This is a genomic window from Paraburkholderia sp. (assembly GCF_004298475.1).
GTDB lineage: Bacteria > Pseudomonadota > Gammaproteobacteria > Burkholderiales > Burkholderiaceae > Paraburkholderia > Paraburkholderia denitrificans.
This window is the reverse complement of the sequence record NZ_SCRP01000010.1, coordinates 226,734-342,076: the sequence shown is the minus strand read 5'-3', so window position 1 is coordinate 342,076 and position 115,343 is coordinate 226,734. Positions and strand designations below refer to the sequence as shown.

General features: G+C 64.0%; 91 protein-coding genes, 1 tRNA gene and 4 pseudogenes (2 of these 96 cut by a window edge). 57 read left to right on the top strand and 39 right to left on the bottom strand.

Annotation, left to right across the window (positions count from 1 at the left end; all coding sequences use genetic code 11):
* From pdxY to glgC, 3 genes are all read right to left on the bottom strand, one after another.
* Positions 1 to 507, bottom strand: partial view of a pyridoxal kinase PdxY gene (pdxY, locus tag EPN59_RS06895; RefSeq protein WP_293039443.1) — the 5' portion only. 357 nt of this gene lie to the left of the window's left edge; only the first 507 of its 864 coding nucleotides appear in the window; its start codon is at positions 505 to 507; its stop codon lies beyond the left edge, outside the window.
* A gap of 229 nt (positions 508 to 736) precedes the next feature.
* On the bottom strand, positions 737 to 2,209 hold the full coding sequence (gene glgA / locus EPN59_RS06890) for a glycogen synthase GlgA (protein ID WP_293039445.1): 1,473 nt from the start codon (positions 2,207 to 2,209) through the stop codon (positions 737 to 739).
* Positions 2,210 to 2,340: 131 nt separating this feature from the next.
* A complete protein-coding gene (gene glgC / locus EPN59_RS06885; RefSeq protein ID WP_293039447.1) occupies positions 2,341 to 3,612 on the bottom strand; it encodes a glucose-1-phosphate adenylyltransferase in 1,272 nt (423 codons plus the stop codon).
* A gap of 447 nt (positions 3,613 to 4,059) precedes the next feature.
* On the opposite strand from glgC, the gene EPN59_RS06880 reads away from it, so the two are divergent.
* On the top strand, positions 4,060 to 5,088 hold the full coding sequence (locus tag EPN59_RS06880) for an alpha/beta hydrolase (protein ID WP_293039449.1): 1,029 nt from the start codon (positions 4,060 to 4,062) through the stop codon (positions 5,086 to 5,088).
* Between the two features lie 72 nt (positions 5,089 to 5,160).
* On the opposite strand, the gene EPN59_RS06875 is transcribed toward EPN59_RS06880, so the two are convergent.
* Positions 5,161 to 5,553 (bottom strand): hypothetical protein, encoded by a 393-nt coding sequence (locus EPN59_RS06875; protein WP_293045750.1) that lies wholly within the window; start codon positions 5,551 to 5,553, stop codon positions 5,161 to 5,163.
* 1,042 nt (positions 5,554 to 6,595) lie between these two features.
* On the opposite strand from EPN59_RS06875, the gene EPN59_RS06870 reads away from it, so the two are divergent.
* Complete coding sequence (locus EPN59_RS06870; RefSeq protein WP_293039453.1) at positions 6,596 to 8,002, top strand: hypothetical protein; 1,407 nt, start codon at positions 6,596 to 6,598, stop codon at positions 8,000 to 8,002.
* Positions 8,003 to 8,452: 450 nt separating this feature from the next.
* On the opposite strand, the gene EPN59_RS06865 is transcribed toward EPN59_RS06870, so the two are convergent.
* Positions 8,453 to 9,445 carry an LLM class flavin-dependent oxidoreductase gene (locus EPN59_RS06865; protein WP_293045747.1) on the bottom strand — a complete coding sequence of 331 codons (993 nt, stop codon included), beginning with the start codon at positions 9,443 to 9,445 and terminating at the stop codon, positions 8,453 to 8,455.
* A 729-nt stretch (positions 9,446 to 10,174) separates the two neighbouring features.
* Between EPN59_RS06865 and hpnI the strand changes: the two genes are divergently transcribed.
* The 14 genes from hpnI to EPN59_RS06795 all read left to right on the top strand — a co-directional run bounded on the left by hpnI (position 10,175) and on the right by EPN59_RS06795 (position 27,270).
* The gene (hpnI, locus tag EPN59_RS06860; protein ID WP_293036455.1) at positions 10,175 to 11,446 is read left to right on the top strand and encodes a bacteriohopanetetrol glucosamine biosynthesis glycosyltransferase HpnI; all 1,272 of its coding nucleotides are present in this window, start codon (positions 10,175 to 10,177) and stop codon (positions 11,444 to 11,446) included.
* Positions 11,447 to 11,552: 106 nt separating this feature from the next.
* The gene (gene hpnJ / locus EPN59_RS06855) at positions 11,553 to 12,974 is read left to right on the top strand and encodes a hopanoid biosynthesis associated radical SAM protein HpnJ (protein WP_293036457.1); all 1,422 of its coding nucleotides are present in this window, start codon (positions 11,553 to 11,555) and stop codon (positions 12,972 to 12,974) included.
* Positions 12,974 to 13,861, top strand: coding sequence for a hopanoid biosynthesis-associated protein HpnK (gene hpnK, locus EPN59_RS06850; protein ID WP_293036459.1), 888 nt, complete (start codon positions 12,974 to 12,976; stop codon positions 13,859 to 13,861). The genes hpnJ and hpnK overlap by 1 nt, the downstream gene beginning before the upstream one ends.
* Positions 13,858 to 14,955 (top strand): lysylphosphatidylglycerol synthase domain-containing protein, encoded by a 1,098-nt coding sequence (locus tag EPN59_RS06845; protein WP_293036461.1) that lies wholly within the window; start codon positions 13,858 to 13,860, stop codon positions 14,953 to 14,955. Before hpnK ends, EPN59_RS06845 begins: the two co-directional genes overlap by 4 nt.
* 87 nt (positions 14,956 to 15,042) lie before the next feature.
* On the top strand, positions 15,043 to 15,612 hold the full coding sequence (gene bamE / locus EPN59_RS06840) for an outer membrane protein assembly factor BamE (protein ID WP_293036463.1): 570 nt from the start codon (positions 15,043 to 15,045) through the stop codon (positions 15,610 to 15,612).
* Positions 15,613 to 15,636: 24 nt separating this feature from the next.
* Complete coding sequence (locus tag EPN59_RS06835) at positions 15,637 to 16,662, top strand: patatin-like phospholipase family protein (protein WP_293036465.1); 1,026 nt, start codon at positions 15,637 to 15,639, stop codon at positions 16,660 to 16,662.
* Between the two features lie 177 nt (positions 16,663 to 16,839).
* Positions 16,840 to 17,931, top strand: coding sequence for a GlxA family transcriptional regulator (locus tag EPN59_RS06830; protein ID WP_293036467.1), 1,092 nt, complete (start codon positions 16,840 to 16,842; stop codon positions 17,929 to 17,931).
* A gap of 234 nt (positions 17,932 to 18,165) precedes the next feature.
* Entirely contained in the window at positions 18,166 to 19,395 is a 1,230-nt protein-coding gene (locus tag EPN59_RS06825) for an aspartate aminotransferase family protein (RefSeq protein WP_293036469.1), read from the top strand.
* A gap of 61 nt (positions 19,396 to 19,456) precedes the next feature.
* Entirely contained in the window at positions 19,457 to 20,572 is a 1,116-nt protein-coding gene (aruF, locus tag EPN59_RS06820; protein WP_293036471.1) for an arginine/ornithine succinyltransferase subunit alpha, read from the top strand.
* On the top strand, positions 20,569 to 21,597 hold the full coding sequence (astA, locus tag EPN59_RS06815) for an arginine N-succinyltransferase (RefSeq protein ID WP_293036473.1): 1,029 nt from the start codon (positions 20,569 to 20,571) through the stop codon (positions 21,595 to 21,597). Before aruF ends, astA begins: the two co-directional genes overlap by 4 nt.
* 81 nt (positions 21,598 to 21,678) lie before the next feature.
* Positions 21,679 to 23,142: a succinylglutamate-semialdehyde dehydrogenase gene (gene astD, locus EPN59_RS06810; RefSeq protein ID WP_293036475.1), complete on the top strand. Its 1,464-nt coding sequence runs from the start codon at positions 21,679 to 21,681 to the stop codon at positions 23,140 to 23,142.
* Positions 23,143 to 23,151: 9 nt separating this feature from the next.
* On the top strand, positions 23,152 to 24,492 hold the full coding sequence (astB, locus tag EPN59_RS06805) for an N-succinylarginine dihydrolase (protein ID WP_293036476.1): 1,341 nt from the start codon (positions 23,152 to 23,154) through the stop codon (positions 24,490 to 24,492).
* On the top strand, positions 24,476 to 25,540 hold the full coding sequence (astE, locus tag EPN59_RS06800) for a succinylglutamate desuccinylase (protein ID WP_293036478.1): 1,065 nt from the start codon (positions 24,476 to 24,478) through the stop codon (positions 25,538 to 25,540). Before astB ends, astE begins: the two co-directional genes overlap by 17 nt.
* Before the next feature lie 440 nt (positions 25,541 to 25,980).
* Entirely contained in the window at positions 25,981 to 27,270 is a 1,290-nt protein-coding gene (locus EPN59_RS06795; protein ID WP_293036486.1) for an EAL domain-containing protein, read from the top strand.
* A gap of 114 nt (positions 27,271 to 27,384) precedes the next feature.
* On the opposite strand, the gene EPN59_RS06790 is transcribed toward EPN59_RS06795, so the two are convergent.
* The 3 genes from EPN59_RS06790 to EPN59_RS06780 all read right to left on the bottom strand — a co-directional run bounded on the left by EPN59_RS06790 (position 27,385) and on the right by EPN59_RS06780 (position 31,306).
* A complete protein-coding gene (locus tag EPN59_RS06790; RefSeq protein ID WP_293036488.1) occupies positions 27,385 to 28,830 on the bottom strand; it encodes an HDOD domain-containing protein in 1,446 nt (481 codons plus the stop codon).
* Between the two features lie 48 nt (positions 28,831 to 28,878).
* Positions 28,879 to 30,768 carry a GGDEF domain-containing protein gene (locus EPN59_RS06785; RefSeq protein ID WP_293036480.1) on the bottom strand — a complete coding sequence of 630 codons (1,890 nt, stop codon included), beginning with the start codon at positions 30,766 to 30,768 and terminating at the stop codon, positions 28,879 to 28,881.
* Positions 30,769 to 31,102: 334 nt separating this feature from the next.
* Positions 31,103 to 31,306: a hypothetical protein gene (locus EPN59_RS06780; protein ID WP_293036490.1), complete on the bottom strand. Its 204-nt coding sequence runs from the start codon at positions 31,304 to 31,306 to the stop codon at positions 31,103 to 31,105.
* On the opposite strand from EPN59_RS06780, the gene EPN59_RS06775 reads away from it, so the two are divergent.
* Positions 31,290 to 31,853 carry a peroxiredoxin gene (locus EPN59_RS06775; RefSeq protein ID WP_293036482.1) on the top strand — a complete coding sequence of 188 codons (564 nt, stop codon included), beginning with the start codon at positions 31,290 to 31,292 and terminating at the stop codon, positions 31,851 to 31,853. The genes EPN59_RS06780 and EPN59_RS06775 overlap by 17 nt on opposite strands.
* Positions 31,854 to 32,038: 185 nt before the next feature.
* On the opposite strand, the gene EPN59_RS06770 is transcribed toward EPN59_RS06775, so the two are convergent.
* From EPN59_RS06770 to EPN59_RS06750, 5 genes are all read right to left on the bottom strand, one after another.
* On the bottom strand, positions 32,039 to 35,350 hold the full coding sequence (locus EPN59_RS06770; protein ID WP_293045743.1) for an efflux RND transporter permease subunit: 3,312 nt from the start codon (positions 35,348 to 35,350) through the stop codon (positions 32,039 to 32,041).
* A 4-nt stretch (positions 35,351 to 35,354) separates the two neighbouring features.
* Positions 35,355 to 38,504 carry an MdtB/MuxB family multidrug efflux RND transporter permease subunit gene (locus EPN59_RS06765; protein ID WP_293036313.1) on the bottom strand — a complete coding sequence of 1,050 codons (3,150 nt, stop codon included), beginning with the start codon at positions 38,502 to 38,504 and terminating at the stop codon, positions 35,355 to 35,357.
* A gap of 6 nt (positions 38,505 to 38,510) precedes the next feature.
* Positions 38,511 to 39,887, bottom strand: coding sequence for an MdtA/MuxA family multidrug efflux RND transporter periplasmic adaptor subunit (locus EPN59_RS06760; protein WP_293036311.1), 1,377 nt, complete (start codon positions 39,885 to 39,887; stop codon positions 38,511 to 38,513).
* A gap of 332 nt (positions 39,888 to 40,219) precedes the next feature.
* Positions 40,220 to 40,387: a hypothetical protein gene (locus tag EPN59_RS06755; RefSeq protein WP_293036308.1), complete on the bottom strand. Its 168-nt coding sequence runs from the start codon at positions 40,385 to 40,387 to the stop codon at positions 40,220 to 40,222.
* A gap of 813 nt (positions 40,388 to 41,200) precedes the next feature.
* Positions 41,201 to 42,403, bottom strand: a complete 1,203-nt coding sequence (locus tag EPN59_RS06750; protein ID WP_293036305.1) for an ammonium transporter — start codon at positions 42,401 to 42,403, stop codon at positions 41,201 to 41,203.
* Positions 42,404 to 42,860: 457 nt separating this feature from the next.
* Between EPN59_RS06750 and EPN59_RS06745 the strand changes: the two genes are divergently transcribed.
* Complete coding sequence (locus EPN59_RS06745) at positions 42,861 to 44,639, top strand: sensor histidine kinase (protein ID WP_293036302.1); 1,779 nt, start codon at positions 42,861 to 42,863, stop codon at positions 44,637 to 44,639.
* Positions 44,640 to 44,689: 50 nt separating this feature from the next.
* Here EPN59_RS06745 and EPN59_RS06740 read toward each other — a convergent pair whose 3' ends face one another.
* On the bottom strand, positions 44,690 to 45,271 hold the full coding sequence (locus tag EPN59_RS06740) for a DJ-1/PfpI family protein (protein ID WP_293036300.1): 582 nt from the start codon (positions 45,269 to 45,271) through the stop codon (positions 44,690 to 44,692).
* A gap of 205 nt (positions 45,272 to 45,476) precedes the next feature.
* Between EPN59_RS06740 and EPN59_RS06735 the strand changes: the two genes are divergently transcribed.
* The 3 genes from EPN59_RS06735 to EPN59_RS06725 all read left to right on the top strand — a co-directional run bounded on the left by EPN59_RS06735 (position 45,477) and on the right by EPN59_RS06725 (position 49,054).
* Complete coding sequence (locus tag EPN59_RS06735) at positions 45,477 to 48,071, top strand: mechanosensitive ion channel family protein (protein ID WP_293036297.1); 2,595 nt, start codon at positions 45,477 to 45,479, stop codon at positions 48,069 to 48,071.
* 239 nt (positions 48,072 to 48,310) lie between these two features.
* Entirely contained in the window at positions 48,311 to 48,778 is a 468-nt protein-coding gene (locus EPN59_RS06730; RefSeq protein WP_293036294.1) for an Lrp/AsnC family transcriptional regulator, read from the top strand.
* Between the two features lie 87 nt (positions 48,779 to 48,865).
* Complete coding sequence (locus tag EPN59_RS06725; protein WP_293036292.1) at positions 48,866 to 49,054, top strand: hypothetical protein; 189 nt, start codon at positions 48,866 to 48,868, stop codon at positions 49,052 to 49,054.
* A 56-nt stretch (positions 49,055 to 49,110) separates the two neighbouring features.
* Here EPN59_RS06725 and EPN59_RS06720 read toward each other — a convergent pair whose 3' ends face one another.
* Entirely contained in the window at positions 49,111 to 51,456 is a 2,346-nt protein-coding gene (locus EPN59_RS06720) for an FUSC family membrane protein (protein ID WP_293036290.1), read from the bottom strand.
* A 120-nt stretch (positions 51,457 to 51,576) separates the two neighbouring features.
* Positions 51,577 to 52,218, bottom strand: coding sequence for a VC0807 family protein (locus tag EPN59_RS06715; protein WP_293036287.1), 642 nt, complete (start codon positions 52,216 to 52,218; stop codon positions 51,577 to 51,579).
* Positions 52,219 to 52,399: 181 nt separating this feature from the next.
* Between EPN59_RS06715 and arfB the strand changes: the two genes are divergently transcribed.
* On the top strand, positions 52,400 to 52,804 hold the full coding sequence (arfB, locus tag EPN59_RS06710) for an alternative ribosome rescue aminoacyl-tRNA hydrolase ArfB (RefSeq protein WP_293036284.1): 405 nt from the start codon (positions 52,400 to 52,402) through the stop codon (positions 52,802 to 52,804).
* A gap of 37 nt (positions 52,805 to 52,841) precedes the next feature.
* Here the strand turns inward: arfB and EPN59_RS06705 are convergent, their stop codons facing one another.
* Both EPN59_RS06705 and EPN59_RS06700 read right to left on the bottom strand, forming a co-directional pair.
* A complete protein-coding gene (locus EPN59_RS06705; RefSeq protein ID WP_293036281.1) occupies positions 52,842 to 53,099 on the bottom strand; it encodes a DNA-binding protein in 258 nt (85 codons plus the stop codon).
* Between the two features lie 203 nt (positions 53,100 to 53,302).
* Entirely contained in the window at positions 53,303 to 53,557 is a 255-nt protein-coding gene (locus EPN59_RS06700) for a hypothetical protein (protein ID WP_293036278.1), read from the bottom strand.
* Positions 53,558 to 54,398: 841 nt separating this feature from the next.
* Here EPN59_RS06700 and EPN59_RS06695 point away from each other — a divergent pair.
* Positions 54,399 to 54,632 (top strand): annotated as a pseudogene (locus EPN59_RS06695) (hypothetical protein); the annotation flags it as partial.
* Positions 54,633 to 55,043: 411 nt separating this feature from the next.
* On the opposite strand, the gene EPN59_RS06690 reads toward EPN59_RS06695, so the two are convergent.
* Both EPN59_RS06690 and EPN59_RS06685 read right to left on the bottom strand, forming a co-directional pair.
* Complete coding sequence (locus EPN59_RS06690; RefSeq protein ID WP_293036276.1) at positions 55,044 to 55,331, bottom strand: hypothetical protein; 288 nt, start codon at positions 55,329 to 55,331, stop codon at positions 55,044 to 55,046.
* A 244-nt stretch (positions 55,332 to 55,575) separates the two neighbouring features.
* The gene (locus EPN59_RS06685) at positions 55,576 to 55,977 is read right to left on the bottom strand and encodes a transposase (protein WP_293036273.1); all 402 of its coding nucleotides are present in this window, start codon (positions 55,975 to 55,977) and stop codon (positions 55,576 to 55,578) included.
* Between the two features lie 740 nt (positions 55,978 to 56,717).
* Here EPN59_RS06685 and EPN59_RS06680 point away from each other — a divergent pair.
* The 3 genes and pseudogenes from EPN59_RS06680 to rluB all read left to right on the top strand — a co-directional run bounded on the left by EPN59_RS06680 (position 56,718) and on the right by rluB (position 60,874).
* Positions 56,718 to 57,914: a pyridoxal phosphate-dependent aminotransferase gene (locus tag EPN59_RS06680; protein ID WP_293036319.1), complete on the top strand. Its 1,197-nt coding sequence runs from the start codon at positions 56,718 to 56,720 to the stop codon at positions 57,912 to 57,914.
* Between the two features lie 381 nt (positions 57,915 to 58,295).
* Positions 58,296 to 58,943, top strand: a pseudogene (gene scpB, locus EPN59_RS06675) (SMC-Scp complex subunit ScpB); the annotation flags it as partial.
* A gap of 167 nt (positions 58,944 to 59,110) precedes the next feature.
* Complete coding sequence (rluB, locus tag EPN59_RS06670) at positions 59,111 to 60,874, top strand: 23S rRNA pseudouridine(2605) synthase RluB (protein ID WP_293036270.1); 1,764 nt, start codon at positions 59,111 to 59,113, stop codon at positions 60,872 to 60,874.
* Positions 60,875 to 61,056: 182 nt separating this feature from the next.
* On the opposite strand, the gene EPN59_RS06665 is transcribed toward rluB, so the two are convergent.
* On the bottom strand, positions 61,057 to 61,404 hold the full coding sequence (locus tag EPN59_RS06665; protein WP_293036267.1) for a hypothetical protein: 348 nt from the start codon (positions 61,402 to 61,404) through the stop codon (positions 61,057 to 61,059).
* Between the two features lie 14 nt (positions 61,405 to 61,418).
* Here EPN59_RS06665 and rimP point away from each other — a divergent pair, with 14 nt between their 5' ends.
* From rimP to truB, 5 genes are all read left to right on the top strand, one after another.
* Positions 61,419 to 61,877 carry a ribosome maturation factor RimP gene (gene rimP / locus EPN59_RS06660; protein WP_293036264.1) on the top strand — a complete coding sequence of 153 codons (459 nt, stop codon included), beginning with the start codon at positions 61,419 to 61,421 and terminating at the stop codon, positions 61,875 to 61,877.
* Positions 61,874 to 63,349, top strand: coding sequence for a transcription termination factor NusA (nusA, locus tag EPN59_RS06655; RefSeq protein ID WP_293036260.1), 1,476 nt, complete (start codon positions 61,874 to 61,876; stop codon positions 63,347 to 63,349). Before rimP ends, nusA begins: the two co-directional genes overlap by 4 nt.
* Before the next feature lie 140 nt (positions 63,350 to 63,489).
* On the top strand, positions 63,490 to 66,456 hold the full coding sequence (infB, locus tag EPN59_RS06650; RefSeq protein WP_293045741.1) for a translation initiation factor IF-2: 2,967 nt from the start codon (positions 63,490 to 63,492) through the stop codon (positions 66,454 to 66,456).
* A gap of 139 nt (positions 66,457 to 66,595) precedes the next feature.
* Positions 66,596 to 66,964, top strand: a complete 369-nt coding sequence (gene rbfA, locus EPN59_RS06645) for a 30S ribosome-binding factor RbfA (RefSeq protein ID WP_293036494.1) — start codon at positions 66,596 to 66,598, stop codon at positions 66,962 to 66,964.
* 102 nt (positions 66,965 to 67,066) lie between these two features.
* Complete coding sequence (gene truB / locus EPN59_RS06640) at positions 67,067 to 68,053, top strand: tRNA pseudouridine(55) synthase TruB (RefSeq protein ID WP_293036496.1); 987 nt, start codon at positions 67,067 to 67,069, stop codon at positions 68,051 to 68,053.
* 204 nt (positions 68,054 to 68,257) lie between these two features.
* On the opposite strand, the gene EPN59_RS06635 is transcribed toward truB, so the two are convergent.
* The 4 genes from EPN59_RS06635 to EPN59_RS06620 all read right to left on the bottom strand — a co-directional run bounded on the left by EPN59_RS06635 (position 68,258) and on the right by EPN59_RS06620 (position 73,338).
* Complete coding sequence (locus tag EPN59_RS06635; protein ID WP_293036498.1) at positions 68,258 to 69,823, bottom strand: DHA2 family efflux MFS transporter permease subunit; 1,566 nt, start codon at positions 69,821 to 69,823, stop codon at positions 68,258 to 68,260.
* A 50-nt stretch (positions 69,824 to 69,873) separates the two neighbouring features.
* Positions 69,874 to 71,115, bottom strand: a complete 1,242-nt coding sequence (locus EPN59_RS06630; protein ID WP_293045738.1) for an EmrA/EmrK family multidrug efflux transporter periplasmic adaptor subunit — start codon at positions 71,113 to 71,115, stop codon at positions 69,874 to 69,876.
* A gap of 79 nt (positions 71,116 to 71,194) precedes the next feature.
* A complete protein-coding gene (locus EPN59_RS06625; RefSeq protein WP_293036501.1) occupies positions 71,195 to 72,757 on the bottom strand; it encodes an efflux transporter outer membrane subunit in 1,563 nt (520 codons plus the stop codon).
* Between the two features lie 86 nt (positions 72,758 to 72,843).
* Positions 72,844 to 73,338, bottom strand: coding sequence for a MarR family winged helix-turn-helix transcriptional regulator (locus EPN59_RS06620; protein ID WP_293036503.1), 495 nt, complete (start codon positions 73,336 to 73,338; stop codon positions 72,844 to 72,846).
* Positions 73,339 to 73,863: 525 nt separating this feature from the next.
* On the opposite strand from EPN59_RS06620, the gene typA reads away from it, so the two are divergent.
* The 6 genes from typA (at position 73,864) to EPN59_RS06590 (ending at position 83,641) form a co-directional block, all read left to right on the top strand.
* Positions 73,864 to 75,690: a translational GTPase TypA gene (gene typA, locus EPN59_RS06615; RefSeq protein ID WP_293036505.1), complete on the top strand. Its 1,827-nt coding sequence runs from the start codon at positions 73,864 to 73,866 to the stop codon at positions 75,688 to 75,690.
* 335 nt (positions 75,691 to 76,025) lie between these two features.
* On the top strand, positions 76,026 to 78,890 hold the full coding sequence (locus EPN59_RS06610) for a 2-oxoglutarate dehydrogenase E1 component (protein WP_293045736.1): 2,865 nt from the start codon (positions 76,026 to 76,028) through the stop codon (positions 78,888 to 78,890).
* A gap of 123 nt (positions 78,891 to 79,013) precedes the next feature.
* Positions 79,014 to 80,285 (top strand): 2-oxoglutarate dehydrogenase complex dihydrolipoyllysine-residue succinyltransferase, encoded by a 1,272-nt coding sequence (gene odhB / locus EPN59_RS06605; RefSeq protein WP_293041917.1) that lies wholly within the window; start codon positions 79,014 to 79,016, stop codon positions 80,283 to 80,285.
* A gap of 114 nt (positions 80,286 to 80,399) precedes the next feature.
* Positions 80,400 to 81,830 carry a dihydrolipoyl dehydrogenase gene (lpdA, locus tag EPN59_RS06600; RefSeq protein WP_293041914.1) on the top strand — a complete coding sequence of 477 codons (1,431 nt, stop codon included), beginning with the start codon at positions 80,400 to 80,402 and terminating at the stop codon, positions 81,828 to 81,830.
* A gap of 129 nt (positions 81,831 to 81,959) precedes the next feature.
* Positions 81,960 to 83,057 carry a cell division protein ZapE gene (zapE, locus tag EPN59_RS06595; RefSeq protein ID WP_293041911.1) on the top strand — a complete coding sequence of 366 codons (1,098 nt, stop codon included), beginning with the start codon at positions 81,960 to 81,962 and terminating at the stop codon, positions 83,055 to 83,057.
* 137 nt (positions 83,058 to 83,194) lie between these two features.
* Positions 83,195 to 83,641 carry a transposase gene (locus EPN59_RS06590; protein WP_293041908.1) on the top strand — a complete coding sequence of 149 codons (447 nt, stop codon included), beginning with the start codon at positions 83,195 to 83,197 and terminating at the stop codon, positions 83,639 to 83,641.
* Positions 83,642 to 83,805: 164 nt separating this feature from the next.
* Here EPN59_RS06590 and EPN59_RS06585 read toward each other — a convergent pair whose 3' ends face one another.
* The gene (locus tag EPN59_RS06585; protein ID WP_293041905.1) at positions 83,806 to 84,291 is read right to left on the bottom strand and encodes a DUF2147 domain-containing protein; all 486 of its coding nucleotides are present in this window, start codon (positions 84,289 to 84,291) and stop codon (positions 83,806 to 83,808) included.
* Between the two features lie 551 nt (positions 84,292 to 84,842).
* Here EPN59_RS06585 and EPN59_RS06580 point away from each other — a divergent pair.
* Positions 84,843 to 85,613: a DUF2968 domain-containing protein gene (locus tag EPN59_RS06580; RefSeq protein WP_293041902.1), complete on the top strand. Its 771-nt coding sequence runs from the start codon at positions 84,843 to 84,845 to the stop codon at positions 85,611 to 85,613.
* A 238-nt stretch (positions 85,614 to 85,851) separates the two neighbouring features.
* Here the strand turns inward: EPN59_RS06580 and EPN59_RS06575 are convergent, their stop codons facing one another.
* Together EPN59_RS06575 and hfq are read right to left on the bottom strand one after the other, a co-directional pair.
* Positions 85,852 to 86,034 carry a hypothetical protein gene (locus EPN59_RS06575; RefSeq protein ID WP_293041899.1) on the bottom strand — a complete coding sequence of 61 codons (183 nt, stop codon included), beginning with the start codon at positions 86,032 to 86,034 and terminating at the stop codon, positions 85,852 to 85,854.
* A gap of 227 nt (positions 86,035 to 86,261) precedes the next feature.
* Positions 86,262 to 86,714 carry an RNA chaperone Hfq gene (gene hfq / locus EPN59_RS06570; RefSeq protein WP_293041896.1) on the bottom strand — a complete coding sequence of 151 codons (453 nt, stop codon included), beginning with the start codon at positions 86,712 to 86,714 and terminating at the stop codon, positions 86,262 to 86,264.
* Between the two features lie 645 nt (positions 86,715 to 87,359).
* On the opposite strand from hfq, the gene EPN59_RS06565 reads away from it, so the two are divergent.
* The 5 genes from EPN59_RS06565 to EPN59_RS06545 are packed head-to-tail and all read left to right on the top strand — an operon-like array spanning position 87,360 to position 90,967.
* Positions 87,360 to 87,500 carry a hypothetical protein gene (locus EPN59_RS06565; protein ID WP_293041893.1) on the top strand — a complete coding sequence of 47 codons (141 nt, stop codon included), beginning with the start codon at positions 87,360 to 87,362 and terminating at the stop codon, positions 87,498 to 87,500.
* A gap of 12 nt (positions 87,501 to 87,512) precedes the next feature.
* On the top strand, positions 87,513 to 88,052 hold the full coding sequence (locus EPN59_RS06560; protein ID WP_293041890.1) for a sigma-70 family RNA polymerase sigma factor: 540 nt from the start codon (positions 87,513 to 87,515) through the stop codon (positions 88,050 to 88,052).
* Complete coding sequence (locus EPN59_RS06555; protein WP_293041888.1) at positions 88,049 to 88,957, top strand: anti-sigma factor; 909 nt, start codon at positions 88,049 to 88,051, stop codon at positions 88,955 to 88,957. The genes EPN59_RS06560 and EPN59_RS06555 overlap by 4 nt, the downstream gene beginning before the upstream one ends.
* Positions 88,958 to 88,968: 11 nt before the next feature.
* Positions 88,969 to 90,582 (top strand): FAD-binding oxidoreductase, encoded by a 1,614-nt coding sequence (locus EPN59_RS06550; protein ID WP_293041923.1) that lies wholly within the window; start codon positions 88,969 to 88,971, stop codon positions 90,580 to 90,582.
* Between the two features lie 13 nt (positions 90,583 to 90,595).
* The gene (locus EPN59_RS06545; protein WP_293041885.1) at positions 90,596 to 90,967 is read left to right on the top strand and encodes a hypothetical protein; all 372 of its coding nucleotides are present in this window, start codon (positions 90,596 to 90,598) and stop codon (positions 90,965 to 90,967) included.
* A gap of 27 nt (positions 90,968 to 90,994) precedes the next feature.
* On the opposite strand, the gene EPN59_RS06540 is transcribed toward EPN59_RS06545, so the two are convergent.
* From EPN59_RS06540 to EPN59_RS06530, 3 genes are all read right to left on the bottom strand, one after another.
* Positions 90,995 to 91,930 carry a DUF1571 domain-containing protein gene (locus tag EPN59_RS06540; RefSeq protein ID WP_293041882.1) on the bottom strand — a complete coding sequence of 312 codons (936 nt, stop codon included), beginning with the start codon at positions 91,928 to 91,930 and terminating at the stop codon, positions 90,995 to 90,997.
* Between the two features lie 124 nt (positions 91,931 to 92,054).
* Entirely contained in the window at positions 92,055 to 93,815 is a 1,761-nt protein-coding gene (locus EPN59_RS06535; protein WP_293041879.1) for an AMP-binding protein, read from the bottom strand.
* Positions 93,816 to 94,080: 265 nt separating this feature from the next.
* On the bottom strand, positions 94,081 to 95,298 hold the full coding sequence (locus EPN59_RS06530; protein ID WP_293041876.1) for an MFS transporter: 1,218 nt from the start codon (positions 95,296 to 95,298) through the stop codon (positions 94,081 to 94,083).
* A gap of 308 nt (positions 95,299 to 95,606) precedes the next feature.
* Between EPN59_RS06530 and EPN59_RS06525 the strand changes: the two genes are divergently transcribed.
* The 6 genes and pseudogenes from EPN59_RS06525 to EPN59_RS19705 all read left to right on the top strand — a co-directional run bounded on the left by EPN59_RS06525 (position 95,607) and on the right by EPN59_RS19705 (position 100,374).
* A complete protein-coding gene (locus tag EPN59_RS06525; protein WP_293041873.1) occupies positions 95,607 to 96,380 on the top strand; it encodes an SDR family oxidoreductase in 774 nt (257 codons plus the stop codon).
* Positions 96,381 to 96,493: 113 nt separating this feature from the next.
* Positions 96,494 to 98,218, top strand: a complete 1,725-nt coding sequence (locus EPN59_RS06520) for a long-chain fatty acid--CoA ligase (RefSeq protein WP_293041870.1) — start codon at positions 96,494 to 96,496, stop codon at positions 98,216 to 98,218.
* 220 nt (positions 98,219 to 98,438) lie between these two features.
* Positions 98,439 to 98,615 (top strand): annotated as a pseudogene (locus tag EPN59_RS06515) (formyl-CoA transferase); the annotation flags it as partial.
* Positions 98,616 to 99,327: 712 nt separating this feature from the next.
* The gene (locus EPN59_RS06510; RefSeq protein ID WP_293041867.1) at positions 99,328 to 99,582 is read left to right on the top strand and encodes a type II toxin-antitoxin system Phd/YefM family antitoxin; all 255 of its coding nucleotides are present in this window, start codon (positions 99,328 to 99,330) and stop codon (positions 99,580 to 99,582) included.
* Positions 99,570 to 99,992: a type II toxin-antitoxin system VapC family toxin gene (locus EPN59_RS06505; protein WP_293041864.1), complete on the top strand. Its 423-nt coding sequence runs from the start codon at positions 99,570 to 99,572 to the stop codon at positions 99,990 to 99,992. Before EPN59_RS06510 ends, EPN59_RS06505 begins: the two co-directional genes overlap by 13 nt.
* A gap of 100 nt (positions 99,993 to 100,092) precedes the next feature.
* Entirely contained in the window at positions 100,093 to 100,374 is a 282-nt protein-coding gene (locus EPN59_RS19705; RefSeq protein ID WP_363928547.1) for a hypothetical protein, read from the top strand.
* 120 nt (positions 100,375 to 100,494) lie between these two features.
* Here EPN59_RS19705 and EPN59_RS19700 read toward each other — a convergent pair.
* Positions 100,495 to 100,848, bottom strand: a pseudogene (locus EPN59_RS19700) (alpha/beta fold hydrolase); the annotation flags it as partial.
* A gap of 358 nt (positions 100,849 to 101,206) precedes the next feature.
* Positions 101,207 to 102,118: a LysR substrate-binding domain-containing protein gene (locus EPN59_RS06495; RefSeq protein WP_293041858.1), complete on the bottom strand. Its 912-nt coding sequence runs from the start codon at positions 102,116 to 102,118 to the stop codon at positions 101,207 to 101,209.
* Positions 102,119 to 102,256: 138 nt separating this feature from the next.
* Between EPN59_RS06495 and EPN59_RS06490 the strand changes: the two genes are divergently transcribed.
* From EPN59_RS06490 to EPN59_RS06460, 7 genes are all read left to right on the top strand, one after another.
* Positions 102,257 to 102,916 (top strand): RraA family protein, encoded by a 660-nt coding sequence (locus EPN59_RS06490; protein ID WP_293041855.1) that lies wholly within the window; start codon positions 102,257 to 102,259, stop codon positions 102,914 to 102,916.
* Between the two features lie 29 nt (positions 102,917 to 102,945).
* A complete protein-coding gene (locus EPN59_RS06485) occupies positions 102,946 to 103,626 on the top strand; it encodes an RraA family protein (protein ID WP_293041852.1) in 681 nt (226 codons plus the stop codon).
* Positions 103,627 to 103,641: 15 nt separating this feature from the next.
* Positions 103,642 to 104,274 (top strand): dimethylmenaquinone methyltransferase, encoded by a 633-nt coding sequence (locus tag EPN59_RS06480; protein ID WP_293041849.1) that lies wholly within the window; start codon positions 103,642 to 103,644, stop codon positions 104,272 to 104,274.
* Complete coding sequence (locus EPN59_RS06475; protein WP_293041847.1) at positions 104,271 to 105,488, top strand: pyridoxal phosphate-dependent aminotransferase; 1,218 nt, start codon at positions 104,271 to 104,273, stop codon at positions 105,486 to 105,488. The genes EPN59_RS06480 and EPN59_RS06475 overlap by 4 nt, the downstream gene beginning before the upstream one ends.
* Positions 105,489 to 105,573: 85 nt before the next feature.
* Positions 105,574 to 106,380, top strand: a complete 807-nt coding sequence (locus EPN59_RS06470) for an alpha/beta hydrolase (RefSeq protein WP_293041844.1) — start codon at positions 105,574 to 105,576, stop codon at positions 106,378 to 106,380.
* Between the two features lie 147 nt (positions 106,381 to 106,527).
* Positions 106,528 to 108,033 carry an L-asparagine permease gene (gene ansP, locus EPN59_RS06465; protein ID WP_293045732.1) on the top strand — a complete coding sequence of 502 codons (1,506 nt, stop codon included), beginning with the start codon at positions 106,528 to 106,530 and terminating at the stop codon, positions 108,031 to 108,033.
* Between the two features lie 150 nt (positions 108,034 to 108,183).
* Positions 108,184 to 109,329, top strand: a complete 1,146-nt coding sequence (locus EPN59_RS06460) for a branched-chain amino acid ABC transporter substrate-binding protein (protein WP_293039190.1) — start codon at positions 108,184 to 108,186, stop codon at positions 109,327 to 109,329.
* Positions 109,330 to 109,669: 340 nt separating this feature from the next.
* On the opposite strand, the gene EPN59_RS06455 is transcribed toward EPN59_RS06460, so the two are convergent.
* From EPN59_RS06455 to nosP, 5 genes are all read right to left on the bottom strand, one after another.
* Positions 109,670 to 110,095, bottom strand: a complete 426-nt coding sequence (locus EPN59_RS06455) for a tyrosine-type recombinase/integrase (RefSeq protein ID WP_293039187.1) — start codon at positions 110,093 to 110,095, stop codon at positions 109,670 to 109,672.
* Positions 110,096 to 110,220: 125 nt separating this feature from the next.
* On the bottom strand, positions 110,221 to 110,634 hold the full coding sequence (locus EPN59_RS06450) for an integrase arm-type DNA-binding domain-containing protein (protein WP_293039185.1): 414 nt from the start codon (positions 110,632 to 110,634) through the stop codon (positions 110,221 to 110,223).
* A gap of 155 nt (positions 110,635 to 110,789) precedes the next feature.
* A tRNA-Leu gene (locus tag EPN59_RS06445) sits at positions 110,790 to 110,876 on the bottom strand.
* 218 nt (positions 110,877 to 111,094) lie between these two features.
* Complete coding sequence (locus EPN59_RS06440) at positions 111,095 to 112,273, bottom strand: histidine kinase (protein WP_293039182.1); 1,179 nt, start codon at positions 112,271 to 112,273, stop codon at positions 111,095 to 111,097.
* Positions 112,266 to 113,429, bottom strand: coding sequence for a nitric oxide-sensing protein NosP (nosP, locus tag EPN59_RS06435; RefSeq protein ID WP_293039179.1), 1,164 nt, complete (start codon positions 113,427 to 113,429; stop codon positions 112,266 to 112,268). Before nosP ends, EPN59_RS06440 begins: the two co-directional genes overlap by 8 nt.
* 403 nt (positions 113,430 to 113,832) lie before the next feature.
* On the opposite strand from nosP, the gene EPN59_RS06430 reads away from it, so the two are divergent.
* The gene (locus EPN59_RS06430; protein ID WP_293045729.1) at positions 113,833 to 115,224 is read left to right on the top strand and encodes an HD domain-containing phosphohydrolase; all 1,392 of its coding nucleotides are present in this window, start codon (positions 113,833 to 113,835) and stop codon (positions 115,222 to 115,224) included.
* Positions 115,225 to 115,301: 77 nt separating this feature from the next.
* Here the strand turns inward: EPN59_RS06430 and EPN59_RS06425 are convergent, their stop codons facing one another.
* Positions 115,302 to 115,343: the end of a TlpA disulfide reductase family protein gene (locus tag EPN59_RS06425; RefSeq protein WP_293039173.1), read on the bottom strand. It continues 747 nt past the right edge of the window; only the last 42 of its 789 coding nucleotides appear in the window; the start codon falls outside the window, past its right edge; the stop codon is at positions 115,302 to 115,304.

The following is a 115,343-nucleotide window of genomic DNA, read 5'->3' as shown; positions in this document are numbered from 1 at the left end:
CAGTTCGCGGCAGGCGGCCACGGCTTCCTCGGCGGTCTCGATCTCGCGGCCCACGAGGCGCTGCAGTTCGCTGTGGTTCGGCATCAGCGCGTCGGCGACTTCGGGCATGTGCGAGGCGAGAAATGCCTCGATGCCGGGCTGCACCTTGCAGCCGTTCGCCATGCCCATCACCGGGTCGCAGAAGTACTGCGCGTGGGGGTTGGCCGCTTTCACCGCGCGCACGATGTCGATCACGGCCTGCGCCTGGTCGGGCGCGCCGAGGTAGCCCGAGAGCACGGCGTCGCAACGCGGCAGCACGCCGATTGCGCCAATGCCGTCGACGAGGCTGGCCAGCTGGTCCGCGTCGATCGCGCTGCCGGTCCAGTGGCCGTATTGCGTGTGATTGGAGAACTGCACGGTGTTGAGCGGCCAGACGTTGACGCCGAGTCGCCGCATCGGGAACACGGCGGCGCTGTTGCCCGCGTGGCCGAATACGACGTGGGACTGGATGCTCAGGACATTGTTCATGGTGGATCCGTTGGATTCGCGTCCGCTGGCAGCGCTGTTTCAGCAACATGGCAGCGAGTTTGCAGCGCTATTGCGGCAGCAAGCGCGTCGTGCGCATCGCACGCAGAGTGCATTGCAGCAACGATAACCGAATTGGGCACGAGCAGTCGACCGGCTTGTGCGGGCGCTGTTGCGCCGAAGCCGTCGTAAAGGCGTTATGCGGTCGATGTGCGGTCGATGTGCGCGTGCGTCAGACGAGTTCGCGATAGAGCGCCATGTAGCGCTGCGCCGACACGGCCCAGCCGAAATCCTTGCGCATCGCGCGCTCGCGCGTATCGCGCCAGTCGCGGCTGCGCGCGTAGAGCGCGAAGGCGCGGCGAATGGCGGCTGTGAGCGCGTCGGGTTCGAAGCGCTCGAACACGAAGCCGGTGGCGAGCGCATCGGCGAGATTTTCGAGGGATGCGTCGACGACCGTGTCCGCGAGGCCGCCCACGCGATGCACGAGCGGCAGCGCGCCGTACGCGAGCGCGTACATCTGCGTGAGCCCGCAGGGCTCGAAGCGCGAGGGCACGGCGATCACGTCGGCGCCCGCGACGATCGCGTGAGCGAGCGCCTCGTCGAAACCGAGTTCGACCGCAACCGATTCGGGATGCTGGCGCGCCGCGCGCGCGAAGCCCTGTTCGAGGCTCGCGTCGCCGGTGCCGAGCACGACGCACTGGCCGCCGCGCGAGACGATCTCGGGCAGCGCGGCGAGCAGCAGGTCGAGGCCTTTCTGTTCCGTGAGGCGGCTCACTACGCCGAACAAGGGCGCATCGTGCTTCTGGGCGAGCTTCAGGCGCGCCTGAAGCCCGGTCTTGCAGCGCAGCTTGCCGCTCATGTGATCGGCGCTATAGCGCGCGGCGATCGTTTCGTCGGTGGCCGGGTTCCACACGCCGTAATCGACGCCGTTGAGAATCCCGACGAGATCGTGCGTGCGGCCTCGCAGCAGGGCTTCGAGCCCGCCGCCCTGGGCGACGGTCTGAATCTCGTGTGCGTAGGTCGGGCTCACGGTCGTGATCTTGTCGGCGAAGTAAAGGCCGGCTTTCAGAAACGAAAGCTGACCGTAAAACTCGACGCCGTGCATGTCGAAGAAATCGGCGGGCAGGCCGAGGCTGCCGAACTGCTGCGCGGGAAAGATGCCCTGGTAGGCGAGGTTGTGGATCGTGAAGACCGAGCGCGCGTGCGCGCGTCCGGTCGGCAGGCCGTGCTCGCGCGCCGCCGCGCGCAGGTAGGCGGGCGCGAGGCCCGCATGCCAGTCGTGCGCCTGCACGATCTGCGGCGCCCAGGCAGGGTCGATGTGCTGCGCGAGCTGCGCCGCCGTCCAGCCGAGCAGCGCGAAGCGCTGGGCGTTGTCGCCGTAGGGGACGTGCTCCGCGTCGAGATAGGGATTGCCGGGGCGCGCGTAAAAACCGTCTGCGCGAATCATGTAGACCGGCAGATCGCTGCCCGGTACGCGGCCGAGTTCGAGCGACGCCTCGCGCGCGCCGAAGCTGCGTTCGAGCCGTGCGACGGGACGCAGATCGGCAAGACCGTCGGCGATGCCCGCGAAGCCGGGCAGCAGCAGACGGGCGTCCGCACCCTGTTCGATCAGCGCGGCGGGCAGGGCGGCGGTGACGTCGGCCAGTCCGCCGGTCTTCAGGAGCGGATAGAGTTCGCTGGCTACGTGCAGGACGCGGATAGTCATCGGGCGGGTGTCCTCTCGGTGCTCTGCTACGCGTTTCGGGGCGGTTTCAGGCTCGCTGCGGGCTCGTTACTGTGTGGCGGGTGCACGGCCGGATGTACGGCCGGATGCGCGGTGCGCGGGCGAGCTTGCCGCTATGTTGCGCCCTGCGCGCGCGTGAGCGCGTCCTGCGTGACCAGCACGACGCCGCTCTCGGTGCGATAGAACCGTTCCGCATCGCGTACCGGATCCTCGCCGATCACGGTGCCGTCGGGAATCGCGCAGCCGCGGTCGACCACGACCTTGCGCAGCCGGCTGCTCGCGCCCACTGTGACCTGCGGCAACAAGACTGCCTCGGCAATGTTGCAAAACGACTTCACGACGACATTCGACGAAAGCACCGAGCGCGAAATCTGCGACCCGGAGATCACGCAGCCGCCGCAGACGATGAGGTTCGTACCCGAGCCTTGCAGGCCGTTCAGGTCGCGGACGAATTTCGCGGGCGGCAACTGCTCCTGGTAGGTCCAGATCGGCCAGGTGCGGTCGTAGAGATCGAGGGCCGGGATCGTCGAGGCGAGGTCGAGGTTTGCGGACCAGTAGGCGTCGATGGTGCCGACGTCGCGCCAGTACGGCTCGGCGCTCGGGTCGGAGCTGACGCACGAGAGGCTGAACGGATGCGCGATTGCATGGCCTTCGGTGACGACGCGCGGAATGATGTCCTTGCCGAAGTCGTGATCGGTGGCCGACATCGCGATGTTCTCTTCGAGCAGCTTGATGAGATAGCCCGTGTTGAACACGTAAATGCCCATGCTCGCGAGCGCCGTGTCGGGGCGGCCCGGCATGGCGGGCGGATCGTCGGGTTTTTCGACGAAGCCCGTCACGCGGCGCGACTCGTCGACGGCCATGACGCCGAACGCGCGCGCTTCGAGCCGCGGCACCTCGATGCAGCCCACGGTGCAGTCCGCGCCGCTTGCAGCGTGGTCGCCGACCATGCGCGTGTAATCCATCTTGTAGACGTGATCGCCTGCCAGCACGACCACGTATTTCGGCGCGATGGAGCGGATGATGTCGAGATTCTGGTAGACGGCGTCGGCGGTGCCGCGATACCAGTGCGCGCCCTCGACGCGCTGCTGCGCGGGCCACAGGTCGAGGAACTCGTTGAATTCGCCGCGCAGGAAACCCCAGCCGCGTTGCAGATGGCGCAACAGCGAATGCGCCTTGTATTGCGTGACGACGGCGATGCGGCGGATGCCCGAATTCAGGCAGTTCGACAGCGCGAAGTCGATGATGCGGAACTTGCCGCCGAAGTAGACGGCGGGTTTGACGCGCTTGTCGGTGAGCGGGCCGAGCCGCGTGCCGCGCCCGCCCGCGAGCACGATCGCGAGCGTCGTGCGCTGCAGATCGTTGAGGCTTGCCGGAGGTTCCATGGATGTCTCCTGTCTCCTTGTCGTGCCCCCGGATTGACCGGCGCGTTTGTGTGTGTTTTGTCTGCGTTTGTGCGCGTTTTGTCTGCACGCCGCCGATGCTCGCTGACGCTTTTTTATTGGCTTGTATAGATTGTTCTAGCACCGAATGGCGCGTCATGCGAATCGGCGGTGCGCATTGAAGTTGCGTACCGCGGTGGTGTGTTGCGACGGCCTCTTGCGGGGACGTATCGGCCCGCAGCGAAGCGCTTGCCGCGCGTGCAGGCCAGAGCGGATCAGTGTGTCTGGGCGCGGGCGCTGCGCCGCGCCGCTAGAATCGCTGGCGGTGCGTGCTGCGTACCTCGCCGCACCCGATTCCGCATTTGGCGAACAATTCGGCTACCAAACCGGCTACCAATCCGCGGCTACCAACCCGGCGACGAACCGGACGAACAACACGCCTCCTCGCTCATGACCTCGATCCGCAAACTTTCTGCTCTCGCTGCCGTGTGCTGCGCCGCTGCGTTCAGTCACGCCGCCGTGGCCGACGATGGCCCTGCCTACGGTCCCGAACTCGAAGGGTTCAGCTATCCGCACACGGTTCACGACTTCGCGTTCACGTCGCAGGGGCAGTCGCTGCACATGGCGTACATGGATGTCGAGCCGACGAAGCCCAACGGCCGCACGGTCGTCCTGCTGCACGGCAAGAACGTCTGCGCTGCAACCTGGGAGCAGACGATCGGCGAACTGGCATCGGCGGGCTACCGTGTGATCGCGCCGGACCAGATCGGTTTTTGCAAGTCGAGCAAACCCGCTGCCTACCAGTTCAGCTTCCAGCAGCTCGCGCGCAACACCCATGCGCTGCTCGCGTCGCTCGGCATCGGGCGGGCGACGATGATCGGCCATTCGACGGGCGGCATGCTTGCCGTTCGCTATGCGCTGATGTATCCGCAGGACACGGAGCAGCTTGTGCTCGCGGACCCGATCGGCCTGGAAGACTGGAAGGCATTGGGCGTGCCGTCGTTATCCGTCGACGACTGGTATGCGCGCGAACTGAAGACGAGCGCGGACGGCATTCGCCGCTACGAGCAGGCCACGTATTACGCGGGGCAGTGGCGGCCGTCGTACGAGCCGTGGGTGCAGATGCTGGCGGGGATGTATCGCGGGCCCGGCAAGAAACAGGTGGCGTGGGATTCGGCGCTGCTCTACGACATGATCTACACACAGCCCGTTGTTTATGAGTTCGGCCAGCTGAAGACGCCGACGCTGCTGCTGATCGGCGACAAGGACACGACGGCGATCGGCAAGGATGCCGCGCCGCCCGAAGTGCGCGCGAAGCTCGGCCATTACCCGGAACTCGCGAAGGCCGCGCAGCGGGCGATTCCGCACGCGACGCTCATCGAGTTTCCCGAGCTTGGCCATGCGCCGCAGATTCAGGATCCGCAGACGTTTCACAAGGCGCTGCTGGCCTGGCTGGCAGCGGCGCCGGAAAACCGTTGAGCGATCAAGCGGTTTTCAGTCCCGCCGCGCATATTCCTGCGTGGCTTGCGACCGGCAAAACCGCCTGTTTGCTCATTGCGTCCGTTGAAAGACCCATTCGCCGCCGCCCTCGCGACAGAAACGCGGGTGCAATGTCATCGACTGGCCCCGGGATTGCAGAACGACGCTGGTTTCGCGACAGGTACGGGGTCCGTCATGTGTGGTGCGGTCCGGCGTGACTGTTGCGTCGACCCGAGTGCCGCGACGCAGCGCTTGGGATGACCACTGCGTCGATTCGCCGTCCGCCTTCTGGTCCAGCGACTCGCGCAGCACCTTCCGTAGCGCGGCGTTGTCCTGTTGCGTCATCGCCGCGACCGGCGTGTCGCGCAAAAAGCCGAGATTCGCGGCATGCGCCGTGCACACGCTCGTGGAAAGCAGCACGGCGGCCATTAGATGAAGCGTGGTTCGGGTTTGCATCTTCTGCATCGTGCATTCTCCGTCGATGGATGTCGGATCGACGCCAAGAGTAGCACGGGCCCTGGGAACGCTTGTGCTGAATGGATGGTTGCTGGGGCGGCGGGGGGGAGTCGAACCCCCTGTCCTTCGGCTTGGAAGCTGTGTCTTGACGTATTTGGCGTTAAGGCTTCAAGGCCAATGCCCTGATTCTGAGCAGAGTTTGAGCATACTGCGACTACCGGGAGGTGGCTGCAATGGCAGCAGTTATGCAGGCGCGGCGCGTGAGAAGAACGCCGTAGCCCCGGGTGCAGAATGAAAGTCGATTTGATTGCTAACGGATATCAGTAAGTACGCCGTCGAGATGTGGAGGCACCGAATTGCCGACGAGGTTCGGACACTCGCCACTCAGTTTTTTCGATTAAAAGATGGACTTGGGGTGGTTTCGGCTGACCGCATCGGGTAGTGATCGGCCACGATGGGTGTGTCGTGGAGAGGTCCGCGCCAATATTCGAATGTCGGCGGAAACCCCAAAGTAGTCGACCAATTAATATCCAAATTTGTAGCCTCTGACTCGTCTGTGCATGATCCCAGTCATCGTTTCAGCGGGATAATTCCAGTTACGAGTACACCGCCCGGAAAAATTTCACATACTTGACACTGACATAGTCGCCCGGGGTGGCGGAAAAGGTCGCAAATGAGAATTTGTTTCTGTGAATACGAAATAGTGAACTGCGCGTGGGCACAAAGGGGGAGATTTCGGTTGGTTCGATGCTCCGTGCATGATCCGTGTTGTACGTGATCAACCCATAGCGATAATCCGCATTACGGCTAGTGTGAGTCATGCACGGAAGTGCCGACCCGACTTCAAACTGTGACGGCAGTCCTAAAGCTACCGACCAATCGATTCCTCAAGTTTCGATCGCTCACTGCCGTAAAGATGATCTAGTATTATTGGCATGTGCTGACGGGGGCGCTGTAATAGCGGCTCCATATTTTCCTCAACTCAATTGGATTCCCGGAAAATTGCACATTTTACTCGGTGGTTTAATTTCTAAAAATTATTCGATATAAAATGATTAACTATTCGACGGAATTTCCAATAAACGAAAAATCATCCGTAAGTGAGATTCTTGCGCTTGCCTGCAAGTGGATAGCCGGAAGCCCCCACACGAAAATCAAGGAAGAGGAACTCTCAGATTTAATTGGGTCGCATGAAGGCAGTATAAAAGTTGGCAATGAAAGCGTTGCGACGGGTTACGCAGAACTTCCTGACTACGAGATTGGTGGATTTCGATATTCTCGCCTTGAGAATGGAGATATTGAATGGGTTACCACAATTGTTTCCTCGCAGACACCCAGTCAACACTTGGTCAGCATACAGGTTAGCTGCGAGGCTCTACGGACGGCGAGTTATCTGCCGGAACCCAGAAAACCATATTTTGTGAAACAGGTTCTGGGATCGATCGGTGGCGGAATGGATGGTCAAATGCCTGTATCTGACAAACCGATAGTTCTGAACTTGGGCGAGGAACATATTGCGGCAAAGTTGATATTAGGGAATGCCGGCAATTCCCTACCAATAGTTTACGTGAGCGCTGGATTTGAAATAGCACAGGCGGTAAATTCAGAAAAACTTGCCAGGCAGTTGTCAGGTATGGCGCATGTAATCGTTGAGCCAAGTAGAATTTTCTCGATAAAACTTAAGAATCTTACCTCATCTAGGAACGTTTACGGAGGGACGATCGGAGTGTATTGGCCGGATAGCACGGCCAGGAAATCGTATTTCATTTCCGATGAAAATAATACGCCAGGCAAGCTTCGGAATTCAATTTTCAGGGATATCAGATTGGCGCTTGCGAATCGCAGACAAAAAACCTATTGTACATGGCTGCATCTCAGAGAGTGCATTTCGAAGAACAGGCTGGAGAAACTGCGATCATCTGGCTCAACAGAGCTGGATGATTATGTTAAGGCATTTGATGCCGATTTGTCTGCAAAGCAGGAAAAAGTGGAAGAGGCTGAGCGGGAAATTTTTCGGCTTACCGCAGAGCTACGCAAGTTTAACAGCGAGACTCCCTCTAGGGATGAGGGAATTATAGCCTATGGCTTGGAGCAAGATTTTTACACAGACGAAATAAAAGGATTTGTCCTGGAGGCGCTGAATGGATATATCGGAAGTACGGTAGTTGGGAGTAGAAAGCGTCACATTATAGAAGATCTAATTTACCACAATGAAGCAAAAAGCGAGGCGGAGGAAATTAAACGGGAAATCAAATCCATATTTAAATCGTACGTCGAAATGGATTCAAAAATAAAAAGTGCACTTATTAGATTAGGGTTTGATTTGTCGGAAGATGGGAAGCACCACAAAATTACTTTTCACGGAGATGGTCGGTATACCTTCGCCGTATCAAAAACCAGTAGCGACCACCGCGCCGGAAAGAATTTCGCGAGTGATATAAACAAACGATTGTTCTGATCAACCAGCACAATCAACACAAATCCGCTGCGCGCAAACACTAACTAGTTCGTTATGGTCTGGTTATGGTTGCCTTCTTGGGCGGACGCTCGTTGGCTCCAACAATTCGTAGCGAGTGTCCGCCAATGTCAATCACTTTCCGATCAGATCAACCGGTTGAATCCACACTTGGAAACGGTCATTGAGGCGGAACCGAGGTTGATCGGCTGCAACGGCTCGATAAGCGACTTTTCCAGGAATTTGCGATCAACCAATTTGGCTGCCCCTGGCATACCCATATTTCACCCAAACCCTTATCTCGCGAAGGCCGCGCATGGGCGATTCCGCACGCGACGCTCATCGAGTTTCCCGAGTTTGGCCATGAGCCGCAGATTCAGGATCCGCAGGCGTTTCATACGGTGCAGCCCACGCAGTCTTGAATGCGCCGCGAATCCCCAACCACCGCGCTTACTAAGCGCCGGCCAACTCCTTCCGCACTTCAGCAGTAATCTCAAACGAGCGTAGCCGCGCGGCATGATCGTAGATCTGCGCGGTGACGATCAGCTCGTCGGCACCGGTCTGTTCGATCACCGAGGCGAGCCCTGCGCGCACCGTTTCGCGCGCACCGACCACCGAACAGGCGAGCGCATTCTCGACACCCGCGAGTTCGAACGCGTCTGCGTCGGGTTTTTCAACAGGCGGCGGCAACTGTCCGGGCGTGCCGCGCCGCAGATCAAGAAATTGCTGCTGCAACGAAGTGAAGAGAAAGCGTGCTTCGTCGTCGGAGCCAGCAGCGAAGACATTAACGCCCACGATCGCATGAGGCTTCGCCAGCGCGGCCGAAGGCCGGAACTGCGATCGATAGATCCGTAGCGCCGTCAACAGATGGTCCGGCGCGAAATGCGAAGCGAATGCGAACGGCAGACCCATGGCGGCCGCCATCTGCGCGCCAAAGAGGCTCGATCCGAGGATATAGAGCGGCACGGACAGCCCCGCGCCCGGCACGGCGCGCACGCGCTGTCCCTCGACGGGCGGCGCGAAATAGCGCTGGAGTTCGGCGACGTCGTCGGGGAACGCATCGGCGCTCGACTGCAGATCGCGCCGCAGCGCGCGCGCCGTCGTCTGGTCGGTGCCGGGGGCGCGGCCGAGTCCGAGATCGATACGGCCGGGATAAAGCGATTCGAGCGTGCCGAACTGCTCGGCGATCACGAGCGGTGCGTGGTTCGGCAGCATGATGCCGCCTGCGCCGACGCGAATCGTGCGCGTGCCGCCCGCGACGTAGCCGATCACAACGGACGTGGCGGCGCTGGCGATGCCGGTCATGTTGTGGTGCTCGGCGAGCCAGTAGCGATGGTAGCCCCAGCGTTCGGCGTGCTGCGCGAGATCGAGCGTATTGCGCAGGGCGTCGCCGGCGTTCGAGCCGGCGGGAATCGGCGAAAGATCGAGAACGGAAAAGGGGATCATGGCTTTGGGTGTTTTGCGCTTTGTGTTTCGTGCTTGGTGTTTCGTATTTCGTGAGGTACGGCCCGGCAAGGCGGACGCGAAGTACGGCCATTGTGCAGGAGCGCTCCGGTGCTTGCTGACGGCGAGCCAATACGCAAATGAGCGTAGGTGAGCGCAAAGAAGCGCGAATGAGCGCGAATGAGCGCACACGAGCGAAACCGGGCGCATACGAGCACAAACGAAATCGAGAATCGTTTATATCTGTGCGTGGGGTTAATCCATCCGGCGCGGCGACCATCGTCCTTACGAAGAATAAGGATTTCAATTGCCTTTCTTGTGCGCCAAATGCCTGTGAACGTTGAAGGCGAATCGTCCGCGGGTTGAAAAATTCATCGAAATTGCAACGGCAGGAAGCAGTTTTGCTGCCAGTGCTGAAGCGGGACCGGGTGGTTACTGCTACAATTTTCGGCGTCGAATCGGGGCGCGAGCAGTCCGCAACAGTGTGGATTTCGCCTATTGCGTCCTTAAGTCGTTCATTAATTCACGTTGCATCGGTTAAAACGCCTCCGTCCAGCGGCCGGTTTCCTGCAAGGAACATGCGTAGTGGCCAGGATGCGCGTTGGGCTTTTTTCCGGATTTCAGGGTTGTGCAAATGGTACGAAGCGATTCGCTTGATCTGACCGGTATGGATATCGGTCCTGCGCTCCAGCAGGGCCGTTCCGTGCGGATCGGGCGGCCGGGAGTGTTGGCATGACGGTGCAGCTGCCATCGGCCTGGTGGCTGGTAATCGCGGGATGCTGTGTGGCGGCGCTCTACGCGATCTTCGCCGCGCTCACCATGCCGCGCCTCGGCTCGGCAGCGCAGGTGCGTGCGGCCGCCCGGCGCGCCCGCGCACGCCGCGCCATTCCGGTGAGCGTGCTCAAGCCGCTGTGCGGCGCCGAGCCGCGTCTCTACGAAAATCTCGCAACCTTCTGCGAGCAACTCCATCCGCGTTTCCAGTTGCTGTTCGGCGTGTCGTCGCCGTCCGATCCGGCCATTGCCGTCGTGCGCCAGTTGCAGGCCGCCTATCCCGATCACGACATCGAGCTCGTCATCGACAAGCGCGTCTACGGCAGCAACCTGAAGGTCAGCAACCTGATCAATCTCGCGGCGCACGCGCGCTACGACGCGCTCGTCGTCGCCGATAGCGACATCGCCGTCGAGCCCGACTACCTGGACATCGTCACCGCACCGCTCGCCGATTCGTCGGTGGGCGTCGTGACCTGCCTTTACTACGCGCGCAGCGTCGGCGGTTTCTGGCCGCGCGTCGGCGCGCTTTTCATCAACGAATGGTTCGCGCCCTCGGTGCGCGTCGCGCACAGCACGGGCTCGCGCGCATTCGGCTTCGGCGCCACGCTCGCGCTCTCGCGCACGACGCTGGAACGCATCGGCGGTTTCACGTCGCTCAAGGACTGCCTCGCCGACGACTATCTGCTCGCGCGTTTCGCACGCGATCACGGGCTGGCGACCGTGCTGGCGCCGGTCGTCGTTGCAACCGACGTCATCGAGCCGACGTTCCGCTCTTTGTGGCTGCGCGAGACGCGCTGGCTGCGCACGATCCGCTCGGTGAATCCGGGGGGCTTCGCCTCGCTCTTCATCACGTTCACGTCGCCGTGGATCGTGCTCGGCGCGCTGCTCAGCCTCCTGCTCATCGCGGGCAACCAGGGCATCGCCACGGCGCTTGCCGGCGCCGGCACCGCGTCGGCGGCGCTGTTCGTGCTCGGCGCGAGCACCGCTGGCGGTATCATCGCGCGTGCGGTGCTGCATGCACGCAGCAGCGCCAACTGGCGCACCTTCTGGCACGATTTGCCGCTCGTGCCGCTGCGCGACACATTGCTCGCGCTGCAATGGCTTTCGGCCGCATTCGGCTCGCATGTCGTATGGCGCGGCGTGCGCGTGCCGGTGGCGAACCCCGAGACGGCGGACGCAGGCGTTACTGCGCCGGCGCGGCGTGCAGCGGTCGAGGTGTCCGACGGCCGTTAATCCGAAGATTTAATCGCGCGTGCCGCAGGGGCGGTGCGCGCTACGTTTAATTTTTGTCATTCCAATTTTTGCCCGTAATTACCCGGGTTGCCGGAGCACTCATCTCATGAAAACGCTGTTTTTGCAGGCCCCGTCCTATGACGGCTTTGACGGTGGCGCCGGTTCGCGTTACCAGGCGAAGCGCGAGATCCGCTCGTTCTGGTATCCGACATGGCTCGCACAACCCGCGGCGCTCGTGCCCGGCAGCCGCGTGCTCGATGCGCCCGCCGACGGCCTTTCCGTCGAAGACACGCTCAAGATCGCCGACGGCTACGATCTCGTCATCATCCACACGAGCACGCCGTCGTTCCCGACCGATGCGCTCTTCGCGCAGGACCTGAAAAAGCGCAAGCCGTCGATCCTGATCGGCATGGTGGGCGCGAAGGTCGCGGTCGATCCGCACAATTCGCTCACCGCAACGCCGGCAATCGACTTCGTCTGCCGCGAGGAATTCGACTACACCTGCAAGGACGTAGCCGATGGCCTGCCGTTCGCCGACATCAAGGGCCTCAGCTACCGCGCGAAGGACGGCTCGGTCGAGCACAACGAAGCGCGCCCGATGATCGAGAACATGGACGAGCTGCCGTTCGTGGCGCCGGTCTACAAGCGCGATCTGAAGATCGACAACTACTTCATCGGCTATCTGAACTATCCGTACGTCTCGATCTATACGGGCCGCGGCTGCCGTTCGAAGTGCACGTTCTGCCTGTGGCCGCAGACGGTGGGCGGGCACCGCTACCGCACGCGTTCGGTCGAGAACGTGCTCGAAGAAGTGAAGTGGATTCAGGACAACATGCCCGAAGTCAAGGAGATCATGTTCGACGACGACACCTTCACCGACTTCAAGCCGCGCGTCGAAGAGATCGCACGCGGTCTCGGCAAGCTCGGCGTGACGTGGTCGTGCAACGCGAAGGCGAACGTGCCGTATTCGACGCTCAAGATCATGAAGGAAAACGGTCTGCGCCTGTTGCTCGTGGGCTATGAATCCGGCGACGACCAGATCCTGCTGAACATCAAGAAGGGCCTGCGCACCGATATCGCGCGCCGCTTCAACGAGGATTGCCGCAAGCTCGGCATCAAGATCCACGGCACCTTCATCCTGGGCCTGCCGGGCGAGACGCAGGAAACCATCAAGAAGACGATCGAGTACGCGAAGGAAATCAATCCGCACACGATCCAGGTGTCGCTCGCCGCGCCGTATCCGGGCACGGCGCTCTACAGGCAGGCTGTCGACAACGGCTGGCTCGAAGAGAACAAGGTGGTCAACCTCGTCTCCAAGGAAGGCGTGCAGCTTGCCGCGATCGGCTATCCGCACCTCTCGCGCGAAGAGATCTATCACAACCTCGAGAAGTTCTATCGCGAGTTCTATTTCCGGCCTTCGAAGATCTGGGAAATCCTGCGCGAGATGCTCACGAGCTGGGACATGATGAAGCGCCGCCTGCGCGAAGGCGTGGAGTTCTTCCGCTTCCTGCGCGCCCACGAGGCATGATGGAACGGCAGTCTCGCGAAACGCGCGCACTGATTTTCACCGCCGACGACTTTGGCCTGCACGAGCGGGTCAACGCAGCGGTCGAGCGCGCGCACCGCGAGGGTGTGCTCAATGCTGCAAGTCTGATGGTGGCCGCAAACGCGGCTGCCGATGCCGTAGCGCGCGCCCGGCGCCTGCCGGGTTTGCGCGTCGGCCTGCACCTCGTGCTGGCCGACGGCGCGTCGATGCTGCCGCGCGCGCAGATTCCCGCACTGGTCGACGCGCAGGGCCGTTTCGGCGACAACATGGTGCGCGACGGCGTACGTTTTTTCTTTTTGCCGCACGTGCGCGCACAGCTCGCGAAGGAGATTCGCGCGCAGTTCGAGGCGTTCGCCGCGACCGGGCTCGAACTCGATCACGTCAATACCCACAAGCATTTCCATCTGCACCCCACGGTGCTCTCGCTGATCATCCAGATCGGCCGTGAGTATGGGCTGCGTGCCATGCGTCTGCCGCTCGAAGCGGGTGCGCCGCTCGCGCTCAAGCCCTGGCTTCATCTCGTGCGCGCACGGCTTGCGCGCGCGGGCATCGCGCACAACGACTTCGTGGTGGGCATCGCGAACACGGGCGCGATGGACGAGGCCGTGCTGCTCGACGCCATCGCGAATCTGCCGGCGCAGGGCGTCGGTGAGATCTACTGCCATCCGGCCGAGGCAGGCGTGGACGCCATCACGCCGTCGATGCAGGCCTATCGCCCCACCGACGAACTCGATGCGCTCCTCTCGCCGCGCGTCGCGGCGGCACTGGCGGCGGCGCGCGTGCGCAACGGCGGTTTCGCCGACGTATTTTTCGGCGGTCCGGCTCGACCCGGCGCGAACGCGCCGGCAGGCGAGGTTCGACCTTCATGAAGTGGCTGCAATGGCTGGGCCTGCCGGTCGGGATCGCCATCCTGATCGCGCTCGTCATCCGCGACGGCGCGCATGACGTCATGCACATCATCGGCACGGCGGGTCCCGTGCTGCTCTGGCTCGTGCCATTCCATGCGGTGCCGCTGCTGCTCGATGCCCACGCCTGGCGCCTGTTGCTCGCGAAACGCCTGCCGCTCGGCTTCCTGTTGTGGGTCGCCGCCGTGCGCGAGGGCGTCAGCCGGCTGCTGCCCGTGATGGGCGTGGGCGGGGAAATCGTCGGCATCCGCCTTGCGCGCTGGCGACTGCGCGACGGCAGCTTCGTCACCGCATCGGTGATCGCCGAAGTGCTCATCACGATGGCCGTCCAGTACGCGTTCTCGGCGCTCGGCCTCGTGCTGATCGTCGCGGCGACCGGCGACGGCAGTTCGATGCGCACGATCACGACAATCGGGCTCGCCCTCGTTCTCTCGCTGCCGATACCGATCGTGACGTTCGTGCTGCTGCGGCGCGGCGGCTTGTTTCACGCCATCGAGCGTTGGGCCGCGCGCATGTTCGGCGCGAACAATCCGGTCGTGCTCGGCATCGACGGCCACCAGCTCGACCGCGACCTTAACGCACTGATGTCGCGCACCGGGCTCATGTTCCGCGCCTTCTGCTGGCAGCTTGCGGGCTACATGGTCGGCGCGTTCGAGACCTGGTGGGCGCTGCGCCTGCTCGGATTCCCGGTTTCGATCGAGGGCGCGCTCGCCATCGAGGCGCTGACCCAGGCCGTGCGCCACGCGGCCTTCATGGTGCCCGCGGGCCTCGGCATCCAGGAGGCGACCGTGGTGCTGCTCGCGCAGCTATTCGGCGTGGGGCACGAAGCCGCGCTGTCGCTCGCGCTCGTCAAACGGATGCGCGAGGTCGTGTTCGGCAGTGTCGCGCTGGTTTCCTGGCAAGGCGTGGAAATTGCGCGCACGCGTTTGTCCATGCGCGCAGGCAAGGCGCTTGCGCCCGCATCGGTGCCCGCGCCCGTGCCTGCGCCCGTGCCTGTGCCGGTTGGCGTCGCCCATGAGTGCGATGCCGCACGGTCCGACCATCACGAAAACGTGTAATAGCGGGTACATTGAGGGATATAGGCGGGGCAGACGCCCCATCCCCGGCATGAGCCCAGGTGATTCACGGTGAATGCGGTTTGGACCATGAAGCTTAAATTGCACAAGGCGCGGGTTTTCGCGGCTGTCGCGGCAGTGCTTGCGGCGTTCGCGCTTTCCGGCTGCGACGACCGCCAGATCGATTCCATGTGGCAGACCCTCAAGGCTCTCTTCGATTCCGTCAAACCCGACGTGCTCCTGTTCAAGGGCATGAAGCCGGGCATTTCGACGCTCGACGACGTGCGCAGGCAGATGGGCAAGCCCGAGACCGAGCGCATCTTCGACGATGGCTCGCGCCGCCTCGAATATCCGCGCGGCCCGGCGGGCCTCAATACCTACATGGTGGATATCGGCCCGAACGGGCGGCTCGTTGCGATTACCCAGGTCCTCACCGCCGAGAACTTCGCGAAGATCACCATCGGCATGAGTCAGGACGAGGTGCGGCAACGGCTCGGCAAGCCGGGCGAGGTCGCCGCGTTCCGGCTCAAGAAGGAAACGGTGTGGAGCTGGAAGTGGCGCGAAGGCGGCGTCGAGCAGGAAGCGTATTTCAATGTGCATTTCGGCCCGGACGGGCGGGTCACCACGACTTCCCGCTCGGACGTGATGCGCGGTCACTGACTCACAGACAAGCGGGAGGCGCGCATGATGAACCGGCGGCGTAACCGGCGCATCGGTCTCGTGCTCGGCGGCGGTGCGGCGCGCGGCTGGGCGCACATCGGCGCGATCCGCGCACTCGAAGAGGCCGGGATCAAACCCGACGTCGTGTGCGGCACCTCGATTGGCGCGCTCGTTGGGGCCGTGTATGCGAACGGCGACCTCGACTGGCTCGAAGAGTGGGTCGGCCACCTCACCTGGCAGACCGTCGTGCGGCTGCTCGACGTGCGTCTCTCGGGCGGGTTGCTCGGCGGACGCAAGGTGATCGATGTGTTCGCGAACCAGTTCAACGGACGCGGTATCAACGAGCTGCAGTTGCCGTTCACGGCGGTTGCCACCGAACTCGACACGGGCCGCGAAATCTGGCTCAGCGAAGGCGGCGTGGTGGACGCGGTGCGCGCCTCGATCGCGATTCCGGGTCTGTTCACGCCGATCTGGCACGACGGCGTGTGGCTCGTGGATGGCGGGCTCAGCAACCCGGTGCCGGTTTCTGCCGCGCGCGCGATGCGCGCCGATTGCGTGATTGCCGTCGACCTCAATCACGACATCCTGAATGGCCGCGACCTGGGCGGCGCCATCGACACCGTGTTGCGCGAGGCGCCCGAGGGCGCCTCGTTCTCCTCGCTCTCCGCGCCGGGCGGACCCTCGAAACCCCCGGAATCCGCGGCGCCTTCCACATCCGACGAACCGCAGCCGCTGCTGCGCCGCAACGGCAGGCGCTTTCCGCGCTGGCTCCAGCCCGCAGGGCAGGCGAGCGCCGACGTGCGTGTGGCGCCGCCGCCGAGCGCACGCGTGCCGTCGATGCTCAGTTCGATCGCGCAGAGCATCGACATCATGCAGGTGCGTATCACGCGCAGCCGCCTTGCGGGCGAGCCTGCCGACGTGCTGATTCAGCCGCGCCTCGGCGGCATGGGGATATTCGATTTCCACCGCGCCGAGCCCGCCATCGCGGAGGGGCGTGCAGCCGTGCAGTACATGCTGCCCGCGATTCGCGCCCAACTCGGCATCGAGTAGAGGCGTTCGGGGCTGCGTCGTGCGCGGCTTGGGTGAATCGTCCAGCTTTGCCGCGCTGACCGGCGGTGCGGTATCGTTCGGGCTGGCAGTTGCGCGCCGACCCGCGCAACGCTACTCGCACGGCTGGTTTGCCGTGCGTATGAACTAAAAGAAAAACCTGGATGCAGTCCGCCGCCGATGATCCGTCCCACTCGTTCCAGTGCGCCCGCAGATGCCGCGCGTGCCGCCGCTTCCGATGCGCCCGCACGTGCGGACCGCACCGCCGAAGTCGCGATTGTGGCGCTGTCGCCGGTTTCGATGTCGGGCGTGGGGCCGATTGTCGATGCGCTCAATCTCGCCAACGAGATCGATGGCCGCGCGCTCTACCGCTCTCGCATGGTCTCGTGGAACGCGCGCCCGGTGCCGCTTTCAGGCGGCGCGCAATGGCCTGCCGAAAGCGCATTCGACGACACGCTCGCGTGCGACTGGCTGATCGTCGTCACGGAGCGCTTTCAGCCGTTCGCCGATTCCCGCCTCTTTCTCGCAACGCTTGCGCGCGTCGGTCAGCGCACGCCGCTCGTCACGGGCATCCATCACGGCATCTGGTGGCTCGCGATGGCCGGCTTGCTGCACGGCTATCGCGTGGCTGCGAACTGGGAGACCTATCAACAGTTCGCCGAGCAGTTCGAACGCACGATCGCCACGCAACACATCTACGAAATCGATCGTGATCGCGCGACCTGCGCGGGCGGCCAGGCGACGCTCGATTTCATGCTCGCCATGATCGGCCGCGAGCACGGCCCCGAACTCGCCGAGCGCATCGCCGACGCGCTCGGTGCAAGCACGCTCAGAAGCGGCGACGAGCGCCAGCGCATTCCGTTCGTGACCGCGCCAGGCGAGCGCAACCCGCGCCTGAACGATGCGTTGCTGCTCATGGAAGCGAACATCGAGGACCCGCTTACCTCCGATGAAATCGCGGGCCTCGTCGGCGTCTCGCGGCGGCAGCTCGAGCGGCTGTTTCGCCAGTATCTCGGCGCGATGCCGTCGAAGTACTACCTCGGCCTGCGCCTTGCCAAAGCGCGCTCGCAACTGCAGCGCACGAGCAAGTCCGTCGTGCAGATCAGCCTTGCGTGCGGGTTTGCGTCCGCGGCGCACTTTTCGAACGCGTATCGCGAGCGCTTCGGCGTGACGCCGCGCGAGGACCGCCGCAACTGGATCGAGCGCCAGCACGGCGGCGCGGCTGGCGGGCCGCGCGCGGATGGACGCGCGCAGCCGCCGGAGCGCGAATAAGCGCAAATAAGTGCGAGTGAGCGCCAGTGAGCGCCAGTGAGTGAAACTCGCCAGATTCACCAGACTGGCCGGATTTACGCAATCCGCGCCCCCAGCAGGTGCAGACCGCGAAAGAATGCGTCGCGCACACGCAAGACGTTTGCCGCACAGTTGCCTACACTGCACCTGTCATCCACGCGCCGGGCGCTCGCCCGTGCGCGCACCGTCCAAATTCCGAGCCAGAGAGGATCCGTCATGAACGAGCAGAGTGTGACCCGCCAGACTTTCGATGAAGTGATGGTGCCGTGCTTCTCGCCGGCGCCGTTCGTGCCCAGTCGCGGCCTCGGCTCGCGCGTGTGGGACACCGAAGGCCGCGATTACATCGACTTCGCGGGCGGCATTGCCGTGACGGCGCTTGGTCACGCGCATCCGGAACTCTTGCGGGTACTCAATGAGCAGGGCAGCCAGCTCTGGCACATCGGCAACGGCTACACGAACGAGCCGGTGCTGCGCCTCGCGAAGAAGCTCGAAGCGCTGACGTTCGCCGACCGCGCGTTCTTCGCGAACTCCGGCGCCGAGGCCAACGAGGCCGCGCTCAAGCTCGCGCGCCGCGCTGCCGTCGAGCGGTTCGGCGAGCAGAAGTATGAAATCATTTCCTTCGCGCAGTCGTTCCATGGCCGCACGTTGTTCACCGTGAGCGTGGGCGGCCAGCCGAAGTATTCGGAAGGCTTCGGCCCGGTGCCGGGCGGCATCCGCCATCTGCCGTACAACGATATCGAGGCCGCGCGCGCCGCGATCGGCGCGCAAACCTGCGCGGTGATCGTCGAGCCTGTGCAGGGCGAGGGCGGCGTGATTCCCGCCGATCCGGCGTTCCTGCGTGCGCTGCGCGAAGCGTGCGATGCGCACGGCGCGCTGCTGATTTTCGACGAAGTGCAAACGGGCGTGGGCCGCACGGGCCACTTCTACGCCTACCAGGACACGGGAGTCACGCCCGATATCCTGACCTCCGCGAAGGCGCTCGGAAACGGCTTTCCGATTGGCGTGATGCTCACGACCGAACCCATCGCCGCGCACTTCAAGGTCGGCGTGCACGGCACGACGTACGGCGGCAATCCGCTCGGCGCGGCGATTGCAGGCAAGGTGGTCGATCTCGTGAGCGATCCGGCGGTATTGGCGGGCGTACGCGCGCGCGGCGAGTTTATCCGCACGAAGCTCGCGACGCTGCACGAACGCTTCGACGCGTTCAGCGACGTGCGCGGCAAAGGTCTTCTGATCGGCGCGGAACTGACGCCGCGCTTTGCAGGCCGCGCGAAGGACTTTCTCTCGGCTGCGGCGAACCGCGGCGTGATGATGCTGATCGCGGGCCCGGACGTGCTGCGTTTCGCGCCTTCGCTCATCATCCCCGAAGCCGATCTGGCCGAGGGTTTCGCGCGCCTCGAACAGGCGTTCGAGGACGTGATCGGCGTCGCGGCCGCGCGCGTGTAAGGGTTCAAGAGGGTTCAAGAGGGTTCAAGAGAGTTCAAGCGTTCAAGACCGAGGATCGACGATGCTTTTTGTTCGCCCGGCCAGGCTGGCCGATCTCGATGCAATCGCGCACATGGCGCGCACCGCGCAGCCCGTGCTGCATTCGCTGCCGCACGACCGCGCGGCGCTGGAAGCGCGTATCGCGCTGTCCGAGGACTCGTTTCGCACCGAAGTCGATTTTCCGGGCGAGGAGTTCTATCTCTTCGTGCTCGAAGACTCGGCGACGGGGCGGCTCGTCGGCACATCGAGCCTCATCGCGGCGGCGGGCTACGCCGAGCCGTTCTACGCGTTTCGCAACGACGCACTGATTCACGCGTCGCGCGAACTGCACGTGAACCGCAAGATTCACGCATTGCAGATGTCGCACGAACTGACCGGCAAGAGCCGCCTCGCGGGCTTCTATATCGACCCGTTGTTGCGCGGCGACGCCGCCGCGCACCTCGTATCGCGCGCCCGCATGATGTACGTGGCGATGAACCGGCGGCGCTTCACGCCCGACGTGTTTACGCTGTTGCTCGGCGTCACCGACGATGCGGGCGTGTCGCCATTCTGGGAAGCGGTGGGGCGCAAGTTCTTCGGGCGCGATTTCAAGGACATCGAAATGGCTTCGGGCGGGCGCAGCCGCACGTTCATCGCCGAAGTGATGCCCGCGTATCCGATCTACGTGCCGCTCTTGCCCGAGTCCGCGCAGCGCGTGCTGGGGGAGCCGGACACGAGTGCACTGCTTGCCTACGACATCCATCTGGAAGAGGGCTTCGAGCCGGACCGTTATGTCGATATCTTCGATGCGGGCCCCGTGCTGACCGCGCAGGTCGACCGCACGACCTCGGTGGCGGCCAACGAGAGCCGCGTGGTGCGCGAGGCGGCGAGCACCGCTGTGAACACTGCAACGGGCGCGTCGTATATGGTGGCGAGCCAGCGCGGCGGCGAATTCCGCTGCGTGCTGACGACTTTGCCGCCGCTGCCTGAAGGCGGCCATCACCGCGGTGCGCCTCACCACGCCGCGCGCGGCGCGGCCCCGCTCGATAGCGCCGCGCGCGCGGCGCTCGACGTACAGGACGGCGATGTCGTGCGCTGTGCGCCGCTGCGGCGCGAGACGCCGGAAACAGAAGATCAGTCGATGGGAGAAACGCAATGATCGTGGTTCGCGTCGTGCAGACGGGCGATGTGGACGCGCTAGTCGCGCTCGCCCAGGAAACCGGTCCAGGTCTCACCACGTTCAAGCCGGACCGCGACGCGCTGATGGCGCGCATCGCGCGCACGCGGCGCACGCTCGCGGGCGAGGCCGCGCCGCATGAGGCGGGCTATCTGTTCGTGATGGAAGACACCGCGACGGGCGACGTGGCGGGCGTATGCGGCATCGAAACCGCGGTGGGCCTGCAGCAGCCGTTCTACAACTATCGCGTGAGCACGGTGGTTCACGCGAGCCAGGATCTCGGCATCTGGACGCGCATGCGCGCGCTGAACATCTCGCACGATCTCACGGGTTACGCGGAGGTGTGCTCGCTGTTCCTCTCGCCGCGCCATCGCACGTCAGGCGTGGGCGGATTGTTGTCGCGCTCGCGCTTCATGTTTATCGCGCAGTTTCGCGATCACTTTCCCGAGCGCATCTGCGCGGAATTGCGCGGTCATTTCGACGCGGAAGGCACATCGCCGTTCTGGCGCGCAGTGGGTTCGCATTTCTATCAAATCGACTTCAATGCGGCCGATTATCTGAGTTCGCATGGCCGCAAAGCGTTTCTCGCCGAACTGATGCCGCGCCATCCGGTGTACGTGGAACTGCTGCCCGAGGAGGCGCAGGCCTGTGTGGGCCTCACGCACGCCGATACGATTCCGGCGCGGCGGATGCTCGAAGCGGAAGGTCTGCGCTATGAGAACCACGTCGATATCTTCGACGCGGGCCCGGTGCTCGAATGTCACATCGCCGATTTGCGCACCGTGCGCGAGAGCGTCGTCGTGCCGGTGGAGATCGGCGCACACGATACGGCGTCCAGTGTGCGCTCGCTCGTTTCGAACACGTCGCTCGGCGACTTCCGTGTGGGTTCCGCGGCGGGCGTCGTGCATGACGGCGTGTTCGTGCTGAACGCCCAGGAAGCGGCGGCGCTGAATGTCGCGGCGGGTGAACCCGTGCGCGTGCTCGGCGCCGCACACAAACATCAATAGCAACCGATAGCAACCGACAGGTGAGCGCAGCAGGCGCTGAAGCGGGCCCTGCGCGCGCACCGTGGATCGACAAGGATGACCATGAACGAGCTTTTTATCGACGGGCAGTGGTGCGCGGCCACTGGCCCCGCGTTTGCCTCGCGCAATCCCGGTTCGGGTGCGGAAGTGTGGAGCGGCAACGCCGCGTCGGCGGGCGATGTCGAGCGTGCCGTAGAGGCCGCGCGCCGCGCGTTCGGCGAATGGTCGCAGACGCCGTTCGAGACGCGCTGCGAAATCGTCCGCCGCTTTGCCGCGCTCGTGACCGAACGCAAGGAGCGGCTCGCGCAGGCTATCGGCCGCGAAACCGGCAAGCCGCTCTGGGAAGCGCGCACTGAAGCGGCATCGATGGCAGCGAAGGTCGGCATTTCCATCGCCGCGTATGGCGAGCGCACGGGCGAAAAGCGCACGCCGATGGCGGACGGCGTCGCCGTGCTGCGCCATCGTCCGCATGGCGTCGTCGCCGTGTTCGGGCCGTACAACTTTCCGGGGCATTTGCCGAACGGGCACATCGTGCCCGCGCTGATCGCCGGAAACACCATCGTATTCAAGCCATCCGAACTCGCGCCGGACGTTGCGCGCGTCACCGTCGAGATCTGGCGCGAAGCCGGTCTGCCCGCCGGCGTGCTGAACCTCGTGCAAGGCGAGCGCGACACCGGCATTGCGCTCGCGAACCACCGCCAGATCGACGGCCTGTTTTTCACGGGCAGCTCGGATACGGGCACGTTGCTGCATCGCCAGTTCGGCGGCCGTCCCGAGATCGTGCTCGCGCTCGAGATGGGCGGCAATAATCCGCTCGTCGTCGCCGAAGTCGAAGACATCGATGCCGCCGTGCATCACACGATCCAGTCGGCGTTTCTTTCGGCGGGGCAGCGCTGCACCTGCGCGCGCCGCATCCTCGTGCCGACCGGCCCGTTCGGCGACCGCTTTCTCGAACGCTTCGTCGAGGTCAGCGCGCGCATTGCCGTGGGCGAATACGACGCCGATCCGCAGCCGTTCATGGGCGCGGTGATTTCGTCGCGTGCGGCGGCGAAGCTCGTCACGGCGCAGTCGCTGCTGCTCGAACGCGGCGCGCGCGCGCTGCTGCCGATGACGCAGCGCGACCCGTTGCTCGGTTTCGTGAGCCCCGCGATTCTCGATGTCACCGGCGTGGCCGACCGGCCCGACGAAGAGCACTTCGGGCCGCTCGCACAGGTGATCCGCTACGCAGGCTTCGGCGACGCAATCGCGCAAGCCAACGACACGGCATACGGTCTCTCGGCGGGCCTGCTCGCCGACAGCGAAGCGCTGTGGAAGCGCTTTACGCGCGAGATCCGGGCGGGCATCGTGAACTGGAACCGCCCGACCAATGGCGCATCGAGCGGCGCGCCGTTCGGCGGCACGGGCCGCTCCGGCAATCACCGCCCGAGCGCGTATTACGCCGCCGACTATTGCGCGTACCCGATGGCGTCGGTGGAAAGCGCACAACTGCAGATGCCCGCGAGCGTTTCGCCGGGCCTTCACTTCTGAGGATCGACGATGCAAACCCTTGAAGCGAACTTCGACGGACTCGTCGGCCCGACGCACAACTACGCCGGTCTTTCGTTCGGCAACGTGGCGTCGCAGAACAACGAGCGCTCCGTCGCGAATCCGAAAGCGGCGGCGCGCCAGGGACTGCTGAAGATGAAGCGGCTCGCCGACCTCGGCTTCGCCCAGGGCGTGCTGCCGCCGCAGGAGCGCCCCTCGATGCGGCTCTTGCGCGAGCTGGGCTTTGGCGGCAAGGATGCCGACGCCATCGCGAAGGCCGCGAAAGAGGCGCCCGAATTGCTCGCGGCGGCGAGTTCGGCATCGGCGATGTGGACGGCGAACGCGGCGACCGTGAGTCCGTCTGCCGATACACCCGATCACCGTGTTCACTTCACGCCCGCGAACCTGTGCAGCAAGCTGCATCGTGCGATCGAGCACGAGGCGACCCACCGCACGCTGGGCGCGATATTCGCGGACCCCGCGCATTTCGCGGTGCATGACGCGCTGCCGGGCACGCCTGCGCTCGGCGACGAGGGCGCGGCGAATCACACGCGTTTTTGCTCGCAGTACGGCGAGCGCGGCGTGGAATTCTTTGTCTATGGACGTAGCGAGTATCGCCGTGGACCGGAGCCGAAGCGCTTCCCTGCACGACAGACATTCGAGGCGAGCCGCGCGGTGGCGCAGCGCCACGGCCTTGCGGAAAACGCGATGGTGTTCGCGCGGCAGAGTCCGGACGTGATCGACGCGGGCGTGTTCCATAACGATGTGATCGCGGTGGGCAATCGCAGCACGCTGTTCTGCCACGAGCGCGCGTTTCTCGATCAGAAAAGCGTGTATGACGAACTGCACGCGAAGCTGGCGAAGCACGGCGCGCTGCTGGACGTGATCGAAGTGCCCGACGCGCAGGTGAGTGTGGCGGATGCGGTGACGTCGTATCTGTTCAACAGCCAGTTGCTGAGCCGCGCGGATGGCTCGCAGATTCTGGTCGTGCCGGGCGAATGCCGCGAGAATCCGCGCGTGGCGGCGTACCTCGACGAACTGGCCGCGAAGCGCGGACCCATCGATGAAGTGCTGGTGTTCGATCTGCGCGAGAGCATGAAAAATGGCGGCGGTCCGGCGTGCCTGCGTCTGCGCGTCGTGCTCAACGATGCCGAGCGTGCGGCCGTGCTGCCCGGCGTATGGATCAACGACGCGCTGTTCACGCGCCTCGATGCGTGGGTCGAAAAGCACTATCGCGACCGTCTTGCGCCGCAGGATCTGGCCGACCCGATGCTGCTCGTCGAGTCGCGTACGGCGCTCGACGAACTCACGCAAATCCTCGGTCTCGGCTCGCTCTATGACTTCCAGCGCTGACGTGTTACTCGCGGATTTTCTCGGCTACACGCTGGCGGGCTCGCGGCCTGCGAGCGCGGACGCTGCGCGGGCCACATGCGAGGGCACATGCGAGGGCACGTGCGCGAGCGGCGCACGCTGGCAATGGATCGATGACGGCGTGCTGCTGATCGAGCCTGCGCATGTGGATGCCGGGACGCGCAGCGTGCTGCTCTCGGCGGGCATCCACGGTGACGAAACGGCGCCGATCGAGTTGCTCTCGCAACATGTTGCCGATCTCGCGGCGGGACGCGCGGCGCTCGCCTGCCGCCTGCTCGTCGTGCTCGGCAACGTGGACGCGATGCGCGCGGCGCGGCGTTATCTCGACGACGACCTGAACCGCCTGTTCGGCGGCCGCCATGTGAGCGCGGGCGGCAGCAGGGAAGGGCAGCGGGCCGCTGCGCTCGAAGCCCACGCGCAGCGTTTTTTCGCGGCGGCATCGAACGCGCCGCACGCGCGCTGGCATCTCGACTTGCACACGGCCATTCGCGCGTCAGCGTTCGAGCAGTTCGCGCTCGTGCCGTACACGGGCGAGCCGCCGTCGCGCGCGTTGTTCGCGTGGCTGGCCGACGCGCGCATCGCCTGCGTGCTGATCCACACCGAACAGGGCCCGACGTATTCATCGTTGACGGCCGACCGGTGCGGCGCCACGTCGTGCACGCTCGAACTCGGCAAGGTGCAGCCGTTCGGCCACAACGACCTCGCGCGCTTCGCGGCTGCGGACGCCGCGGTTCGCCGTCTCGTCGCGGGTGTCGCGCCCGATGCACGCGCGCCCATGCCGCGCGTCTTCACGGTCATCGGCCAGATCACGAAGCGCAGCGATGCGTTCGAATTGCACGTCGCCGCCGACGTGCCGAATTTCACGCCGTTCGCACGCGGCACCGTGCTCGCGAACGACGGCGACTATCGCTACGTGGTCGGCCACGACGAAGAGCGCATCGTGTTCCCCAATCCCACCGTGAAGCCCGGACTGCGCGCGGGCCTGCTCGTTGTCGAAACGAGCGACACGACGCTGGCCGCACTCGCCTGACGCAACTGCGGCGCGCTGTCGCGGCGCGCCGTTCCGATGCACATTCAACATGCCGTCACATCGTCGCACACGGCTTTGGTACGTTGCGCGCGCATGCTTTTGGGTGGTTTGCGCCGCGCGGCACACATGCGGCCTTTCGGATATTGAATCAGGCAGGCCGGATTTCTCACTATCGCGTGTGCAGCGGCGCACGGATCGGCCTGGCATCCACGCAACAATTTGCGCAAACGCACGTGCCTGAACGTTGTCCAGAACGGACATTCTCCGGCCTTGATCCGCCTATGCCCGTACAATGCCGCAGGTAGAATCCACACGATGAGTGTCCGCCGGCGCGCATGAAGCGTGGGCGCGGTGCAAACGAATCTGAGAACCATGCGCCGGCAAATGTGCGGCGTGTCGCAGGGGACCCCATGAGCTACAACGACGCAGATCGGCCGCCGATGCCAGGCGCTGTGGGAGAAAAGCCGCCGGCACCGCAATACGAAGTCTATTTCGGCCGTCAACCCGTGCTGGATCGCGACGGCATCTTGTGCGCCTTCGAGATGGTGCCGCGCGTCGTTGATCTGCGTGAAAACCGGGACAAACCGGGCCGTCCGGGCGCGGCGCTGGCCAAGGCGTTTGCGGCGCAGCCCGTGCGTGCGGCGTTGACCGGGCATCGCGGCTGGCTGGACGTCACGCGCGAGGCTCTTTTCGACGATGCGCTGCTGCTCCTGCGTCCCGATCGCGTGATGTTGGAGTTGCCGTGCGATATCGAGTGCGATCCGGCGCTCATCGCGCGCCTCGTCCAGTTGCACGGGCGCCGCTTCCGTTTTCTGCTCGATCACGTCACCGAGGCCGACGACTCGTTCGCGAAGCTGCTGCCGTACGTCGAGGCGGTCAAGATCGATCTGCACAGGGTCGCGCCTGACATGGTGGCGAAATTCGCGGGCGTGCTGAAGTCGGCGGGCAAGCTGCTCGTCGCGATGGGCGTGGAAAGCCAGCATGACTTCGAGCGCGCGCACGCGCTCGGCTTCGACCGCTTCCAGGGCTATTTCTTCGCGCATTCGCACGCAGGCGCACGCCGCGCGAGCGCGCCGCGCCACGCGCTCCTGCATCTGCTGCAACTGCTCGCATCCGATCCGACTGTCGCGCAGCTCGAAACCGAGTTGAAGCTCAATCCGATACTCGTGATGCACATCATGCGGCTCGCGAATTCAACGAGCTTCGGCATCGGGCATAAGGTGACCACGCTGCGCGAGGCAATCAACGCGACGGGCACGGACCGCCTTCAACGCTGGACGCAGTTGCTGCTTTATGCCGATGGCCGCAAGGTGTCGCTCGAAGACGATCCGCTGCTGCAACTCGCGGCCACGCGCGCGCGGTTCCTGGAAATTGCGGCAATGCGCTTGCCGAACGCGCGGATTGCCGAGCAGGAAGCGGCTTTTCTCGCGGGCGTGTTCTCGTGCGTGGATGCCGTGTTCGGCGGTCCGATCGACGAAACCATCGACCTGCTTTCGATTGCGCGTCCGATTCGCGCAGCCATCGTGAACCGGGAGGGTTCGCTCGGTCAGTTGCTGAACGTGATACAGGCGCTCGAACGCGGCGACTGGGCGCGTCTCGACGAAATGTGCGCGCCGCTCGCGCCGTTCACGCCTGGCGAGGCGGCGGCAATCGCACTCACGGCAGCGGAATGGGCAGGCATGGCCGACCGCGACGCCGAATCCCAGGGGCTCGAACGCATCGAAGATTGAGGCTGGAAGGCCGCGGACACGGCAGCCGCGGCAACGGGAAGGGCGGCGCGCGGCGCCGCTTTTTTTTCGGCAGGCGGACGCGCGTCTGCGGCCGCCGCTTTACGATTGAACGGCTCAGGCCGTATCGGCTGAACTGCGTGCGAGAAAGCGCGCAAGCTCGTAGGCGAGCTCATTGAGCGCGTTCATTTCCGTCTGTGAAATCCGCCGCGGTTCCTGCGTGTCGAGCCAGTCGCCGTAGAGGAGGGCCACCGGCCGTTCGCCCGGCACGCCGACCGGCAACAGGACGAATGCGCGCGCATCGCCGAATGTCGAGCGGTACCAGCCGGGCAGCCGGGAGATCATCTTCGGAGCATGCGCGTCTTCGATGAAGATGCCGACCGAATTCGCAATCGCCAGATGGAACACGTCGGGCTGGAACGCGGCGCTGAAGCGCAGTTTCGGCAGCATGCTCTCGATGCCGGGGCCGAAGCCGCGTTGCGCCGCGAACACGTCTGCGCCCTGGCGCACGAACACGACCGTGCGCGCAAAACCGAGTCCGGCGAGCACCGTTTCGTTCGCGAGCGTGAGCGCCGTGCTGAACGGGCTGTCGGGCGGCAGCGCGCGCAAGTCGACCACGCCTGCCGCAATGCGCGCTTCGACGTTGAGCGATTCGCGCGCGATGGCGTCGGCGTTCGCGTGCAATTCGTTGATTTCGTGCATGACGCCGCCGTTGGCCTCTTCCTTCGCGAGTGCGAGGCTCATCTGCGCGAGCAAGTCGGCATCGGTGGACAGTGCGCGGCCGTAGACCTGCGCGAGATCGGTAATGTTGGATTCACGCTCTTCTTCGGTGAGGTTCGCCGTGGTGAGCACGCTCGCAACCTCGCTCGAATAGTTCGTGATCGCGCGCAGCCACTGCCCCTGGCGCGATTCGTTTTCCTGGGGATCGTAGTCGCCCATGCCTTCGCGGATCATTTCGGGCAGCCGCCAGCGCGTCGCGGCCTCGCGGCCGAGTTCGTCGAACGTGACGCCGAGCACTTCGAGGCACGCGTCGTCCTCGGTTGCGCCTCCGTCGCACTGGCGGCGAATCTGGTCCCACTCGGCTTCGAGGTAGAACACGACGAGCAGCTTGCCCACCTGGCGCATCAGCGTGCAGACCACGGCTTCTTCGCCCGCGCGCATGTCGCCGTTTTCCGTGAGCTTGCGCGCGACGCAGCCCGAAAGCATGGTGCGGTTCAGTTCGAGCTTCGCGTCGATGCGGCGCGGCGCGCTGTGATGAAAGTGGTCGACGATCTTCAGGCCCACCACGAGGTGGCCGACGGCATCCATGCCGAGCACCATCAGCGCGCGGGTGATCGTCGTGATGTTGCCGCCGAACGCCATGTACATGGCTGAATTCGCGAGGCGCAGCACCTTTTGCGTCAGCGCGAAGTCGGAGAGCACGACGCCCACGAGCGCATTGAAGTCGAAGTCGTCGTTGGTCATTGCGGCGACTGTGGTGCGTAGCGACTGCGAAAGCATGGGGAAATCTCCACGCTCATTTATGCGCGCCCACAGCCGGTCGAGCAGGACTGCCTTTACCATCTGAACCATGTCAATTCCGCTAATGCCCAGTCTTGTTGTGTGCTGCCATCAATGCACCTCGTGGACATGGAGCGTACGCATTTCGAAGCGCTTCGCCAGTTCCTCGGAGGGGAGCGCCTTGCACACAAGCCAGCCCTGAATGTGATCGCAGCCCATCTTCGTGAGCAGATCGCGCTGCGCCTCGGTTTCGACGCCCTCGGCGACGAGTTCGAGATTGAGCGTGCGCGCGAGGCCCACCACGGCGTTGACGATTGCCTGATCGTTGCGCGAGGTGAGCAGGTTCTCGACGAAGCTGCGATCGATTTTCAGTTTCGACAACGGGAAGCGCTGCAGATACGCAAGACTCGAATACCCGGTGCCGAAATCGTCGACGGCGAACCGGATGCCGAGCGCCGTGATTTCTTCGAGCAGCGCCTTGGCGCGCAGGGGATCGTGCATGAGCAGGCTTTCGGTGATCTCGAACACGAGCCGGTCCGGCTCGATTCCCGACAGCTCGATGGCCTCTTGCACGCTTTCCTTGAATCGCGGGTTGCGGAACTGCTGCGGCGACACGTTGACCGCCACGTACTGCAATGAAATGCCCTGCGTGTCCCATTGCTTCAATTGCATGCAGGCCGCCTTGAGCACCCAGTTGCCGAGATAATTAATCAGACCGACCGATTCGGCAAGAGGAATAAATTTCGAAGGCGGCACGAGCCCGTGCAACGGATGCTGCCAGCGGATCAGCGCCTCCACGCCCACGACGCCGAGCGTCGTGCTGCTCGTGATCGGCTGGAAGTGCAGGGAGAACTCGCCGTTGCGCACGCCGTCGTAGAGATCGGATTCGAGCTTCAGCTGCTGCGCGTCGCTGGGGTCGTTGTCGGGGACGTGCAGCATCAGCGTGTTGCCGCCCGCGGCCTTGGCCTGCTGCAGCGCCTGGTCCGCGCGCCGGATCAACGGCGTGTTGTCGGTTTGCATGGCGTCGTCGCCGACCGTGCGCTGGGCCGGATGGAACGCAATGCCGATGCTGGCCGACAAGTGCACCGGCTGGGTGCGGAACGTGTACGGCTGCAGGATCGAGGTGAGCAGCCGCCGTGCGAGCGTTTCGGCATCGCTGCGCGCGTCGCTCGGGTCCGTATGCGGCTGCGGCGCGATCACGATTGCGAATTCGTCGCTGCCCGTGCGTGCGATCAGCTCGCCCTGTAGCGCGAGGTGGCCGAGCCGCCGCGCCGTCTCGCGCAGCAGTTCGTCGCCCGCTTCGTAGCCGAGCGCGCGGTTCACGCGCTGATAATCGTCGATGTCGAGCAAGAGCAGCGCCACCGGCGCGCCATGCAGGTCGGCTTCGGTTTGCAGGCGCTCGAGTATGGGCCCGAGCGCCGTCTGGTTCGGCAGGCCGGTCAGCAGATCGTGGTGCAGCGCATGCGTGAGGCGCTGCTCGGCCCGTTGCCAGGTCGACACGTCGAAACCCGCGACCGCGAAACCGTCCTTGTCCGCGTAGGACGCTCGTTGCACGCGCAACTCGACCGCGAGCGGATAGGTGAGCGCTTTCACGAGATGCACCGTGTCTTTTTCGATGGCGCCCGTCATGGTCGCGCGGTCGAACAGCGCGTCGAGGCGCAACTGGTGCTCCGGTGCGACGATGTCGTGCAGGGTGGCGCCGAGCAGATATTCGCGGTGATACCCGGCGAAGCGCAGGCTCGAATCGGAGACGTAGAGGAAGCGGAGGTTGCGGTCCAGATGAACGAGGAAATCGACCGCGCTTGCGGTGTCCTCGAACGCGCGCGAGGCGGTATCCGGATACGCATGCGCCTGTGGATTCGCCGGCTCGTGCGCGGGCGGCGGGGTGGTGGCTACGGGTGCAAGCGGGTCGCTGGCAGAGCGACGGGCAAGTGCGCGTAGCCGATCGACGACCGTGCGCATCCGGCCCGGACGGGATGCCGTAATCCTGTTTGCTTCCATGTCTGTCGCTGACAACCCTTATTCCATGCAGCCTGTCTGTCGCGTGCGTCGCATCGCCGGATGCCCCAGGAACCTGGCGGAGCATTTTACATCTGGCTAAAACGCATATCAGAACGAGTTATCGACCACGAATCGAAAATCTTTAGCGCATGGCAGGAAAAACACTGATGAGCCGTTCGGGCGCGCCGCGTGGCGCACGCTCATGCGGATTCGCACGAGGCGGCGCAGCGGCGGGCCGTGCGCCGCGCGACGGGCTGATGTGGCGCGCAATGCGCCATGAGCACGGTTGCGGCGTGCGGACGCAGGCGGCGCTCAGGCGAGACTCGGGTGAAACTCAGGTCGCACCTGGCTGCGGCATTGGGTCGCCGACATTTGCATCGATGCGGGTGACGCCGGAGCGTGGCGCGACGGCGTGGCGCCCTTCTGCGAGTTCGATCATTGTGTGATCCAATGACGCCATCGTCGGCTGCGCAGGCACGCGCCATGCGCGAAGTTGACGACACATGGAAAGGATGACCGACATGAAACCCAGATTCATCGCGTTAGGTGCAGCAGTGCTCATGAGCGCAGGAGTCGGGTTGTATGCGCTCAGCGCCGAGGCCACGCTGAAGCCTGGCGACCCGGCACCGGACTTTACGGCCCAGGCTTCATTGGGCGGTAAGACTTACACGTATTCGCTCGCATCGGAATTGAAAAAAGGACCGGTGGTGCTGTACTTCTATCCGGCGGCCTTTACAAAGGGTTGCACGATCGAAGCACACGAATTCGCAGAAGCCGTCGACGAATACAAGAAGTACGGCGCGACGGTGATCGGCGTGTCGCACGACGACATTGGGACGCTGACGAGGTTCTCGGTGAGCGAGTGCCGCAGCAAGTTCCCGGTGGCCGCCGACGAAGACTCGAAGATCATCAAGTCGTACGACGCCTCGATGCCGATGTATGCAGCCATGGCCAACCGCGTGTCCTATGTGATCGCGCCGGACGGCAAGATCATCTATGAATACACGAGCCTCGCGCCCGACCAGCATGTGGCGAACACCCTGCGCGCCTTGAAGGAGTGGAGTGCGCAACATTCCCAGCAGTAAGTCTCGCGGCTAATCTTGCGGCCGTTGCGCTGGCTGCGTTCATCGCGCGGCAAAACGTTGGGCGCGCATCTTTACGCTCGCCATGGCCCAGCGTCTTTGAAGCCTCTGAAGTCGCTGAAGCCTCTGAATGAAGAAGGGCGGCCGACGGGCCGCCCTTGCCATATGAAGCAGACTAACGCACACGCTTACTTCGCCACTGCGGGCGCGGGCCGTCCGCGCTTCTGATCCCACCAGACCCGCAGCCGGTCCATATACAGATAGACGACCGGCGTCGTATAGAGCGTGAGCATCTGGCTCACGATCAGCCCGCCGACGATCGAGATGCCGAGCGGCGCGCGCAGCTCCGCGCCTTCGCCGCGCCCGAACGCGAGCGGCAGCGCGCCGAGCAGCGCCGCGCAGGTCGTCATCATGATCGGGCGAAACCGCAGCGAGCAGGCCTGATAGATCGCGTCGCGCGAGTTGAGGCCCTCGCGCGACGCCGCGATGGCGAAGTCGACCATCATGATCGCGTTTTTCTTGACGATGCCGATCAGCAAAATCACGCCGATCAGCGCGATGATGCTGAACTCGGTATTGAAGAGCAGCAGCGCGAGCAGGGCGCCCACGCCCGCCGAGGGCAGCGTCGAGAGGATCGTGAGCGGATGGATATAGCTCTCGTAGAGAATGCCGAGCACGATATACACGGCGGCGAGCGCGGCGAGAATCAGCAGCGGCTGGTTATCGAGCGACTGCTGGAACGCCTGCGCCGTGCCCTGGAAGCTGCCGTGGATGGTCGGCGGCACGCCGATCCGGGCCATCGTGTCGTAGACGACCTTGGTTGCGTCCGAGAGGGATTTGCCGGGCGGCAGGTTGAACGAGATCGTGGAGGAGACGAACTGGCTCTGGTGATTCACGGAGAGCGGCGTCGTGCCCGGCCCGAACGAGGCAATCGCCGAAAGCGGAACCATCGTCTCCTTCGCCGTCGAGACGGCTGAGCCCGACGACGCACTCGACTTGCCGCTCGCCGCGATCGAATTGATCGCGAGATTGCGCGCGGAATCGGCGGCGATGCTGGCCGCGCTCGCTGTCGCGTTTGTTACTGTACTTGCCGCCGTGCCGCCCGAGCGCGCGCTCGTGACCGGGCCGCTTACCGTGCCCGCCGTCGCGTTGGTGCTCTGCGCGCCGCTCGCCGAGCCCCCGGCCGTGCTGATCCAGATGTCGTTGAGCATGTCCGGGCTCTGCCAGTACTTCGGCGCGACTTCCATCACGACGTGGTACTGGTTGAGCGGGTTGTAGATGGTCGAGACCTGGCGCTGGCCGAACGCGTCGTAGAGCGTGTTGTCGATCTGCGAGGGCGTGATCTTCAGGCGTGCGGCGCTCGCGCGGTCGATGTTGATCTGCGATTCGAGGCCGCCTTGCTGCTGGTCGGAGTTGACGTCGGCGAGTTCGGGGCGCGCCTGCAGTGCCTCCGTGAGCTTCGGCCCCCACTTGTAGAGGTCCGCCGTATTGTCGGAGAGCAGCGTGAACTGGTATTGCGCGTTCGATGCGCGGCCACCGACGCGGATGTCCTGCACCGCCTGCAAGAACGTGCGCGCGCCGGCCACGTGCGAGAGCGGGCCGCGTAGTTGCGCGATCACCTGATCGGCCGAGAGCGTGCGCTCGCTTTTCGGCTTCAGCGAGACGAACATGAAGCCGAAGTTGGTGGCGCGTCCACCGGAAAATCCCGCCACCGAATCGACTGCCGGATTGGCCTGGACGATCCGCATCATTTCCGTGAACTTCACTTTCATCGCCTGGAACGACGTGGACTGATCGGCCTGGATGCCGCCAATCAGCCGCCCCGTGTCCTGTTGCGGGAAAAAACCCTTCGGCACGATCACGTAGAGCGCGACGTTCAGCGCAATGGTCGCGATCAGCGTGAGCAGGATCAGGACCGGATGCGCGAGCGCCCAGCCGAGCGTGCGCTCGTAGCCGCGCTGCAGGCGCATGAAGCCGCGGTCGAGCCACTGTGCGAAGCGTCCTTCGGCCTGCCTTTCGTGCGGCTGTTCGAGCAGGCGCGAGCACATCATGGGCGTGAGCGTGAGCGAGACCGCGAGCGAGACGGCGATGGCGAGCGACAGCGTGAGCGCGAATTCGCGAAAGAGCCGCCCGACAATGCCGCCCATGAGCAGAATGGGCAGGAACACGGCGACGAGCGAAACGCTGATCGACAGCACCGTGAAGCCCACTTCGCGCGCGCCGAGCAGGGCGGCCTGCATGCGCGGCACGCCTTTTTCGATGTGGCGCGAGATGTTCTCAAGCACAACGATCGCGTCGTCGACGACGAAGCCGGTTGCGATGGTGAGCGCCATCAGCGAGAGGTTGTCGAGCGAGAACCCCATGAGGTACATCGCCGCGAAGGTGCCGATGATCGAGATCGGCACGGCCACGCTCGGAATGAGCGTCGCGCGCCAGTTGCGCAGGAACAGGAACACGACCATGACGACGAGCGCCACGGCGATCATCAGCGTGCGCTCCGTGTCCTTGAGCGAGGCGCGGATCGTCACCGAACGGTCCGCGGCGGGCGTCACGTCGACATCGGCGGGCAGCGACGCCTTCAGCCGCGGCAAGAGCGCGATCACGCGGTCCACCGTCTCGATGATGTTCGCGCCGGGCTGGCGGTACAGGATCACGAGCACGGAGCGCTTGCCGTTGGCAAGGCCGATGTTGCGCAGGTCTTCCACGGAGTCGACCACTTCGCCCACGTCCGCGAGCTTGACGCCCGCGCCGTTGCGGTAGGCGATCACGAGATCCTTGTACTGGTCCGCCTTGCTCGCCTGGTCGTTGGTGTAGAGCTGGAAGCGCTGCGGGCCGAATTCGATGGCGCCCTTCGGGCTGTTCGCGTTGGCCGACGCGAGCGCCGCGCGCACGTCTTCGAGGCCGATGCCGTAGTGAAACAGCGCGTGCGGCTCCAGTTCGACGCGCACGGCCGGATTCGCCGAGCCGCTCACGTCGACTTCGCCCACGCCGTCCACCTGCGAGAGCGACTGCTGCAGCACCGTCGCCGCCGAATCGTAGAGCTGGCCCGCCGAGAGCGTGGGCGAGGTGAGCGCGAGGATCAGGATCGGCGCGTCGGCGGGATTGACCTTGTGGTAGGTCGGGTTCTGCCGCAGGCTCGTGGGCAGATCCGCGCGCGCCGCGTTGATGGCGGCCTGCACGTCGCGCGCGGCGCCGTCGATGTCGCGGTTCAGGCCGAACTGCAACGTGATGCGGGTGTTGCCGACCGAGCTCTGCGAGGTCATTTCGCTGACGTCGGCGATGCTGCCGAGGTGGCGCTCGAGCGGGCTCGCCACGCTCGTCGCCACGGTCTCGGGGCTCGCGCCGGGCAGCGCGGCCTGCACGGAGATGGTCGGGAAGTCCACCTGCGGCAACGGCGCGACAGGCAGCTTCGTGAACGCGAAGATGCCGGCGAGCGCGATGCCGAGCGCGAGCAGCGTCGTCGCGACGGGGCGGGCGATGAACGGGCGGGACAGGTTCATCGCGTCATTGCTCCGCGGGCGAGGACGGCGAGGAGGGCGGCGCTGCTGGCGACCCGTGCGATCCCGGCGAGCCACCGAAGCGGTTCCGCAGGCGCCGCGCGATCGAGTCGAACGCGAGGTAGATCACGGGCGTCGTGAAGAGCGTGAGCGCCTGGCTCACGATCAGGCCGCCCGCAATCGCGATGCCGAGCGGCCGGCGCAGCTCCGAGCCCGCGCCGCTGCCGATGATGAGCGGCAGCGCGCCGAGAAGCGCCGCCATCGTCGTCATCATGATCGGGCGAAAGCGCAACAGACACGCCTGATAGATCGCCTCGCGCGGCGGCTTGCCTTCCTGGCGTTCGGCTTCGAGCGCGAAGTCGATCATCATGATCGCGTTCTTCTTCACGATGCCGATCAGCAGCACGATGCCGATGATCCCGATGATGTCGAGATCATGGCCCGTGAGAATCAGCGCGAGCAGCGCGCCGATGCCGGCCGAGGGCAGCGTCGAGAGAATCGTGATCGGATGGATGAAGCTCTCGTAGAGCACGCCGAGCACGATGTACATCGTCACGATGGCCGCGAGAATCAGGAACAGTTCGTTCGACAGCGACGCCTGGAAGGCGAGCGCCGCGCCCTGGAAGCGCGTCTGGAACGACGCGGGCAGGCCGATGTCCTGCTCGGCCTGCTGGATCGCCTTCACGGCGGCGCCGAGCGATGCGCCGGGCGCGAGGTTGAACGAGATCGTCGTGGCCGGGAACTGCGACAGGTGCGTGACGAGCAGCGGCGCGGAACGCTCGTGGAACTTCGCGATGGCCGAGAGCGGCACCTGGCCCGTGGTCGAGGTCGAGGACGGCAGATAGATCGCGTTGAGCGCGTCGGTGTAGTGCTGCAATTGCGGATCGGCTTCGAGAATCACGCGGTACTGGTTCGACTGCGTGAAGATCGTCGAAATGATGCGCTGGCCGAAGGCGTCGTAGAGCGCGTTATCGACGGTGGCGGGCGTGATGCCGCAGCGCGCCGCGCTCGCCCGGTCGATCTCGATGAACACCGACTGGCCCTGGTCCTGCAGGTCGGTCGCGACGTCGGCGAGTTCGGGCGCCTGCTGGAGGCGGCGCACGAGCTTCGGCACCCACGTCGTGAAGTCGCCGATATTCGGCGTGGTGAGCATGAACTGATACTGCGTCGGGCTCACCGTCGAGTCGATCGTCAGGTCCTGCACCGGCTGCATGTAGAGCGTCGCGCCCGGAATGTGCGCCACGCGCGCCTGCAGCGTGCGGATGATTTCGCTGGCCGTCTCGCTGCGGTCGTCGCGCGGCTTCAGGTTGATCAGCATGCGCCCGCCGTTGAGCGTGATGTTCGTGCCGTCCACGCCGATGAACGAGGTGAGGCTCTCCACGTTGTCGTCCTTGAGGATCTCGGCGGCGAGCGCCTGCTGGCGCCCGGCCATCGAGGCGTACGAGACCGACTGCGGCGCCTGCGTGATCGCCTGGATCACGCCGGTGTCCTGCACGGGGAAAAAGCCCTTCGGCACGACGACGTAGAGCAGCGCCGTGAGCACGAGCGTGAACACGGCGACCACGAGCGTCATGCGCTGGTGGTTCAGCACCCATTGAAGCGCGACGCCGTAGCGGCCGATCACGTAATCGAAGAAGCGGTGCACGCCCGCCTCGAAACGGCGGGTTTCGCCAGGCGGCGTGTGGCGCAGCATCTTCGCGCACATCATCGGCACGAGCGTGAGCGATACGATGGCCGAAATCACGATGGTCACCGCGAGCGTGATCGCGAATTCGTGGAACAGGCGGCCCACCACGTCGCCCATGAAGAGCAGCGGAATCAGCACCGCGATCAGCGAAACCGTGAGCGAGATGATCGTGAAGCCGATCTGCTTCGAACCCTTCAGCGCCGCTTCGAGCGGACTGTCGCCTTCCTCCACGTAGCGCGCGATGTTCTCGATCATGACGATCGCGTCGTCGACGACGAAGCCGGTCGCGATGGTGAGCGCCATGAGCGACAGGTTATCGAGCGAGAAGCCGAACAGATACATCACGGCGAGCGTGCCGATCAGCGAGAGCGGCACCGAAAGGCTCGGAATCACGGTGGCGTACATGTTCGCGAGGAACAGGTACATCACGAGCACGACCAGCACGACGGACATCAGCAGCTCGAACTGGACGTCGCGCACGGAAGCGCGAATGGTCGTCGTGCGGTCGGTGACGATCTGCACGTCGAGCGATGCGGGCAGCGATTCCTGCAATTGCGGCAGGATCGCCTTGATGTTGTCCACGACCTGGATCACGTTCGCGCCCGGCTGGCGCTGCACGTTCAGGATGATCGCGGGCGTGCTGTTCACCCAGGCGCCGAGCTTCGTGTTTTCCGCGCCCGGCACGATCTTCGCGACGTCCGTGAGCATGACGGGGCGGCCGTTGCGGTAGGCGATGACGGCGTTCTGGTAGGCGTTGGCGTCGGTGAGCTGGTCGTTCGCGTTGATCGTGTAGGCGCGCGTCGGGCCGTCGAAGTTGCCCTTCGGCGTGTTGACGTTCAGGTTCGAGATGGACGTGCGCAGATCGTCGAGATTCAGGCCGTAGGCCGCGAGCGCGCGCGGATTCGCCTGGATGCGCACGGCCGGGCGCTGGCCGCCCGAGAGGCTCACGAGGCCCACGCCCGCCACCTGCGAGATCTTCTGCGCGAGGCGCGTATCGGCGAGATCCTGGATCTCCGTGAGCGGCAATGTTTTCGAGGTGATCGCGAGCGAGAGGATCGGCGCGTCGGCGGGATTCACTTTCGCGTAGATCGGCGGCGCGGGCAGGTCGGAGGGCAGCAGGTTGCCGGCCGCATTGATGGCGGCCTGGACTTCCTGCTCGGCGATGTCGAGCGGCAGATCGAGGCTGAACTGCAGCGTGATCACCGACGAGCCCGCCGAACTCTGCGACGACATCTGGTTGAGCGACGGCATCTGCCCGAATTGACGCTCGAGCGGCGCGGTCACCGACGAGGTCATCACTTCGGGGCTCGCGCCCGGGTAGAAGGTCTGCACCTGGATCGTCGGGTAATCGACTTCGGGCAGGGCGGACAGCGGCAGAAAACGCAGCGCGACGAGGCCGACCAGCATGATCGCCGCCATCAGGAGGGCGGTGCCGACCGGGCGCAGGATAAAGGCGCGGGAAGGATTCATGCTGGCTTACTGCGCCTGTGCCTGCGATGCGGGGTGGCCGCGGTGCGCGCCCGAAGCGGTTGCTGCTCCGGCTGCTCCGGACGCGCCGGGTGTTCCGCTCGCACCCTTCGCGCCGCTGGCATGCTTCGGATGCTCGGCGGGGATCGTGATCTTCGAGCCTTCGCGCAGGCGGTCCGAGCCGTCCGTCACGACGCGCTCGCCCGCTGCGAGCCCCGACGCGATGCTGGTGCGTTCGCCGTCGACCGGGCCGACCTTCACGATGCGCACGGTCACGGTGTTATCGGGCTTCACGACGAACACGTAGCGCCCCTGCGAGCCGTTGAGCACCGCCGAGGTCGGCACGATTACCGCGTTGTGGATCGTGTCGACGAGCAGGCGTGCGTTCACGAACTGGTTCGGAAACAGCATCTGGTCCGGGTTCTGGAAATTCGCGCGCAGCTTGACCGTGCCCGTGGTGGTGTCGATCTGGTTGTCGAGGGTTTGCAGATAGCCGTTTTCGAGCTGCGTCGTGTTGCTGCGGTCGTACGCGGTGACCGGCATCTTCTTGCCCGAGTGAAGCTGCTTGAGGATGGCCGGCAGGTTGTCTTCCGAGGTCGTGAAGATCACGCTGATCGGCTGCAACTGCGTGAGGACGACGATGCCGTTCGTATCGCCGGGCGTCACGTAGTTGCCCGCATCGACCTGACGCAGACCGACGCGGCCCGACGTCGGCGCGGTGATGCGTGCGTAGGTGAGATTGAGCTTGAAGGTGTCGATGTTCGCCTGATCGGACTTGACGGTGCCTTCGTACTGCTTCACGAGCGACGCCTGGGTATCGACCTGCTGGCTCGCGATCGAGTCCTGCGCGAGCAGGGTCTGATAGCGCTTCAGGTCGAGGCGCGCGGTGGCGAGCAGGGCCTGATCGCGCGCGAGCTGGCCTTGGGCGTTCGCGAGCGAGATCTGGTACGGGCGCGGGTCGATCTGGGCGAGCACGTCGCCCTGTTTCACCATCTGGCCTTCCTGGAAGTTCACGGCTTGCAGCGTGCCGGAAAGCTGCGTGCGCACGGTGACGCCGGCGAGCGGCGTCACCGTGCCGAGCGCCGTGATGACGATCGGCATATCGCCGTTCGCGGCGCTCGCGACGCTGACGGGCTGCGCCATGTTCGCCATCGCGCCCGGTCCGCCGTGGCGCGCGCGCGCGCTGCTGGCCGCGCCCGCGCCACCCGCGCCGGAGGGCGCCTTGTTCCACGGCTGCCAGCGCACCAGCACGATTCCGGCGACGACGAGTGCGGCGGCGAGCACGATGAGCTTGCCGCGACGGCTGCGGGGGGCGGGAGAGGCGGCAGTTGACGGGGCGGGCGTTTCTCGACGGGGCGGTTCCGGGTGCTTGTCTTGGTGATCCATCGGGCGGTCGGTACGGAGCAGACGGGTTGAGCGGTTGTTTTGTGCGGCGCCGCACATGCGTGCGCCGTTGCGGTGTGCCGATGCTACGCGAAGTGCGCGTAAGGTTAATGTCAGGCGCGACGGCGATGACGCGCGCTCGAAGTGCACTTGATGCGCGCGCCTCGCGTGGCGGACGAAGGGCAACCGCAGTGGGGGCAGGCGGTGTGCGGGCCGGGGTGGCCGCGCTGTAAAAACATGATGCTAGTCGGCGCCTCCTTCAGCGTCCAGTCGCCTATCTTTCAAGACGTTACGGCGGTTACACCCGTTGTAGCCGCGGTGTAAGGGGAGGTTTGTCAGGCTCGATCGCCGATGGATGCCGGGGGTGCCGAGCCGCCGATTTCGGCGGCGGTGATGCAGCGCATCACGGCGAGGCAGCGCGCAAGCGCTGTGACTTCGTCGGCTGAACTGTCTTTGTTACGTATCGTTTCGGTGCGTTCTTGCAGGTCGATATTGGAAGTCATTCAAGGTGAGCCTGCGTTTTTTGAAACAGCATTTCGATTTGCAATCTCGCTGCCTGGTCCGGCCTGCGGTCGAGACAGAGCACACCGATAAAAGGTGAGCGATATTGTCAGGTATTTCGTCAGCTAATTGTAACGAGCGCGTCGCGCTTCATAGATCGTGCAATCAGGCGCGAATCTGCTTGACTTGGTCAGTCGATCAGTAAAAAATGCAACATTATTTCGGTAAAGCCCCGCAACACGCGGGGTTTTTATGTGCCGCGAGGTATGCATTTCGCATTGATTAAGCTGTGTATCGAGTGAACGCATTGAGCGAATGCATTGCCGGGCGGGCGCTGAATATCGTCTCTCAGGTTCTAGCACGGCCCTCGGAATGGCTAGAACTTTTAGGTGCGTCACGCTAACGCGTGACGCTTTTTTTTTATTCCCTGTCGTGGCCCAAGACAACCTCAGTAGCCCTTATTTCCTGACCATGCCGCCCTGATTGCCGTCATTTTGCACGTGCGATGCGGGGATTATCAAAAGCACTGCCGTTGATTCTGGTCATATTCGAAAACCACGCCCGGAAGCGATGGATGCGTAATAAACACGCAATACGCGCACAACAAAAACGCAACGAATATGCAATAAAAGCGCGATCAAAACGGTGGTGCAGAAAAGCGGGGGCGGAATCAGGGTGGCGGCGGGCGAACCGCCGCCCGGTGCGTGATGGACGCACCGCAAGAGGAGACGATGTGAAAAGCTCGGTGAAGAGCGAGAACAGCGAACCGCCGCGCAGTGCCGCGGCGGTTCGCCCGCATGCCGATGACGGCTATATCAGAAAACCGACTCGCGCTCCGGCGTCGCCGTGATCTTGTGGATGGACAAATCGGTGCCGCTGAACTCTTCTTCGCGATCGATGCGCAGCCCGACCGTCAGCTTGAGCGCGCCATACACAATCGTGCCGCCGAGCGTCGCCACGACGATCCCGCCGACCGTTCCCGCCACCTGCGCCCAGAACGACACGCCGCCCATGCCGCCGAGCCAGTGCTTGCCGAAGATGCCCGCCGCGATGCCGCCCCATGCGCCGCACAGCCCGTGCAGCGGCCACACGCCGAGCACGTCGTCGATGCGCCAGCGGTTCTGCACGCACGTGAACATATAGACGAACAGCACGCCCGCAACCGCGCCTGTCGCGAGCGCCCCCAGCGGATGCATGAGGTCCGAACCGGCGCAGACGGCCACGAGCCCCGCGAGCGGCCCGTTGTAGGTGAAGCCCGGATCGTTGCGGCCCGCCATCCACGCGGCGAGCGTGCCGCCCACCATCGCCATGAGCGAATTGACGGCGACGAGCCCGCTGATCTTGTCGATGCTCTGTGCGCTCATCACGTTGAAGCCGAACCAGCCTACCGTGAGCACCCACGCGCCGAGCGCGAGAAACGGGATGTTCGAAGGCGGGTGCGCGGCGATGCGTCCGTCACGCGTATAGCGTCCGTGGCGCGCGCCGAGCATGATCACGGCCGGCAAGGCCACCCAGCCGCCGAACGCATGCACGACCACCGATCCGGCGAAATCGTGAAACTGCTCGCCGAACAGGTGCGTGAGCATGTCTTGCACGCCGAACCGTCCGTTCCAGACGATGCCCTCGAAGAACGGATAAATGAATCCGACGATCACGAAAGTCGCGAAAAGCTGCGGATTGAACTTCGAGCGTTCGGCGATGCCGCCCGAGACGATTGCGGGAATCGCCGCCGCGAAGGTGAGCAGGAAGAAGAACCGCACGAGGGCATAGCCGTTGTGCGCGGCCAGCACGTCCGCATGCGCGAAGAACTGCACGCCGTAGGCGATCGTGTAGCCGATGAAGAAATAGGCGATCGTCGAAACCGAAAAATCGACGAGGATCTTCACGAGCGCATTGACCTGGTTCTTCTTGCGCACGGTGCCGAGTTCGAGGAACGCGAAACCCGCGTGCATCGCGAACACCATGGCAGCGCCGAGCAGCAGAAAGAGCGTGTCGGCGCCATTCTTGAGATTGTCCATCCTTGCGTCCTGCGGTTGCCCAAAAAGAGCGCATTCTGAGCAAGATGCGGGCCAGGTTCGTGCCAAAGCGGTGAATCCGGTGAACCGGGCCTGTGGTGCATGGCATTACAGCGGTGCGCGCATGCACCGCGCCGGATTCCGGCCTGGTGCGCGCCGGCTGTCGTGCACGGGGCGCGTCGGCACAATTCCAGTGCCGACGATCGAAGATGGGGAGGCGATGCGCCAGATCGGGGCGATCTATTCCATTTCCCTTTCTCGATGGGCCGATTGTCGGGAAATCGCAATATTCGCGTCGCGGTGTGCGCGATGACGACCGATGCGTGCGCGAAATCGGTCGAATGTGTGGATCGCGTGGACCGCACATGGGGCGCACATAGGGCGCACATAGGGCGCAAACGCCGACATAATGGACGAACCCAGTTTCCCGTCGTCCGGAAGCTCCGAACCGGCTCATGGCATGCGACTCACGACAAAAGGATTCCTGCTGATCGCGATTCCCGCTGTATTCGAGCTGACGCTGCTATCGGGCATCGTGAAGGCCGAGGCGGATGCGGAAGCCGCGGATCGCTGGAGCCAGCACAGCCAGAACGTGCTCGCGCAGGCGGCGCGCGTGCTCGAGCCGGTCCTCATCGAATCGGTGCGGCTGCGCGGGGCGGTGGCGGCAGGCGACACCGCATTCACGACGCCGGTTGCCACGTGGATGGAGGTCGACCGGCGCATCGACCGTCTCGCCGAACTCGTCTCCGACAATCCCGGCCAGGTCGAACGCGCCGTGCAGATCCGCCAGGCGGTGCAGAACTACCGGCAATGGTCGGACCGTATTCAGGATCTGCTGCATTCGCGGCGGCACGGCGATCTGACCGAGTACTTTCGCGAGCTTACGGCCGCCGACGTGCTCGATCGTGTGCGCGCGCAGGTGACGTCGTTCCAGACCGAGGAGCGGCGGCTCGACGTGATGCGCGTGACGGAGGCCGAGGTCGCGCGCGCCCAGCAGCAGACACTCGTGATGGCGGCGGTGGTGGGCTCGATCGTGCTGGTCGCGCTTTCGGTGTGGCTTTTCACGCGGGGCGTGCGCGGCCGGCTCAACGCGCTCTCCGACAACGCGAGCCGTCTCGCGGGCAATGAACCGCTCGCGCCGCTCTCTGGCGGCAACGACGAAATCGCGCATCTCGATCTCACGCTGCATCAGATCAGCCGGCGTCTGATCGAGGCCGAGCGCATGCGCCTCGGTTTTCAGGCGGACCTTGCGCGCCGCGCGGACCAGCTCGCGCACATCAACGAAACCCTGCGCCAGCAGACCCAGGAAAACGAGATGTTCATCCATAGCGTGTCGCACGACCTGCGCGCGCCGCTCGTGAACCTCCAGGGTTTCTCGCGCGAACTGAACCACGCCTGCGACGACCTGCGCGCCCTCGCTGCGCGTTCGTCGCTCGGGCCGCAGGCGCGCGAGCACGTCGAGCGCCTGATCAACGAGGAGATCGGCGAGGCGCTGCATTATCTGCAGACTGCCGTGCTGCGCGCGTCGCACATCATCGACGCGCTACTGCGCCTCGCGCGCGTGGGGCGCGTCGAGTACCGGCGCCAGCGCGTCAACGTGCAGGAACTGGTGCAGCGCGTGGTCGATGCGATGCACGGCTCGATCCGCGCCCGTGGCGCGCAGGTGAGCGTGCGTACGCTGCCGGACGTATGGGGCGATCCGACTGCGCTCGAACAGGTCTTCGGGAATCTGGTCGGCAACGCGCTCAACTACCTGGAGCCGGCGCGCGACGGGCGCATCGAGATTGGCACGACGCCTTCGCCGCCCGGCGTCGAGTCGCTGCAGATTTTCTACGTGCGCGACAACGGGCTCGGCATTCCCGAAGTCGCGCTGCCGCGGCTTTTTCAGGCGTTTCAGCGCATGCACGGCAACGCGGTGCCCGGCGAGGGCATCGGGCTTGCGCTCGTGCGGCGCGTGGTCGAGCGCCATGGCGGGCGTGTCTGGGTGGAGTCGCTGGAGGGGGAGGGCACGACATTCTATTTGTCGCTACCCGATGCGCTGGCGTTCGTGCCGCCCGCGCCCGGCGAGGCGGCGCAGCTTGCTGCGACTGCGGAGCTTGCGGCAGACGGTGCGGCGACGTGGAGCGCCGCCGGGGCGGGCAGCGAGCCGGGGAACCCGGCAGACGACGAACGCGCCGTGCCGCCGCCCGGTCCCGCTGCCGCGCTGCGGCAGGCGGGTGGACCGCCGGAAAGCGTCTAGCCGCCGCCGAGCAATCCGTTATCGGCGAGCGTGCTGTGACGCCGTGCGCGTTACGGCTCGATGCGGGTGCCGAGGAGCACGAGAAACTGCCGCAGCCATTCCGGATGCGCGGGCCAGGCCGGGGCGGTGACGAAGGGGGCGTCGGTGACGGCGCCGTCGATCGGAATCTCGGCATACTCGCCGCCCGCCAGCTGCACTTCGGGCGCGCAGGCCGGGTACGCGGAGATGCGCTTGCCGCGGATCACCTCGGCGGCGGCGAGCAGTTGCGCCGCATGGCAGATCGCCGCGATCGGCTTGTTTGCGCGGGCGAAGTGGCGCACGACGTCGAGTACCTTCGGATCGAGCCGCAGGTACTCGGGCGCGCGGCCGCCCGCGATGGCGAGGGCGTCGTAGCTGGCCAGTTCGATTTCGTCGAAGGTGGCGTTGAGCGCGAACTGGTGGCCGGGTTTTTCGGTGTAAGTCTGGTCGCCCTCGAAATCGTGAATGGCGGTCTTGATGCGCTCGCCCGCCTTCTTTCCGGGGCACACGGCATCGACGCGGTGACCGATTGCCTGCAGTGCCTGGAACGGCACCATCGTTTCATAGTCCTCGGCAAAGTCGCCGGTGAGGAAAAGTATTTTCTTGACTGCCATCGCATGACTCCTCGGTTGGATAGGTTGGGACACATCGATCGCCCGGGCAGTCTACCTCAGCGTGTTTGACACTTGTCTGCCGTGCGCAATGACTGCTTCGCCGACATTCGCGCTTGCATTCCGCTTGCATTCTGTTACTCACGCCTGGCGCGCAGTCTGACGGAGTGCGGCTAAACTGGAATGTCCTGATTTCGCCCCTTTCGCCATGAATTCATGCTCCGGACGGGTCGATGCGGGCGCGCCGCAGCAGCATGCGAGACCGCCCGCGTCGGGTTCCGTCTCCGGCTTGCGCACCGCGAACGCCGGACGCACTGCGCGCCTCGCGCAGCGGCTCGTGCGCCACGCACTGTTGACGCTTGCGTGGCTGGCGGCTGCTTTGTTGTGCGTGCCGCCCGCTGCGGCCCAGCCTGCGCCGGCCGCCAAATCCGGCCCGCCTGCGTCGGTCGTGCCGATTACGCCGATTGCGCCGGTGCCTGTGCTGCCCGCGTTGAAGAGCATCATCACGGGCCAGCCCACGCCGGCTTCCGGCGCCTCGGCGCCCGAGGCTGCGTCCGCGCCGAACCCGGCCAGCGAGGCCGAATTCGCCCGCTCGCTCGACAGCGTGATCGCCACGCTCGACAACGAGCGTCAGCGCGAAGCGCTCGTCGCGCAGCTCAAAAAGCTGCGCGAAGCCTCGCACCACGTCGCGCCTGCGCCCGCTTCCGGCGCTGCGGTGACGTCGGGGCTGCTCGGCGCGATTGCTTCGGGACTTTCGTCCGTCGAAGCCGATGCTCGCCACGGCAGCAGCCCGCTGCATTACTGGGCCGGGCGTTTTTCGGCGGCTGGCAGCGAGCTTGTCGCGCTTGCGGCGGGCGAGGGCGATGAGAGCGCCGGTCACCTCGTACTCGACATGTTCGCGATGCTGGCAGGGTGGGGCGCAGGCGCTGCGGCGCTCACCTGGCTGTTGCGCCGGACGCTGCGGCGCTTCTCGGTCGATACGGGCTTGCAGCCCAATCCGACCACCCTCGAACTGGCCGTCTTCGTGCTGCATCGGGTCGGTCCGTTCATCGCCGCGTTTTTTGGCGCGCTGGTTGTCGAGCGGGCGCTGCCGGAAGCCGTCGGCCGCACGATCGGGCTCGTGATCGCTTACGTGATCGTGGCGGGCGCCGTGTTCTCGTCGATCTGCCTGATCATGTTCTCGCTGTTCGGCTCGGGGCACCGGCGCGCTGCCGTGCGGGTGCTGATCGCGCAAGCCAGACGGCCGCTTTTCGCCATCGGCGTACTCAGCGCGCTCGGCGACGCGGCGACCAACTACGAAGTCGCGCATCAACTCGGCATGAACCTCGCCGCGCTGGTCTCCACGGCCGCGAACATGACCGCCGCCGTGCTGACCGCGACCTTCGCCATCGGGTTCAGGCGGCCCGTCGCGCACCTGATCCGCAATCGCGGCTACGAACTGCGCCACGACCACAGGGCGCTCACCGAAATCTTCGACGTGCTCGCGTCGCTCTGGCACGTTCCGATGCTGCTGCTCGCGACCGCTTCGATCATCGCGACCATCGGCGGCATCGGCAGCAGCGAGAACGTGCTGCAGATCTCGGTCGTCACCGCGCTGTTGCTCGTACTCGCGTTCTTCCTTTCTGCCATCGTGCGGCGCATCACGCGCCCGGACCCCGCGCGCGTGCGGCGGCGCTCGCCGTATCTGCGGCGGCTCCTGCGTTTTGCGGGCTCGCTGACCACGGTCTTCATCTGGCTCGCCTATTTCGAGTTGTGCGCGCGCCTGTGGGACATTTCGCTCGCGCGCATCGTCGAGGCGAGCGTGGCCGCGCGCGGCATCGCGCATGCTTTCTTCGCGATCGGCGTGACAGTGTTTCTCGCGTGGCTCGTCTGGATCATCCTCGATACCGCGTTTCTCGAAGCGCTTAATCCGAGCGGCCCGCGCGGCAAGGGGCGCGCGCCCAGCACGCGTGCGCGCACCATGCTGCCGCTCATGCGCAATGCGCTGCTCGTGACGATCCTCGCGATTGCCGGAATCGTCACGGCGGCCAATCTCGGCATCAACGTGACGCCGCTGCTCGCGGGCGCGGGCGTGATCGGTCTCGCGATCGGCTTCGGCGCGCAGTCGCTCGTGAGCGACCTCATTACGGGCCTCTTCATCATCATTGAGGAAACCATATCGGTGGGCGACTGGATCGATCTCGACAACGGTCACGCGGGCACCGTCGAGCATCTGTCGATCCGCACGGTGCGCCTGCGCGACGGGCAGGGCGCGATCCACGCCATTCCGTTCTCGCAGATCAAGATCGTGAAGAACCTCTCGCGCGACTTTGCGTTTGCGGTGTTCGAAGTCCGCGTCCCGTTTTCAGTGGAACTCGACACGGTCACGCGGCTGATTCGTGAAGCGGGCGCGGATCTGGCTGCGGATTTTCGCTACCGGCGCGAAATTCTCGGGCCCATCGAAGTCTGGGGGCTCGACCGCTTCGAGCCGAACTGGATGGTGTTCAAAGGTCAGATCAAGACGCGGCCGTTGCAGCAGTGGAGCGTTGCGCGCGCATTCAATGCGCGCCTGAAACGGCGCATGGACGAAGCGGGCATTGACATGCCGGTGCCACAGATGCAGGTTCATATGTCTTCGCGCGGCGAGGATGCCGCGCCGCACGCCGACGATCTCGGGCCGCCGCACGAGCGGCAAAAAAGGGGCGCGAGATCGTCGCCGAGCGACGCCTCGCACGAACCGCGGCCCGCTCCGCCGCCCACGGCTGGCTCGGACGCCTCGCCGCCGCAGATTCCAACGGCGGGCGGCTCGGCGAAACGCAGCTAGCGGCGCGCACGGCGCCGTGGCGCGATGTGATGCAATGCAATGTGGCGCGCGCGGTTGCGGGCGCAACCAACCCCGTGGCGTGGAGCGCAATGGCAGTGGTGGCGGTTGTGCCCGTCTGGCGCCCGCCGAAGCTGTTGCGCGCCGGTTTTTTTGCGGCTTGCGTTGAGAAGGCGTTTCCCTATAATTTCCCGGTGCTGACTCTGAATAGAATAAATATCTACACACGGGAAAGAGCGGGAATGGATGTCATCGACATAAAGCTCATCGAGCTGTTGCAGCAGGACGCCACGATGCCGGTCGCCGAACTGGCACAACGGGTGAATCTCTCGCAGACGCCCTGCTGGAAGCGCGTTCAACGCCTGAAGGAGACCGGCGTGATCCGCGCGCAGGTGGCGTTGTGCGATCCGAAAAAGCTCGGTGTGGGGACGACGGTGTTCGTCACGGTGCGCACGAACCAGCACACCGAGGCGTGGGCGCAGGCCTTCACGCGTGCGGTGCAGGACATTCCACAGATCGTCGAGGCGTACCGCATGAGCGGCGAGACGGACTATCTGCTGCGTATCGTGGTGGCGGATATCGACGATTACGACCGCGTCTACAAGCAGTTGATTCGCGCCGTGCCGCTTTCCGACGTCAGTTCGAGCTTCGCGATGGAAATGCTCAAATATTCGACGGCGCTGCCGGTACGCAACGTGCAAACGGAATAGAACGGCGGTGCAGCGCCCGCGCCGCAAGCCGTCTGCAAGGCTGCGCGGCGTAGAATGCCCGCTTCCCCCATTTCTTTTCTGCGAGCCATGAACGATCCGCGCAAGCCGTCATCCGCGTTTGGCGTAGTCGTGTTCATCGTGGTGGTGGTGCTGCTCGTGATCGGGACCGTGCTCTTCAATGCCATTCGCGGCAAGCGCGAACACGACGAAGCCTTCCCGCCGCAAACGTCCAGTGAAGCTGTGAGCGACGCACCAGCGAGCACGCCCGCGAAGTAGCGGGCGGCGCGTCATGCGCTTCAAGCATGTCATGCACGTCACGCGCCTCGTGCGCGTCATGCATCGGGAAGCCGGATCACGCTCGCGTCCTTGCGGATGATCCAGGACGCCGAAATCATCTGCTTGCATTGATGCGCGAGCAACTTCAATTCCTGTGACAGTTCCGCGGACGGCCCGAGTGTGCGCTCCGCGCCGACCACCATCGCGTCGAGATCGCGCGTGAGGCGCTTTGTCATGTCCATCTGATCGGCGGCGGCGGGTGTACCGGCTTCGGCGGCGACGAGGTTCTCGCGCACGCACGAAAGCGCGGAATCGAGCGCGTCGAGCGGCACGGCCTGGCCGGGCTTCGTGGCGCTGGCGAGAAGCGGTGCGCTTGCCGTGATCTGCGAGGCAAGCACGTGGCTGCGGATCAGCAGATCGTTTAGTTCCGCGACGAATTTCTGCGCGAGCTTCGGTTCGAGCATCATGCGCTGGAATGCCTGCCCGAGATTTGCGAACGCGATGTGCACGTTCTTGCGCGCAAGGCGGTAGCGCATGTCGCGGTCGAGCGCCTGCGACGACGCACCCGCCTGCGCGCTCACTTTTGCGCCCACCGCCGCGACGGGCTGGCCCGGCGGCACGCTCGCGGTTGCGCGTTGCCGGGCGCTCGCCGCGTCGGCTGCTGCGAGCCGAACCGATCCGCCGCGCGCCGCTCCCCGCCACCAGCTTGCGTCGAGATACTGCCGTGTTGCGGCGATCATGTCGTTCACGAGCTTGCCCATGAACCGGTATTCCCAGTACGGGAACAGATGGCTCGCGGCGATGGCGATCATGCAGCCGACCACCGTGTCGATCGCACGCTCGCCGATGATGCGCAAATTACCGGGCGCGAGCAGATGGAACATCAGCAGCACATAGGCCGAGGTGAACACCACGCTGGCCGTGTAATTGAACAGCAGCAGGCTGTAGCTCATGATCATCGCGGCGAACATCGAAACGATCAGCACGAGCGGCTGCTTCACGAGCAGGATCAGCACGACGCTCGCGGCGCAGCCGATCAGCGTGCCGACAATACGCTGTGCGTTGCGCTGGCGCGTGAGCGAGTAGCCGGGCTTCAGAATGATGATGCTCGTCATCACGATCCAGTACGCGTTCGTGAGCGGCAAGAGCCGTCCGAGCCAGAAGCCCACGGCCACGGTAATCGTCACGCGCAGCGCGTGGCGAAAGCTCGGCGAGTCCATCGTGAGGTTCGAGAAGATCTGCATGAGCGGCACGCGGCGGCTCGTTACGAAGCGCTGCAATGCCTCGTCGATGCGCAGTTCGGTTTGCGTGACCGGGGCTTCGCTCGTGAGGTTGCGGCGCATGCGTTCGGTCAGGCGCGTCGCGCTCCAGATGCGCCGGAACGACGCCGAAATCGCCGCATAGGCTTCGGGGTCCGTCGCGGGCAGATTGTTTTTCTTGAGCAGTTCGAGTTCGTATTCGATCGCGCGCAGCTCGGCTTTCACGTTGACGCTCGCGCGCGGCGCGTGGTTTTGCAGCACGCCGAGGCCGATATCCTCGAGATCGGCGGCTGCCTTGCGGATCAGGTCGCGGTAAAACACCAGCAGATCGGAGCCGCCGAAGGTGTTGCGCACGAGCGGATAGTCGGTGTGCGCGCCCACGAACAGCTCGTGCAGATCGACCGTGTTGATGAACAGATTGAAGTGCATCGCGCGCCGCGCATCGAGCTTGCCGCGCCTGAGCTTCGGCAGATTGCGCAGCACGATGTCGCGCGCGGCGTCCTGGCGTTCGACGGCGGCAATCTGCTTCGCGACGAGGTTGCGATAGCACTCGTCGAGATCGTTGTCGAGATCGTAGAACTGCGCGCGCGCGAGCAGATAGTCGGCGCAGGCGAACACGCTTTCGGCGAGCGCCTGCTGCTCGATGCGATCGAGCATCAACCGGCTCACGAGCGTGGACCAGCCCGTGTACCACAGACCGCCCACGAGAATCCACAGCGCGTTGACGAGCGCCTGATGCGGCCCGAAGTGCTCGTCGAGCGTCATCACCATCATGAAGAGCGTCGCGAAGCTGATCTGCGGCCAGCGGTTGCCGTAGACGACGATCAGCGAGAGCACGAAGGTGAGCGGCACGACGGTGGCCCAGAGCGCGACCGGATTGACGGTCGCGAGGCCGGTGGCGTAAGCGGACAGAAAACCGATCACGCTGCACGCGAGCATTTCGTTGCGCTTGTACTTGAGCGGGCCGGGCATATCGACCACGCATGCGCCGAGCGCGCCGGTCGAGATGGTGAAGGCGAGGTCGCTCTTGTGGAAGACGAGCAGGCACAGAACGGCTGGAAGCGAGATGCCGATCGCGATGCGCAGGCCGCCGTAGAAGTACTGGCTATAGAGGAATTTGCGGATTTCTACCGAGTAGCGCATCGACTGCCGGTGACGTTCGGGAGCGGCAGGACGCCGCAGGCTGCCGGTGAGTCTAACTGATTTTTGCGGCTCCCAGATGAGCCTGGTGTGTGTGTGGGTGGGTGCGGAATGCGCCGCGCCTTATGCGGCCGGATCGCGGAGCAGTCCACGGGTGCCGCCGATGCGCCGCATGCGCGTGCGGTACCAGAAGGTCCAGGCGAGCAGGCCGCCGAATATGCCGTAGCCGAAGATCGGCGAGACGAGGAGGAAGCGCTCGATGGGCCAGGTCGCGGCGAGCCAGGTGCGCAGCGCGGCGTCGCCGGTCATGCCGAGGCCCCACACGATGGTCAGCATGCGCATCGCCGAAGCAAAATCGCGTTGCTCGGCCCAGAGCAGTTCGAAGCGCGCGGCGCCTTCGGGCGTTTCGCGGGCGACGGTTGCGCGCGCAAGGTAGAACACGAGCGGCCGTCGCGCGAAGAGCGAGGCGAGAAAGGTGACGCCGATGGCGCCCGAGGCGAGGCTTTCGCGCATCAGCAGCACGCGCGGGCCGCCGCCGAGAGCCATCGCGCCGAGCGAGAGCACGATGCCGAACAGCACGATCGCGGAAAGCGCATCGATACGCCGGAAACGCGCAAGTTCGACGATGCTCCAGACGACCGGCGGCACCGCCGAGGCAATCAGTCCGCCGACCTCGCCGTAATGCGGGTAAGCGAGACGATAGGCGACCCAGGGCAGGAGCAGGTTGACCGCCAGTTCGGCGACAAAGGCCGGGCGCAGCTTCATGGGACGCGTGCTCCTGTGTGGTTGGGGAAAGTATGGTCGACGGCGCAACGATCGGCAATCGGCGTTGCTGCGGACCCTTTCATGACCCGCATCGGGCGTGCCTCGCGCGATATCCGCGATGCGTTGCGTGTGCGACACTCGCGCATGTGCCGTTGCATCCCGCCTGGAAACGCTGCCCGTCATGACCGCCCACCATCCCGTTGCCGCAGATGAAGTCGAACTGGTCGCCGTTCGTGCGCAAGGCGCGGGCGGGCAGAACGTGAACAAGGTGTCGAGCGCGATTCATCTGCGCTTCGACATCCGGAACTCGTCGCTGCCGGAGGTGCTGAAAATGCGCTTGCTCGCGCTGTCCGACCGGCGCATCACGCGCGAAGGCGTGGTCGTCATCAAGTCGCAGGAATACCGCACTCAGGAGCAGAACCGCGCGGCTGCGCTCGCGCGCCTCGACGAATTGATCGACAGCGTGAGCGCGACGCGCAAGGCGCGCGTGCCGACGCGGCCCAGCCGCGCCTCGAAGCTGCGCCGCCTCGACAGCAAGTCGCGCCACGGCGAGGTGAAGGCGGCGCGGCGGCGTGTCGTCGACTGACGCCGCGCGGGGTTCAGTGCGCGGCTCAGTGTGCAGCTTAGTGCGCAGTATTGGGCACGTCGAGGATCAGGATGATGGTCCAGTCGGCGTCCCCTTCGTGGTGATATTGACGCTCGGCGACGATGAACGGCTGCTGCTTGCCCTGGGGGCCGAGAAACAGCACGTCGCCCTCCATGGGCAGGCATTCGACCGGGGGCAGGGCGAGGAACGCGTCCTGATTGCCGCGCGGCATCAATTTTTCGATCTTGCGGGACGCCGCTTCGGTCCATTCGATATCGAGCTGGATGTTGCTCATGCTGTTCTCCGCGCGCGTGGCGCACAGTGTGTGGGTCGGTTCGAGGTGCGCGACTTTAGCATACTGCGCGGCGGCGTCCGTCCGGGCAGCGATGGCGCGCGCCGATGACACAAAAAAAGGCCGATGCCTGTAATTGCGGCATCGGCCTTTGGGTCATTTTGATGATTGTGGCCGCTCAAGACGACCGCGGCGCGGGGCGTCGCTTACTGCGGCGCGTGGTGTCCCCCGGACTTTCCGTGGCGGTGGTGCATGTTGTGGTGCTGGTGCATCGGCATCTGCATCGGCATTTGTGCCGATTGAGCGCCTGACTGCCGCGACTGCAGATCCTGCGCGCGCTGCAAGACATCTGCTGCTTTCTGCTGGTCGGTGCTCATGGTGATGCCACTTTCTGTTTGCGCATAGGCGGCGCTCGTCAAGGCGCAAAGCGAAATCAGGACTGCGAGGGGCACTTTTTTCATCTCTACCTCCGTAGAAGCGGTTTATGGACCCAGCCGTTGCCTGTCCAGGCCGAATGGACACGTCATACCAAAGAACAATATACGCTCCAGATGAAAACGCGTGACGCTGGCTGTGCGGCGTTACATCTGGTTACGCTTGCGTCGACGCGGCAGGCCTCCCGAACCCTCCGATCATTCCGCAGACGTGAAATTGGCCCATGCCGATCAAGTCGCGGAGCGCCGTCTGGATGTTGCAAAGACTGGGATGGCGCGGGCGCAAGCGAGGCTGCGCATGACGTATGCCCGAGACGGCGGGCACGGGATGTGTTTCGGCGCTTCCGGAACCGGAGCAGGCCGTTACGCGTACGTATTCGCGGTCGCGGAAGGACGACGATGACCGTCTTCAGGCCGAACAGCATAAGCCGTGCTTTCGTATGGTCTTAGGGAGTGCGATGCATCGCTGGCTGGTCCGGATCGTGCCGAATTGCCGGCCGGTCACCCCGACGCGAGCAGGGGCATGCGGCGCAAGTCATGGCGCCGCGACGCCGTGCGCGGGCGGCGTTTCAGCACGATCAGCGCAATAAATGACACAAAGAAAACAAATAGAATCAATGCGAATGAGGTAACGTAGTGTTTTCGGGGAATGGTCCCACGCGCTTATGCACCGTAATCGCGGCGTAATCGTGGTGCGGTGCCAGTGGTGAGCCGGGTGGCTCGCCACGCTTGCCGGGGCCCGGAGCGCTTGCAGTGCCCGCCTCGCGGCGGACGCATATCGACGGCCGGTCACGGCGGGCTGCGCGCTCCGCTGGCTGGCGTTGTCGGGCACAACCGTTCGAAGGCCGTATTTTAAGAAAGAAGTGAGATGACCACGTATTCCAACGAAGCAGTGCTCGAAGCGTTGCGGCGGGTGCAGTACCGGCAGGTCCCATGGGCGCGGCGTCCCGAAGTCTTTCAATACCTGCGCGATCTTGGCCTGATGGACACGGTGAGACAGCGCACGGTCGCACCAGCGCCCGGTTTCCACGCACCGGTCGACATCGCCGTTTTGACGGACCGCGGCCGCGCCGAATTTGCGCGGCTCGCACGCGACGAGCGCTCGCTTCAGTGGGCCGACCACCGTGTTGCCAGCTACGCGCTTGCCTGCGTGCCGCAGGTCGGTCTCGAAACCCGCCAGTAGGCCGCTTCCACTACCGCTCCACGGCCACGCCGCTGTCACGCGTGTTGTCACGCTGCGCGGATCCCGCGTCTGTCTGCGATGAACCAAAAAAAAAGCCCGTATCGGACGATACGGGCTTACCGGAATTACTGCTGCCACGCTGTGCTTAATGGCTAACGATAGACCGTCGGCCGTACGCAGTGGTTCCCGTAATCTGTGCGGCTAAAGCGCCGGGTTTGCGTTACTGCAACGTTCGAGCGATCGGAAAGGCGTGTGGCAGGCGAACCATGCCGGAAAGCCTGGGTGTCGAGCGAGGCGAGGCGGGGCGCGGCGGGGCGATGAGGAGGCGGTTCAGCGGCGCCGTTGCGCCGGCGGTTCCGGCCGCGACTGCGTGGCGGCGCGCTGACGCGCGTTATCGACGATATCGCCGCGCAGGTTGCCACGCGGCACGGCCGCATTCACGCCGTGCGGCAAATGCGCTTCGTTCGGTTGTTGATTCGCGACGCGGGGCATGGGCCAGCCTGCAGCGCCTGCGCGCGGCGGCTGCGCGAGCGCGCCGGACGGCGCGAGCGAGGCAAGCAGTGCGAGGGTGGGCAGCGAAACCATGATGCCCCGGGCGAGCAGCGTCATGGGTTTCATGGCGGCCTCCCGTCAACCTGGGTTGTCGACGTTGATAGACATGCTCACACCCTAACGTTGGCCGCCAATGGGTGCTGTGAATATTGGTAATGAGATGTTTCGCCTGTCAGCCCGGAAAAATGGCGCGAGAAACTGACAGGCGAGGGCGCGAGCGCACCTCGGGTAGAGGGCTGCGGAGAGGGACGCATCACCGGGCGCGCGCGGCGCCCGGCCCGTGATACATGCAATGCATGTAGCCAGGAACTCAGGCCATCTTGACGGGCGCGCGCCACGACTCCGGATTGGTCCAGAACGCACCGCGCAGGCGGTCGCGGCTCGGCGGTGCGGGCGGCTTGGTCGCCGTCGCCCCGATGCGGCCGCGCAACGAAATTTCGCGGCCGCTCGTACCGAGGCGTTTGACGATTTCGGCGAGCGTGCCGTCGGCTTGCCACTCGTCGAACCGGCGGCGGCAGGTGGGCGGCGATGGATAGCGGCCCGGCAGCTTCGACCAGCCTTCACCGGTCGACAGGACCCACAGCACAGCATTGACCACTGCCCGTGCTTCGACGCGGGGCCGCCCGCGCCGTTCGCTCCGTGCGGGCTCCGCGCAGAACAGCGACTCGACCAGCGCCCATTCGTTGTCTCTCAAATCGTCGAAAAGCATCATGTTTCACCTCAGCGAAGCTATCTCCGGTGCGCTGCCCCGCGCTGCGCACTCTTCATGTGTTTCCGGCCTGGTTGGCGGAGTTTCAGGCTTGTTCGGCTGACGGTCCGGACTTGTACGTTCCGGGCGTCGGCCGATCCTGTGCGTGACCCGACGCGAAAAGCGTGCCAATTCGTACGCCTTTCGCCTCTAAGCCGCGTGGCAGCAAGTCCGCGCGGGTGCTTGCCAGCGCCGTATCTGACTAGAAATCGCGAGTCCCGAATATCAGGAGAATCACCAATCGTGTGCAATCGGGCACGCAACGCGTGCGTGCGCGCCGGATTGCTGCACTGCCGCGAACAATCCTTCGTTGGGTCTTCGTTGGGTTTTGTCGGGTTGTCGTGGGGTGAAGCCGACCGGCGGCAGCCGCGTGTGCTCGCGGCTGCTTGTTGCTGCTCGTTGCTGCTCGTTGCTTTCGCCCGACCGGGCGGCTTAGCTCAGGCGTGCGATGTGATTTGCATTGCACAATAGTCGGCTTGATATTGCGTGCGCGAAACCGAAATCGGGGTCGAACGCGCCGGCCAACACCGCATGAAATTTCGCTAACCGAACGCATCGGTGCAAGGGTTTTTAAGTAAAACGTAAATCTTCACATGTGTCGCGTGCGCGCTACACTGGTTGCCTGCGCAACTGCCGAACTCCCCGGATGTCCTTCAATGAGCGATTCCGCCCTGACTTCGTCCTTTTCGTCCTCTATGTCCGCTATGTCCTTTTCGTCGAAAGCCGGTTTGCCTGAGGCGCGCGATGCCGTGCAGACACTGCGCTCGTCGCAGATCCGGGAGGTTGCGAACGCGGGCTTCGGCGTGCCGGACGTGCTGCCGTTCTGGTTCGGCGAATCCGACCGCGTGACGCCGCCGTTTATTCGCGAGGCCGCGGCAGAGGCGCTTGGGCGCGGCGACACGTTCTACACGCACAATCTCGGCATCGCGTCGCTGCGCGAAGTGCTTGCCCGGTACGTGAGCGAGCTGCACGGTGCGACATCGCCGGAGAACATCGCAGTGACGAGCGCAGGCGTGAACGCGCTGATGCTTGCCGCGCAGCTTGTCGTCGGCGCGGGCGACCGGACGGTCGCGCTGACTCCGCTATGGCCGAATCTGGTCGAGATTCCGAAGATTCTCGGTGCGACGGTCGAAACGGTATCGCTTTCGTACGGCGAGCGCGGCTGGACGCTCGACCTCGACCGATTGCTGGCGGCGCTCACGCCGGACACGAAGCTGCTGCTGATCAATTCCCCGAACAACCCGACCGGCTGGGTGATGACGCGCGACGAGCAGCGCACGGTGCTCGATCACTGTCGCCGCCACGGGATCTGGATCGTCGCCGATGAAGTCTACGAGCGCCTGTACTACGGTGAGGCCGGGGAGCGCGCGGCGCCTTCGTTTCTCGACCTCGCGTCGCGCGACGAGCGCCTAATTTGTGTCAATTCCTTTTCGAAGGCATGGCTCATGACGGGCTGGCGGCTCGGCTGGATGGTCACGCCGCCCACGCTGATGGGCGATCTCGGCAAACTGGTCGAGTACAACACGTCGTGTGCGCCGTCGTTCGTGCAGCAGGCCGGCATCGCGGCAGTCGAGCATGGCGAGCCGTTCACGCGCTCGCTCGTCGCCGATCTGCGCGTGTCGCGCGACCATCTGGCGGCGGCGCTCGCCCAGCTGCCGGGCGTCGACGTGAAGGTGCCGCGCGGCGCGATGTACCTGTTTTTCAAGCTTCCCGGTGCGCAGCAGAGCCTCGCGCTGTGCAAGGCGCTCGTGCGCGACGCGGGCCTCGGGCTTGCGCCCGGCAGCGCATTCGGCCCCGAGGGCGAGGGTTTCGTGCGCTGGTGCTACGCTTGCGATCCTGCGCGCCTCGATGCGGGCGTCGAGCGTCTTGCGGGCTATCTGGCGGCGCGCGGGGCGTGCTGAGTCCGGGCTGGGCGCGTGCCGGGCGCGTGCCGGGTGTGTGCCCGGTGTGTGCCCGGTGTGTGCCCGGTGTGTGCCCGGTGTGTGCCGAGAGGTATGTGCAATTTGCGCCCGGTATCGGCACGGCGCCGCGACACTGGGGCAGCGCGCGGGCGTCTTTACGCACCCGGTGTTTTTGCGTAATATGGCGCTCAGTCTAGCGATTCCCCACGGGATTATCGCTGCTCCGTCCGGCTGGGTCTGGCTCTAGTGCCTGTATTGCGGCCCCCCGGTGCGTGCTCCCATCAATATGACCGATCAGAATCGGGCGAGCGCGTCTCCAGTTCCATATCGTCTCTGTCTGATCCGGTTCCTTGAACCCGACTTAAGGTCTGACCTGGCTGCATGAATACCCAAGAGGCGAAAATCGTCCTCGAGACTGCATTGATCTGCACGCAGGAGCCGCTGAAAATCGGCGATCTGCGCAAATTGTTCGCGGATGACATTTCGGCCGACACGGTTCGTCACCTGCTCGAAGACCTGAAGCAAGACTGGTCGGGCCGCGGCGTCGAGCTGGTGGGGCTCGCGTCCGGCTGGCGGTTTCAGAGCAAACCGGCAATGCGGACGTATCTGGACCGCCTGCACCCCGAAAAACCGCCGCGTTATTCGCGCGCGGTACTCGAAACGCTTGCGATCATCGCGTACCGGCAGCCGGTTACGCGCGGCGATATCGAGGAAATTCGCGGCGTAACGGTGAACACGCAGGTCGTAAAGCAGCTCGAAGACCGGAACTGGATCGAGGTCATCGGTCATCGCGACGTGCCGGGCCGCCCGGCGCTCTACGCGACGACCCGGCAATTTCTCGACGACCTCGGGCTGAAATCGCTCGAGGAGTTGCCGCCGCTCGACGACCCGTCGTCGCAGATCGGCGAGCAGCTGCTCGCACAGCACGCGATCGAGTTTGCGGACAACGAAGCGGTGCAGCGGATCGCGGCGGGCAGCGAAGGCGCCGCGCCCGAAGCGCTTGATCCGCTGAGCGTCGAGCCCGCAAGCGAAGACTCGCGCGAAGATCAACGCGAACATGAAAGCCGCCGCGACGCGGCGCAGGACGATCCCGCCTCGACGGCGGATGACACAGCCGCGCAGCGCGGCATCTGATGCAACAAGCGTGATTGACGCGCCCCGCAACGGGGCGCGCAACCTGACATTTTGAGGTTGTTTTGACTGATATCCACGACACCGATTCGACCGACGCGTCCGAATCCTCGCGCCGCGCGGCGTCCGCGCATGGCGACGAACCGCATGCTCGCGAAGGCGGGGGCGATGTCGCCGAGGTGCAGACGTCCGGTGGCTCGGGCGAGGGCGAAGACCGTCCGCGCCGTGGTCTGCGCCGGGGTCCGCGCAGCCTGATCGCACGCCGCCGGGCGGGCGCCAAGGCCAAGTCCGCCGAAGCGGCATCCGCCGAGGGCGCACCGGCTGCGGCTGAAATGCCGGCGGAAGGCGCATCGGGCGCGCAGGCGCGCGCCCCGCGCAAGGAACGCACGGCGAAGCCGGGCCGCCGCAGTCAGGCCGAGGGCGCCGACCAGGCCGCCGCAGCGGCGGGCAAGCCCGCGCGCAAACGCCAGAAGGGGCCGCAGCCTGGCCAGGGGCGCGCCGAAGCGCCTTCCGCCGCGGGCGAGAGCGCGCAGGACGACCTGTTCCTCTACGTGACGTCGCCGGCTTTCGATGCCGACAACACCGCCGGATCCGGCGTACGTGCGCCGATGCTGCGCCGCGGCCGTCCGCAGCAGGCGCGGCGCGTCCTGAGCGCGGATGACGACGCGCCCAAGCTGCACAAGGTGCTCGCCGATGCGGGCATGGGTTCGCGCCGCGACATGGAAGAACTGATCATCGCCGGGCGTGTTTCGGTGAACGGCGAACCGGCGCACATCGGCCAGCGCATCCTGCCGACCGACCAGGTCCGCATCAACGGCAAGCCGATCAAGCGCAAGCTCGCGAACAAGCCGCCGCGCGTGCTGCTTTATCACAAGCCGACCGGCGAGATCGTGAGTCACGCCGATCCGGAGGGCCGCCCGTCGGTGTTCGACCGGCTGCCGACGATGAAGACGGCGAAATGGCTCGCGGTCGGGCGCCTCGATTTCAACACGGAAGGTCTGCTGATGCTGACCACCTCGGGCGACCTCGCAAACCGGTTCATGCATCCGCGATACAGCGTCGAGCGCGAGTACGCCGTCCGTGTGGTCGGCGAGCTTTCGGAGGGGAACCGCCAGAAGCTGCTGAAGGGCATCGAACTCGACGACGGCCCGGCGAACTTCCTGCGCATCCGCGATGGCGGCGGCGAGGGCACGAACCACTGGTATCACGTCGCGCTGGCCGAAGGCCGCAACCGCGAAGTGCGCCGCATGTTCGAAGCGGTCGGCCTGATGGTGAGCCGCCTGATCCGCACGCGTCACGGTCCGATCGATCTGCCGCGCGGGCTCAAGCGCGGTCGCTGGGAGGAGCTGGAGGACAACCAGGTGCGCGCGCTGATGGCGGCCGTCGGGTTGAAGGCGTCGACCGAGGAGAAAGGCGGCCGTGGCGGCAATGCGCAGGAGCGCCGTCAACCAGACCCGATGCAAACCTCGATGGGCTTCATTAACCGCGAGCCTGTCCTGAGCTCGCACGGCGCGATGAACCAGCCGCGTCAGGGACGTCGCGGCGTCGCTGGCGGCTTCGGCAGCAGCAGTGGCGCGGCCGGCGGTTTCAGCGCCGGTTTTGGTGGCGGCCGCAACGGCAATCGCGGTGGGCGGGACGTCGACGGCAATCGCGCACCCGCGGCGGGTAAACGCGCGGGTGGCAACGCGGGTGGCAACGCAGGTGGCAATCGCCGCAGCGGTCCTGGCGGCAACGGCAACACAAGCGGCAACGCCAGCGGCAACCGCGCACCGGGCAGCACCCGTGGCGGCCAGCGCGGCGCTCCGCGTAACCGTACGCGCGGTCACTGAATCCGACAGCACGGCGCTCGCTGCGGCACAAGCAGCGAGCGCCGTCGCACGTTGCCCGAAGGGTCTCGAACACGCGCTTGCATTACCTTGCAGGCACATGCAAACGATGTTGCGCAGCCTGTGCCAAACGCGAATCAAGCCTTTCCATACAGGCAGTTAGCGCGCTCTGGTTTGCGCTGAAATCAAAAAAAGGCTACAATCTCGTCGTCGCTGGGCGTGCAGCTTTTATTTGCACCCTTGGTGCGACCACCTTGGCAAGAAAAGAAGATGGGCGTTTCGCCCATTTTTTTTTGGTCCGGCCACTTTGCATCATGAAGCAAAGCGGCAGCGCGCAATAAAAGTAATACGTAAAGTAATACGTGCGAAAGCGAACGGACAAGGCTCTTTGCAGAGCCTCGCGAGCAGTTACAGGCACGCGCAAGCAGGGGTGAGTCAACCGGGGAGCAAGCAATGTGCAAGAGCGCGCGCTCACCTGGCGCGCGGCCCGCGAGACCGGATTTCAGGAAGTTGCTGGCCTGCTGCGCGAACATCTGGAGTAGGTATTGTGCAACTGACGGAACTGATTGAAACCACGGTCACCGGACTCGGTTACGAGCTGGTCGACCTCGAGCGCACCGGGCGCGGCATGCTGACGATCTACATCGATCAGCCCGCGGGAATTGCGATCGAGGACTGCGAGAAGGTCACGCGTCAGCTGCAGCACGTTCTGACGGTCGAGAACATCGACTACGAGCGACTCGAAGTTTCGTCGCCCGGCCTCGACCGTCCGCTGAAGAAACTGGCGGACTTCGAACGCTTCGCAGGCTGCGAAGCGGTCATCACGTTGAAAAAGCCATTGGACGGACGGAAGTCGTACCGGGGCATCGTGCATGCACCCGAGGGCGAAACCATCGGTCTGGAATTCGAAGGGAAGGCGGGTCCCGCGATGCTGGATTTCACGCTCGCGGACATTGACCGCGCACGCCTTATCCCCAAAGTTGATTTTAGGAGCCGCAAACAATGAGTCGCGAAGTGTTGATGCTGGTGGACGCACTGGCACGCGAGAAAAATGTCGACAAGGACGTGGTGTTTGCCGCCCTTGAAGCGGCGCTGGCGTCCGCCTCCAAGAAACTCTTCGACGAAGACGCGGACATCCGCGTGCACATCGACCGCGAGAGCGGCGTGCACGAGACGTTCCGCCGCTGGCGCGTCGTGCCGGACGAGGCCGGTCTTCAGGAGCCGGATCAGGAGATCCTGCTGTTCGAAGCACGCGAGCAAAACCCGGACGCACAGATCGACGAATTCATCGAGCAGCCGGTGCCGTCGGTCGAGTTCGGCCGCATCGGCGCGCAGGCCGCCAAGCAGGTGATCCTGCAGAAGGTGCGCGACGCGGAGCGCGAGCAGATCCTGAACGACTTCCTCGAGCGCGGCGAAAGCATCATGACCGGCACGGTCAAGCGCATGGACAAGGGCAACTTCATCGTCGAATCGGGCCGTGTCGAAGCGCTGCTGCGCCGCGACCAGCTGATTCCGAAGGAGAACCTGCGCGTGGGCGACCGCGTGCGCGCCTGGATCAGCAAGGTCGACCGCACGGCACGCGGTCCGCAGATCGAACTCTCGCGCACCGCGCCCGAGTTCCTGATGAAGCTCTTCGAAATGGAAGTGCCGGAAATCGAGCAGGGCCTCCTTGAAATCAAGGCGGCCGCGCGCGATCCGGGCGTGCGCGCCAAGATCGGCGTCGTCGCTTACGACAAGCGCATCGACCCGATCGGCACCTGCGTCGGCATCCGCGGTTCGCGCGTGCAGGCCGTGCGCAATGAGCTCGGTGGCGAAAACGTCGACATCGTGCTATGGTCGGAAGATCCCGCCCAGTTCGTCATCGGCGCGCTCGCGCCGGCTGCCGTGCAGTCGATCGTCGTCGACGAAGAAAAGCACTCGATGGACGTGGTCGTCGACGAAAGCGAGCTGGCGGTCGCCATCGGCCGCAGCGGCCAGAACGTGCGTCTTGCCAGCGAACTGACCGGCTGGCAGATCAACATCATGACGCCGGACGAAAGCGCGCAGAAACAGAACCAGGAGCGCACGGTGCTGCGCGACCTGTTCATGGCCCGTCTCGATGTCGACGAAGAAGTCGCCGACATTCTCATCGACGAAGGCTTCACGAGTCTCGAAGAGATCGCTTACGTGCCGCTCAATGAGATGCTCGAGATCGAGGCGTTCGACGAGGCCACCGTGCACGAGCTGCGCAACCGCGCGCGCGACGCGCTGCTCACGCAGGCCATCGCGAACGAGGAGAAGGTGGAGACCGCCGTACTGGATCTGAAGAGTCTCGACGGCATGGACCCGGATCTGCTTGCGCTTCTGGCGCAGCACGCAATTCACACCCGCGACGAGCTTGCCGAGCTGGCCGTGGACGAGCTGGTCGAAATGACGGGAATGGAAGAGGACGCCGCCAAGGCGTTGATCATGAAGGCGCGTGAACACTGGTTTCAGTAATGAAGCCGGTGCGCAACGAGCAGGAAGCGACCATGACCCACTGAACTGATCGCGGCTGGCCCCGCCGCCGAGCGGGGCCCAAACGGCCGCATGAACCGATGTCAACCGCAAGGAATCGCTCCTTGCATTAAGAGGAATGAATGGCGAGTATCAACGTAGCCCAATTTGCCGCGGAACTGAAAATGCCTGCAGGCGTGCTGCTCGAGCAATTGCAGGCGGCGGGCGTCCAGAAATCGAGCGAGGACGATGTTTTGTCGGAAACCGATAAGGCACGCCTGCTCGACCACTTGCGCAAGTCGCACGGTTCGAACGACGCGGACAAGCGCAAGATCACGCTGACGCGCCGGCATACGTCGGAGATCAAGCAGTCCGACGCGACGGGTAAGGCTCGCACCATTCAGGTCGAGGTGCGCAAGAAGCGTACGTTCGTCCGCCGTGACGAATCCGCCGATCAGGCGGAGGCATCGAATCATGCAGTCGACGCTGTCGCCGCCGAAGAGGCCGAGCTTCAGCGCCGCGAAGAGGAAGCTCGCCGCGAGGCCGAGCTGCTCGAACGTCAGGCTCAGGAACTGAAGGAGCGCCAGGAGCATCTCGCGCGTGAAGAGGCCGAGCGTCTCGCACGCGAAGAGGCCGCTGAAGCCGAGCGCCGCCGCGCCGAGGAAGAAGCCGCGAAGAAGAAGGCAGCGACCGATGCCGCCGCGCGCGAGCTGGCCGCCCAGGCAGTCGAGGCGCAGCGCACCGCTGCCGAGGCGCAGGCAAACCAGGAACAGCAGGAACAGCAAGACCGCCAGGAAGAGCAGCGTGCCGCAGCCGAGCGCGCCGCACAACGCGAAGCGGCCCAGAAGGCCGAGGCCGCTGCGCGCGAGGCCGCCGAAAAGGCACGCAAGGAACAGGAAGAGATCGCTCGCCGCCGTGCGGCCGCCGAGGCCGAAGCGCGCGCGATCCGTGAAATGATGAACACGCCGCGCAAGGCGCAGGTCAAGGCGCCTGAGCCGCCGAAGCCTGTCGAGCCGGCGAAGGCCGCCGAAGCGAAGGGCACGCTGCACAAGCCGCCGCGTCCGGAAGGCGCGGCACGCCCGGCGCAGGCCGGTGCCGGCGCTGCGGCGAAGAAAGCGGCTCCGGCTGCTGCTGCGCCGTCGGCGGGCGCACCGGGCGCAGGCGCGGGCGACCGCAACAAGAAGCCGGGCGCCGGCAAGGGCGGCTGGCAGGACGACGCCGCGAAACGCCGCGGCATCAAAACGCGCGGCGACTCCTCGGGTGGCGTCGATCGCGGCTGGCGCGGCGGTCCGAAGGGCCGTGGCAAGCACCAGGACAGCGGCTCGTCGTTCCAGGCACCGACGGAACCCATCGTGCGTGAAGTGCACGTGCCGGAAACCGTCACGGTGGCCGACCTCGCGCACAAGATGTCCGTGAAGGCTTCGGAAGTCATCAAGGTGATGATGAAGCTCGGCCAGATGGTGACGATCAACCAGATGCTCGATCAGGAAACGGCGATGATCGTCGTCGAGGAACTCGGCCACCATGCGGTTGCCGCGAAGCTCGACGATCCGGAAGCGCTGCTGATCGAAGGCCAGACCACGTCGACGGACGCCGAGCAGCTGCCGCGTCCGCCGGTCGTCACGGTCATGGGTCACGTCGACCACGGCAAGACCTCGCTGCTCGACTACATCCGCCGCGCGAAGGTTGCCGCGGGCGAAGCGGGCGGCATTACGCAGCACATCGGCGCTTACCATGTCGAAACGCCGCGCGGCGTCATCACGTTCCTCGACACGCCGGGTCACGAGGCCTTTACGGCCATGCGTGCGCGCGGTGCGAAGGCGACCGACATCGTGATTCTCGTCGTCGCTGCCGACGACGGTGTCATGCCGCAGACGAAGGAAGCCATCGCTCACGCCAAGGCGGGCGGCGTGCCGCTCGTCGTGGCGATCAACAAGATCGACAAGCCCGACGCGAACCTGGATCGCGTGAAGCAGGAACTCATCGCGGAAAGCGTCGTGCCGGAAGAATACGGCGGCGAATCGCCGTTCGTGCCGGTATCGGCGAAGACGGGCCAGGGCATCGACGATCTGCTCGAAAACGTGTTGCTGCAGGCCGAAGTGCTTGAGCTGACGGCACCGATCGAGGCGCCTGCGAAGGGCCTCGTGATCGAAGCGAAGCTCGACAAGGGTAAGGGTCCGGTCGCAACGGTGCTCGTGCAGTCGGGTACGCTCAATCGCGGCGACGTCGTGCTTGCCGGCAGCGCCTACGGCCGCGTGCGTGCAATGCTCGACGAAACCGGCAAGGCCACGAAGGAAGCGGGTCCGTCGATCCCGGTCGAAATCCAGGGTCTGTCGGAAGTGCCGGCTGCGGGCGAAGAAGTCATCGTGCTGCCGGACGAACGCAAGGCGCGCGAAATCGCGCTGTTCCGCCAGGGCAAGTTCCGCGACGTCAAGCTTGCGAAGCAGCAAGCCGCGAAGCTCGAAAGCATGCTCGAACAGATGGGCGAAGGCGAAGTGCAGAACCTGCCGCTCATCGTCAAGGCCGACGTGCAGGGCTCGCAGGAAGCACTCGTTCACGCGCTGCTCAAGCTCTCGACCGACGAAGTGCGCGTGCAGATCGTGCACGGCGCAGTCGGCGGCATCAGCGAAAGCGACGTCAACCTCGCGGTCGCGTCGAAGGCGGTCATCATCGGCTTCAACACGCGTGCCGATGCTCAGGCGCGTAAGCTGGCCGAAGCGAACGGCGTCGATATCCGCTACTACAACATCATCTACGACGCAGTGGATGAGGTGAAGGCGGCCATGTCGGGCATGCTCGCGCCGGAAAAGCGCGAGACCGTCATCGGCATGGTGGAAGTGCGCCAGGTCTTCAAGGTGCCGAAGGTCGGCGCGGTGGCCGGCTGTATGGTCACGGACGGCATGGTCAAGCGTTCGTCGTCGGTGCGCGTGCTGCGCAACAACGTGGTCATCCACACCGGCGAACTCGACTCGCTCAAGCGCTTCAAGGACGACGTGAAGGAAGTGAAGCAGGGCTTCGAGTGCGGTATGTCGATCAAGAACTTCAACGATATCGTCGAAGGCGATCAGTTCGAGGTGTTCGAAATCACCGAAGTCGCGCGTACGCTGTAACGCACAGGCGCGACGCTTGACGGGCGGGGCGGGCGCTGGCCGGCCCCGCCCGTTTGTTTTTGTGCGGACCGCTGTCGCTTATTGCTGGCTTATTTTCCGGCGTTCCGCTTTTCAAGCCGCCGAAAAAGGTGGATTAATCATGACGAAAAAACGTTCCTCTCCGAATCGCAACGTGCAGATCGCCGACCAGATCCAGCGCGATCTCTCTGAACTCGTGGCGCGTGAAGTGAAGGATCCGCGCATCGGGCTCGTCACGATCCAGAGCGTCGAACTGACGCCGGACTACGCCCACGCGAAGATCTTCTTCACGACGCTCACCGGCGACCCGCTGGCCACGCAGGAGGCGCTCAATCACGCGGCGGGCCATCTGCACAACCTGCTCTTCAAGCGCCTGCACATCCACACCGTGCCGACGCTGCATTTCCATTACGACAAGACGGTCGAGCGGGCGGTCGAGATGTCGCGCCTCATCGACGAGGCCAATTCGACGCGCGCGAAGGAAGACTGAGCACCGCCCGCCGGGCGAGCGCCCGCATGCGGTTCTTGCCCGCCGAAGGCGGCGGGCGAACGTGTTTGCGAAAGACCTGCCCGGCTGTTTTTTCTGCCTGACATGACTGCATCCTCTTCATCTGCCCAACCCGGCGCGGCCCGGCCGAAAGTTCCGCGCCGCCTGCTCGACGGCGTGCTGCTGCTCGACAAGCCCATCGGCCTTTCGAGCAACGACGCGTTGATCCGCGCCAAGCGCCTCTACCGCGCCAAGAAGGGCGGCCACACCGGGACGCTCGATCCGCTGGCTTCGGGCCTGCTGCCGCTCTGCTTCGGCGAAGCGACCAAGTTCTCGCAGGATCTGCTCGATGCCGACAAGACCTACGAGGCCACGATGCGTCTCGGCGTTCGCACGACGACGGGCGACGCCGAAGGCGAAGCGCTCGACACGCGCGAGGTGACCTGCGACGAGGCGGCGGTGCGCGAGGCGATGACGAAGTTCGTCGGCGACATCGTGCAGATTCCGCCGATGTACTCCGCGCTCAAGCGCGACGGCAAGCCGCTCTATGAATACGCGCGCGCGGGCCAGGTCGTCGAGCGCGAAGGGCGTCAGGTGACGATCCTCGCGCTGGAGATCATCGCGTGTGCGTTGCCGGACGTGACGTTTCGCGTGACGTGCAGCAAGGGCACGTATGTGCGCACGCTCGCCGAGGACATCGGCGAGGCGCTGGGCTGCGGCGCGCATCTCGTGATGCTGCGGCGCACGGGCGTCGGCGCGCTGACGCTCGAACATGCCGTGACGCTCGATGCGCTTTCGGACGCCGACGACGCATCACGCGATGCGTGGCTGCAGCCGGTCGATGCGCTGCTTTCGACGTTTCCCGCCGTGACGCTCGACGCCGAAGCATCGCGCAGATTCACCCACGGCCAGCGTTTGCCGCTAGCCGAGCTTGCAGCGGACCGGTCGCAGTGGGGCGACGTGCAGCGCGTGCGCGTCTATGGCGAAGATGGCCGTCTGCTGGGCGTCGCGAAGCCCGCGAACGGCGTGCTCGCGCCGGAGCGCCTGGTGGTGAGCCAGGCAGTGAGCCAGACGGTGAGCCCGGCCGCGTAAGCGCGCTCCATCGTTCAAAGCAAAACGGCACGCCGGTGTGAACCGGGCGTGCCGTATTTGTTTGCGACGGGCCATGACGCCCGCTTGCGCTGTAGCCGGATTAGCGGATCAACGGATCAACGGATCAACGGATCAACGGATCAACGGATCAACGGATCAACGGATCAACGGATCAACGGATCAACGGATCAACGGATCAACGGATCAGTGTGCCGCCGATGCTGCCGCACCTGCGTCCGCGCTGCTCGTGCGCTCGGGGCGCGTGATCCAGATCAGCGCGATCAGCACGATGAAGATCGCCGATGAAACGTAGAAGAGGTCGTTGACGCCGAGTTGCGCGGCCTGCTGCGACAGCATCCTGTCGAAGAGGCCGTGCGCCTGTGCCGGATCGAGACCGGCGGCGTGCTGCATCTGCAGCATCGACTCGTTGAAGACCGGATTGGTCGGCGTGGCCTGTTCGGTGAGGCGCGCGTGGTGGAACGTGGTGCGGTGATCCCACGCGGTCTCGAAGATGGACGTGCCGATGCCGCCGCACATGATCCGCACAAAGTTGGACAGCCCCGACGCAGCCGGAATGCGGTTGCCCGGCAGCCCGGACAGCGTGATCGACACGAGCGGAATGAAGAGCCCCGCCATGCCGATACCCTGGATCAGGGTCGGCAGCGTCAGCGCCCACGTATCCACGCCGGTCGTGTAGCGCGACCGCAGCCAGAAGCACAGCGCGAATACGACGAACGCCGACGTCGCGATATAGCGCGGATCGGTGCGCGGCAGGAGGCGGCCCGTGATCGGCGAAAGCATGATCGCGAAGAAACCCACGGGCGCCATGACGAGGCCCGCGTCGGTCGCGGTGTAGCCTATGCTGGTCTGCAGCCACAGCGGCAGCAGCACGAGATTGCCGAAGTACAGGCCGTAACCCACCGCAAGCGCGATCGTGCCGCCTGTGAAGTTGCGCCGCGCGAAGAGCGAGAGATCGACGACCGGATGCTTGTCTGTCAGTTCCCACACGACGAAGAAAGCGAACGCGATGACCGCGGTGAGTGCGAGCGCAACGATCGTCGTCGACGAGAACCAGTCGAGGTCCTTGCCCTTGTCGAGCATCACCTGCAGCGAACCGACCCAGATGATCAGCAACGCGAGGCCGACGCCGTCGATGGGCGCCTTTTTAACGACCGAATCGCGGTCGCGGAAGATCGTCCACGTCGCGAATGCGGCCACGATGCCGACCGGAATGTTCACGTAGAAGATCCACGGCCACGAAATGTTGTCGGAGATCCAGCCGCCGAGAATCGGCCCTGCCACCGGCGCGATGAGTGTCGTCATCGACCACATGGAGAGCGCGATGGGCGCCTTCGCGCGCGGGTAGCTTGCGAGCAGGAGCGTCTGCGAGAGCGGGATCATCGGGCCCGCCACCGCGCCCTGCAGCACGCGCGAGGCGAGCAGGAAGGGCAGCGTGGGCGCGAGGCCGCACATCCACGACGAGATCACGAACAGAATGATCGACGCCATGAAAAGACGCACCTGACCGATGCGGTCGGTGAGCCATCCGGTCAGCGGCACGGAGATCGCGTTCGCGACCGCGAACGAGGTGATGACCCACGTGCCCTGGTCGGACGACACACCGAGGTCGCCCGAGATCGACGGGATCGACACGTTGGCGATCGAGGTGTCCAGCACGTTCATGAAAACCGCGAGCGACACCGCAATGGTACCGAACACGAGTTTTGCGCCCTGCAGCGGCGGATGGACGACGGGTTGTTGCTCTGCCATTAATTCGCTCGTTGTTGGGCGGGTTTCGACCGTGGGTTGGCGGCGGCGGCTTACATCGCCCTGGCGGCGGACTTCGCCGACGACACCGTTGCGCCGGTCCTGGCCGCCGCGTTGGCGCCGGTGTTTTCCGACACGATGCGGGCGATTTCGGCATCGGCTTCCGCGCCGTACTTGTCGAACACGTCGGTCTGATAGACCGTGTTCTGCGCGTTGCCGAGCTGGCTGCCCGAATCGTCCTTGATGTTCACGTCCACCTGCATCGACAGGCCGATACGCAGCGGGTGTTTTTCGAGGTCGGCCGGATCGAGCGAGATGCGCACCGGCAGGCGCTGTACGACCTTGATCCAGTTACCCGTGGCGTTTTGCGCGGGCAGCAGCGAGAACGCCGAGCCCGTGCCCGCCGAGAAGCCCACGACCTTGCCGTGGTAGACCACCGAAGAGCCGTACACGTCGGCCGTCATTTCGACCGGCTGGCCAATGCGCATGTGCTTGAGCTGCACTTCCTTGAAGTTCGCGTCGACCCACACGGCGTTGAGCGGCACGACCGACATGAGCGGCGTGCCCGGCGAGACGCGCTGGCCCACCTGCACCGAGCGCTTCGCCACGTAGCCGGTGACCGGCGCGGGCAGCGTGTTGCGCGCGTTCGCGAGATATGCGTCGCGAACCTTGGCCGCGGCGGCCATGACGTTCGGATGCGACGAGATGGTCGTGTTCGCGGTGAGCGCGCGGTTGGCGGCGAGCTGATGCTGGGCGGCTTCGAGTGCGGCTTCGGCGCCCCGCACGGACTCGCGTGCGTGCGAAATCTCTTCCTGCGAGACGGCGCCCGTCTGCGCGACCTGCATGCGGCGGCGCAGGTCGTCCTGGGCACGCGCGAGATCGGCCTCGCGCACGGCGACTTGTGCTTCGTACTGGCTATCGTCGGCGAAGAGGCCGCGCACCTGGCGCACCGTCTGCGCAAGATTCGCTTCGGCCTGCTGCAGCGCGATGCGCGAGTCGGCGGGGTCGAGCACCACGAGCGGGTCGCCTGCCTTGACCGTCTGCGTGTCGTCCGCCTTCACTGCGATCACCGTGCCGGTGACCTGCGGCGTGATCTGCACGACGTTGCCGTTCACATAGGCGTCGTCGGTGCCTTCCATATACCGCGCGAGGAGGAAGTAATAGAGGCCGTAGGCAATGGCTGCAATCGTGATCACGAGGACGAGCAGCGTCATCATGCGGCGGCGCTTGCCGTTGCTCGCGCTCGGCTGCGCGTTCGGTTGCGGACCGGCGGCCGGTTGCTGGGGGGTGGTCATGGAAACGATCTCCGGGGGTTCGCTTGTGCTGTTCGCTCGACTATTCGATCGAGGCTGTTCTGGTCGGGCAGGCGCGGTTTCAGTTCGATGCCGCTGCCGTCGCCGAAGCGGGCAGTGCAGGCGCCGTCGTGCCGGTCCACGGCGCGCCGTTGGGGCCCTTCGCTTCGCTGCCGACGGCGGCGGGCGGCACGAGGTCCGCGCCGTGTGCGTCGAACCCGCCGCCGAGCGACTTGATGAGCGCCATCTGGGCGTCGCGCCGCTGCGCCTTCAGGTTCGTCACCGTCTGTTCGGCGGCGAGGCGGTTCTGGTCGGCGTTGAGCACCTGAAGCTGCTCTGACAGGCCCGCCTTGTAGCGGATCACGGCGAGCTGCCAGGCGTTCGTCGAGGCATCGAGCGCGCGCTCGGCATCGACGAGCTGCCGGTCGGCCGAACGGATCGACGCGACCTGGGTCGCGACGTCCTGGAACGCGCCGATGAGCGTCTGGTTGTAGTTCGCCACGTCGAGTTCGAAGTCGGCATAGCGGCCCTTCAACTGTCCGCGCAGGGCGCCCGCATCGAAGATCGGCAGGTGGACTGCCGGGCCGAACTGCATCTGGCGGCTCGTGAAGTTGAGGAATCTGCCCCAGCCGAACGCATCGAAGCCGAAGCCCGCCGCGAGGTTCACGTCCGGATAGAACTCGGCCTTGGCTTCCTTCACGTCGTGCATGGCGGCTTCGACCTGCCAGCGCGCGGCGACGATGTCCGGGCGGCGCGACACGAGATCGGCGGGCAGGCTGTCGGGCAGCGCGACATCGGTGTTCGGCTGCAGCACCGGCTGCGCGATCTGCAGCCCGCGATCCGGTCCCTTGCCGAGCAGCGCGGCGAGCTGGTAGCGCACGGTTTCGATCTGGCCGTCGATCTGCGAGAGATTGGCCTGGCTCGACGCGATATTGCCGTTGGCGGTCTGACGCTCGACGTTGGTGTCGAGGCCCGCGAGCACGCGCCCATTGGTGATCGTGCCGACGGTCTTGCGGTTGTCGATTTCGTGCGAGGCGATGTCGCGCAGCGCATAGAGCTGGGCGAGCTGGTTATACGTGCGCGCGACCGATGCCGCGAGCGTGATGCGCGACTGCTGCATGTCGGCGACGGAAGCCTTTTGCGCGGAGACGGCCTGTGCGAGGCGCTGACGGTTCTTGCCCCAGAGGTCGAGGTCCCACGATGCGCTCACGAGCGCGTTGTTCTCGCTATACCAGGAGCCGCCGAACGGAGGCGGGTAGAGGGCATTGGCCGAGTACAGCTGGCGGGTCCACGAGTAGCTCCCATTGACCTTCGGAAAGAGCGCCGACTTCGACGTCTGGATGTACGACGACGCTTTGGCGATGCGCGCCTGCGCCTGTGCGATGGTCGGATTGCCTTCGAGCGCTTCGTCGATCAGCTTCGGCAGTTGCGGGTCGCCGAACTGGTTTGCCCAGTCGAGCGTGGGCCACTGGCCGCCCTGTGCGGGGATGCTCTGCAAGGTTTCGAACTGCTGCGGCTGGGCAATGGTCTTGTCGCTCTCGATGCCGAAGTAGTTCGCGCATCCCGAAAGGGCCAGCGCCGCCATGGCTGCTGCTGCGGCGGCGGCCCGGCGTACGGCTGACCGGGACTGGGAATGGGGAGTCATTGCTCGTCTCGATGCGTGTGAGGAGAAGGTAATGCTGGACGGTGCAGCTATTTTCGTTTGAGATATTTTCAAATTTAATTGCCCCGTCACGAATTGGCAGGCGGATTCTGGCTCGCTTCGCAGCCGTTCGCCAGCACGCGCCGCAGCATGCTTTTCAGGAACCCGACTTCCTCGGGCGAGAGGCCGCTCAAGAGGCGCTCGCTGATGCTGGTGAACATCGCCGGCATGCGTCTCGCGATTGCCTGGCCTTCGGGCGTGAGCGCAAGACGCACCGCCCGGCGGTCCTCTGAGCTGCGCACGCGCTTGAGCAGCCCCCGCGTTTCCAGCCGGTCGACGAGCCGCGTCACCGCGCTGGCATCGATCCCGTACTCGCGGGCCAGTTCCGCAGCGAGCACGCACTTGCCGCTCGCGACCATGAACAGCACGCTTGCCTGCTGGCTCGTGACGCCGAGTTCCGCGACGGTGCGCTGGTTGACCAGATTCGACATGGTCGACTTCACGCGTGAAATGAGGTAGCCGACGCTTTCTCCGAAGTCGTACTCAAGGACTTCGGACGGAGGTGTATGGGCCGGATCAGTCATAATTCTGCTGCGCCTGCAATGATTGACTAGGCACGGATTATAGAGTGCGATTAGTTGACGCGGCAAGCGTCAATTATGCAATTGCCGAAAATGTTTTGCAGATATCGAGCTTAATCCGATCTAGAGAGCGTGGGAGAATCGCCTGTTTTGGCTCGGAAAGGCCGTGGCAAAAGGCTGGCGCGCTATAGAAGGCGCAAATCGAGGCGCAAATCGAGGCGCAAATCGAGGCGGTAATCCCGGCGATAAATCTTGCGCTGCCGAATGCTGTCCGGATGGCTCCGGGCGGTCACCCCGTCACCTTACAGCGTGCGATGAGGACATGTGTCAGAGGAAGTCATCCTCGCGTGCTATACTTGCAGGTTCCCGAAAAGTGCGTTTTTGTCGGGGTGCTGTGTTCCGGTTTGGCCGGAACCGGCGCAACGGCAGCCGGCAGAACCAGGCGAATGGGGCACGAACGCAGCACGTCGATGCCCCCGATGCCTGTCTATCTGTTAGCCGCGCACTCAACTGTGTCCCCAGGTTCCTATGTCCCGCGCTCTTCGCAACATCGCCATCATTGCCCACGTCGACCACGGCAAGACCACGCTCGTCGATCAACTGCTGCGCCAGTCCGGCACGTTCCGCGAAAACCAGCAGATCGCCGAACGCGTCATGGACTCGAACGACATCGAAAAAGAGCGCGGGATCACGATTCTCGCGAAAAACTGCGCGGTCGAGTACGAAGGCACCCACATCAACATCGTCGATACCCCGGGCCACGCCGACTTCGGCGGTGAAGTGGAGCGCGTGCTCTCGATGGTCGACTCGGTGCTGCTGCTCGTCGACGCCGTCGAAGGCCCGATGCCGCAAACGCGCTTCGTCACGAAGAAGGCCCTCGCGCTCGGCCTCAAGCCGATCGTCGTCGTCAACAAGATCGACCGTCCGGGCGCGCGTATCGACTGGGTCATCAACCAGACGTTCGACCTCTTCGACAAGCTCGGCGCGACCGAAGAGCAGCTCGATTTCCCGGTGGTGTACGCGTCGGGCCTGAACGGCTACGCGTCGCTCGACGATTCGGCCCGCGAAGGCGACATGCGTCCGCTCTTCGAGGCGATCCTCCAGCACGTGCCGGTGCGCGCCGCCGATCCGGAAGGCCCGCTGCAACTGCAGATCACCTCGCTCGACTACTCGACCTACGTCGGCCGTATCGGCGTCGGCCGCATCACGCGCGGGCGCATCAGGCCGGGTCAGCAGGTCGCGCTGCGCTTCGGCCCGGAAGGCGAAGTGATGAACCGCAAGATCAACCAGGTGCTGTCGTTCCACGGCCTTGAGCGCGTGCAGGTCGAGTCGGCCGAAGCCGGCGACATCGTGCTGATCAACGGCATCGAGGACATCGGCATCGGCGCCACGATCTGCGCGGTCGACAATCCCGAAGCGCTGCCGATGATCACGGTGGACGAGCCGACGCTCACGATGAACTTCCTCGTGAACTCGTCGCCGCTCGCGGGCAAGGAAGGCAAGTTCGTGACGAGCCGCCAGATCCGCGACCGCCTCACGAAGGAACTGAACCACAACGTCGCGCTGCGCGTGAAGGACACGGGCGACGAAACGACGTTCGAAGTGTCGGGCCGCGGCGAGCTGCACCTCACGATCCTGATCGAAAACATGCGCCGCGAGGGCTACGAGCTGGCCGTGTCGCGTCCGCGCGTCGTGCTGCACGAAGTCGACGGCGTGAAGATGGAGCCGTACGAGCAACTGACCGTGGACGTCGAAGACGGCCACCAGGGCGGCGTGATGGAAGAGCTTGGCCGCCGCAAGGGCGAAATGCTCGACATGGCGTCGGACGGCCGTGGCCGCACGCGTCTTGAATACCGCATCCCTGCGCGCGGTCTGATCGGCTTCCAGGGCGAGTTCATGACGCTCACGCGCGGCACGGGCCTGATGAGCCACGTGTTCGACGAATATGGCCCGATCAAGGACGGTTCGCTCGGCGAGCGCCGCAACGGCGTGCTGATCTCGCAGGACGACGGCGCGGCCGTCGCCTACGCGCTGTGGAAGCTGCAGGATCGCGGCCGCATGTTCGTGAAGCCGGGCGACGCGCTGTACGAGGGCATGATCATCGGCATCCACAGCCGCGACAACGACCTCGTCGTGAACCCGATCAAGGGCAAGCAGCTCACCAACGTGCGCGCCTCGGGCACCGACGAAGCCGTGCGCCTCGTGCCGGCGATCCAGATGTCGCTCGAATATGCGGTCGAATTCATCGACGACGACGAACTCGTGGAAGTGACGCCGCAGTCGATTCGCCTGCGCAAGCGCCATCTGAAAGAGCACGAGCGCCGTCGCGCAAGCCGTGAAGCCGTTGCCGAGTAATCAGGTTCAACGATTTTGCGCACTGCAATGCAAATAAGGATGCAAAAAAGCCGCCCCTATGCAGGCGGCTTTTTTGCGTCCGGTAAATTTGTATTGCAGTGCAAAAAAGAGTGTGCCGCAAGAGCCGTGAAAGCCTGTCTGGAAAGGGCTTGCGTGCGGTTCTCGCGTCACGTTGCGTCCGACGGAGACACGCACTTATGTGCTATCCTCCGCGGATGCATGATTTAGGTCCTTCCAAGCAGACTTGATTCGCAATCCGCTAAACGGTCAGGCCGTGTCGCGGAAGGTTGAGTAACCCGCTATTTCTCGAGAAACTCGAAGAAAGGTGAGCGTAAATGTCGGAAACGATGAAGCAATTCCAGCTGAACTCCTATCTGTTCGGCGGTAATGCTCCGTATGTCGAAGAGCTATACGAAGCATATCTTGATAACCCTGCGTCCGTCCCGGACACCTGGCGCGAGTATTTCGACGCGCTGCAAAACGTGCCCTCGTCGAGCGGCACGGCAGACAGCGACGTCGCGCACGGCCCGATCGTCGAGTCGTTCGCCCAGCGTGCCAAGGCCAACGCATTCGTTTCTCGCGGTGGCGGCGAAGATCTCGCCACGGCCCGCAAGCAGGTTTACGTTCAATCGCTGATCGGCGCGTATCGATTCCTCGGCTCGCAATGGGCCAACCTCGATCCGCTCAAGCGCCGCGAGCGTCCGAATATCCCCGAACTCGAGCCCGCGTTCTACGACTTCACCGAAGCCGACATGGACGAGACGTTCAGCGCCACGAACCTGTATTTCGGTTACGAGCGCGCGACGCTGCGCGAGATCGTCAAGTCGCTGCGCGATACGTACTGCGGTACGATCGGCGTCGAATACATGTACATCGGCGATCCTGAACAGAAGCGCTGGTGGAAGGAAAAGCTCGAGTCGATCCGTTCGACGCCGAACTTCTCCAACGACAAGAAGAAGCACATCCTGCAGCGCCTGACGGCCGCCGAAGGCCTCGAGCGCTTCCTGCACACCAAGTACGTCGGCCAGAAGCGCTTCTCGCTCGAAGGCGGCGAGAGCTTCATCGCGTCGATGGACGAAGTCGTCCGTCACGCGGGTGCAAAGGGCGTGCAGGAAATCGTCATCGGCATGGCCCACCGCGGCCGCCTGAACGTGCTGGTCAATACGCTCGGCAAGATGCCGGCCGACCTCTTCGCCGAATTCGAAGGCAAGCACGTCGACGATCTGCCGGCCGGCGACGTGAAGTACCACAAGGGCTTCTCGTCGGATATGGCCACCGAAGGCGGCCCGGTCCACCTGTCGCTCGCATTCAATCCGTCGCACCTCGAAATCGTCAACCCGGTGGTCGAAGGCTCGGCCAAGGCGCGTATGGATCGCCGCGGCGACGAAAACGGCCTGCAGGTGCTGCCGGTGCAGATCCACGGCGACGCGGCTTTCGCGGGCCAGGGCTGCGTGATGGAAACGCTGAACCTCGCGCAGACGCGCGGCTACGGCACGCACGGCACGCTGCACATCGTCATCAACAACCAGATCGGCTTCACGACGTCGGACCCGCGCGATACGCGCTCGACGCTCTACTGCACCGACGTGGTCAAGATGATCGAAGCGCCGGTGCTGCACGTGAACGGCGACGATCCCGAAGCCGTCGTGCTCGCCACGCAGCTCGCGATCGAATTCCGCATGCAGTTCCACAAGGATGTCGTCGTCGACATCGTGTGCTTCCGCAAGCTGGGCCACAACGAGCAGGACACGCCGGCGGTCACGCAGCCGCTCATGTACAAGAAGATCGCGCAGCACCCGGGCACCCGTGCGCTGTACGCCGAGAAGCTCGTGCAGCAGGGCGTGATCACGGCAGCGGACGCCGACGGCTACGTCAAGGCGTATCGCGCCGCGATGGACGAAGGCAACCACACGGTCGATCCGGTGCTCTCGAACTACAAGAGCAAGTACGCCGTCGACTGGGTGCCGTTCCTGAACCGCAAGTGGACCGACGCCGCCGATACGGCCGTTCCGCTCGCCGAGCTCAAGCGCCTCGCCGAACGCATCACCACGGTCCCCGAGAACTTCAAGGTTCACCCGCTCGTCGAGCGCGTCATCAACGACCGCCGCACGATGGGCAAGGGCGACGCGAAGCTCGACTGGGGCATGGGCGAACACCTCGCGTTCGCGTCGCTGGTCGCTTCGGGCTACACCGTCCGTCTGACCGGCCAGGATTCGGGCCGCGGCACGTTCACGCACCGTCACGCGGTGCTGCACGACCAGAACCGCGAGCGCTGGAACGACGGCACGTACATTCCGCTGCAGAACATCGCCGAGAACCAGGCGAAGTTCACCGTGATCGACTCGGTGCTGTCCGAAGAAGCGGTGCTCGGTTTCGAGTACGGCTACTCGACCGCCGAACCGAACACGCTCGTGCTGTGGGAAGGCCAGTTCGGCGACTTCGCGAACGGCGCGCAGGTCGTGATCGACCAGTTCATCTCGTCGGGCGAAGTGAAGTGGGGCCGCGTCTCGGGTCTCACGATGCTGCTGCCGCACGGCTATGAAGGCCAGGGTCCGGAGCACTCGTCGGCGCGTATCGAACGCTATCTGCAACTGTGCGCCGAGCACAACATGCAGGTCGTTCAGCCGACCACGCCGGCGCAGGTCTTCCACCTGCTGCGCCGCCAGATGATCCGCCTCTTCCGCAAGCCGCTCATCGTCTTCACGCCGAAGTCGCTGCTGCGTCACAAGGAAGCCGTGTCGGACCTGTCCGAACTGGCGAACGGCACGTTCATGCCGGTCATCGGCGAAGTGGACGAGTCGATCGATCCGAAGAAGGTCAAGCGCGTGGTCGCCTGCTCGGGCCGCGTGTACTACGACCTCGTCGCACATCGCCGCGAAGCGAAGTTGACCGACGCCGCGATCGTGCGTATCGAACAGCTCTATCCGTTCGCGCACAAGCAGTTCGAAGCGGAAATGAAGAAGTACGACAACGCGACCGAAGTGGTCTGGGTGCAGGACGAGCCGCAGAATCAGGGCCCGTGGTTCTACATCGAGCACCATCTGAAGGAAGGCATGAAGGAAGGGCAGAAGCTCGCGTACAGCGGCCGTCCTGCTTCCGCCTCCCCGGCGGTCGGCTACTACGCGAAGCACTACGAGCAGCAGAAGGCGCTGATCGAAGGTGCGTTCGGCCGCCTGAAGGGCGCGCAGGTCGCGAAGTAAGCACGAAAGAGCAACTCGAACCGGGAAGGCGCGACTCGCAAATCACGCGCTTTCCCGCGCTCACGTGCGCGACCCGGTTCGTTTCACGGGGGGAACCCCGGTACGTATTCAGGAAAAAATCACATGGCTATCGTTGAAGTCAAGGTCCCCCAGCTTTCGGAGTCGGTTTCGGAAGCCACCATGCTGCAGTGGAAGAAGAAGCCGGGCGAAGCTGTCGCCCTGGACGAAATCCTCATCGAACTCGAGACCGATAAGGTCGTGCTCGAAGTGCCGGCGCCCGCAGCCGGCGTGCTGGCCGAGTTCCTGGCCAATGACGGCGACACCGTCGTGGCTGATCAAGTGATCGCGAAGATCGACACGGAAGGCAAGGCAAGCGCAGCAGCACCCGCCGCCGCCGCCGCGCCCGCAGCCGCTCCGGCCGCTGCCGCAGCCCCCGCTGCTGTCGCCGCCGCTGCAACGACGGGCGCAAGCAGCAGCGTCGCCTCGCCCGCCGCTTCGAAGCTGATGGCCGAGAAGGGCTTGTCGGGTTCGGACGTCGCCGGCACGGGCCGCGACGGCCGCATCACGAAGCAGGACGTGCTCGGCGCGGGCGCGCCGAAGGCCGCTGCGCCCGCACCGGCGGCGAAGCCCGCCGCTGCACGCCCGGCGCTGCCGGACGTCAAGGCGCCGGCTGCTGCCGGCAACTGGCTGGCCGACCGTCCGGAACAGCGCGTGCCGATGTCGCGTCTGCGTGCGCGTATCGCCGAGCGTCTGCTCGAATCGCAGCAAACCAACGCCATCCTCACGACGTTCAACGAAGTGAACATGGCGCCGGTCATGGATCTGCGCAACAAGTACAAGGACAAGTTCGAGAAGGAACACGGCGTGAAGCTCGGCTTCATGTCGTTCTTCGTGAAGGCGGCGGTTCATGCGCTGAAGAAGTTCCCGCTCGTGAACGCGTCGATCGACGGTAACGACATCGTCTATCACGGCTACTTCGACATCGGTATCGCTGTCGGCTCGCCGCGCGGTCTCGTGGTGCCGATCCTGCGCAACGCCGACCAGATGAGCCTCGCCGACATCGAAAAGAAGATCGCCGAGTTCGGTCAGAAGGCGAAGGACGGCAAGCTGTCGATCGAGGAAATGACGGGCGGTACGTTCTCGATCTCGAACGGCGGCGTGTTCGGCTCGATGCTCTCGACCCCGATCATCAACCCGCCGCAGTCGGCGATCCTCGGCGTGCACGCCACGAAGGAACGCGCTGTCGTCGAGAACGGCCAGATCGTGATCCGTCCGATGAACTACCTCGCGATGTCGTACGACCACCGCATCATCGACGGCCGCGAAGCCGTCCTGTCGCTGGTTGCCATGAAGGACGCGCTGGAAGATCCGGCTCGTCTGCTGCTCGATCTGTAAAGCAGCGCTGCTTCATTGCGCATCATTCGCATCATCAAGTCTCTCTGAGCGTCGCGCGCGCGGGCGGTGGAATCCACCGCCCGCGTGGCGCGCTCAAGTCCCGAAAGGATGACCATGTCCAAAGAATTTGACGTCGTCGTGATCGGCGCCGGCCCCGGCGGCTATATCGCGGCGATCCGCGCTGCCCAACTCGGCAAGTCGGTTGCCTGCATTGAAAAGTGGAAGAACCCGGCCGGCGCGCTGAAGCTCGGCGGCACCTGCCTGAACGTGGGCTGCATTCCGTCGAAGGCGCTGCTCGCTTCGTCGGAACAGTTCGAAAACGCCCAGCATCACCTGATCGATCACGGCATCAGCGTTTCGGACGTCAAGATCGACGTCTCGAAGATGTTGGCCCGCAAGAACGACATCGTCGAAAAGATGACGAAGGGGATCGAGTTCCTGTTCCGCAAGAACAAGATCACGTGGCTCAAGGGTCACGGCAAGTTCGTCGGCAAGAACGAAGCCGGCGTGCAGATCGAAGTGAGCGGCGAAGCCGACGCGGAAGTCGTGACGGCGAAGAACGTCATCATCGCGACCGGTTCGAAGGCGCGTCACCTGCCGGGCATTCCGGTCGACAACAAGATCGTCGCCGACAACGAAGGCGCGCTCTCGTTCGACGCCGTGCCGAAGAAGCTCGCCGTGATCGGCGCAGGCGTGATCGGCCTCGAACTCGGCTCGGTGTGGCGCCGTCTCGGTTCCGAAGTCACGGTGCTCGAAGCGCTGCCGGAATTCCTCGGCGCGGCTGACCAGTCGCTGTCGAAGGAAGCCGCCAAGCTCCTCAAGAAGCAGGGGCTCGACATTCACGTCGGCGTGAAGGTGGGCGAAGTGAAGGCAACGGACAAGAGCGTCACGATCGCCTACACGGACAAGGACGGCAAGGCGCAGACGCTCGAAGCCGACCGCCTGATCGTCTCGGTGGGCCGCGTGCCGAACACCGACAACCTCGGCCTCGAAGCGATCGGCCTGAAGGCGAACGAGCGCGGCTTCATCGACGTCGACAACCACTGCGCCACGAGCGTGCCGAACGTGTACGCGATCGGCGACGTGGTGCGTGGCCCGATGCTCGCGCACAAGGCCGAAGACGAAGGCGTGCTGGTGGCCGAGATCATCGACGGCCAGAAGCCGCACATCGACTACAACTGCATTCCGTGGGTGATCTACACCGAGCCGGAAATCGCATGGGTCGGCAAGACGGAGCAGCAGCTGAAGGCTGAAGGCCGCGAAGTCAAGACGGGCCAGTTCCCGTTCATCGCGAACGGCCGCGCGCTCGGCATCAACAAGGCCGACGGCTTTGTGAAGATGATCGCCGACGCGAAGACCGACGAGCTGCTCGGCGTGCACATCATCTCGGCGAACGCATCGGACCTGATCGCGGAAGCCGTGGTGGCGATGGAATTCAAGGCGGCTGCCGAAGACATCGGCCGCATCTGCCATCCGCACCCGTCTCTCTCCGAAGTCATGCGCGAGGCGGCTCTCGCCACCGACAAGCGCGCACTCAACATGTAATGCGCGCGGGCAGGGCGTCCGGCGGGGTGGTCAATTCCGTCGGATGCTCTGCCGCACAGTATCTTGCATCACGACGAAGAGGCGGGTGGGTTCTATCCCACCCGCCTCTGCTTATTTGCGGCCCATGAAATGAACGTCACCAAGTACTACGAAAAGGAACTGCAAAACCGGGGGTACCAGTCAGATACGGCCCAGCGCACCGCGGTCGACCGGCTGCAGCAGTGCTACGACGAATGGGTTGCGTACAAGTCGCGCCGCTCGAACGCGTTCAAGAAGCTCATCATTCACCCCGATCTGCCGCGCGGCGTGTACATGTGGGGCGGCGTGGGGCGCGGCAAGAGCTTCCTGATGGACAGCTTCTATGCGGTCGTGCCCGTGCAGCGCAAGACGCGCCTGCACTTCCACGAATTCATGCGCGAGGTGCATCGCGAGCTGGAAGAACTCAAGGGCCAGGCCGATCCGCTCGACGAACTCGCGCGCCGCATTGCGAAGCGATATCGCCTGATCTGCTTCGACGAATTCCATGTCTCGGACATCGCCGACGCGATGATCCTGTATCGGCTGCTCGACCGTCTCTTCACGAACGGCGTGCAGTTCGTGATGACGTCCAACTACGATCCCGATCTGCTCTATCCCGATGGCCTGCATCGCGACCGCATGCTGCCCGCCATCGCGCTGCTCAAGGACAAGCTCGACGTGCTCAACGTCGACGCGGGCATCGACTACCGGCAGCGCACGCTCGCGCAGGTCGAGGTCTACCATACGCCGCTCGGCGCCGAAGCCGACCGCGCACTGCGGCACTCGTTCGCGCAACTCGCGGCGGTGCCTGACGAAAGCCCGATCCTGCACATCGAGAAGCGCGAGATCAAGGCGCTGCGCCGTGCCGACGGCGTGGTCTGGTTCGACTTCGCGACGCTCTGCGGCGGGCCGCGCTCGCAGAACGACTATCTGGAACTGGCAAGCCGCTTTCATGCCGTGATTCTGTCGGGCGTGCCGCAGATGACGCCGCGCATGCAGTCCGAAGCGCGCCGCTTCACGTGGCTCATCGACGTGTTCTACGACCACAAGGTGAAGCTGCTGATGTCGGCGGCGGTGTGTCCCGAGGCGCTCTACGTCGAAGGCCCGATGGCGAACGAGTTCACGCGCACGGTTTCGCGGATCGTCGAGATGCAGTCGAAGGAATATCTCGAAGCGCCGCGCCGTATCGTCGATACATCGCTTACCTGAGCAAGCGCGTCCGCGTTGTCGCGAATGTCGCGAAAAACGGGCGCGTCGATGTTTTCAAGATTCAGACCCGTCTGATACTCGGCGCGGGGGCAAGTGGATATCGTTTGTCGGTGACAACCCCGACAAAGGAGAACACCTTGACCCCGCATCGCGATATTAACGAGGACGAATGGGAACGCGTCATGCCGCTTTTCCCAGAATTGCGGCAGCGTACCGAATTGCGCGGCCGGCCGCTCGCCAATACGCGGTCGGTACTCAATGGTGTTCTGTGGGTCATGTATAGCGGCGCGACGTGGTCGGCCATGCCGCGCCGCTATCCCTCGTACCAGACCTGCCATCGCCGGTTCAAAGCCTGGTACGACGAAGGCGTACTGAAGCGCGTGATGGCCGAACTGTTCGGTGATGAAGGCGCGGTTGTCTGCCATGCGTTTGAATCGCGCATGCGCAAGCCGATGAACCGCGCGGGCAAGGGCATGCGCAACGAGCCGCCGCCGGTGAAGAAGGGTTCGCCGTTCGGCCCGGTCACATCCACGGGGACGCCGCCGTTCCCCACTCATCGCCTGCTGTTCCGCCCGAGTTCCTGAACTGCATCATGACCTGTGGATCGCCGTCCGGCCCACAGGTTCACCGTGGCAGGCGAAGCCACTTCCGGATACGCATGCAGGCGGGTGCGCGCGATGTCTCGCGGTCCCGCACTGCTTCGCATCCGTTCTCCTCATCCACGTCGAAACGCAACTGCCGCTGGCAACTACTGCTGGCGAATCCACGTTTGTGAGCGGCCGAGCAGGGCGATGCCCAGATAGCCGCGCACCACGAGCTTGTGACCGCCGTCTTCGACGTGCATCTTGCAGCGGTACACCTTGCCGTTTTCCGGATCGAGGATGTGACCGCCGTCCCAGCCCTCGTCGGTCTTCTTCATCCCGTCAATGACCGTCATGCCGAGAATCGGCTGATCCTTGCGTGCGTCCGTGCACGCGGTGCACTTGCGCTCCGGATTATTGCTGGCGCTGAGGCCCTTGATGACCTTGCCGCTGAGCTGGCCGCTGCCGTCGTCGCTGATCTGGACGAGCGCTTTCGGCTGGCCGGTGTGATCGTCGACGGTCTGCCAGACGCCGACCGGCGTATTGGTCTGGGCGTAGGCTGCGATTGCGCCGCCGAGCAAGGCGCTCGCGAGTGCGAGCCGGGTTGCCGCGCGCGCGGCGAACGCAACGGTGCGTCCGGTGATCCGGTTCATCCTTTGTCTCCTATGGTTTGTCCTGGCCGTGCGGACCGCGCATCGCGCGCGCCGCGCACGGCGGTGTGGGCAGCATACGCGAAAGCGGTGTCTCCGTTTGAGAGGAGGGACTCTAGTCGCTCGCGTGATGGGTCGGGGGCGATGCGTATGCCAATCGTTTATCGGCAGGTATCCTGATTAATCGCCGGATCGGTGCTTGTGGGGGCGTGAAAATCGGCGTGATGGCCGTGCAGATGCAGTAAGCCTTGCGACGGCTCAAGGCGAGTCCACACTCATGCCCGGCAACGCAGGGTTCCTGGTGCACACTGGCATCGCGAAGTTGTGTGCCGGGCAGGCAAGCGCGATGCGTCGCCTCCGCTGCCGTATACCCGACCCGCTATGGGCGCAAATGCCGACGCAAAGATAAGTCACGATTTCCCGGTATCAGGTGAAAAGTGTTGCGGGAACATTAATGGAAGCAGCAATTTTGCGATGAGAAGCCCGAAACCGGGGAAAGTGAGTAATAATTAGGCCGTTTTGCCAAAACTAGAACTGTTCAAAGCAGGAACTACATGAACTACGACCGGAGAGTTCGAAACGCGGCACTGGCAGTCATGGTGCTAATCGGGGGTACGCAAACGGGCTGCGCGCAGTCTGCATTGCAATCCGCTGGGCCGACCACCCAGCAAACAACGCAGGGCGTTGAAGCAGCTAACACGAATTCGGCGGCCCTGCCTGCTGCGGTTGTTGCGGCGTCGGCGCCTCAGGCGACGGTGGCAGCATCGGTAGCTCCGGGCCAGACGGATGTGCTGACGCCAGACGAGGCGCAGCAGAACGCGATCGGCAACGTGGCCGAGCTTCAGAAGATGATCAGCGGGTCGCAGCTCATTCGGCTTCGCACGACCTACAACGGTGAGTACGGCGCAAGCTTGCTGTTTTACGGCAAGGAGATGACGTACTACGTTGCACTGTTCCAGAACAAGACGTTCTGGCGCGTCATCAAGACGAGCGACGAAACGCGCGCCGAAGCGATCTACCGCGATTTCGCGGCAAAGACCCAGCAGCTTGCGGAAGTCGAGATTCGCGGCATCCGCCTCGAGGCGCAGAAGGCCTTCACCGATCGCATGATTGCGCTGACCCAGGGGCACGTAAGCAGGCTGCAGGCCGACCTCGCGGTCGCGCGTCAGCAGCAGGCGCTCGTGGCCGACCAGCAGAAGCAATCGCGCGAGCAGGCGACTGCGCTGCAGGCTCAGAAGACGGCAGCACAAGATCAGCTGCGCTCGGTGCAGCGTCAGGTGCGCGAACTGCAGCGTCAGGTCGAAGGCGGCTTGCCGGCGCAGTAAGTGTCGTGCCGCTGCAGTTTGCGGCGGCATGAATCTTTCGCGATCAAAGGGCGGACGGGCGTCCCGGACGTACCGCCGCCTTTGCGCATGCTCGCCTGCACGGCGTGCTTCGGCACGCCGGTTCGCCATCAGGCGTCTCTTTCATGGAGCTGCGACGTTCGGCGGCTTCATGCGTCTCCGCGCGCCGATCATCTGCGTGCGACTTTTGCCGTGCGCGCTGCCGCGCGTATCGCGCAACTCAATGTCTCAAGCCGTGGGAGGCGGTGCCCGCGCGTCTTCCTCGCTTCACCGAGTGGTGATGCTCGGGCTTGCTTGGGGTCGGCCGGACCGCGATCGGATCGCTCGCCGGAAAGGTTTCTTCCAGCGCTTCGTCGAGCGGATCTGCCGGTGGCTGCATGCGGGCTTTCTTCGACGCACTCATGATGTTCTCCGTGGCAGGACGTACTTGTCTCAGCATATCCCAACGGATAAAACCCTGAATGCAGGCGGGTTTCGGGCTGCACCCGCGGTGCGGCCCGAAAGTCATGGAAGTGGCAAAAGAGGCGCTATGTGCGGCAGACGCGCCGCTGCGTACCGGCGCGGCGACCGCGTCGGGTCGCCGGTTTCCGGTGGAAAACGCGTGTGCGGCGATGCGCGCAGCGATACTGCTCAGACGTTGCCGGAGTCGCCGCCGCCGTTACTGCCGGTGCCGTAGAGCCGGCGTCGGCGCGTGACGACCACCGGGCCGTCCTGCGGCGGACGATCGCCCGACGGGGCGGGCGCGCTCCACGATTCCTGCGATTCGCGCGGCTCTCTCGGTTCGCGGGGCTCGCGCGGGCCATGGCTGCCATGGATGCCGCGGCTCGTGTGCTCGCCGGTATGCGCCGGTCGCGCCGGGCGGGGGCCCGGCCGCGTGCCGGTGTCGAGCTGGATCGTGGAGATGGCGCGCTTGTAGATGCCTTGCAGGCCGACAGGCGTGCGCAGCATCACGAGGTACTGATCGAACGACTCGATGCATCCGGTCAGGCGAATGCCGTTGACCAGATAGATTTCGACGCGCTTACGTTCCTTGCGCGCGGCGTTCATGAAGTCGTTTTGGGGATGTGATTCTGCGGAAGGCATGGACGAAATATGACCTGGCGGCTCGATGCCGCATTCAGTTGAAAACGTTTGCTCGCCGGGATTCTACCTTGTGGCGGCGGGATTCGCGTGCGTGAGCACGCGCTACTGCAGCACTATACCGGCTCGGCGCCGGATCGGCAGAGTGGCGGGTCGTGCTCATCGTTGCTTCCCTCGGCGGCGGCAGGGTTGCGGGCGGGGTCAGCTTCGTGCCCGTGACGTCTTCGGCGTCCGCTACATTGCATCCGCGCCTGAAACCTGCGAAGACGCCCGTGACGACACCGGCGACGGCACTCACGCCCGACCTGTGACAGTGCGCCGCATTTGCGGCGTACGCTCACAGCGTAGTGCAAAGCGGCGGCCCGTGCGCAACTGAATCTCGCCGATCGCCGACACTTTGCTTTCGCTTTACAGCGGCAATCATTCTCGCGTCTTGCGCCCCATTCGTTATGTGCGGTGCCTCACATGCAACATGCACGCGACTGCATACGATATCCAGTCAAAAAAACCGTCAAAAACAACGTAGGCAGCGGGAATAACGGGGACTTTCGGCGCGTTTATCCGTTTGTCGGCACTTGCGTTGCGCGTCGCGCGCTTCGCAAGATATCCGGGGCTACACGGCAAGGCGCGTCCTCGAAGGAGGTGACGATGAAGCGATTTCGCAAGCTACTGGTGTTCCTGATGCTGGTCACGGTTTCCGGGGCAGGGCTGGCTGCGTGCGGCGACATGAATACGAGCGGCAGCTCGTCGTCGGGAAGTGCGGGCAGCAGCTCGGGCAGCGGTTACTGACAGGCGGACGGGGTGCTGCGCCATCCGTCCAGGGAGTTCGAGGCGCAAGTGGTGGCGCAGCTCGCGCCACTGCGGCGCTATGCGCGCTCGCTGACGGGTGACGCCGCCTGGGCCGATGACCTCGTGCAGGATGCGGCGGAGCGCGCGCTTTCGCACTGGAATTCGTTTCGGCCCGACAGCAATCTGCGCGCCTGGCTCCTGACGATCCTGCGCCACATTTATATCGACCAGTTGCGCGGCCGCCGCGAGATTACGGTCGACGACGAAAGCGCGCCGTGGCGCACGCTCGAAGCGCCGCACGGCGAGGTCGACGGGCTCGATCTGCGCGACCTGCAGCGCGCGCTCTATCTGCTGCCCGCCGCACAGCGCGAGGTGCTGTTGCTCGTGTGTGTCGAGGAACTGAGTTACCACGAAGCGTCGGCCGTGCTCGGCGTGCCGTCCGGCACCGTGATGTCGCGCCTGTCGCGCGCGCGCGAACATCTGCGGGTGCTGCTCGGCCAGGATCCCGCGCGGCGCACGGCATCGCTCAGGGTGGTGGGGACTACGCGATGAATCACGACGACCTCGAACGCGATCGGGCGTGCTTGCTGGCCGCAGCAGCCGATGGCAGCCCGCCCGAAACGGATCTCGCAATGCTTTCGGCGTACGTGGACGGCGAACTGTCGTCTGACGAACGGGCTGCGCTGCATGCACGGCTTACGGACGATCCGCCCGCCGCAAACCGCGTTGGCGCGTATTTCGCCCAGAAATCGGCATTGCAGGCGCTTTGCCGCGCAAGCGATGCGGACCCGACGCCGGCTTCCTGGCTCGTGCTGCGGCCACGCAATCCGTGGTGGTGGAACGTCGGCATGGCCGCCGCCTGGTGCGCCGCGGGCGCGGGCATTGCGCTTGCTGCCGCCGCATTCGTGCCGCGCGGCGGGGCGACCGGGGTGGTTACCGGATCAAGTGCCGGACCGGTCGCTGAAACGGACAGCGCGCGCGCGGGCGGCTTCGTCACGCCCGACGATCCCGATGCCTTCGCGCGCCATGCGGACGTCGCCTACGCTGTCTATACGCCCGAGCAACGCCATCCGGTCGAAGTCGGCGCGGCCGATGAGACGCATCTGGTCGCGTGGCTCTCGAAGCGGCTCGGCAAGCCGCTTTCGGTGCCGTCGCTGAGCGAGTATGGCTACGCGCTCGTCGGCGGACGGCTGCTGCCCGGCACCACGGGACCGGCCGCGCAGTTCATGTACGAGAACGATGCGGGCGAGCGGCTCACGCTGTACGTCGGCGCATCCGGCAAGGACAGCGGCGCGGTGCGCCTGCTGCGCGACGGCAATCGCCGCACGTTCTACTGGACCACCGACCGCATGGGCTACGCGCTATCCGGCCCGCCCACCGAAGGCAAGCTGCAGGCCATCGCGTACGAACTCTGCGGCGCGCTGGGCGGCAAGCCCTCACAGTGGGGCAGGTGGTGACGGGCGGCGCGATGCAGGACGCCGCGCGCATCTTGCCGCCGGGCATGAGCGAAGCGCGCTTCGAGCGCGCGCTGGCGGCGTTCGAGCGAATCGTCGGCACACCCAACGTATGCCGTGGCGGCGCGGCGCTCGAACCGTATCTCGATCCCTTCGTACCGGCTGCGGATCCACGCGCGTTCGCGCCGTCGGCGGCGCTGTTGCCCGCCAACGTGGACGAAGTCCGCGCGATCCTGCGCGTCGCGAATGAGACGGGCGTGCCGCTGTGGACCGTTTCGACGGGCCGCAACTTCGCCTATGGCGGTGCGGCGCCGCGTCTGTCCGGATCGGTCGTGCTGGACCTGCAGCGCCTGAAACGCATTCTCGCCGTCGATGAGCGGCTCGCCTACGCGCTTGTCGAACCCGGCGTGAGCTACTTCGATCTGTACGCCCATCTGCGCGACGGCGGCTACCGCCTGTGGGTCGATCCGCCCGCTGCCGGGTGGGGCAGCGTGACCGGCAACACGCTCGAACGCGGCTTCGGCACGACGCCCTACGGCGATCATGCCGCGACGCTGTGCGGCATCGAGGTCGTGCTCGCGAACGGCGACATCGTGCGCACCGGCATGGGCGCGATCGAAACCGGCACCGCATGGCAGCTTTACCGGCATGGCTACGGCCCCGGATTCGATGCGCTCTTCACGCAGTCGAACTACGGCGTCGTCACGAAGCTGGGTGTCTGGCTGATGCCCGCGCCGCCGGCGTATCTGCTCGGTGAAGTGCAGGCGCCCAACGAAGCGGATCTCGCCGCGCTTGTCGACACGCTGCGCCCGCTGCAACTCGATGGGACGATCCGCAATCATGCGGCGATCGAAGGCGTGATCCGGCGCGCGGCGGGCATCGCGCCGCGCACGCGCTGGTTCGAAGGCGACGGGCCGATGCCGGAGGCCGCCGTGAGCGCGATGCAGCGCGATCTCGGCGTTGGCCGCTGGAATCTGCACTTCGGGCTGTACGGCACGCCCGAAGTCATCGACGCGCAGCGGCGCGTGGTCGAGCGCGCGTTTGCAGCGGTGCCGCACGCGCGCATCGTCGCGACGCGCTACGTAGCGGGCGACATAGCGGGCGACATAACTGGCGACGAGCCGCAAGGCGGCGCGGATCGCAACCTCGCGGGCATTCCGACGATGACCGCGTTTCGCCTGCTCGACTGGCGCGGCGGTTCGGGCGCGCATGTGGATTTTTCTCCGCTGTGTCCCGCCGATGGCCGCGACGCGATGCGCCAGTACACGCTCGTGAAGACGCGCGCGGCTGAATACGGCTTCGATTACTACGGCGGCTTCACGGCGGCGGGGCGCTGTTTGCATCACATCTTCGCGGCGATCTTCGCGCGCGAGCGGCGCAGCGATGCCGAACGTGCGGGCGATCTGCTGCGCGCGCTGATGAGCGATGCGCGCGCGGCGGGCTATGGCGTGTACCGCTCGCATCTGCTGTACATGGACTTCGCTGCTGCGCAATACGGCTTCAACGACGGCGCGTTGCTGCGTCTCGCGGAAACCCTCAAGGACGCGCTCGATCCGCACGGCGTGTTGTCGCCGGGCAAGCAGGGCGTGTGGCCAGCGGTGTGGCGGAACGAGCGCGGCTACACGTAAGCGGGAGGCTGCGATGGACCGGCGGACATTTCTGTGCGAGACGGGCGGCGCGCTCTTCGCCGTCGCGTGCGATGTCGCGCCCGCGCGCGGTGTGCGTGGTGCATTCACGGGCGAAAGCGCGAGTGCGTATTCGTGTATCGCGCTGTTCGATCCCGCGCTCGCGCAAGGCAGGGCGCTTGCGCATTACGCCGCGCGCAAGGGCATCGAAGCGTGGCCGGCCGACGACGACATCGGCATGCTCTGGCACGCGCGCCTTGCCCGCTACGCCGAACGCGCCGAATGTGCCGGAGCGCGCACCCGCATGATTGCCGCGCTGCGGCCCTCCGACCAGTTCGTGCTGGCGCGCCTCGCCGCGCCGAGCGGCGCGGTCGTGCTGATGTGCTGATGTGCTGATGTGCTGACGTGCTGGCGGTCAGCGCCACGCCTGGAAGCGATAGTCCGGATTCTTCGAATCGAACGTGAGCGCGTCGAAGGACTTCGGCTCGATGCGCTCGAAGACGATCTCTTCGAACGGCCTGCCGTCGCTGTCGTACGACTGCGCCATGCGGAACCACGGATGCCGCAAATCGAGCCCGAGCGTCTCCTTGCTCGCGTAGCCGCCGTTCTCGCCGGGCGGCGCGTCCCAGGTGAACGCGACCACACGCGCGCCGTCCACCGTCTTCACGCTGATCTGCGCGGGCCGGACGAGCCCCGCCTGTTCGAGGCGCGCGTCCTCGTCGATAAAGCGGCGCGCGATGTATTCGGTGCCGAGATCGGTCAGCAGATGGCGCGATTGCGCATGGGCGAACACGCCGTCGAGTCGCGTCCAGAGCGACACCCTGTGAAAGAGGCCGCCCGGATGGCCGTACATGGCATCACTGCGGCGCGCGGCGTCGTAGAGCACTTCCTGGCCCGCATGCGCGCCGTCGGGGAGCCAGCGCGCGTAGATGCGCAGCGGTGCGTGCGCGAGCCGCACGAGCATGTGGTCGGATTCGGCGGGCCAGCGGCCGTGGATGCGCTCCTTGCGCCGCAGCACGAACTCGCACGATGCATAGCCGTTCGGGCCTGCCTCGATATAGCGCGGCAGCGTGCGCGGATCGAGCGAGGCGAAGAGCGCGACGAGCTGCGCGTCGTCGAGCGTGGCGAGCCCTCCGTCTTGCGCGGCGTGCTGCAGCCATCGGACCTGATCGTCAAGCGGCAGACGCCCGACGTCGGCAGCGGATTCGCCGACGGGCGATGCGGGCGCGTGCGCGCCGACGTCCGCTGCTGCAGGCGGCGCACGCGCGACGGCGCAGGGAAGCACAGGCGGAAACACGAGCGCGGCGCAGAGGGTCGCGAGACAGGCAGACGGCGTTGTGCGAAACCTCATCGGCGCACGCTCCATGAATTCGTCAGTCCGTTGCGGCGCGCACTCACCGGGAAACTGCGCGGGAAACTGCGCGGGAAGCTGCGGTGAAGCTGCGGTGAAGCTGCGCCGACACGGCATCAACGAATCAGGCCGGCGCTTTCTTCCCGACGACTTCGTCGCGCAGCGCGCGCCGCAGGATCTTGCCGATGTTCGATTGCGGGAGCGTATCGCGGAACTCGACGATGCGCGGCACCTTGTAGCCCGTGAGCTGCTCGCGGCAGAACTGGATCAGCGCGTCCTCGGTGAGCGTCGGGTCGCGGCGCACGACGAACACCTTCACGCGCTCGCCCTGCACCGGATCGGGCACGCCGATCGCCGCCACTTCGCGCACGCCCGGATGCGAGGCGATCACGTCCTCGATCTCGTTCGGGTACACATTGAAGCCCGACACGATGATCAAGTCCTTCTTGCGGTCGACGAGCCGTACGTAGCCCTGTGCGTCCATCACGCCGATGTCGCCGGTGGCGAGCCAGCCGTCGGCGTCGAGGACCTTGGCGGTTTCGTCGGGGCGGTTCCAGTAGCCCTGCATGACCTGCGGACCCTTCACGCACAGCTCGCCCGCTTCGCCGATGTTCGCCCACGTGCCGTCGTCGCGGCGAAAGCGCACCTGCGTCGAAGGCGCGGGCAGGCCGATCATCCCGTCGAAGTCGTGCTGGTGGCCGATATCGACGGGATTGAGCGTCACGATCGGCGAGCATTCGGTGAGGCCGTAGCCTTCGATAATCGGCTGGCCGGTCACGGCCTTGAAGCGCTCGGCGACGGCGCGCTGCGTCGCCATCCCGCCCGCCATCGCGAGCTTGAGGCCGGAGAAGTCGCGCTGGCGGAATTCCTCGTTGTCGAGCAGCGCGCTGTAAAGCGTATTCACCGCCGAGATGCAGCTGAACTTCTCGTGGCGGATCGTCTTCATCACGCGTTTGATGTCGCGCGGATTCGCGATCAGGATGTTGCGGCCGCCGAGCGCCATGAACACCATCGCGTTCACGGTCAGCGAATAGATGTGATAGAGCGGCAGCGGCGTGAGCACGGTTTCCTGGTCGGCGTCGAGCTGGCCTGCGGTCCACGTCTTCGCTTGCACGAGATTGGCGACGAGATTGCCGTGCGTGAGCATCGCGCCTTTCGCGACACCCGTCGTGCCGCCGGTGTATTGCAGGAACGCGAGATCGCTGCTCTTGACGTTGACCGGCGCAACGGGGTGGCGTGCGCCTTGCGCGAGCGCGTCGAGGAGCTTGACGGCGTGTGGCAGCCGGTACGCGGGAACGAGTTTCTTGACGTGCCGCAGCATGAAGTTGATCAAGCGGCCCTTCAGGTTGAAGCCTTCGCCGAGCAGATCGCCAAGCGCCGTCACGACGATGTTCTTGACGTTCGTGCCGGGCAACGCGTCTTCGAGTGTTTTCGCGAAATTTTCGAACACGACGATGGTTTGCGCGCCGCTGTCCTGCAACTGGTGCGTGAGTTCGCGCGCGGTATAGAGCGGATTCACGTTGACCACGATGGCGCCGGCCTTCAGCGCGCCGAACAGCGCGACCGGATATTGCAGCGTGTTGGGCAGCATGATCGCGACGCGTTCGCCCGGCTGAACGCCCGCACGCTGCAACCACGACGCGAACGCGGCGGCCTTGCGCGCGAGCGCGGCATAGGTCATCGGCGAACCGGCGCTCACGTAGGCCACGCGTTGGCCGTAGCGTGCGGTGCAGTCATCGAAGAATTGCGTGAGCGAGGCGTAGCTGTGCGCGTCGATTTCGCGGGGGACGTCTGCGGGATACGACGCGTACCAGATGCCGTCGGTGTCCGGCGCGGGTTGCGCGGCGCCGCCGGTGGTCGAGGGCGGGCAGGGCAGATCGGTCATGAGGTCTCTCCGGGCGTCGTTAGCGTTTTTGTTGCGTTCATCGTGCATGGAGCGTGGTGCGAATGGCAGGAAGCAGCAGCAAGCGGCAGTGAGCAGCGAGCCGTGCGACAGCCATTCGTCAGTCCGAATCGTGCCACGCCGCGGCGCGGCGCGAAAGCGTACTGAACGTCACGCATAAACGAAAAACCGCGCGGGCGTGAACCCGCGCGGTCTCGTGTTGCGATGCGGTTGCGCGTGGCCGCGGTGCCGCGTTGCGTGTGCGCGATCAGACAGCCGACACTTGCCTGGCAGACTGCGTCATGTCGATGCCACGGCGCTCGCGGCTGAAGAGAATCATCACGGCGATGATGACCGCCACCGTGCCGGCCACGACCGCCATCGCGAGGCCGTAGTTGTTGTCGTGCGAGACGGCGAACGACGCCTGCATCGTCGCATTGACCGAGGCGAACAGGTTGCCGAGCTGGTAGACGAGGCCCGGGAACGTCGCGCGGACTTCGTCGGGCGAGATCTCGTTCAGATGCACCGGAATCACGCCCCACGCACCTTGCACGGAGATCTGCATCAGGAACGCGCCCATTGCGAGCAGCACCGGCCCGCTCGAGAAGGCCCACAGCGGCAGCACCGGCAGCGCGATGAGCGCGGAGATGAAGATCGCCTTGCGGCGGCCGATCTTCTCGGAGAGCGAACCGAAGAACAGACCGCCGCAGATTGCGCCGATGTTCAGCACGATGGTGATGATCGAGACGGTATGCGGATCGAAGTGGTGCTGTTCGCGCAGGAACGTCGGATACATATCCTGCGTGCCGTGCGAGAAGAAGTTGAAGCAGGTCATCAGCACGATCGCATAGATCGACAGGCCGAAATTGTGCTTGAGCGTCGTGCGCAGGCTCGGGCGCGGGCGCTTTTCCATTTCCTTCCATGCCGGGGATTCCGGCATGTTGCGGCGGATATAGAGCACCAGCAGCGCGGGCACGACGCCGATGAAGAACATGCCGCGCCAGCCGACGTGTTGATAGAACACACCGAACACGATCGAGGCGAGCAGGAAGCCGCTCGGATAACCGGCCTGCAGGAGGCCCGAAACGATGCCGCGCGATTTCGGCGGAATGGTTTCCATCGTGAGCGCGGAGCCGACGCCCCATTCGCCGCCCATCGCGACGCCGAAGAGCGAGCGCAGGACGAGGAAGGTCGTGAGATTCGGCGAGAAGCCCGAGAGCATGCCGAGCACCGAATACAACGCGATGTTGAGCATCAGCGTCGGGCGGCGGCCGTACTTGTCGGCGAGGCGTCCGAATATCAGCGCGCCGAGCGGGCGCATGGCCAGCGTGAGCGTAATGGCGAATGCGACTTCAGGGATTTTGACGTTGAATGCCGTGGCGATGTCTTTCAGGACGAATACGGTCAGAAAGAAATCGAAAGCGTCAAGGGTCCAGCCTAGATAGGCGGCGATCGTGACGTGCTTCTGTTCACGCGTCCAGCTCATTGATTGTTCTCCTGATCGTGCTGCGCTGCACCGTCTGTAGCGGTGATGTCGTGTGTGGTCCGGTACGCGCCAGCCGATGGACCTGGCGGGAGTGTACACCCGGCATTAAACATCTGCATCAAAGTTGCGACAACCTCGGACTAATCCCTGGTGTCATTTCAAATGAACGACCGTGCTTTTCCGTATTTACCTGGGCGGAAGGCGTCGCTAGAATCGGTCGCCATCGTCGGTGATCCGGCGATGCCGGGTCTGTCGAACCCTATTGGCTGCGCCGCGCACCGGCCAGCTCAGATCAAGGAGGAGCAAGCATGCAGGTCAGGGACATGTTCGAACTGGGCGGGCAGGTGGCGCTCATCACCGGCGGCTCGCGCGGCCTGGGGCTGCAGATGGCCGAGGCGCTGGGCGAGATGGGGTGCCGCGTCGTGATCACGGCGCGCAAGGCCGACGAGCTCGCACAGGCGCAGCGTCACTTGCAGGCGCGCGGCATCGAGGCGATGACTGTCGTCACCGACCTCCAGCGCGCAGAGAGCATCGCGCCGCTCGTCGACGAAACGCTGGCGGCATGCGGGAAGATCGACATCCTCGTGAACAATGCGGGCGCGACGTGGGGCGCACCGGCCGAGGACTATCCCGACGAGGCGTGGCACAAGGTCATGAACCTGAACATCAACGCGCCGTTTTTCCTCGCGCGCGAAGTCGGCAAGCGCTGCATGATTGCGCGCAAGCGCGGCAAGATCATCAACGTCGCATCGGTTGCAGGCCTTAAAGCGTCGCCTGGCCCGATGCAGACCATCGCGTACAACACGTCGAAGGCTGCGGCAATCCACTTCACGCGTGCGCTCGCAGCCGAATGGGGCAAGTACGGCATCAACGTCAACGCGATCTGCCCGGGCTTCTTCCCGTCGAAGATGTCCGCGGGCCTGCTCGACAAGCTCGGCGAGTCCGTGATCGAACGCACGCCGCTGCACCGCCTGGGCGACGACGACGATCTCAAGGGCGTCGTGGTGTTCCTCGCGAGCGCTGCTTCACGTCACATCACAGGCCAGTACCTGGCTGTCGACGGCGGCGCGAGCGTCGTCTGAGTTTCATCACGGCCAGCAGGCGCCGCCTCATGCGCCGCTTCATGCGCGGCGCCTGCACGGATTGCACGACATGCGCGCCGCAGCGGCGCGCATCCAACGAGACGGAAACCGCCATGTCCACGTCAGAACTGTCACAGTCCGCTTCTCAACCTGCGGCGCGCGCGAAACGTGCGCTGCCTTCGCCGCACTGGCCGCCGCATCTGTCGCCGCATCTGACGATTCCGGCCACGAACCTGTTCTATAACGCCGAAGTATCGGCGGCGCGCTTTCCCGACAAACCCTATATCTACTTCTACGACACGCCTGTCACGTTCGCGCAGTTCAAGGACGAGGCCGAGCGCGTCGCAGGTTATCTGCAGCAGCACTGCGGCGTGAAAGCGGGCGACCGCGTGCTGCTCTACATGCAGAACAGCCCGCAGTGGATCATTGCGTATTACGGCATCCTGCGCGCCAACGCCGTGGTCGTGCCCGTGAATCCGATGAACCTCACCGAGGAACTCGCGCATTACGTCGAGGACAGCGGCGCGACGACCGCGTTTGTCGCGCAGGATCTTTACGCGCGGATCGCGCCGCATGTGCAAGAGGGCGAGGGCGCAGGACTGCATCATCTGCTGGTCGCGACTTATTCCGATTACCTCAAGCGCGAGCCGTCGTCGCCGCCGCCCGAGTTCGTGAGCGCGCCGCGCCATGTTGCGGGACCGGGTGTCGTCCACTGGACCGACGTGCTCGATGCGCGCTGCGTTCCGGGCGCGTTGAGCGCCGGTCCCGACGACCTCTGCGTGATGCCTTATACGTCGGGCACGACGGGCAAGCCGAAGGGATGCATGCATACGCATCGCAGCGTGACGAGCACGGCGGTGGGCGGCTGCAACTGGTTCGGCAGCAACCAGGATGCCGTGCAGCTTTCGGTGCTGCCGCTCTTCCACGTGACCGGCATGCAGGGCGGCATGAACAGCCCGCTCTACAACGGCTCGACCATCGTCATCCTGCCGCGCTGGGATCGCGACGCCGCCGCGCGCGCGATCGAGCACTATCGCATCAACGGCTGGCAGGCGATTTCGACGATGGTGGTCGATTTCATTTCGAATCCGCGCATCGACGAATACGATCTGTCGAGTCTCGCGTGGATGCGCGGCGGCGGCGCCACGATGCCCGATGCGGTGGTGAAGAAGCTGCGCGATCTCACGGGACTGGAATTCGTCGAGGGCTACGGCATGTCCGAGACGATGGCGGCCACGCACATCAATCCGCCGCAGCGTCCGAAGCCGCAGTGTCTCGGCATTCCGGTATTCGACGTGGATGCGCGCGTGGTCGATCCGATCACGCTCGAAGAATTGCCGGACGGCGAATCGGGTGAACTCATCATGCACGGGCCGCAGGTGATGCAGGGCTACTGGCGCAATCCGCAGGCGACGCGTGAGGCGTTCATCGAACGCGACGGCAAGCGTTTCCTGCGCACCGGCGACCTCGTGCGGCGCGATGAGGAAGGCTACTACTTCATGACCGACCGTCTGAAGCGGATGATCAACGCGTCGGGCTACAAGGTGTGGCCGGCTGAAGTCGAAGCCTTGATGTACCGCCATCCGGCGATCAGGGAAGTGTGCGTGATCGGCACGCAGGACGAACGCCGCGGCGAAACGGTGAAAGCCTGTGTGGTGCTCGATCCGAAGCAGCAAGGCAGCGTGAGCGAGGACGACATCATCGCGTGGGCGCACGCCAACATGGCGGCCTACAAGGCGCCGCGCATCGTGCAGTTCGTCGATATGCTGCCGAAGTCGGGCAGCGGCAAGATCCTGTGGCGCAAGCTTCAGGAAGACGAGGCGCAAGCGCGCGGCTGATCTTCTCCGCGCCAATGCGTTATGGCCATCCGTTGCGATCAACGCGCGCCGGATGGCCAGCCGGCGCCGCAGCGTTCACGCCTGCGGCGCCGGAATCATCTGCACTCCGATTCGCTACAGTTTCGCGCCGTTTTGAATCCCTCACGGACATCAGGCACCGGCAAGCGCCGGCACGCCCGTGCCCGGCTCGCGCCAGTCTTCTTCCCATTGCGCCCGCATGGCGCTGATCTCGCGCGACAAGACCGGCAAGGGGCAGAAGGTGGCCGTCTCGATGCAGGACAGCGTGCTGAATCTGTGCCGCGTGAAGCTGCGCGACCAGCAGCGTCTCGAGCGTATGGGCTTCCTCGAAGAGTATCCGCAGTACCCGCATGGCACCTTCCGCGATGTCGTGCCGCGCGGTGTGATCGGGGGGGGGGATCAGCGATAGAGGCGCCGGTACGGCGTGAGCCGTGCTGGCGCCTTCGATTTAAATGCCGTACTTCGCGTCACCGGGAAGTAAACAAAAAACCCCGCAAATTCAACGATTTATGGGGTTATTTGTTTGTTTCCTTGTACTGCTTGATTAGCTTTCTGGTGCCCAGGAGAGGACTCGTATTTTATTTGTAGATGATTGATTTAAGGGGGATTTAAGCTGAATACCTCTTGTCGGTGTACTCATTTCGAGCTGGCTTGCAAACGACGCTCGTTTGTCGCGCAAACGCAACGCTCGGAACGGCAGATGAGCCTATACCGACGGGGAATCTGCCTTCGATGGGCGAAGCTTCGCGGTCATCCGAATCTGTGCGACAAAACGGGCGAGCCGGGTGAGCATGGCAAGGATGCAGCGGGCCCCCTGGTCCGATGGGTTGAGCAACCGCGGTGGCCTTTACAAGCTGTTCGACTAGTCGGGCAGCCGCATCGCAGCCGTACAAAAATTCCACCGGTACACGGGACGTATACGCAGATAATTTTGGACATGATGAAAGGTTGCCGAGACTTGACCGACGCGAGAGAGCCGACCGTACTTGCCGGAGAACCGTAAAAACCAGGGGGCACTCGCAAGCAAGTCAGAGGGCTGGACAAATTACGCAAATTACGTAAAATGCGTATTATTCTGACCGGAGGTCCTCGTGACTACTGTAACCGCTACCGATCTCGCCCGCCGCACGAACCAGGTGCTCGACGCCTTGGCGCGCGGGGAATCGGTCACCATCACCCGCAATAACACCGTGCTTGGCACGATCAGCCCGCCCGAGCGGGCTGTCACACTTCGCGATGCCTTCGAGCGCATCCCAAAGATGCCGCCCGACGTTGCCGATCGGTACATGGCTGATATCCGAAATGCCGATTTCGACGACGAGGTGCGTGATCCATGGCAGAACTAATCGTCGATACATGTGTCTGGATCGATCTCAGTAAAGGCGCTCTCGACGCTGAAGCAATCTACAACGTCGCTGGGTCCCAATTGATCCATGTCTCCGCGATCTCGCTTGGCGAATTGGAATTCGGCGCGCAACTTCCAAGCGACGCCCGCGAGCGAGCACAGCGCACTGCCTTTCTGCGTGCCATCGAACGGATGTCGGTGCTCGCAGTGACGCGAGAGACCGCTCGTTCATTCGGGCTGCTCGCGACCATGATGAAGGCGGCGGGCCGTAGCCCGCGTCCGCGTTATAACGATCTGTGGATCGCCGCTCAGGCTCATGAGCATCACCTGCCGCTACTCACTAGCAACCCAGATGATTTCCGCGCGCTAGACGTGATCGAAATCATCGAAGCCCCGAAGACGGCTCATTGAACACGGGCGTCGCTGAATACAGGAGTCGCGAGGACGTTTTCGCAAACTGAGTGAGGTAGGCCCCCGGCTCTGCCGCAATCCACCTATAAGGACCTCCCCGTTGTTGCAAGCTGGGTTTAGTGAATCATTCGTCATCCTCGCAGTGGCGGCCTCGATGCTCACCGCCGCGTACCACATGCTGCGCGACGGTACCGGAGCGAGTATTTCTGAACTGGCGTCACGCTGCAATGTGCTTGCCTACGAGGTTTGTGAGTGTGTCAAGGTATCCGGTGAGGAAATGGTTTGCACCGGGAAACACGACGACTGGGAGGTGTTGCGGCTTGGCCCAAAGCATCACGTTGGCAAGGGGAACAATCTGGTCATCTCCGCCATGTATGATTAGTGCGTCCTTTGGGGCTGTCGGTGTCTCGTAGACACGCTCACCTTCGACTGTTCCGTTCGGCATGCCTGCGAGAATCGTAAAATCTGGTGCCTTACCAGCTCGCAGTAGTTCGTTCGCGACGCGCGCTTGGACAAACGCACCAAAGGAGAATCCGGCCAATGCGAGTGGAATGCCTGGGTACTGTCGGCGCAACGTGTCGACTACCTGGAGGATGTCCTCAGTTTCTCCAGCACCTGAGTCATGCTCCCCGGCAGATTCCCCAATCCCGCGAAAATTCGGTCGTACCGCTAACCATCCATGTTGTTGAAAGCAGCGAGCAAGCGCTTGTGGAACCTTGTGCCGTGCAGTGCCCCCTTGCAGGGGATGTGGGTGCGTAATCACCGCAATGCCTACGGGTGATTGCCCTGCTGGGGAGTCAACCAGCGCCTCAATCGGGCCGGCGATTCCTTGATACGTTTGTTGTGAAATTGACATGGGGACGCTCTTGCGTAACGGGGGTGACGCGTTGCGTGTCGCTCAGAGGCGACCCAGACGTTTGAATGGGGCATCCAGCGAGGGAAAATCCCCATGCAGACAAGCAGACTCCAATCGCAAAGCCGAGGAATACGTACGCCACAAGACTTCTGGTGTATGGTCTTGACGGTTTCATGAGGACGTCTCTATCGAACATTGCGATTATTGTGCCATTGGTACGTTGAGAGCAATACGACGCTTTTGTTCTGGCGGCCATTAGTAAAGCCTATGAACGACGCAATGCATGCGTTTGCTCGAATTATCTGTGCCTCAAAGAGATAGAGATCCGCGCGGTTCGCGTTGAAGCAACTAGGCTTGCTCACTGCTTGTTTGCGCCTTTAGTCAATCGCGCCACGACTTCGTCGACCATCGGATGATGGCGCTGTGTATTCCACACCAAAGCCGCTGTTATGACCACGACTTTTTCTTTCAGAGGTCGGACGACGACATTCTCGGGTGCCAGTTTGCGCATCGAGGATGGAACCAGCGCAACTCCCTGTCCGCATCCGACGTACGCGATCTGTGAAGTTACTGAACGTACTTCGTGGGTGACACGCGGAGTCAATCCGTGTGAGCGGCAGACTGACGTTAGCAGATCGAAGTAGACCGGACTGACCTGGCGCGACGACATTACGAGCTGTTCGTTCGCCAGAGCCTGCAGTCGTATTCTGGGCTGGACGGCCAGCGGATGATCCTTTGGAAGCGCGACGGCCAGCCGGTCCTCGGCCAGTGGCATGGTGGCAATTCCGCTTCCCACCTCGCCATCGACACGGACAAAGGCCAGATCGAGTTCACCGGCTTCCAGTGCCGGTATGGCTTCGACGCTATCGATCTCGCGAACGAAAACAGTCAGATGCGGGTGAGCACGCTTGAGCGCCTCCAGCACAGAAGGAACGGTTTCCAGCATGGCGGAGGTGATGGCGCCGATATGCAGCACTCCGGTCTGACCGGCCGCCACTTCCCGGATTACGCGTTCAAGCTGTTCCACCTGGCCAGCGAATTGCCGGACGGCGGGCAGGATCGCCGCGCCCGCGGGACTGAGCTGCGTGCCCTGGCGGGATCGGTGAAAGAGCTGAAGCTTGAGCGATTGTTCAAGCACCTTGATCTGCTCTGTCAGCGGCGGCTGCGACATGTTCAGCCGCTTGGCCGCCCGTCCATAGTGCTGTTCCTCAGCAACGGCAAGGAACATCCATAGCTGCCGGATCAGCCTGAAATCGATCGTATTGCGCATGTTGATGCGTATCCTCAAAGGGGAGTCGTGGATCGTCCGTCTGTTCCGAAAACAGTATCAGCGAGATACGAAACGCGGAATTTACATATCAATCCGGTGACGCGAGGATTGTCGCACTTTCCAAAGGAACTGCGTGTGATGAATCCGACTTCCATTCTTGACCGCCTCGCCTCGCTGGACACCAACACGGTCTCTGACGCACTTGATTTTCTCGGTCTACCGGGTGCGACCTACGGGCTGCGTCCGCTGTGGGACTGCCCGAAGATCGTTGGCCGGGCGAGCACTATCCAGCTCGGGCCGAAAGCCGACGCGAAGCCGACGGTGCATCTGATTTCGCCTGTCATTGACGCGGTGACCACCGACGACCGCGTGCTGGTCATTGCCGGCGGCGCGGATGGCATCTCGTGCTGGGGCGACATTCTGGCCAATGCAGCCACCGCAAAGCAGATCCGTGGATCGGTCATCGACGGTCTGAGCCGCGACATAGAAGGCAGTGAGTCGATCGGCTATCCCGTTTTCGGTCGAGGAGTGACGATGATCAGCGCCCGTAACCGGGTGATCCAGATCGATGCGGGCAAGCCGGTGCAGATGGCGGGCGTGACGGTGCACGAAGACGACTACGTGATCGCCGACCGCTGCGGCACTGTCTTCGTGCCCGCGGCACGCATCGGGGACGTGCTTGATCTGGGTGAACGTATCGCTCGCCGCCAGGACGGCATGGTCGCTGCCGTGCGCGCCGGCCGCTCGGTCGCCGAGGTGATGCACGACAAGGAATTCGAGGCGATTCGCGCACAGTGACATCCACATCCTCTTTTGGAGCATCTCAAATGGCAAATTCCTTGAGGGCTAACCCCCAAGACCAGGAACTGGTGGCCCTCTTTGAAGGGCTGGACACCCCAGGCGTTTCCGACGCTATGGACAAGCTGGGCCTGCACGGCCAGGCCCTCGGCATCATGCCGCTGGCCGACTACAGCAAGGCCGTGGTGGGCCCGGCGTTCACGGTCAAGTACGTGCCGGCGAGCAACCCGCCGGGCACGGTGGGCGACTTCATCGACGACGTGGCCCCTGGTGATGTGGTCGTGATCGACAACGACGGCCGCACGGACTGCACCGTCTGGGGCGACATCATGACCCAGTATGCGGGCCTGCGCAGCATTGCAGGCACGGTGATCGACGGCGTGTGCCGCGACGTGAGCAAGGCGCTGGGCGACGGCTACCCGATGTTCAGCGCGGGCCGCTTCATGCGCACTGGCAAGGATCGCGTGCAGGTCGAATCTGTGAACACCACGGTCGCCATCGGTACCGTGCGCGTGGCTTCCCGCGACATCGTGGTGGCCGATGCTAACGGCGTGGTCGTTGTGCCGCGTGGTCGCGCCCGCGAGGTGGCAGAAACCGCCCGAAAGATCGAAGAAGTTGAATCGCGCATCCGCGAGCAGATCGCGCAAGGCAAGACTCTGGGCGAAGCGCGCGCCGCGCTGGGCTACCACAAGCTCCAGACCAAGGAATAGGAAGAGGCAATCACCATGACCTACAGCGCAGAACAACTCGCGCAGGCCTGCAAGCTCGGCACCTCCACGCTGTTCGAGGCTTCGGGCATCCCGACCAGTGTTGCCGACATTGCCATCCGCCCCGTCTGGGCGGGCGCCTCGGTCGCTGGCCCAGCCTATCCGCTGGAATGCTCGCCGGGCGACAACCTGGCCATCCACATCGCGATGGAGAAGGTGCCGCGTGGCAGCATCCTCGTGATTTCGACTGGTGGCTTCGTCGCGGGCTACTGGGGCGAGGTGCTCACAGTGGCAGCCGAGGCTGCCGGCGTGGCGGGCCTGATCATCGACGGCGGCGTGCGCGATATCGCGGCACTGACGGCCCGGCGCTTCCCGGTGTTCTCGCGTGGCATCTCCATGCGTGGCACGATCAAGGCGAGTTCACCATCGGTTGGCCGTCCGATCAGCTTCACGGGCACGCCGGTGGCGACCGGGGATCTGGTCGTCGCGGATGATGACGGCGTGCTCGTGATCCCGGCGGCGCACGTCGCACAGACGCTTGCCCAGGGGCAGGCACGTGCCGACAAGGAGGCGAAGATGATGGACGCATTGCGCGAAGGCCGCAGCACGCTGGAATTGATGGGGCTGACGAGCTGGAGGCAGGAGCAATGACCGGGTTGTCTGAAGGTTTGAACCGTTTCCTCGCCGCAGCACGGCCGTCGGCGACTTACAGGGTTATGGATCGCGTCGCGGCACGGCGTGCGAGCGGAGCAGCCGTGATCTCGCTGAGCGCCGGCGAGCCCGACTTCGACACGCCGGAGCATGTTCGTGAAGCGGGCATCGCCGCAATCAGGGCGGGGCATACGCGATACACACAGGTAGCCGGGCTGCGCGCGCTGCGCGAGGCGATCGCCGCGAAGTTCCAGCGCGAAAACGATCTCGACGTCGACTGGCGCGACACACTCGTCTGCAGCGGCGGCAAGCAGGTGATCTTCAACGCGCTGGCTGCCACGCTCAACGAAGGCGACGAGGTCATTGTGCCGGCGCCGTACTGGGTGAGCTACCCGGAGATCGTGCAGCTTTGCGGTGCGCAGTCCGTGATCGTGCCATGCGGCGCCGCGAGCAACTTCAAGCTTACGGCCGATGCATTGCAGGCTGCCATCACGCCGAAAACTCGGTGGATGATCCTGAATTCGCCATCGAACCCGACCGGTGCCGTCTACAGCCGCGAGGAATTGCAGGCGCTGGCTGAAGTGCTGCTCGCACATCCGCAGGTACTGGTACTGTCCGACGACATCTATGAGCACCTGATCTTCGACGACCTTGAATTCTTCACGATCGCGCAGGTTGAGCCCCGCCTGCGTGAGCGTGTACTGACGATGAACGGAGTGTCAAAGGCGTACGCGATGACAGGTTGGCGTATCGGCTTTGGCACGGGTCCCGGCTGGCTGATAGAAGCGATGGAGAAGCTACAGGGACAGCAAACTTCCGGTGCGTCGACGATTTCGCAGTACGCAGCACTTGCAGCACTGACGGGCCCACAGGACTTCATTCAGCAGTCGCGCGAGGCATTCCAGCGTCGGCGCGATCTGGTCGTCAGGCAGATCAACCAGGCACCGGGCCTGCACTGCGCGGTACCGCAGGGCGCGTTCTATGCGTTCGCGTCATGCGAAGGCCTGATCGGCAAGACGACCCGGGCCGGAACTCGCCTGGACGGGGACGAGGCTGTGGTCAACGCGTTGCTCGACGAGATGGGTATCGCGACCGTGCATGGGAGTGCGTTCGGTCTAGGGCCTTACATCCGTATTGCGTATGCGCTGGATGAAGAGACGCTGTCGCGCGCGTGTATGGCCATTCAGGATTTTTGCCGGTCGCTGACAAATTGAGGACGTCGCGCCGATGGCTGGTCTTGACCGCATGCGATGCGTCGGGGCCGGCGCGAAGCGAACCTTTATCCGAAGAGTAGAGAAGATGCCTGCAGAATTTAACCGCGCGCAGTTCGTGTTTTCCATCGATGGCACGGCGCTGGACGTGTCGGCCATCCATCGCGAGGGCGACAAGGCATCGATCCTGTTCCTGCATGGGTTCGGATCGACGAAGGAGGACTATGCCGACATCGTCCGTTATCCGGAATTCGCGGGTCATCCGTTTGTGGCGTATGACGCCCCGGGTTGTGGCGAGACGCATTGTGCTGACCTGTCGAAGATCAGCATTCCGTTCCTGATGGAAACAGCGCTTGCTGTACTTGATCGGGTCGGGTTCGAGCGCTTTCATCTGGTCGGGCATTCGATGGGCGGCCTGACTGCGCTGATGCTTGCGCACCGGTATCCGGAACGCGTGATCAGCTTCGTCGACATTGAAGGCAATATCGCGCCAGAGGACTGCTTTCTCAGTCGCCAGATCGTCGAGCATCCGCGCGACGGTGTACAGCAATTTTTCCGCGACTTCATCGAGCGTGCCCGGCTTGCTCCGGCATATGCGAGCGCGCTCTATTCGGCGAGCCTTTGGCACAAGGTGCGTGCCGAAGCTGTCGGTGGAATTTTCCGCTCGATGGTCGACCTGTCGGACAACGGCGACCTGATGACGAAGTTTCTCGGCCTGCCGTTCCCTCGAATGTTCATGTACGGCAATCAGAACGCCTCGCTCTCGTACCTGAACCATATCCGGGAACAGGGCGTCGATCTGGTCGAAATCCCGGATTGCGGGCATTTCCCGATGTATTCAAATCCCGCGCTGATGTGGAGAGCCATTGCCGGGTTTCATCGGCGTGCAGGCTGACTTTCTGTTGTAGACAGACGCGGCCCAGCGAAACGGGCGCAACGTAAAACATTCATCCGGTGCGTCTGACGACTGGCGACAGTCGCCAGGACAGACCGGGTACAAAAAACAGATATCAGCTTGACGGTTGATACAGGAGACGGTTTGATGAATTCCAGGATACAGAAAGACGAACTTGCCGCGCAGGGTGTCGCCGACGTCAGTCGCAGAGAGTGGCTTGAGTCGCACGAAGCGGGCTATCACAAGACCATGGGCAATCGGCAGGTACAGATGATTGCGATTGGTGGCGCGATCGGCACGGGCCTTTTCCTTGGCGCTGGCGCACGCCTGCAGATGGCGGGGCCTTCGCTTGCGATCGTCTATCTCGTATGTGGCGCGTTTTCATTCCTGATCCTGCGTGCGCTCGGCGAGCTCGTGATGCACCGGCCGAGCAGCGGCAGCTTCGTGTCGTATGCACGCGAGTTCCTCGGTGAAAAGGCGTCTTTCGTGGCCGGTTGGATGTACTTCCTGAACTGGGCAATGACCGGCATTGTCGACATCACCGCAGTTGCGCTGTACATGCACTACTGGGGTGCGTTCGGCGCGGTGCCGCAATGGGTGTTCGCGCTGATCGCGTTGTGCCTCGTCGCGGGCATGAACCTGGTCGGCGTGAAATGGTTTGCCGAGATGGAGTTCTGGTTCGCGTTGATCAAGGTCGCCGCGATCGTGATTTTCCTCATCGTGGGAACTGCGATCCTGGGTAGCGGTGGACAGGTTGCGGGCCACGCGACCGGCATACATCTGATCACCAACAACGGCGGCTTCTTCCCCCACGGACTGATGCCGCCGCTGGTACTGGTGCAGGGCGTCGTGTTTGCATTCGCTGGCATCGAACTGGTTGGTACCGCGGCGGGGGAATGCAAGGATGCACACCGGGTGCTGCCGCGCGCGATCAACCGGGTGATCTGGCGAATTGCGCTGTTCTATGTCGCATCGGTAGCGATGCTGGTGTGTCTGATGCCGTGGAGCGCATACAAGGCGGGGCAGAGCCCGTTCGTGACTTTCTTCAGCGCGCTCGGCGTGCCCGGCATCGGTTCGCTAATGAACATCGTCGTGCTGTCCGCTGCGCTGTCGAGCCTTAACTCTGGACTGTATTCGACTGGTCGAGTACTGCACTCGTTGTCGATGGGCGGCTCCGCGCCGAAACTCTTCGCACGCATGAGCGCGCAATCAGTGCCGTACACGGGAATTCTCGTGACGGTCGCCATCTACGTGGTGGGTGTGGTGCTGAACTACCTGGTCCCGTCGAATGTGTTCGAGCTCGTGCTCAACATCGCGTCGCTCGGCATCGTCAGTACCTGGGGCTTCATCGTCGTCTGCCAGATGCGGTTCCGTGCCGCGGTCGCGCGTGGCGAGGTTGAAGATGTGGCGTTTCGTATGCCTGGGGCACCGTTCACGTCGTGGCTCACGTTGCTGTTCCTGCTGGGCGTGCTTGTGCTGATGGCATTCGATTATCCGAACGGCACGTGGACAGTCGCCTCGATTCCAGCTGTCGCGGTATTGCTTGTCATCGGATGGAAGACGATGAGCGCACGCGCACGTCGCGCCGTGCTTACGCCGACGATTCCCTCGATTGCACTTACGCAGAACGTGCTGGAAAGCGACGAGCAATGACCTGTCCTTGCGATACCCGCGGGGTTCGCCCGCTGGTGTCGGGTCAAAAAGAAAACAGAAAGACTCTCATTCCTTGACTGCCGTGTCTCTGCGGGGCTTGGTACGCCTTGGGAGATGGTATTGATTTATAAACTGATGATGGAGACCGTGATGAATCTCAGCATGAAAAAGCATGTGCCTGTCGCCGCCGCAGCAATGCTCTGCACGATGATGGTTACGCATGCGGTGGCGGACCAGACCGTCCTGATTGGCCATGTCGCGCCGTTGACCGGCCAGATCGCCCATCTTGGGAAGGACAACGAGAACGGTGCGAGACTCGCGATCGAGGAAATCAACAGGAAGGGGCTTGTGATCGGCGGACAGAAGATTACATTGGTACTCGATGTACAGGACGATGCCGCTGACCCGCGCACGGCGACCCAGGTTGCCCAGAAGCTGGTCGACGACCACGTTGTCGCAGTGGTCGGTCACCTGAATTCGGGTACGTCGATCCCGGCGTCCAGGATCTATAGCGACGCAGGCATCGTGCAGATCTCCCCGTCCTCGACCAATCCGGCCTTGACCCAGCAGGGGTTCAAGACAACGTACCGGCTGGTAGCGACGGACGCTCAACAGGGCCCGGCGCTCGCGAACTATGCGGCGAAGAATCTGAAGGTGAGGTCGGTTGCAATCGTTGACGATGCGACTGCGTATGGTCAGGGCCTTGCGAGCGAATTCGAGAAGAGTGCGAAGGCACTGGGTATTACCGTCGTGTCGCACGATGCGACAAGCGACAAGGCGGTGGATTTTCGTGCGGTTCTGACGAAGATCAAGGGCGAAAATCCGGACGCCATCATGTACGGCGGCATGGATGCGACGGGCGGGCCATTCGCGAAGCAGTCAAAGCAACTGGGGCTGCGTGCGAAGGTGCTCGCCGGAGATGGCCTGTGCACCGAAAATCTGGCCGATCTGGCCGGTACGGCGACTGATAACGTGATCTGTTCCCAGGCGGGCCTCGCGCTTGAGAAGATGGCCTCGGGCAAGGAATTTCAGCAGAAGTACGAAGCGCGCTTTCATCAGCCGATCCTGATCTACGCGCCTTTCACCTACGACGCCGTCTATATCATTGTCGACGCGATGAAGCGTGCGAATTCTACCGATCCTGCGAAGATTCTGGCCAAAATGCCTGGTACGGACTACACGGGGATGCTTGGGGAAACCACCTTTGATTCAAAGGGCGATCTCAAGCACGGAGTGATTTCGCTGTACGACTACAAGGCAGGCAAGAAAACGCTGCTCGACATCGTGAAAATGTGATGTTGTTGCTTGCCGGAGTTTGACGTCGGGCCGCCATGCGGCGGCTCGCGATTCATTCGCTATAAACGCCAGGTGGGTGCCTGAGCCATAAAGCTGCGCTTCCTGATATGTCTCTCCGAAGCCATGGTGCTGGTTCGTGCCAGACAATGCGATGGAATTGCGGTCGCTGCGCTCTACTGAATTGCGGCCGATTCCAGGCATCTGGGGGCACTTGGCAGGGGCGCCATCAACGAAGCTGAATGAGAAAGCCTTTGTCAAGGCAGCCATCAGAGAGTTACTCGACGGGAAGTGAGCCCGCTCGACTCCCTGCGGTCTTGTCTGCAAGCGTTCCTGTGCTCTTCTAGTTGGCGAACGAGCTCGGAATGTTCGTGAGTATGCGCGTACTGCATGACGTCATCCTTGTGGACCATGCCAGAAATATCGCTCCATCGCGTTCCTGTTGATAGAGGCAGATGGATAAAGGCACGATATGGTCGTGGCGCATCTTCATCCGCGCGGCCAGAACATGCCATTCGCCCGCTTTCATGTCGATTTCGTCCCACGGTGCGGCTGCGATCACTCCGGGGCGTAAGCCCGTGAGCATGGTCAGTTTTAGCGCGGCCCTGGTAATCGGCGACTTATAGGTATTGATGGCTTGAACCAGCGGGACAATTTCGGTGGGTTTCGTAATCGCCGGGATGTGGCCTTTCTCGTGTCGCGGGATGACTCCGCGCAGCGACAACGGAACCCCGTCCTCTCGCAGGCTATGGTGGGTCGCATACGTCACGATGCCGCCTACGTATTGGCGTGCCTTGGTTGCGAGGTTGGGGGCATGGTCCGCTATTGCTTCCAACACCGGTTTGACTTCCGATGTCGCAAGCGTCGAAATGGGCTTGTTGCGTAGTGGTGGGATCAGTATTGCCTAACCACGAACTCCGCTTTGCGGTAAGTCTCGTCCGCCCATTCCTTGCGTTTGAATGCCAGCCAATTCTCTGCCACGAGATGAAACGCCCCCTCAGCGGCGCGTTGGCGTGCAGTTGCTTCGGCTCTGCGGTGCTCGACCGGATCTGTACCATCACGCACGAGACTACGCGTGATCGCAGCGGACTTGCGCGCGTCGACGAGTGTAACTTCCGGATATGGACCAAGACTGAGAAAGTTCTCCTTGCCCGTACCTGGGCGGCGATAACGGAGCAGCCACGTTTTGCTTCCGTTCGGCCAGATGCGTAAGGCAAGCCCGTTCCCGTCAGAGAGTAGGTAAGGGCGCGCGCGCGGTTCGGCGACGCGAAATACGACTTCGGACTTCGGTTCGGCGCGTTTGGGCATCGCTCGGCACCTCGATTCCGTGTATACGCAAGAGTATCCGCAAAAATCGCTGATGCCGCCGGTATATGACGGCTGCCCGCGGAAACAAAAAACCCCGTAAGACTATGATCTTACGGGGTTTCTCGAACTACATCGGCTTTCGCCGGAACAACCGTTGGTGCCCAGGAGAGGACTCGAACCTCCACAGTGTTGCCACCGCCAGGACCTGAACCTGGTGCGTCTACCAATTCCGCCACCTGGGCACGTCTTGAAGCTAGGCGGCCATTATAGCGACCGGATAAAACCTGTCAACAAATGTTTTAACCGCTTTCGCCAGAGTCCGGGTGGATTACCCCGATAACGCTGATTGCGCTGAGGATGCACGCACCCGATCAATGAGCCGGTGAGCGCGGAGGCGGGCGGGACGCGCGGGATGGCTGGTAATGGCGACGGAACGAACAAACGTTCCTCAGATAGTCGATCAGCGACCAATGCTCGTGGCGGTCGGATGCGGTCGAGCGACCGGTATCCATACCGTAAAGCTCGAACCTTTTCCCGGCTCGCTTTCCACCGTGATCCTGCCGCCGTGCTTTTCGACAATTCCGTACGAAACCGACAGTCCGAGCCCCGTTCCCTTGCCGACGGGTTTTGTCGTAAAGAACGGATCGAATATCCTGGCTCGCACTTCGGCGGTCATGCCTGCGCCGGTGTCCTTGACCGCGATGGTGACGCCTTCGCCCTGATGGCGTGTGGTGATCGTGATGGTTCCGTGTTCGGCGATGGCCTGGGCGGCATTGACGAGCAGGTTCATCACAACCTGATTGATCTGGGACGGAATGCACTCGACCGGCGGCAACTGGCCGTAGTCCTTGACGACTTTCGCCTTGTACTTGAGTTCATTGTGCACGACGTTCAGCGTTGCATCGAGACCGTTGTGAATATCCACGATGCTCCATTCCTCGCTTCCCACCCGCGAGAAATCGCGCAGGTCCTGTACGATGCGGCGCACGCGTGACGTACCCTCGATCGACTCTTCGATCAATGCGTCGACGTCGGAAAGCAGATAGTCGAGATCCGCCTGCTCGCGCGCCGTATGAAGACGGGCCAATGCTTCGTCGTCGAGATCGCACGACGTGCGCAGCATGCTGTCCTGCAAGTTCATGTAACCCAGCAACTGGGTCATCCAGGTCTTGAGCGTGTGCAAATTGGAATCGACGAATCCAATCGGGTTGTTGATCTCGTGGGCCACACCCGCCGCCAGTTGTCCGATCGATGCGAGCTTTTCCGATTGCAGCAACTGCACATGCGCCTGCTCGAGTTTCTCGATCAAGTCTTGCTGTGCGATGCGCTCCGTTTCGAGTTCGGCCTGTGTCCGTCTGCGTTCGTCGATTTCCTGCCGCATCAACGCCTGGGTAAGCTGAAGCGTGTGCGTGATCTTGCGGTTCTCGTGAAGCGCGGCTTCCAGCTCGCGGGTGCGATGTCGAACCTGGTCTTCGAGCGTGACCGCCATCTGGAACAGGCTGAAATCGGAACTGTATGCCATCGTGCTGCGTTCGGCACGGTCCATCAGGGCACGCACGATCTTGTTCAATCGCACGATTTCCATGTCCAGCGCCTCGACATCCGATGGCGCGTCTGCGTGCGTGGGCGCTTCAGACACGGGCTGTCCCCGCCTCATTGCCGAACACGATGCCGGTCAGCGTCTGGTTGACGTGGACGCCGCGATATTGCTCGCCATAGGTGCTGAAACCGACCGCGTGATTTGCCTTGTAAAGGGCGGCCGCTTCATCTCGGGTTCCGCGTTGTGTCATTTCGAGGTGACGCAGGATGCAATCGTACGTGAGCGTCAGTTTGGGTTCGCCCAGCGTATTGCGAAGATCGTCGAACGTCGTGCGCAGGTTCTCGACGAGATCGAGTGCTCTCGCGACGCGCAATACAAGACCTTCCTCGATGGCGCAATAAAACGTGAGACTGCCGTCGGGATTCAGTTTCTGGATGGAGCGAACATAATCGGCGCCGTCTATCAACACGACGACGGGCGCGGACGCAAAATGGCTGGAGCAAAGATCGTCCACGCTTGCGCCGATCAACCGTGCGTACTCTTTGGCGGCCGGAAGCCCGTTGATTTCGTATACGGTGCGTCGCGGCGCGTCGGCTCCGGTCACGACCAGTCTTTCTTCGCAGCGAAGAAAGTGCTGCGTCTTGAACGTGCGAAAGGGCAATGCTGTCGTTGCGACGACCAGAACGGCGCAGTCGTTGCGAAAGGACCCCTCATGGAATATCGCGGTGCGCTCGAAACGCAGATCGTCGCCTGCCGATCCACCGACCAGCGGAATGTCGCCGAGGGCGTTTTGCAGCGTGCGCGCGACCGGCTCTTCGCGTACCGAAAGCCCGTCGACCAGCAGCAGCGCAAACGAGTTGGATGCGCTCGCGTGCGATGCATGCTTCTCGAGATCGTTCAGGGCATTGATCGCGTATGCCTGGCCGCCGGCAATCGTAAAATCGCGCAAATTGTCGATGCGCGTTATCTCCGCTGTAAACAGCGCACGCGGTAACGCGACCGCCGAGAGACTGTGATCCAGATAGCCGGCCGGCCCGATCTCGCCAGCCGTGGTGCAGCCGATGACACGCGTTTCGCCGAACGTCGCGCGAATTTCACCGGCGAGAGCGTCCAGGTCGAAATGGCTGGAGCAGTAGAAGATGACGAGTTCGGCGTCGCAGCCAGCAAGCGTGGCGCCGACTTCGCGAACAGCCGTGCGTGCGTCGGGGTGCGTCGAATGGGCTGATACGATCGAGGAAGACTCAACGGATGGCATAACAGGTTCCTCCTTTCCGGGCCACTTCGCGAGGCCGGTACGCTCTTGATGGTCGGCAGATACAGCAGACTCACCCTGTGATATCGGCAGGAGGAACTGAATTCTGAATGCGGATATTCGCCAGGTTTTGGTAAAACGTTTGCGAGATCGATACTGGAGGGTGTCTGTGGTACGGACGCGGCTGCGTCATGGGCGATGGCATCGCCGCAATGTCGGCGGCGGAGAACCGAAGTGCCAACCGGATACACGTGCATTTAATGTGAAGTGCGTCAAATGCGCAAGGCATCGAGGGAAAACCTGATGTCCGGCGGTTCCGCAGCGTCCGTTACATAGTTAAGCTTCCACTCTTTGGTGGTGGTAGCTGGAATGCAATTGCGCAAGGCTGGAAAGCCGGCGCGCACAATTGATTGTCGATCTTGCAGATGTTGAAACCGGAGAGTACATCGTGAGTGATTTCCCGTGTAACGCGGAAATGGAAACGCTCGACAGCGATCAGTCAGCCAAGCAGATCGGGTCGATACTGATCGTTGACGACGAACCCAGCGTGCTGTCCGCACTGCGCCGGCTGCTTCGTCAGTGTCGCTATGAGATCCATACGGCGGAGAGCGGCAGCGCCGGTTTGAAAATACTGGAAGAACATCCGATCGACGTGGTCATCTCGGACATGCGTATGCCGAACATGAGCGGCGCGGAATTTCTGGCGTCGGTTCGAAGCAGGTGGCCCGACACGGCGCGGCTCTTGCTGACCGGTTATGCGGACATTGCATCGGTTGTGAGCGCAATCAACGAAGGCGGCGTTTATCACTATCTGCAGAAGCCCTGGGACGATCAGGACCTGCTGCTGACCGTGAAGCGCGCAATCGAGGAGCAGGCTCTGCGGCGCGAAGCTGCAAGGCTGGGCGAATTGACGCGCGTACAGAATGAACAGCTCAAGCAGTTCAATGCGACGCTTGAAGCTCAGGTCAAGGCACGTACGGAGGAACTCGGTCAGACGGTCATGTTCCTCGAAAAGGCCGAGGAAGATCTCAAGTGCAACTTCATCGCGATGCTGAAAGTGTGCGCGAACATGATCGAGTTGCGCTGCGGCGTGTTGGGCGGGCAGGCATCGCGAATCGCGGATCTCGCGCGCCAGCTCGCGCTTGAAGCGGGGTTGAGCGAATACGAGGCCCAGGAAACATATTTCGCAGGGTTGCTGCTCGGCGTCGGCAAGCTCGCGCTGCCGGACGCGATCGTTCAGAAGACGGTCGACAAATTCACGCCAACGGAGGCGCGTTCCTATTACCAGCACCCTCTGCATGCGCAGATGACGCTGATGCCCGTCGCCAATCTGCAGGCGGCGGGGGTGCTCATCCGGCATCAATACGAGCGCTATGACGGGCGCGGGACCCCCAACAGCCTGAGCGGCCCGGAGATTCCGATGGGCGCGCGGATTCTCGCCATCGTACGAGATTTCGAGGGACTGCGATCGGGTGCGCTGTTGGGGCGCGTGGTTCCCGATGAGAAGATTACTTCGGTACTCCGTTCGCAGGCCGGAATGCGCTACGACCCGGCACTCGTGGACGATTTCCTCAAGGTTCTCAAAGCCCGCCAGGCGAGTGGGCTGGACCATGCCTGCATCGACACGGCGCGGCTGAAAATGGGCATGAAGCTCGCAGACGATCTGCGCACCTCTCGTGGCGTGCTGCTGATGACGAGCGGAAGTGTGCTGGAGGCGCACCATATTGCGCAGATCAGGCGCTTCGAAGAGACGGAGGGCGAGCGGTTCTCAGTGTATGTCTGCGACGCCGAGGCGTGACGTGTTCGTGATCGGACTGGCCATCAAACGCAACGAGGGCGCGTTGATGGACGCGGTTCTTGCCATCCGGAAGGACGTCACGGATAGAACCGCTCCAGGGCATCATGCAACGTCGCGGT

Excerpts from the sequence above, each read along its gene's own strand:
- glgA (WP_293039445.1), bottom strand. The coding sequence starts at position 2,209 with ATGACTATCCGCGTCCTGCACGTAGCCAGCGAACTCTATCCGCTCCTG.
- glgC (WP_293039447.1), bottom strand. The coding sequence starts at position 3,612 with ATGGAACCTCCGGCAAGCCTCAACGATCTGCAGCGCACGACGCTCGCG.
- EPN59_RS06880 (WP_293039449.1), top strand. The coding sequence starts at position 4,060 with ATGACCTCGATCCGCAAACTTTCTGCTCTCGCTGCCGTGTGCTGCGCC.
- EPN59_RS06875 (WP_293045750.1), bottom strand. The coding sequence starts at position 5,553 with ATGCAGAAGATGCAAACCCGAACCACGCTTCATCTAATGGCCGCCGTG.
- EPN59_RS06870 (WP_293039453.1), top strand. The coding sequence starts at position 6,596 with ATGATTAACTATTCGACGGAATTTCCAATAAACGAAAAATCATCCGTA.
- EPN59_RS06865 (WP_293045747.1), bottom strand. The coding sequence starts at position 9,445 with ATGATCCCCTTTTCCGTTCTCGATCTTTCGCCGATTCCCGCCGGCTCG.
- hpnI (WP_293036455.1), top strand. The coding sequence starts at position 10,175 with ATGACGGTGCAGCTGCCATCGGCCTGGTGGCTGGTAATCGCGGGATGC.
- hpnJ (WP_293036457.1), top strand. The coding sequence starts at position 11,553 with ATGAAAACGCTGTTTTTGCAGGCCCCGTCCTATGACGGCTTTGACGGT.
- hpnK (WP_293036459.1), top strand. The coding sequence starts at position 12,974 with ATGGAACGGCAGTCTCGCGAAACGCGCGCACTGATTTTCACCGCCGAC.
- EPN59_RS06845 (WP_293036461.1), top strand. The coding sequence starts at position 13,858 with ATGAAGTGGCTGCAATGGCTGGGCCTGCCGGTCGGGATCGCCATCCTG.
- bamE (WP_293036463.1), top strand. The coding sequence starts at position 15,043 with ATGAAGCTTAAATTGCACAAGGCGCGGGTTTTCGCGGCTGTCGCGGCA.
- EPN59_RS06835 (WP_293036465.1), top strand. The coding sequence starts at position 15,637 with ATGATGAACCGGCGGCGTAACCGGCGCATCGGTCTCGTGCTCGGCGGC.
- EPN59_RS06830 (WP_293036467.1), top strand. The coding sequence starts at position 16,840 with ATGATCCGTCCCACTCGTTCCAGTGCGCCCGCAGATGCCGCGCGTGCC.
- EPN59_RS06825 (WP_293036469.1), top strand. The coding sequence starts at position 18,166 with ATGAACGAGCAGAGTGTGACCCGCCAGACTTTCGATGAAGTGATGGTG.
- aruF (WP_293036471.1), top strand. The coding sequence starts at position 19,457 with ATGCTTTTTGTTCGCCCGGCCAGGCTGGCCGATCTCGATGCAATCGCG.
- astA (WP_293036473.1), top strand. The coding sequence starts at position 20,569 with ATGATCGTGGTTCGCGTCGTGCAGACGGGCGATGTGGACGCGCTAGTC.
- astD (WP_293036475.1), top strand. The coding sequence starts at position 21,679 with ATGAACGAGCTTTTTATCGACGGGCAGTGGTGCGCGGCCACTGGCCCC.
- astB (WP_293036476.1), top strand. The coding sequence starts at position 23,152 with ATGCAAACCCTTGAAGCGAACTTCGACGGACTCGTCGGCCCGACGCAC.
- astE (WP_293036478.1), top strand. The coding sequence starts at position 24,476 with ATGACTTCCAGCGCTGACGTGTTACTCGCGGATTTTCTCGGCTACACG.
- EPN59_RS06795 (WP_293036486.1), top strand. The coding sequence starts at position 25,981 with ATGCCAGGCGCTGTGGGAGAAAAGCCGCCGGCACCGCAATACGAAGTC.
- EPN59_RS06790 (WP_293036488.1), bottom strand. The coding sequence starts at position 28,830 with ATGGTAAAGGCAGTCCTGCTCGACCGGCTGTGGGCGCGCATAAATGAG.
- EPN59_RS06785 (WP_293036480.1), bottom strand. The coding sequence starts at position 30,768 with ATGGAAGCAAACAGGATTACGGCATCCCGTCCGGGCCGGATGCGCACG.
- EPN59_RS06775 (WP_293036482.1), top strand. The coding sequence starts at position 31,290 with ATGAAACCCAGATTCATCGCGTTAGGTGCAGCAGTGCTCATGAGCGCA.
- EPN59_RS06780 (WP_293036490.1), bottom strand. The coding sequence starts at position 31,306 with ATGAATCTGGGTTTCATGTCGGTCATCCTTTCCATGTGTCGTCAACTT.
- EPN59_RS06770 (WP_293045743.1), bottom strand. The coding sequence starts at position 35,350 with ATGAACCTGTCCCGCCCGTTCATCGCCCGCCCCGTCGCGACGACGCTG.
- EPN59_RS06765 (WP_293036313.1), bottom strand. The coding sequence starts at position 38,504 with ATGAATCCTTCCCGCGCCTTTATCCTGCGCCCGGTCGGCACCGCCCTC.
- EPN59_RS06760 (WP_293036311.1), bottom strand. The coding sequence starts at position 39,887 with ATGGATCACCAAGACAAGCACCCGGAACCGCCCCGTCGAGAAACGCCC.
- EPN59_RS06755 (WP_293036308.1), bottom strand. The coding sequence starts at position 40,387 with ATGACTTCCAATATCGACCTGCAAGAACGCACCGAAACGATACGTAAC.
- EPN59_RS06750 (WP_293036305.1), bottom strand. The coding sequence starts at position 42,403 with ATGGACAATCTCAAGAATGGCGCCGACACGCTCTTTCTGCTGCTCGGC.
- EPN59_RS06745 (WP_293036302.1), top strand. The coding sequence starts at position 42,861 with ATGCGACTCACGACAAAAGGATTCCTGCTGATCGCGATTCCCGCTGTA.
- EPN59_RS06740 (WP_293036300.1), bottom strand. The coding sequence starts at position 45,271 with ATGGCAGTCAAGAAAATACTTTTCCTCACCGGCGACTTTGCCGAGGAC.
- EPN59_RS06735 (WP_293036297.1), top strand. The coding sequence starts at position 45,477 with ATGAATTCATGCTCCGGACGGGTCGATGCGGGCGCGCCGCAGCAGCAT.
- EPN59_RS06730 (WP_293036294.1), top strand. The coding sequence starts at position 48,311 with ATGGATGTCATCGACATAAAGCTCATCGAGCTGTTGCAGCAGGACGCC.
- EPN59_RS06725 (WP_293036292.1), top strand. The coding sequence starts at position 48,866 with ATGAACGATCCGCGCAAGCCGTCATCCGCGTTTGGCGTAGTCGTGTTC.
- EPN59_RS06720 (WP_293036290.1), bottom strand. The coding sequence starts at position 51,456 with ATGCGCTACTCGGTAGAAATCCGCAAATTCCTCTATAGCCAGTACTTC.
- EPN59_RS06715 (WP_293036287.1), bottom strand. The coding sequence starts at position 52,218 with ATGAAGCTGCGCCCGGCCTTTGTCGCCGAACTGGCGGTCAACCTGCTC.
- arfB (WP_293036284.1), top strand. The coding sequence starts at position 52,400 with ATGACCGCCCACCATCCCGTTGCCGCAGATGAAGTCGAACTGGTCGCC.
- EPN59_RS06705 (WP_293036281.1), bottom strand. The coding sequence starts at position 53,099 with ATGAGCAACATCCAGCTCGATATCGAATGGACCGAAGCGGCGTCCCGC.
- EPN59_RS06700 (WP_293036278.1), bottom strand. The coding sequence starts at position 53,557 with ATGAAAAAAGTGCCCCTCGCAGTCCTGATTTCGCTTTGCGCCTTGACG.
- EPN59_RS06690 (WP_293036276.1), bottom strand. The coding sequence starts at position 55,331 with ATGAAACCCATGACGCTGCTCGCCCGGGGCATCATGGTTTCGCTGCCC.
- EPN59_RS06685 (WP_293036273.1), bottom strand. The coding sequence starts at position 55,977 with ATGATGCTTTTCGACGATTTGAGAGACAACGAATGGGCGCTGGTCGAG.
- EPN59_RS06680 (WP_293036319.1), top strand. The coding sequence starts at position 56,718 with ATGTCCTTTTCGTCGAAAGCCGGTTTGCCTGAGGCGCGCGATGCCGTG.
- EPN59_RS06665 (WP_293036267.1), bottom strand. The coding sequence starts at position 61,404 with ATGTTCGCGCAGCAGGCCAGCAACTTCCTGAAATCCGGTCTCGCGGGC.
- nusA (WP_293036260.1), top strand. The coding sequence starts at position 61,874 with ATGAGTCGCGAAGTGTTGATGCTGGTGGACGCACTGGCACGCGAGAAA.
- infB (WP_293045741.1), top strand. The coding sequence starts at position 63,490 with ATGGCGAGTATCAACGTAGCCCAATTTGCCGCGGAACTGAAAATGCCT.
- rbfA (WP_293036494.1), top strand. The coding sequence starts at position 66,596 with ATGACGAAAAAACGTTCCTCTCCGAATCGCAACGTGCAGATCGCCGAC.
- truB (WP_293036496.1), top strand. The coding sequence starts at position 67,067 with ATGACTGCATCCTCTTCATCTGCCCAACCCGGCGCGGCCCGGCCGAAA.
- EPN59_RS06635 (WP_293036498.1), bottom strand. The coding sequence starts at position 69,823 with ATGGCAGAGCAACAACCCGTCGTCCATCCGCCGCTGCAGGGCGCAAAA.
- EPN59_RS06630 (WP_293045738.1), bottom strand. The coding sequence starts at position 71,115 with ATGACCACCCCCCAGCAACCGGCCGCCGGTCCGCAACCGAACGCGCAG.
- EPN59_RS06625 (WP_293036501.1), bottom strand. The coding sequence starts at position 72,757 with ATGACTCCCCATTCCCAGTCCCGGTCAGCCGTACGCCGGGCCGCCGCC.
- EPN59_RS06620 (WP_293036503.1), bottom strand. The coding sequence starts at position 73,338 with ATGACTGATCCGGCCCATACACCTCCGTCCGAAGTCCTTGAGTACGAC.
- typA (WP_293036505.1), top strand. The coding sequence starts at position 73,864 with ATGTCCCGCGCTCTTCGCAACATCGCCATCATTGCCCACGTCGACCAC.
- EPN59_RS06610 (WP_293045736.1), top strand. The coding sequence starts at position 76,026 with ATGTCGGAAACGATGAAGCAATTCCAGCTGAACTCCTATCTGTTCGGC.
- odhB (WP_293041917.1), top strand. The coding sequence starts at position 79,014 with ATGGCTATCGTTGAAGTCAAGGTCCCCCAGCTTTCGGAGTCGGTTTCG.
- lpdA (WP_293041914.1), top strand. The coding sequence starts at position 80,400 with ATGTCCAAAGAATTTGACGTCGTCGTGATCGGCGCCGGCCCCGGCGGC.
- zapE (WP_293041911.1), top strand. The coding sequence starts at position 81,960 with ATGAACGTCACCAAGTACTACGAAAAGGAACTGCAAAACCGGGGGTAC.
- EPN59_RS06585 (WP_293041905.1), bottom strand. The coding sequence starts at position 84,291 with ATGAACCGGATCACCGGACGCACCGTTGCGTTCGCCGCGCGCGCGGCA.
- EPN59_RS06580 (WP_293041902.1), top strand. The coding sequence starts at position 84,843 with ATGAACTACGACCGGAGAGTTCGAAACGCGGCACTGGCAGTCATGGTG.
- EPN59_RS06575 (WP_293041899.1), bottom strand. The coding sequence starts at position 86,034 with ATGAGTGCGTCGAAGAAAGCCCGCATGCAGCCACCGGCAGATCCGCTC.
- hfq (WP_293041896.1), bottom strand. The coding sequence starts at position 86,714 with ATGCCTTCCGCAGAATCACATCCCCAAAACGACTTCATGAACGCCGCG.
- EPN59_RS06565 (WP_293041893.1), top strand. The coding sequence starts at position 87,360 with ATGAAGCGATTTCGCAAGCTACTGGTGTTCCTGATGCTGGTCACGGTT.
- EPN59_RS06555 (WP_293041888.1), top strand. The coding sequence starts at position 88,049 with ATGAATCACGACGACCTCGAACGCGATCGGGCGTGCTTGCTGGCCGCA.
- EPN59_RS06550 (WP_293041923.1), top strand. The coding sequence starts at position 88,969 with ATGCAGGACGCCGCGCGCATCTTGCCGCCGGGCATGAGCGAAGCGCGC.
- EPN59_RS06545 (WP_293041885.1), top strand. The coding sequence starts at position 90,596 with ATGGACCGGCGGACATTTCTGTGCGAGACGGGCGGCGCGCTCTTCGCC.
- EPN59_RS06540 (WP_293041882.1), bottom strand. The coding sequence starts at position 91,930 with ATGAGGTTTCGCACAACGCCGTCTGCCTGTCTCGCGACCCTCTGCGCC.
- EPN59_RS06535 (WP_293041879.1), bottom strand. The coding sequence starts at position 93,815 with ATGACCGATCTGCCCTGCCCGCCCTCGACCACCGGCGGCGCCGCGCAA.
- EPN59_RS06530 (WP_293041876.1), bottom strand. The coding sequence starts at position 95,298 with ATGAGCTGGACGCGTGAACAGAAGCACGTCACGATCGCCGCCTATCTA.
- EPN59_RS06525 (WP_293041873.1), top strand. The coding sequence starts at position 95,607 with ATGCAGGTCAGGGACATGTTCGAACTGGGCGGGCAGGTGGCGCTCATC.
- EPN59_RS06520 (WP_293041870.1), top strand. The coding sequence starts at position 96,494 with ATGTCCACGTCAGAACTGTCACAGTCCGCTTCTCAACCTGCGGCGCGC.
- EPN59_RS06505 (WP_293041864.1), top strand. The coding sequence starts at position 99,570 with ATGGCAGAACTAATCGTCGATACATGTGTCTGGATCGATCTCAGTAAA.
- EPN59_RS06495 (WP_293041858.1), bottom strand. The coding sequence starts at position 102,118 with ATGCGCAATACGATCGATTTCAGGCTGATCCGGCAGCTATGGATGTTC.
- EPN59_RS06490 (WP_293041855.1), top strand. The coding sequence starts at position 102,257 with ATGAATCCGACTTCCATTCTTGACCGCCTCGCCTCGCTGGACACCAAC.
- EPN59_RS06485 (WP_293041852.1), top strand. The coding sequence starts at position 102,946 with ATGGCAAATTCCTTGAGGGCTAACCCCCAAGACCAGGAACTGGTGGCC.
- EPN59_RS06480 (WP_293041849.1), top strand. The coding sequence starts at position 103,642 with ATGACCTACAGCGCAGAACAACTCGCGCAGGCCTGCAAGCTCGGCACC.
- EPN59_RS06475 (WP_293041847.1), top strand. The coding sequence starts at position 104,271 with ATGACCGGGTTGTCTGAAGGTTTGAACCGTTTCCTCGCCGCAGCACGG.
- EPN59_RS06470 (WP_293041844.1), top strand. The coding sequence starts at position 105,574 with ATGCCTGCAGAATTTAACCGCGCGCAGTTCGTGTTTTCCATCGATGGC.
- ansP (WP_293045732.1), top strand. The coding sequence starts at position 106,528 with ATGAATTCCAGGATACAGAAAGACGAACTTGCCGCGCAGGGTGTCGCC.
- EPN59_RS06460 (WP_293039190.1), top strand. The coding sequence starts at position 108,184 with ATGAATCTCAGCATGAAAAAGCATGTGCCTGTCGCCGCCGCAGCAATG.
- EPN59_RS06450 (WP_293039185.1), bottom strand. The coding sequence starts at position 110,634 with ATGCCCAAACGCGCCGAACCGAAGTCCGAAGTCGTATTTCGCGTCGCC.
- nosP (WP_293039179.1), bottom strand. The coding sequence starts at position 113,429 with ATGCCATCCGTTGAGTCTTCCTCGATCGTATCAGCCCATTCGACGCAC.